The sequence below is a fragment of the Robinsoniella sp. KNHs210 genome (assembly GCF_000686105.1).
Lineage (GTDB): Bacteria > Bacillota > Clostridia > Lachnospirales > Lachnospiraceae > Robinsoniella > Robinsoniella peoriensis.
In genome coordinates, this window is record NZ_JMLZ01000001.1 from 1,672,474 (window position 1) to 1,763,764 (window position 91,291).

A 91,291-nucleotide genomic window follows, 5' to 3' on the forward strand; every position below is an offset into this window, starting at 1 on the left:
ATTTCTCCTCTCTGTTTTTTGTTTTTGTTTATTTATACAACATGCATAATTAATTTTTGTTTTACACTATTACATTATTGACTATTTACAATATTCATTATATGATTATTAAAAAAATAATGCAATCAGTTACATACACTGTACAAAATTAAAGGTCGTAAAGGAGAAGATTTATAGTGGAACCAACGAACTGGAAAGATGAATATTTTAAATCCGATGTACGTACTGTTCTGGCAGAGGAACAGCTGCAGATACCCGGGCTTCGGATTCTTGCAAAACACACTTTAAGAAATGCCATTCCGCCTCTTAACTGGCATTACCATGAAAATGCCTTTGAAATTACCATGTGTACAAAGGGCGCACTTTCTTTTTCCAGTACTGATTCCAATTATAAAATCTCCGGAGGCGATGTTTTTATTACCACCCCAAACGAAATTCACAGTACCGATGAAGTTCCACTGTCCCTGGGGGAAGTATACTGGTTCCAGTTAGAAATCAGTGATCCCTCGCGATTTTTATTTTTGGAACCAGGCGCAGCCGAATCACTTATCGCCGGACTTAACGAAATTTCTCACCACGTTGTGAAAATAAATGCGAAGGAATCCGAGTACCTGACGCAAGCTTTTTATTTTGCGCAGACAGAAGGAAACCCATATGTAGTGGCTAGTTTCATCAACTTGTTTTTACATATTCTCATACTTGCTTCACAAAAAACAAAATTTCAGCTTACTCCGGATATCGGGAGATCCTTAAATTATATTATGGATCATCTGACAGTGGAGATTTCCCTGGATGAGCTTGCTGCTCAGTGTCTTCTTTCAATCTCTCAATATAAACAAAAGTTTAAAAAACAGATTGGCATCTCTCCCCGAAACTTTATTAACCAGCAGAAAATAGAACTTGCCAAGTCTATGCTATTAGACGATAATTCCATTACTGATACTGCCATGGGTCTGGGGTTTAATACCAGCAGCTATTTTGCTACGGTGTTTAAACGTTATACATTTTATACTCCTACTGAATTTTTAGCAAATCATAAGAAAAAACCGGATATAGATTGAATCAGTTAAGGCTGCCACATTTGCGGCAGCCTTCTTTATCAAATTCAGTTTATCATAGCTCTTCTAAAAAACCGTATATTAATTTAAATTATACAATTGAAAGGCCTGCACTTGCATAACCAACTACGGAATTCACTAATGTCAATCCGGTAGCGGATGCTGAAAATACAAGCAGCAATCTTGTCTGCGCAGTGACTGCAATATTTAATCCGGTTGTGATACCATTACTGATATTTCCAATGGATATAAGTCCGGTTAATGCCGGAGCCAGAGTCACGATTGCACCTGGTATAGGTGAAAAGATATTGTTCGGTGTAACAGACTGGTACAACTGTGCCTGGATGGTAACGGTACTGCCAACCAGAGTAAGTGCCAGGGTGGTACTGAAATATGCGCTCAATGCAGTTATTGTTCCTGCTCTTGGAACAGAAAATGCAAAGTTGGTCAATGTGCCAGCAGCATTTGTTAAATCAATTGTCGTACCTAATATTCCTACGGAAGGTGCTGATGATCCAAATCCAATCAGACTTGGGATACCTACCAGTCCTCCTGCAATAGTAGTCATTGTAATCGGGATGCCGGATGAAAATGGGATGATAGCTCCACCGCCATTTAAGCCTGCTGCTCCGGTAGCCCCTGTGGGACCTGTAGCTCCGGTTGGGCCTGTAGCTCCGGTTGGACCTGTAGCTCCATTCGCTCCGGTATTTCCCGTGGCTCCTGTTGGACCTGTGGCTCCATCCGCTCCGGTATTTCCTGTGGCTCCCGTGGCTCCCGTTGGGCCTGCCACTCCGTCAGCCCCAGTGTTTCCGGTTGCTCCGGTTGGACCTGTAGCTCCATTCGCTCCAGTATTTCCCGTCGCTCCTGTGGGTCCTACTGCTCCATCCGCTCCAGTATTTCCTGTCGCTCCGGTGGCTCCTGTCGGACCTGCTGCTCCGTCAGCTCCGGTATTTCCCGTCGCTCCTGTGGGACCCGTCACTCCGATTGCTCCGGTATTTCCTGTTGCTCCTGTGGGACCTGTAGCTCCGTCAGCTCCGGTGTTACCCGTTGCCCCTGTGGCTCCCGTTGGACCTGCTTCTCCGTCAGCTCCGGTATTTCCCGTTGCTCCGGTCGGGCCAGTCGCTCCGGCTGCTCCCGTATTTCCCGTTGCCCCTGTGGCTCCGGCGGGACCTGCGGCTCCAGTTGCTCCGGTGTTTCCCGTCGCCCCTGTCGGGCCGGTTACTCCGGTTGCTCCGGCTGTTCCTGTGGCTCCTGTTGGGCCTGTAGCTCCGGCTGCTCCCGTGTTTCCTGTCGCTCCTGTGGCTCCCGTTGGACCTGCCTCTCCGTCAGCTCCGGTGTTTCCTGTTGCTCCTGTCGGGCCGGTTACTCCGGTTGCTCCAGCTGTTCCTGTGGCTCCGGTTGGGCCTGTAGCTCCGGCTGCTCCCGTGTTTCCCGTCGCTCCAGTGGCTCCCGTTGGGCCTGCCTCTCCGTCTGCTCCGGTGTTTCCTGTTGCTCCTGTCGGGCCGGTTACTCCGGTTGCTCCAGCTGTTCCTGTGGCTCCGGTTGGGCCTGTAGCTCCGGCTGCTCCCGTGTTTCCCGTCGCTCCTGTGGCTCCGGCGGGACCTGCTGCTCCATTCGCTCCGGTATTTCCCGTTGCTCCTGTAGGACCTGTGGCTCCATTCGCTCCGGCTGCTCCCGTGGCTCCCGTTGGACCTGTCACACCATTGGCTCCTGTATTTCCTGTCGCACCGGTGGCTCCGGTTGGACCGGCTGCTCCGGCGGCACCTGTGGCTCCTGTTGCTCCGGTTGGACCCGTTACTCCATTTGCACCTGTGGCACCTGTTACTCCGGTAGGACCTGTCACCCCGTTAGCTCCGGTATTTCCTGTTGCTCCTGTGGGGCCTGTTGGACCTGCCGCTCCGGCTGCTCCGGTATTTCCCGTGGCTCCGGTTGGGCCTGTGGCTCCCGTGGCTCCGGTAGCTCCCGTTGGGCCTGTTGGTCCTGTAGGTCCTGTAATTCCGCTGTTTCCTGTACAACCTGTACAGCAATGAGGCTTACAGGTTAATCTGATCGTCTCGCATGCTTCCACATCATTTGGTTGTTGATCGCTGCCACAATTATCATGGCAGCCATAACGACTCTCAAAATCATTCGACATTATATTCTTCCTCCACTCTGAAATAAATTTTAGTTTCGTTTCCCAAAAAACTCCTTGTTACTTAAATAGGAGGGATGATTTGGTCTCACTTTTCCCGCAGACTCATTATACATCACCGCCTTTTCATTATCGCCAAGCGCATAAAAGCATACGCACAGCTGAATAAACGGGATGAAATCATAACAATCTGTTTGTACAAAAGTCCCTTTGTCATCCACTCTTTTACAAGACAGCGCCAACCTATACCAGTAAACCGCTAACTGATATTGTTTTAGATCCAGAAAATGCTTGCCAATATCGCAGCACACTTCCGCTCTTGGCTCATCATATTCAAAACTTCTGAAATAACAAGACAGCGCTTCTTCCGGCTTCCCCAGCTGATAGTCACAATATCCCATAAACTGACAAGCCGAAATATTATTTTCAATCCACCCCTGCTTCCCATCCAGAAATTCTTTGAATTGTCCATAGGACTCTTCATATTTTCCATGGTAATAGAGTTCCCTCGCATAGTAAAACTGTTCTCTAGGTACTAAAACTTCGCCATTATTAACCATATTTTGAAAAATCCTCAGATTTCTCATAGGGTCTGCCACTTTTAACTTTCTGTGTGAAATTGCAATATCGCTATATTCAATCAAACCAGATGGAGATATAGCTTCATGAATGGCTCCTTTCCATTGAAAGGAATCAGAACGACGCAATAGTCTTTCTCGATAATATGTGAAGATAGGTTTACCATCCTCATCAAATGCAGTATTATATTTCATCATCACAACAGAAACAGTTGGATTCAGGTTTTTCTTCAGCTCCAGGAGCTTATCCTGATCCTCCTGCAACAGTACATCATCTGCATCCAGCCACATACAATATTCGCATGAAGCTTTTGAAAAAGAATAATTTCTGGCTTTCGAAAAATCATCGCACCATTCAAAATCATACACCTGCTCCGTAAATTTCTTTGCAATTTCTTTTGTAGCATCTGTTGAACCGGTATCTACGATGATGAGTTCATCAGCAATTTCTCTTACCGTAGATAAGCATCTTTCCAGAACACATTCCTCATTTTTAACAATCATACATACACTTATCGTGACCATTTGCATTTCCTCCTTTTTTAAAATATGCTTCTACCCGCAAAGAAGGAACAAATTGGTCATGTCAAAAAATCTACTATTTAATACATTTTTCAACAAAAATCCAGAATTCTATTGTATAATACAAATTATGCGCTGATTTATAACCCTGCTTTTTAAACGCAGCAGTAATTTTAAAACAGGCTCTAAGATTATCTCAGCCAAATGAAAGTGAAATCATCATTAGAATATAACAAGGGAGGGAGTCACATTCATATTTCAAAATCTGCCGGCTTTATGGATAGCAAAGATGATCCTATCGCCTACAATGATTTAAATCAGAAAGTAAAAGTTTTAATAAGAAATATCTTTGAAGAAACATTCAAACCTCTTGGTTTCAGACGGAATGGACAGAATTTCAGATTATATCAGGACAACGGTTTATGTAAAATCGTTAATTTCCAGAAATACAGATATCATCATAACCAGAACTGTAGTTTTACCGTTAATATTGGTTTATATTTTGAAAAAAATATGGTAATCCAAAACAAAAATTTTTGTGAATCCCAATGCCAGATTAAAATACGGCCATATCACGAATTCTATGGAGAAGAAAAATGGTGGTCTGTTAATGACGATCATAATTTTGATCAGTTTACAAATGAGGTCCGTTCCTTTTTGGAAAATCGTGCTCTGCCCTGGCTGAATGAATTTGAAAAAAAGGAAGATGTAATTGCAGAAATGCTAGACAAGAAAGCTATAGAAAAATATAATTATTATCTGCTGCATTATGACAATGCCTGTTTGCTGGCAGAATGCGGCTACCAGGCACAACTATATCCCTTACTCCTGGAAAATCAGGAAAATAATAATACTCCGGAGATGGAAGAACTCATCCGGCATATTAAAAATACTTTATAGCTGTCTTATATCAGGATACAGATAATTCCGCCCGTCTAATCAGATTGCATTGATCAGGCCCGGCGGAATTATTCTATTCAATATTTAACTTAATACAAAAGAGCACCGTTTTCCGAATCCTCTTTGTGTGACGCGTTACCCCTTCACTGCGCCAATAGCAATCCCCTTTGCAAAATATTTCTGCAAAAATGGATAACAGCACAAAATAGGTACCATCGCTACAAATGCAATTGCCATACGAACCGAAGCTGAAGGAATATTAGCTGCCGCTACTGACCCCCCGCCAGACATGCCGCTTGACAGTACTTTTATATCGGTTATCATCTTATTCAATAAATTCTGGATGCCATAAAGATTTGTATCCCGGACATAGTACAAGCCGTTTGTCCAGTCATTCCAATACCCCAAACCTGCAAACAGTCCCATCGCAACCAGAATTGGTTTGCCAAGTGGAAGCACAATTGTCCCAAAAATACGAAACTGACTGGCACCGTCTATTTGAGCCGCTTCAAACAGCGCATCCGGAATGCTGTTTGCAAAAAAGGTACGTATAAGCAGCACATTCATGGCACTCATGAGAAATCCCGGCATAATATAAGCCCAAATTGTATTATTAATATGGAATGTTCCCGACCACATTAGATAACTTGGTACTAATCCACCATTGAACAGCATGGTGAAAAATACATAAAATGTAATTACTCTCTTAAATGGCAGATTCTTCAGGGATAACGGATATGCTAAAAGTGCACTGAGCAAAGTGTTTCCCACCGTTCCGATCACTGTAACCAGAATCGTAATACCATATGCCCGAAAAACGCCGGCTGCATTTTTTAAGATATAACCATAGGCTTCCAGGCTGACCTCCTTTGGAAAAAAAGAATAACCATCCCGGATTAATGCGTTTTCCGAGGTAATGGAGGACATAAACAATAAAATAAACGGTATAATGATCAGGATTGTCACGATTGCCATGACCGTATTTGCCAAAACCTGAAATCTTAGGCTGCTTTTACTCTGTATCATTGATCAATTCCTCCTTAAAACAGTGCATTTTCTTTACTAAACCTGCGAACTGCCATATTAGCGGTCAGTACCAGGATAAATCCAATCACGGACTGATAGAATCCGGCAGCAGAAGCCATGCCGATATTTCCAACCTGAAGTAATCCCCGGTAAACATAAGTGTCAATAACATTGGTGGTGCTGTACAACTGACCGGAATTCTGGGTTACCTGATAGAACAGTCCGAAATCTGCATAGAAAATTCTACCAATGTTAAGCAAAGTTAATGTAATGATACTGGGGGCAATACTTGGCAGCGTAATATATTTGATCTGCTCCCATTTACTGGCTCCATCCAGTTCTGCCGCTTCGTAAAAAGCCGGATCTATCCCGGTAATACTGGAAATATAAATCAGGCATCCATAGCCTACACCCTTCCAGCAATTGACAATTACTAGAATAACAGGCCAATATTTAGGCTCCTGATACCAGGCAACCGGTTCTTTGCCCAGCGCCGGAAGAATTGTATTATTCATTAATCCATTATCCGCGCTGAAAAATGCAAATGTAATATAACTCACGATAACGATTGACATCAGAAATGGCAGCAGGATTGCACTTTGGTATACCGTCTTCAGCTTTTTATTTCGCACATCACAGATAAATATTGCAAATATGATACCCAAAACTGTATTCAGTGTTATAAAAACCATATTATACAGAAGGGTATTCCTGGTTATCGCAAATGCATCCTTTAACAGGTATTCAAAGTTTTTAAAGCCTACCCAGGGGCTTCCAAATATGCCGTCTACTACATTAAAATTTTTAAAAGCTACCACAAGGCCCGCCATTGGCACATAATTATTGATGAACAGATAGATCAGACCCGGCGCCATCATTAAGAACAGCGGAAACCACTTTTTTATCTGATACTTTTTTGCAGTCATTTTACAGCCTCCTATCCCAATCTCCGGTTTATTTCTGATCACTTAACCATTTGTCAAACTGTTCCTGTTTTTCCGCGATTACTTTATCTATTCCTGCGTCTTTCAGTGCCTGGATAAATTCTGGCAATGTTTTTTCCGGATCTACCGTACCGGAACCCAGAGCAGAGATATACTGGGATTTTACGTTGCTGAGTGCTGATATTTCATTACTCACTCCGGAAGGATCATAGGTAAATCCAAAAGCTTTTGATTTCAGTGCCTTATCATTCATTTCTTTCGTTTCTTTCCAGACATCCGGGTCATCCCCCTCCCAGATATACATATCGAACTGATTAAATAACTGCCATCCTTCATTTAAGTGATAGGCTGCATTTTCACTGGTTACCCCTTCCGGATAGGTAATAATCCCCTTTTCCTCATCGGCAACTACATAGTCTTTGCCCTCTTCTCCCCAGTTCAGTAAGTTCAGAATATCTGTATTTCCATAAATGTAATCCAGGCACTGCATGGTTTTTGCCGGATCTTTCGTTGCATTGCTGATTCCATAGGTAATCCAGGATACGGAACCGCTGAACAGCTCTCCAATAGGAACAATTTCCATGTCATAATTACAAAGTGCTTTTGCCCTCTGGTCATATCCCGGTTTGGTCGGACTGAAATAAGAGAAAGCAGAACCAGCCTTGACCTGTGCCTCATTCCCGTCGGTGGTGGTTGCCCCATCCGGTGAAATATATCCTTTTTGCTGCCAGTCATGAAGTTTTAATATCAGATTTTTATAAGTATCCGTTTCATAATAGTTTACTACTTCCGTACTCTGCCCGCTGTCCATTAACACACCATAGCCATCTGTCAGTGGATCCATTACTTCATATTTCACATCCGGTGTGGTTCCATTACAGCTTGCAATCATATACATATCCGGATTTGCTTCTTTTACTTTTGCATAAACAGCATCCAGATCTTCGTATGACTTAATTGCTGAAGAATCAATACCAAGCTCATCTATAATGTCCTTACGCATTACCACCGCACTTTGGGTAAACCATTCTCTTGCTGTTGTAACACCATATACATAGCCATTAATATTAGATGCTTTTACTACTTCTTCTCCAAGAATCTTTTTCATATTTGTACCATACTGGTCTATTAATTCATTCATATCAATTACCTGTTTTGCATTTACCACAGAACTTGCCTGATCTATAAGCACCGGTACAATATCCATCTTTTCCCCTCCGGAAAGTACCAGTTTTAATGTCTCAGCATAAGAACCCCAGCTGATTGGGGCCAGTTCAATTTCCATATTGATGTCTTTACGCATAATTTCGTTCACGGCATTTTGAATTCTGTCTGTATCCGGCTGCTTATCTCCGATATATGCCAGTGTCACCTTATAAGTTTCACTGTCTCCCGCGCTTCCTTTGTCTTCTTTTTTCCCACATCCGGAAGCTCCTGTGAGCAACAAAACCCCCGCCAACAATATTGATAATAATCTTTTTTTCATTTCCTTCCACCTCTCGTTTTTATTCATTTGATATCCCCGTCGCTTGCTGTGGGGTAATTGACTTGATGAGGCAATTATATATATTTTCCTATGTGAAATATATCATAATCAGGACATTTTTCTAACAAAAACTAGACACAAATTCAAAACATCTCTATTTTTTGCTATACAGAACCCATGCTTCCTTATATAATCTAATCACAGACCCGGAACGGGTAATACAAAAACTACTGGAGATCAACCTATGAAAAGAACAAAAAGTGCCAGACACCAGCATTCAATCAGTTATTATTTCCGAATTGTACTGCTTTGCTTTATCCCTGTCTTCATTCTTTACTTTATTGTCAGCAGTATCATTATCTCCGTCCTGCACAAACAGACCATGTCCTTTATCGAGACATCCGCTTCTTATTATACAGAGGAAATGAATACGTCTCAGGCGGCCATCAATTTATTCTTAATCGATTATGTATCAAATAAACTGTCCGAACATGTTGATTTTGAAAACCGAAATACCGTCTCCTACATTCAGGATGTCAAATCTATTCAGGCAGATGTCAAACAACTCCGTGACTATTATGGAACCCAATATAATTATTTTGTATATGACCGCAATGCAGATTATTTTTTCCCCTGTAATACCACCGGAAGCTTTTATTATAAAGACCAGAGCGAACAGATTCAGGATGAAATTTTATCGGTGATAAATACACCTGCCTCTGCGGCAGTTTCAGACCTTTGGAGCAATTACCAGGCAGGCTCTACAGTGTTCCTTATGAAATATTATCAATATAATGACTACGTAATGGGATGCTGGGTGGATGCAAAAGATTTTATAAGACCTTTCGCATCCATGAATCTGGGCCCAAAAGGTTTTATTACTTTAACAGACGAACAGGGGAATCCGGCAACGAATCAATCCCTGGTAAAAGAACAGAATATTTCCCTGACCACTCTAAACGATACGACCAAACAACTGTCACTGTTCAGCAAATACCTGATTCTTGGGTTTACCCTAAAAAAAGACCGGGTCAGCATTAAAATCATTGTAGACCAATTTGGTGCCTACGGTTCTATTTTCCTCGTTCAGATTGCAATATTTGTTTTCGTAATGATTTTGGTTGGGTTACTACTGCTAATGACCTTATATATGCGCCAGCAGGTTTTAAAGCCTATTCGCTATTTTTCTGAAAATCTGGCAGTTTATCAGGAAGATGGACCTGTTCTGGATTTTAAAAGTAATGATATTATTGAATTAGAACTGGCAAATACCCAGTTTAAAAATCTGATACGGCAAATAAAGAAGCTGAAAATTGATATCTATGAAAAAGAACTGGAACACATGCAGATTCAAATGAACTATATGCAGCTGCAAATCCGCCCTCACTTTTTCTTAAACTGCCTCAACAGCATCTACAGTATGGGACAGACTGAGTGTTACGATGAAATGAACCAGATGATTGTATCCACTTCAGACTATTTTCGTTACATCTTTCAGTGCAAAGAGGATTTTGTCCTTCTGGATCATGAATTTACCCATACCAGGGACTATCTGGAAATTCAGAAAATCCGTTATGGATCCGGGTTCTATTATCACCTGGAGCAGCAGTCGGAAACAAAAGGAATACAGATACCTCCCCTCATTATACAGACATTTATCGAAAATTCAATCAAACATACTGTAACACTGGATGAAGAAGTGCACATTTCCTTATCTGCAAAGCTATTTGAATTACCGGATAAAATTCGACTGGAAATCCTCATTACCGATACTGGCAAAGGTTTCGATCCGGAGACCCTGGAAATATTAAATAAAGAACGCAGTCTGTCAACCACAGACGGCCACCGAATCGGAATTACGAATACCATCCACCGGCTGGATATGCTCTATGAAAACCAATACAGTATCAGCTTTTCCAATCTGAAAGACGGCGGAGCATCCGTATGCCTTCTGCTGCCAGCTGACAGAGTCCATACAAGTATCCCACTCCCATCTTGACCTGCATGACCCAGCCTAAACAAAGCGTCCCCTTACTCAGCGAAACCCAAATTTAAGTTGAAGTTGTGCACAGTAGTATTAGAATATCACAAATCATTTACTCCATTTTTTTCCGATATTCATTGGGTGTACAGCCTACCAGTTCCTTAAAAACCTTTGAATAATAAGAATAATTGCTAAATCCTGTATCTAAAGCGATCACATTAATAGGAATATCTGTATTAGCCAGAAGATCTTTTCCCTTTTCCACGCGAACCTTCATAACATAGTTATTTACAGAAATTCCTGTTTTCTTCTTGAACAGTTTTCCCAGATAATCCGGATTCAGATATACAATATCAGCAAGCGTCTTCTTATTAATTTCCTGCTCATAATTTTTCTCGATATATCCGGTCACAATATCGATGACCGACTTTGATTTTTCTGCAAATCCAGCATATTCCACTGCCCTTGTGATCATGTGTTCAAAACAGCTCTGATAATCCTCAATGGAACTCAATGCCCTTTTTTCATAATATCCGCTCTTCTCATCCATAAACAGGCGGTGTCCTTGGATTTCTTTTTCCTGCAGATAAGACAAAACCAACTGTTCCACATCCCGCTTAAATTTCCAAGCCACAGTATAAGTAAAAGTTTTCTTCTGGCACTGCTCCTGAATATATTGTCGAATGGCCGTCAGAACCTGCTCCTGATTATTGTGTTTGAGAAATATTTCTATCTGGCTGATACAGGCAGGCGCATATGCCGATTCCTTTTGCAAAGCAGGCGGATATTCACTGATATTGTTTCTACAGAACAGATCTCTGGAACAGACATTGGTCAGCTCCTCAAAAGTGTCCGCACATTCCCAAATGGAAACCGGCTTACTCATACAAAAACCGGAATCGTAACCCATACACCGCCCAAGATTCTCCATTACTGATTTCAAAATCTGTTTCACCGCTTTTGATCCGCTGACTTTTTCGTCCAAACGAATAACCGCCAGGTAATAAAACATCTGCAAATCTATAAGAATCTCTGCCTTTGCCCGGTGCTGTAAAAAAACCTCACTCCATATATTCTTAAATGAGAAATCCAGTACTGCTTCCGTATACTCTGCCGTCTGATCATATCCGGGATAAATTCCTGCAAAGATAAGTATGAAAGTTTCTTCTTCCCGGTAATCCAGTTGTTTTTGTTCTACCTTACGCATGAGCAGTTCTTTTTCATCTGTTGTTTCTCTTTGCAGCAGTTCCTGCCAGAATTGTTGAACAATACTTTTTTTCGCCTTTTCCTGTTCCCGAATCTTCTTTATTGCCTTTTGGATAATTTCAGTCAGTTTCCCGTAGTTCACTGGTTTTAACAGATAATCCAGACAGTCCAGCTTAACAGCATCCTGGGCATAGTCAAATTCAGCGAAACTGGTTAATATAATCGTTTCTATAGGAAGCTTTTCATCCCGAACCCAGGCAAGCAGTTCCAGTCCGCTTCCCTGGGGCATTTCTATATCACACAGCATCAGCTGTATTGTATTTTCCTCAATCACTTTTCTCGCCTGGCGGATATTATATGCCGTGTAGACCCGTTCTACTCCCAGTTCGCGCCACATGACCTTCTTCTCCAATGCAGCCACAACGAAACGGTCATCATCTATTATCAGTACGTTCATTTATTTCATTCCTTATCTTTTCATCAATTTTCAAACAGGCTAGAGCGTGTTTTAAAATTGCTTTCTGGCAGCTGTGCGTCACAGTTTGTGGGAGATTTGTCCCGGATGAAGGGCGCGTAGCGGGCTACGTAACCTGAATTCGGGGCAAATATGCCGCAAAGTGGGGCGTGCAGATGGCAGGAATGAATTTTCAAACACGCTCTAGTACTAATACATTATAATGTAAAGGGGCAGGATAGAAAAGTGTTTCGGTGTAATTTATTAAATTAAATCTGAGAATACATAAAAGAAGACTGCTTTTACACCACGAAAAAGTAGTATAAAAGCAGTCATCAAAGACCTATCAGTCAGGCGGTGCCAAAATCTTACCATCACAATTTAAGTCGTATAAGTAGCAAAATCCTCATTTCTTATGATCCTTTTTACCCCGGCATGAAAACTGCCCTGTACCAGTATATAAACAAGATTCAGAAGCACAAATATACCCACTAAAATAAATCCATTCGTTTGAAACGGTATATAATCCCCAATCTGCAAAGAGAGAGTCCGAAGGATTGAACGCACTAACATAATCCCCGGAATCAACGTGAGTATAAAGGAAATCCGCATGATGGGTCCATAGATATTAATCAGCATTTTCCGGATTTCTTTTACCTTATACCCCATGAGGTGAAGAATCAGAATATCCCGGGTACTGTCTTGAAAATTAATATAAAGGGCAAGAAAAAGAAGAATACAGCCAACTGCACAGCCCATCACCTGATTAATAACCGCACTGCTCTTATTGGAAACAGAATCTCGTTCCAGTTTATCTATCCTTTGCGCTTTTGTTATCACATCGCCACCCAGATTCAGATCTTTCATGCTCCATATACCATTGCAGTAATCCGAAGGCTGCGACAAATGCTTTGCCAGTTCCTGTTTGGAAATATATACTGAATCTGTCGCCGCATTAAAAGCAATGCCTGATATAACTACCTCATATTTACTATTATCAAGAGATAACATAACCCTGTCTCCCACCTGAAACCCATAAATATCATTTAAGGCAGCACCAATCACCACCTCTTTTTCTCCGGGAATGGAAAGAGGTTCTTGCTCCATATCTATCAATTCAAACAGTCCGTTTCCCACCTCCACACCAATCACAGTCTGCTTTACCTTTACACTTTTATTCTCTATCACACTATCGGCAGTTAAATATGGCTGAATTTCCTGCTCCCTTTTTGCTTCTGTGTCGGGATAAGGTATTGGTTCACGAAAATGAGTATCGTATAAATAATTGTGCCCCCTCGTCAGGGACTCAAAGATTTTCTGACTGCTTAGATTTAAGGAATATCCAAGGATAAACATGACAGAAAAGCTCGTAACGGAAATAATGATTAATAGAACCGCCACCGGCTTACGAAGTGCCAGGCGAAGAGCACTTCTGTTTTTAGGGGGAAATATTTCTGCAATCATATTGGCAAACCGCAAGCCAATAGTATATTTCGATTTTTGAATTACACCTGAAAGCAGCAATCCGCTTTCTTTTCTTCTTATATAAAAATAATTACAAAAGGTAATGAGTAGAAATACTGTTAACGGAAACATCACCCCCACAAATATACTCTTTCCATCCAGTGCCTTTATTAGCCCTGCCAGCATATACGTCTGTTCACCGGCACTTATCAGAATATCAGAAGCAAAATACCCGCCACCGATACCGGTAAGACTTCCAACTGCTGTAATCGCGGCTGTAAAAATAAGAAAAATACTCCGAATCTCCCTATCTTTAAACCCAAGTGCCTTCAGGCATCCAATCTGTCTATTTTCCAGCTTAAAAAAGCGGTAATAAAACATGCTGAATACGAATCCTGTCATACATGTAAATGCTAATAATACGTTTCCTGCAAGAATCGTGTTGGAATTCAGACCGTTAAGGTACAATAACTGTTCTTTACTTAGTGAAGCCAGCCCTTTTAAAATTTTCCTGTTCCCGTCTATGGAGAAATGGACAAAAAAGTACATAAACGATGTACAAAACGTCAAAACAAGCAGTAATGCCGTATATATTTTATTTTTCAATAATTCCCTGAAAAGCTGTTTATATAATAATTTCATATGCTTCCCCATACCATTTCTTCTGCCTGAATCGGATTAGCCTGATGCCGGTCCTGATGAATTCGTCCATCTTTAATGGTTATGATGCGGTCAGCAGTTTCTGCAATCTGCAGGTTATGGGTTACAAATATCACCGTAATACCAAACGCTTTCTGTAAGCTGTGCAGTAAAGATACTACTTTTTTGCTATTGGATTCATCCAGAGATCCGGTTGCTTCATCACAGTAGAGAATATCCGGCCTTTTAATGACCGCTCTGGCAATCGCAACTCGCTGCTGCTGTCCGCCCGATAAATGTGCTGGAAATTTATCCATCAGATCATCTATTTCCAAAATCTCAGTCAATTGATGAAAATCCAATGCTTCCACATGTTTATTAATTCCTATTTCGATATTTTCCCGAACATTCAGATTGTTTAGCAACAGATAATTTTGAAATATATTTCCGGTATATAACCGTTTCCAATCGGCAAGTTCTTCTTCTGACATCACAGTAATTTCTTTTCCTTTATGGAATACCGTTCCTGTGGTAGGTTTTAGAAGTCCGGAAAGTATATTTAGCAGGGTAGATTTGCCGGATCCGCTAGGCCCAAGCAGGACATTAAAGGTATTTTCTCCTATGTCTAGTGTGATTCCATTTATTACTTTTTCCTTATCAAATGTTTTCGTAATACTGTCTGCTTTTAATATGGATGTCATATCCTGCCTCATTCTATCTTTTTATTTTCAATCTTTCATTCTTTTAAGCTTTGGTCTTTAACTTTTAACTTTTTAATTTTCTGTTCTTATAATTCTTTTAACTTTTCACTCGTTACTTTTAACCTTCTTTAACCTTTAATCTTTAATCTTTTAATCTTAATCATTAATCTTTTATCTTCTATTATTCAATTACTCTGTTATTTCTTTGCGCAGCTCTAATTGTTGATTAATATATTCCACATCTGTCTGCATTCGGAATATGCCAATAAAGCATCCGATCAGATATACTGCTATTCCCAGCAGAATCAGAACCCAGAGGGGTGTACTGCTGTACCAGCCAAAAAAATATCCAGATAAAATCAAAACAGCCAGTACATAACCGATTTCCACCGCGATTTCTACAATAAAAAACTTACTTTCAAAATGCTGTAATAATGCAAGCCCCAGATGGATGAAGATATTAGCAACTAATGTCTGGTATACACTTACAATAAATAAAAAACGCGCATGATAGAGTGTTGCAACAAAAGCAAGTAAGACCAGGGAAAGTCCGGTAGTTGCAAGACAATTTTTCATCATATTTTTCAATTGCTGTCACCTCTCCTGTAATTTTTCCCGAATGGAGCCCACATATTTTCTAGTAATATTGATCTTTTCTCCATTTGTCAATGTAGCCTCCATTTTACTGTTCAGCAGAGGACGTATACCGGTCAGCACATTCAGATTGATGATACATGCTTTGCTGACCTGCACAAATCCGGCATTCTCCAGTTCTTCCTTCAATTGATACAATCGCAATTCCGAACGGTATACTGCATCACGGCAATACACAAATGTTCTCTTATCCACACTCTCTATATAATAAATATCACCTGCATTGACCCATAATTCACTGGAATCAAAAGTACATTTTACCGTTTTGTCCACCGTCTCTATGAAAGCAGCAAGCCGTTTTACGGTCTGATTCAATCTGGCATATTTTATAAGTACCTCTATATCTTCCTGTGTTAAGTCTTCTTCTAATTTTACCTTCATATGTTTCCTCCAGTATAAAGTATTTTAAGCCATTGGCAATAGCTGTTGTACTAAAGTGCAGATATTACGTACCAACATGCAGTCGGATTCCTTTGGATTTATAAAAATATAGTAGGACGGTGGTTTTGATTTGTCAACAATAAATGCAGCACTGGTAAGCGTACTGGATGCCCCTTCTCTGTCCATAATCCGCGAAGCGGCATCCTTAATTATGATATGTTTTTTCATACTATCATATTTCATCTTCATAACACTATATAATTACTTTCTAATCTGAAAATTATGTATTGGCTTTTCCATTAGAATATGGTAAAATTTGTTTTGATATTCAAAGTATCTATTATAAGGAGGAAACTGAATTGGTAATTGAACCAAAAGTTAGAGAATTTATCTGCACTACTGCCCATCCGGACGGCTGCCGTGAAAATGTAATGAGACAAATAGAATATACAAAAAAACTAGGTAATACAGAGGGTCCAAAGAAAGTCCTGATTATCGGATCTTCTACCGGATATGGTCTGGCGTCGCGAATCACCGCCACATATGCCTGCAATGCTTCTACCCTAGGCATCATGTTTGAAAAGCCTGCTGCCCCGCCCCGCAGAACCGCTACACCAGGCTGGTATAATACGAAAGCATTCGAAGAAATCGCACAGGCTGATGGTTATTATGCAAAAACAATTAATGGAGATGCCTTTTCTGAAAAAGTAAAACTGGAAACAATAGACATCATAAAAAAAGACCTTGGGAAAATCGATATGGTTATTTACAGTCTTGCAGCTCCACGCAGAACTTTAGGTGACGGTACTGTTTATTCCTCAACCTTAAAAACGGTGGAGCAGGATTTTACTAATAAATCATTAAATCTTAAAGATAATTCTATTTCAGAAGCTACCATTCATCCTGCATCGGAAGAAGAAATAACAGCAACGGTTAAGGTTATGGGCGGCGAAGACTGGATGGACTGGATGAAAGCCCTTTCTGAAGCTGACGTACTGGAACCAAATGCTGAAACAGTTGCATATTCTTACATAGGACCAAAGCTGACCTATCCGGTATATTACAATGGAACCATCGGCATCGCAAAGAAGCACCTTTACGATACCTCCCTTCAAATAAACAAAGATTTTTCCCATAAAGGAATTCATGCATATATATCCGTAAATAAAGCCCTGGTTACCCAGGCAAGTTCCGCCATTCCCATTGTTCCGCTATACATGGCGATACTTTATAAGGTAATGAAGGACAAAAACCTGCATGAAGGGTGCATTGAACAGATCAACCGACTCTTCCGGGAGAAATTAAATTGTGGATGTCCGGTTGTTGACAAGGAAGGCCGCATCCGTCTGGACGATTATGAAATGAACGAAGATATTCAATCCCAGGTCATGGAATATTGGGATCAGGTAAATTCCGAAAATATAAATCAGTTAGCAGATATGACCGGATACTGGGATGATTTTTATCATATGTTCGGATTTCGGTTTGATGATGTGGATTACACAAAAGATGTAACGCTGGAGTAAATTCAAACAACGGGCGGTTCTATCTTTATTTTTACAAGATCGTTTGCCGTCTTACTAAGATTTTCATTGTATAACACGTTGTCGTAGCGCTTTATATGCATCTGAGTGATGCCAAGCTGGCCTGCAACCTGCTCCGGCTTGGCACCATAGGCGAACATAATGCTGCCGCAGGTATTTCTCAGGTCCCTGGCACTGTATCCCGGTACACCTGCAGCCTTCGTGAGCTTCTTCATCATTAAATGGCAGTATTGAACATTTAATTTACTTTGTGAACGGTTGTAAAACAGATATTCACAGTCTTTTCTTATGCTTAAGTAATGTTCCAGAACTGCAGCTACATCTTCCGGAACATATCGTAGTTCATCACTTTCCTTTAAGATTATAAAGACTCCATTTGGATCAGCCACAAGATCATTGGGTTTTAAGGCACAGACTTCTGTAGAAGAAAGTCCCATACGTCCAAATAGGACCAGCATGGTATAGTACATTGGGTTGCTTTCTGCCACTTTTAAAAGTGCATCCAGATGTTCCATGGGAACAGGACTAACAAGCTGATCTGCTGACACCAGTCTGATTAAATATTCATAGAAAAAATCATCAAATCCAGCCGGTGCCTGATATTTTGCTTTATCACGGGCAACGTACTCGGAAAATTTATGGATTTCACGGATCTTCTTTCCCATCGTTGTCGCTTTCATTTTTCCATCTCTAACTTTTGAAAGCAAATATTCATAATATCTGTCAGCCTCTCCTTTTTTCGTCTGCAAAAGATCCTTCTTGCAAAAATCAATATACTCATTTATATCACCGCAATAGCTGCTGCGGGAAATAGCTTCCAGCTTTTTTGAAAAATCCAGCCAGGCATTGTTAGTTTGCCAGGAAGCATATTCACTGGGTTTTCTCATAAATGTGGCCTCCTTCCGTAAATTTAGATTTGATAAAGCAGAACTTCACTAAAATTTATAATAAGTTTAACATACTATCATATTAGATGCAATTCCTGATAGCCTCAATTGCCACACTTCCACCGTCATGCGGGAAATGGAGATATCCTCTGTTGAGCCTACAGTTAAACTATTTAAATTATAGGATTTACCAGAAAACAAGCCTGCAATGCGTGCCAAAACACCAACTTCATTTTCAACTAAAAGACTGATCCATCGTTTTTTCATCATCGTTAATTTTTACCTCCAATTATCATATCTTTCAGGGGATTTCCCGGAGGAACAATCGGCAGTACGTTTTCTTCCCTTTCTATTATAAATTCAATCACCGTAGGTACCTTTTCATTTTTCTTTGCCTTTAATAATGCATCCTTAATATCTTCTTTTTTCTGTACCCGGATACCTGTGGCACCATAACTTTTTGCCAGATGAATAAAATCAGGGATATATTCCGGGCAGCATTTCGTTGGCGTATTGCATGTAATGGAACAGCTTTTTCGGTAGCGCATACACGTACTGGAATATCTTTTATCATAAAACATCTCCTGCCATTGCCGGACATTTCCCAAGTATCCATTATTAAATATGCAGATGATAATCGGCAATTCATAGACAATGGCAGTTGCCATTTCCTGTATGTTCATTTGAATACCTCCATCACCGCAAATTGTAATAACATCCTTATCGGGATTTCCTAATTTTGCTCCAATGGCTGCCGGAAAGCCGTACCCCATCGTGCCTAAACCGCCGGAAGTCAACATTTGCTTATTCTCTGTTAATTCCAGAAACTGAGTAGCCCAGAGCTGATTTTGTCCTACATCCGTCGTAATTACCGCATCATCAAAGGTGTCGTTGATTTCATTTATAACGGCCAGTGGTGTCACACCCGTTGCCCTTTTTTGCTCTGTTTTAAGCGGATGCCGCTGTTTCCAAGTGTAAATCTGTTTTATCCATGCTTCTATTTCTAAAGGTTGTGCTTTATCCAAAAGTGTAAGAATTGCATTTTTAGCATCTGCCACAATCGGAATATCAACTACGATATTCCTGGAAATAGATGCCGGATCAATATCCACATGGATAATAGCTGCCTTTTTAGCAAACTCACTTACTTTTCCGGTGATCCGGTCGTTAAAACGAACTCCGATGGAAAAGAGTACATCACATTCACTAATTGCAGTATTTGCCGCATAACTGCCATGGATACCAAGATTGCCGATATATAGAGGATGATTGGTTGGAACGGCACCTTTTCCCATAATCGTAGTTACAACCGGTATACCAGTTTTTTCTGCCAGTTTTGTCATTTCCCTGCCGGCATGAGCAATGTTGACTCCGCCGCCTAAAAGGAATAATGGTTTATCCGAGCTCCCCAGGCATTCCAATGCCTTTTTAACCTGGCCAATATGTACTGCAGTGTTTGGTTTGTAACTCCTAACTTCAATTTGTTCGGGATAAAGATCACTTCCCATTTCCTGTTGGATATCTTTTGGCAGGTCAACGACAACCACACCGGGCTTACCGGATTTTGCAATATAAAATGCCTTTTTGATGGCCGCTGCCAAATCCTCACGTTTACGCACCGTAATGGCATATTTACTGATGCTTCTGGTGATACCGACAATATCAACTTCCTGAAAAGCATCATTTCCAATCAAATGAGTTGGCACCTGACCGGTAAAGCAAACCAGGGGTACGCTGTCATAATTGGCCGTTGCAATACCTGTTACCAGGTTTGTTGCACCCGGACCGCTTGTAACCAGACAAACTCCCACCTTACCCGTTGATCGTGAGTAACCATCAGCGGCATGGATCAATCCCTGTTCATGGCGGGGCAGAATAACATTGATACCTTCTGTTCCATAAAGTGCATTGAATAAATCTATGGCCTGCCCGCCGGGATAAGCAAATAGCGTATCTACCTTTTCTTCTTTTAATGCTTTCACAAATAAATCTGCTCCTGATATTTTCATTGTATATTCCTCCTTTTTGTATGCAAGTACTTGCTTGCTATATAGCTATTTTTTAACGGTACGCTCATGAGATTGTACCGTTGCTTTATTTTTGTAATATTCCATTAACAAATGTTGTAACCGTTTGTTTTATAAATAGATCCCGATCTGTTTTAACCAGATTTTGTTCAAAGGAAGCACTGAGAAATGTATAACCAAATGTGCTTGAAAAAATAGTCATTGCCAGACATTCAAAATCTGAATGTGGTACCTTACCCTTCTGCTCCATTTTTACTAAATAATCAGTTAACGAAGATATAAATGTCTGTGGTATTTTCATAATTAATGGAGCTACGTCATCATAGATCTGCGGAGCCCGAAGTCCAATCGAAAGTTTTACAAAATCAGATGTTATCCGGTTCATGTATTCCATCATAAACATCTCCAGATCCGGCTGTAAATCCCACTGAACATTTTGAAATATCTCCGGAGTGATATTTCCCCTCCATTTTTCCTGTTCCATTCCACACATTATTATTTGCTTTTTATTCGCAAACTTCCGAAACAATGTACATTCATTCACCCCTGCTAACCTGGCAATGTCCTTCGTGGTTGTCGCCACATAACCTTTACCTCTTACTAAAGTCAATGCAGCATCTATTATTTTTTGGCTTGTATCATCCATTTTTCTCGCCTTTCTGTTATGCAAGTAAGTACTCTCATTCTATTAAATATAGTGGGTCTTGTCAAGCAGTTATTTATAATTAAACTCTATATACAAATTCTATAAATCGCTCTATTGGGTTTACTATTCTGTCTCAGGATATAATACTGGTGTAGTAACTGTTATAAAATAAAGAAAATACAAAAATCATTAAAAAAGGAGCGATTTCTAATGAAATCTTTAAAGACTAAAGTAATTGCACTTGTTTTGGGATGCATGCTATTATCTTCATTTGTCATTGGAAGTTTCAGCATTTTAAGTTCAAAACGTGCCGTATCAGCCGATTCTGCCCAGATCATGAATTTAATTTGTGAAAATAAAACACAAGAAATCAGCGCTCTTCTATCCAGGATTGAACAGTCAGTTAACACACTGACCCTCTATGCTTCCAGACAGATAGAAAGCACTGAAAAATTTAAAACGGATTCTGCTTATGTGGATCAGTACACAGAACATCTAACAGACATTGCAATCAATGCAGCAACAAATACAGAAGGTGCCATGACTGTTTATATACGTTATAATCCTGAATATACCAGTCCCACATCCGGACTGTTTTGCAGCAAAAGCAGTACTGACAGCACCTTTCAACCGCTAGAACCTACTAATCTTTCCCTCTATGATTCATCTGATACCTCCAGGGTCGGATGGTTCTATGAACCTGCAAAAAACAAAAAGGGCACCTGGATGGCACCTTACTTGAACGATAATATCAATATTGAAATGATTTCCTTTGTAATTCCATTTTACGTTGATGATGTATTTATAGGTGTTGTTGGAATGGATATTGATTTTAGTGTACTTCAGACAATTGTTGACGAAACTAACGTTTATCAAAATGGGTATGCATATTTAACAGATGAGAAAGCTAATCTCATTTATCATCAGGACTTGCCCCGGGGTACATCGTTAATGGATTATAATAATGGGGAGTTTCGGGAAGCTGCAGAAATGCTTCTTCAAAATTCCAGCGAGAACTCTCTGATATCTTATAGCTATCACGGCTATCAGCGAAAAGCTGCATTTCGCAGCCTGCAAAATGGAATGAGGCTTGTACTAGCCGCTCCTATCTCAGATATCGACAAACAGGCTAACCTGCTGATACTGCAGATTTTGATTGCATCATTTGTGATTGTGGCGCTTACCGCCATACTAACCTTTATTTTTACCAGGCGACTTGTGAAACCACTGCTGGAACTGACTGCAGCAGCACAAAAAATAGCTGCGGGAGATTTAAGCATTTCCATAACTCATCATTCCAATGATGAAGTAGGAACTTTGGCTGAGAGCTTTCGTGAAACTGTCAAACATCTTCATAAGTACATATCCTATATCAATGAGCTTGCATATCGTGATCCACTCACAGGTGTAAAGAATAAGACTGCATACCTAGAAGTTGCAAACAAAATGGATGAGCTTGCCAGATTAAAACGGCCCGAATTTGCTGTGATCGTTTTTGATATTAATGGGCTGAAAAATGTAAATGATACCTATGGACACGACTTTGGTGACATACTAATCGCAGATACCTGTAAAATCATCTGTCATACTTTCAAACAAACTCCCATCTACCGGATTGGGGGGGATGAATTTGTGGCGCTGTTAGAAAATGATGATTATAAAAATAGTATCCAATTACTGAATCAGCTGCAAAAGGATATTGATGCTTACAATGAACAGCCACATAATACAATCAAAATTTCTGTAGCAAAAGGAATTGCTGTCTATTCAGAGGCAACTGACTATACATTCCAGGATGTATTCAAAAGGGCTGACAATGCGATGTACTATAATAAAGCAAAAATGAAATCCAGCGTTTAAGTACAATTTATAAAAACAGCAGTAAATATCTTTACACATATTTACTGCTGTTTTCCTGGAAACAAATAAAATCTTTCCGCGGGGCGGAATTTTTTACCACGCACAAGCTATATCTCTTTTGATGTCGCAACTGCAATAAACCGTTCCTCTTTATCATTACATGCACAGTAATAATGGTATACAATCCCATTATTTTTCAGCACAAATGGTTTATGGGCGAAAGTATTCTCCCACTCTTCTTCAGGCTCAATCAGGGGCTGCCCTTCCCATTTCCTCCAGTGCACCAAATCCCTGGATACCGCAAAGGTGTCAAAAGCAGTACATATACCGTCTTTAGACATTGCAATAAAATAATTCATTACCCACAGATCCCCCATTTTTATAATCTGAGGATCACCGGAAATGAAGTTTCCTTTGGTGTCTCCGTTATCTATGACGGGATTTTCTCCATAACGTTCCCACCTCTCCATGTCTTCCGATACGGCAATCCCGATTCGCTCCGGCATATCAGCAGCTCCTTTGCAATTATAAAACATCACAAACGGATAGCCTAAAGTTTCCTCATCATCGCGAAATACATATGATTTGTACAGGGTAAATGCTTCAAACCACCTGCTGTCCTCATCGTCCATGCGCAGTATCGGCTCGGCTTTTACTTTCCATTCTTTTGCCTGGGTTGGATCATCGGTGCATGCCAGACCAATATGCAGTGGCGGTGTCTCATAACCAGGAAGCGCTCCTCCAATATAGGTTGCCCAATATTTTCCCTGATAAGAATGCAGTGCATGATCTCCTTCCCATGCGGTGTCCATCAATGCCAGACCTGCATCTACCTGACATCCGTCCCAGCCTGCCTTGCTTCTGGTGAGAATCCTTCCGCTTTCCTCCCAATGCAGTAAATCAAAGCTTTTAGCAAGATAGGTATCATATCCCATATTTTCTGCACTGGGATTTATTGCTGTGTACATCATATACCAGATTCCGTCTTTTTGGAAGATTGTGGGGCAGTCTGTCAACTGTTGTTCCTTTTTGATGACTGCTCCCCATTTATAAGGTGTCTGCAGTTCTCTATATACTCGTTCCATCTCTTCATTGGAAACAAATGGAGTATCCTTTATATTTTTTTCTAAAATTGGTATCATGCTGATTTTCCTCCTGGTTCTTCATGCTTTTGCCTGTTGACAAGCATAATTATATAGAATATATTTAGGAAAGTATATGTTTTCCTGGAACCGTCATTTGTTATTTTGGAAACTAAAGCAGTATTTATCATTCAGTATAGTATCCATCTTTTCAAAGCTTCCATTTACAATAAATAATATGAAAGGGGATTTTTATGCCTGTATCTACATATAAAACAGCCTATCTATCCAATCTCTCCCACAGCATGCCTTCTTTTATTTTTTGTGGGCGTAAAGACTTTGTGCCAAACGAAGTTCATGTTAAAAGAATTTTTCCCGCATTTAACATCATGTTTGTCCGTTATGGCTGTATACACATTATGGAGAATAACCAGCTTTACATTTTAAAGAAAGGGGACTGGTTTATACAGACTCCGAATCTGCTGCATTATGGGGTGCACCCCCAGCCGGATCCGGCATCTTTTTATTTCATTCACTGCATGCCCCTGGAGGAATGGAATATCAGGGATCGGGGTGTTCCCACTGCGCCTTCTATGGAAATCCTGGACACCGGTTCAGGCATGTTTCCGCCCTATTTTAAACTGCAGATGCCATTGCAATCTTCCTGTTCAGAAAGCACAATGGAACTGGCCGAGCAATTCGTAACACGATACCATCATAATACCCTGTTGGAAAACCAGAGTTCTTTTCAACAATTGCTTCACAGTATGATTCAAAAATCACGCAGATTTACATCGGAACAAAACATTGGAGATGATATTGCAGCTTATATGTATCTTCACTTTTTAGACCGAAATTTCAATCTGGATCTGCTATGCAGTAAATTCGGATTTACCCGGCAGTATGTGACAAAACTGCTAAAAAAGAAAACAGGAAAATCGTTCCTGGAATACATCCGTTATCTTAAAATTGACTATGCCAAAAAGCAGCTGTCTGCAGGGAACGTACAGATAACTGCTTTGGCTGAAAAACTGGGATACAGTGATACGGCTGCTTTTAGTCATATGTTTAAAAAAGAGCTGGGGGAGTCCCCCAACTCTTATTGTAAACGCGTATTTCAAGCATAGGATAGAGAACATATAGTGTTTTACTTTGCAACACTGATGCAAAAATGCTGTTACCAACATGAATAGCTTACAGTGTTTCTCCCACGGTTCAAAGCGCTTGGTCGCGTACATCGGGCCGTTCATATATGGGATTATGTCCCGCCCCAGGAACAACGGTTAAGGTTTTTACCTTGTATAGTCTACCCCGCCTGGTACCTCATATATTTCCTTACGCCGAAGATACTGCCTCCCAGAATCAAAAGGAATGAACACCCATAACTTAAAAAACGTTCTATTGGCATTCCCCCTATCAATATATTAGCAGGCAGATAGATTGGAAACCATTTGACTATCATACTGCATAACATAATAAACCTGGTAGGTCGTAACGGTGACAAAATGATTGAGTAAATAATTAGCTATATTCGGTGAATCCTGCTCAGTAACCAGCCTGATTTTTTCTTCTCGGTCAAACCTTTTCGTTGTTAAATTTTCCGTGATATATTGATTGATGCTGTTTTCATAATATCCTTGTTCTGTATTTCCGGTTTTAACGTCTACATCCATTTGGTCAGCTTCAATGGTATATCCAAACCGTTTTATGATATCCTGCACTTTTTCTGTTGTCAACGGTCCTGCATACTCCTGAGCTGTCTTGATATTTTCCCTGATTGCGGCTGTTCTGGTATAGCATTTTCCATCGATATACATATATTCACTGCCAAGAACCGACATCCAGAAGTAAAATGCCAGAAACAGGAGACTACCGATCAAGCCGAAATATATTATTTTTTTTGAATAAATTTTGAACAATTCCATTTTAAAAATTGTCATGCTGTCCACCCGCTTCCTCTGTAAAATACAAATATACATCTTCCAGATTTGGTTCTTCCGGGACAGCATTTTCCATAGGCTTTTCTTTTGCAATAATACGAAGCATTACCTGTCCATTCATATTTTTCAGGTTGCTGATGGCATATTTACAGTTATATTCTTCCGCCTTATTTTCAGGAACGAGACATTCCCATACGTTGCCTCTGGCAAATTCTGTAAGATCATCGGGCACTCCCTGTTTTATAATCCGCCCCTTTTTCATGATCAATATTCTGTCTGCTATATACGCAATATCCGAGACAATATGTGTGGATAAAATTACGATGCGGTTGCTGCCAAGTGCGCTGATAATATTGCGAAAACGGATTCTTTCCTTGGGATCTAGTCCTGCCGTAGGTTCATCTAAGATCAGGATTTCCGGATCATTCAGCAGAGCCTGGGCTATTCCAAGCCTTCGTATCATCCCTCCGGAAAAGGTCTTTATTTTCTGTTTTGCCTCCCCAGACAGACCTACCAGTTCTAATAGCTCCCTGCATTTTTCTTTTGCCATTTCCTTTGGCAATGCTTTTAATGAAGCCAGATACATCATATAGCGCCATGCCGTAAAATCCGGATAGTAACCAAATTCCTGTGGAAGATATCCCAGCATTCTCCGGTAATCTCCACCCAGTTTCTGGATCGGGCTCCCATTACACAGAACCTCTCCTTTAGTAGGCCGCAGTATATTACATATCATACGAAGCAGCGTTGTTTTACCTGCTCCATTGGCACCAAGAAGCCCATATATTCCATTGTTAAAAATAAGGTCTATATGGTCAACTGCCGCCTTTTCGTTGTACTGCTTACTTACCCCCTCCAATTTTAATTCCAGCATAATTCTTTTCCTCCCGTCTTCAGTTTACGTAATAATGCATAAATTTCAATTGCCAATAATATGGTTCCAATTAAGAATACTGCTGTCCATACCGGCAGATAAACTGTGCGGTAAACCCTGGGAATGACAGCCGGTATTGCCGATCCGATACATAAGAAAACAGCCAGGATTATCTGGATCCATTTTCTTCCTGAATTTCTGCCTGCAGACACAAAAAACAGGTAACAGACATTTGACACCACAAACGGAACTAAGATATACAAGCACACTGCAAAAATACTGTACTTCATTTTATCTGCCACGCTAAAAATCATTGCCGTCAAAATACAAAGGTCTATTGCTCCTGAAATCAGCATTTTTATACTCCATATCTGTCCCAGATTCAGAAAACAGCTCTGCTCCAGTTCTGCCATATTCCAGGACAGGCTGCGGCTGATTTCAAATACAGACACCAGCCCCATCAAGGCTGCCAGCATGGATGCCCCGATCAGATACTCCTGCATTTTATCCGGAACCACCCCATACTGTGTAAATAGCAGGATTGCTGCAGCTGCTAAAAGTGCCTGCCCGCTCCAATATTCTTTGGAAATATATTGTAACTGGATTTTCAGTATCTGAAGTTTGGAGGGGCTGTACCTGACTTTCTTCAATTCAACATCCTGACGGATATGATTTAATGCCGCTGCTCTTCTATCCTGGTCAATGAAAATCCGTGGGTCCGGGATATCCTTTTTATTCATAAAAATCCTCCTTCTTCAATAGATGTTTTAACTTCTCCATTCCCTGCTTCATTCTGGATTTCACCGTTGCCGTCTTCGCACCAGTCATTTTACTGATTTCTCTGTATTTCATTTCATAATAGCAATGAAGAATAATGACCTCTTTCTGCATCTGCGGAAGAGCTGTCAGCGCCTTCCATATATAGCCCGAATTTTCTTTCTTTATCATTTGAAACGTCAGATCATCTCCCGATATCTGTTCTTCTTCATATCCCGCTTCTTCATCATTGAGGGAAATATCCACCTGCCGTTTTTTCTCTCCATGATAAAAATCACGGCAGACATTCATTGCTATTGTCAGAAGATAACCTTTTAAATTGCGGTAACGGTAGTTATCTATGTAACGAATGAAACGAAGAAATGTTTCCTGGGCAAGATCATAGGACTGGTCCCGGTCTCCGGTCTGATAACAACAAAACCGGTAGATGTCATCATAATATTTTTCTGCTATATCATTTAGATATTGTTTATTGCCATGTTGTACTTCATGAACCAACTGCCTGTCATCCAAGTATCTTCCTCCTCCTATGTCTTTTTCTCCATAGCTTCTCTTTCCTTCTAAAACTAAACTTTTTCTCCATAACTTTTCTTTCCTTCTAAAACTTTTTCCTCCATAACTTTTCCTCCACAACCTGTCTTTCTTGTTAAAAATAACCCTTATATTTAATATAACTGATCTCTGTCCAAAAAGGTTTTAATTATTTCAAAAAAATACTGCAGGCCTACACATTTTTAATGTGAAGCCTGCAGTATCATATAAATTTGCACTTATTTTATTTGGTTAAATCTATGTCTATGCCGTACAATGCTCTGGAAGCCATTGCTTTCTGGTCTTTTTCCTTAAAAGTAGAGATTGCATTTTCTCCCACATAGACAGACAGTTTCGTTATTTTCCTTCCCTGCAGCGGATATACCTGATAAGATCCGTTTTGGGAACCTTCCTCATAGCTAAAATCCAGTTTTTGGCCATTTTGATCGAAAACTGCCGCTGCATAATCACCGGTTGTCGCAATCCAGTAATTCTCATCTATCTCTTCATCAGTCAGATCCTTCCAAGTATTCCCCTCCTTAAGTGCCGCTGCTTTACCCTCTTTATAATATTTTTTCTTAACTGCAAAGATCTCTTCCTGATTGGCATATAAGCCAGGCAGTATGGTTTTCACCTTGACCTCATACGGTGTTACGATCACTTTTTCTATACCAAATCCATTGCTTTCCTTATTTATATCATAAACTTTTACAGAATCTGTATCAACCTTGACATTTAAATCCATCTGCCAATTCCCCTGTGTTGTAACCAATGGAATGATTGGCTCATATCCTTCCTTAAACTTAGGCTTTTCATTTTCTCCTACCGGTATCTCATATTCCTTTTCATTTTTTATCGATTCCTCTGCCAATTTACTGTCTTCATAGGTTATCGAATCCAGATTCAGCTTAAGATTGAAAGATTTATCTGATTGGGTGTAATCCTCATCCAGATCTATTTTCATCATTCCCTGAAATGTATGTTCATCAATTAAACGCCCTTCTATTTTGCTTATTGCATTATCCTGCAATTCTCCTCCTTCACTAATCTGGGCATTACCTTCGAGCATTAAAGTTGGCAGATGCGTTATTCCATCTTCGTCAGTGTACTCATCATACATATTCTGAAACGGCTGCTCTCCCGAAATGGAAAGTGTTACATAAATGGAAGTTCCATCACAATAAGCCTCTTCTGCTTTCACTAACAGCCCTGCATCATTTGATTCCATAGCAGCACCCTCCAGATTTTGTGCCTTTTCAGAAAAATTTCCTGAAAACTCTACTTCATTTTCTATATCTTTAAAAATCCCCCCAATCACCGGTATCTCAGCTGCTAAAACAGGATTATAAAATCCCCAAATAAAAAATGCTGTAATTAAGGCTACTGTACTTCCGGCGCCCAAGGTCACCTTTTTTATTACCTGCTTTTTACGGATTTTTTTCACCTGTTTCATGCCTCCCATAATTGTTTCATCCAAACGATCCGACGTAGGTACCTCATTCCAATTATTGAACATAAATATAATCCTCCTTTAAGTATTTGCGTAATTCTTCCCTGCCTCTACTCAGATATGCTTTCACTGAGCCTTCCGGAATATCTAATATATCTGCAATCTCATTTACTTTTAAGTCATCAAAATATTTCAGTAATATAACATTTCTATATTTTTCTGGTAGTATATCGATAGCTGCATACAGATCCCATTTTTCTTCCAGTGATACTTCCCCTTCCGGGGCTGAAAGGGGAAGGTCATCATATGGTACCTGATCTTTGTGGCTGCGGAAATAATCTTTTGATGCATTGATTAAAATTCTGGTCAGCCATGTTTTAAAATATTTTGGTTCTTTCATAGTTTTAATAGACGAAAACGCCTTGACCACGCAATCCGAGACGATGTCCAGAGCAGCATCTTCATTTTTTGCATAAAGATACGCAGTCCGGTACAAATAAAGCTTATGCATCTCGATTAATTGCCCGTAAGCATTCACATTGCCATGCATTGCTTTCTTCGCCAGTTTTATTTCATCCAATTTTTCTTACCGCCTTCCTCATGTTTTTCCGGAAAAATCATGTTTTGTAAGATTTGTTTTAATTTTACACTATTTAGACGCGTTAAAGAGGGAAATGGTTACAAATAATTGAGAAAATGATAAGAACTTTTAGAAATGATCTAAAGGATTTTAGATCCTGACCGGCTTGAATTTATCAGCAAAAACTTGACATTCCATGTCTTGTTTCATATGATGATATCTATGAGGTGAAACAAATGAAAAGTAATCGTATGTTTGGCATATTATGCATTTTATTAGAGCAGAAAAAAATTACTGCAAAGGAGCTTGCATCCTATTTTGAAGTATCTGTCCGAACCATTCACCGGGATTTGCTGGATTTATCCAGTGCCGGATTTCCGGTTACCGCTCAGCAGGGAATCGGAGGCGGAATTTCGCTGATGCCGGATTTTTGCTATAGTAAATCAGCTCTTAATAGAGATGACATGGACTTCCTTATTGCCGCCATTCAGGGGCTGGCAAGTATCGACGATCAGGTAAAAATCAAAACCCTTCTGGCAAAACTGCGTTTCAGCAATGAGGATCATTTATTGTTGGAAAATGATGTGATTATTGATTTTACTTCCTGGAATCAAAAAAGCACGTTGACTCACAGTATCAAAAAAATCAGATCTGCGATTGCCGGTCACCAGCTTTTAGAAATGTGCTATTATAGCGGAAGCGGTTATTCCCGCAGAACAGTGGAACCCTATAAATTAATTTTCAAAGAAGAAAACTGGTATCTTTTTGCTTATTGTACCTTCAGGGAAGATTTTCGTATATTTAAGGTCAACCGTATCACTGATTTAAAAATCCGGGAAACCACTTTTGTAGAACGGAAAAATTATAAAATTCCTTCTTTGAACAGTCAATTTGCAAATAACAGCGGTGTTCAGGTCTCCATAAGAATGGATCAATCCTTTGAATTTCTGGCAATTGATCTTTTTGGTTTTGAAAATATAAATACAATAGATAACAATTTATTTATTACATTCTCAACCGAGAATCCCCAATGGGTGATCAGTACCATCGCCAGTTTGGGAAATAAGGCTGAAATACTTGAACCGGACAGCCTGAGGAAGGAAATGAAGCAATTTCTAAATCAGGCGAAGAATTTATATGAAATATGACAGACTGTTGTCTTATTTATGCTTTATACTCTGATTTAGGAATAAAAACAGATAAGAAACGGAAGGTGCTGGAAATGACTGTAGAAAAAAAGATTATAGAAAAACAATATTTTTCTGATATTGAGGCAATATTATCCCACAAACAGGATAATGGTGCAGATTATTGGGCTACACCTGATAAGAATCTGATTAAAGGTTCTCCATTTTCAACTTTGGAAAGTGTACTTTATCTATTGGATTTAGGTTTGAATCCGGATGATCCTGTTTTAAAGGCATGTGCAGAACTGATATTCAGTGTCTGGAGGGAAGACGGACGTCTGAAGTTAACCCCAAAGAGCGCGATCTATCCGTGTCATACCACCCATGCTGCCAGTATACTCTGCCGCATGGGATATTCTTCTGATGAAAGAGTTAAAAAGACATTACAGCATCTGCTGGATACACAGTACCACGATGGCGGATGGCGCTGTAATAAATTCAGCTTCGGCAGGGGACCGGAAACGGAATACTCAAATCCCCATCCAACTCTGAATGCCCTGGATGCTTTCCGGTACAGCAATGATTTCGGCAAAGAACCGGCGCTTGATCAGGCTGTTGATTTCCTGCTTTCGCATTGGACAATCCGTAAGCCAATTGGTCCATGCCACTACGGAATCGGCAAGTTATTTATGCAGGTGGAGTATCCGTTTCGCAGCTATAACCTCTTTTTTTATGTCTATGTCCTATCATTTTATGAACGTGCGAGAAAAGACAGCCGCTTCCTGGATGCATTTCATGCACTGGAATCCAGAATGTCGGACGGACAGATTGTAGTGCAGCGTATCAACCGGAAACTGTCCGGGCTTACGTTATGCAGACAGGGAGAACCCAGTGCATTGGCAACATTGCGGTATCAGGAAATTCTGAAGAATGTGGAACCAAACACGCTCTAAAACGAACAATTTCATCTTAAATTGGGGTTTAGCTGAGTAACCTGACAATCGTTTGATTACCTATAATGGACTTGGACATGCAGCCTACGAAGAAGCCAAAGACTTTTATACACAAGTGAACGATTTTCTATTGAATTGATTTTGACGACCTTGCGGCTTACAATGAGCAAGTACACCAATTAGTTAGCACTGCAGTGGTTTAAACAGACAAAAGGATGGCAACGGAATATGCTTCCGCTGCCATCATCATTTGGAGACAGTCCATTTTTCGGCTGAAATTCAGTTGATCGGTATTACCTTAACAGCTTTGAAAAACACGGATTCCTTCCTGCATTCCATAAGGAATCAAATCATATTTATCTGCCCCGGGTCTTCCAAACCGTGGTGACTGCCTCCACATCTCCGGCCATGCCGACCTGCGCGGCTGATCTGCGCAGTGGTGGGGTCCCAGAAGATTCTTGAAGCCGCCGCAGACCCGGACTATTATTTCGTTATTTCCGGGAACGCAGTATTCTGTAATGTCAAAGAGATAATTTCCATTTACTCCAACCAATCCCGTTTCTATACCGTTTACAAATAAGGAAGCACAGGTGGTCTCCATCTGCGGAACGGATACTATCACTTTCCCCGCTTTTTCTTTTGAAAATGTATAGCTGTACAGCACGGCCCCTTCATACATAGGATATCCCTGTTCTATCCAGGTTCCGTACTGAAGTTTTTCCTTCTTCGTAATAGTCCAAATTCCTTCTCTTGGAACTACATGGAATTCACCCCGTATATAAACAGGCTCTACTTCCAGTCTGACATCAAATCTATCGGTTTTTAAAACTACAATATTTTCGCCCTTTTTCAGCATCCCGGCAATATCAGCGACTGCAGTAAGGTCATCCAGATAATATCCTTCTCTCCATATAACAGGTTTCCCGTTTAGCATAACTTCATACTGCTGCCCCTGTTCTGCTGCAAGCTCCACTATTTCCGGAACATCTTCCACGCTGAAGCGGTAAGATGCCGTAAACCCAGTACCTTCCCCAAATAGATTGCTGTCCAGATAACGTCTCTTATACTGAACCTGGTTATCCCAGGGATTATCGGGATATCCCCGATGCCGGTAGACCTCTTTGCCCGCAAACAGCGCACACATATCCTTATATATCCTGCCGTCCAGCTCCAGATCACAGTAATCTATAATCATGCTGTTTTTAGATTCGGCTTGGATTTTATCTAACACTACCGGAATTTCTGCTTTGTCCTGCACTGCTGGTTTTGAAAAGGTTTCATCTGTGGAATTAATCTCTGACTCATCTGCACCCGGTTGGCCTACCAGGAACATTGCTGATTCATAACGGTCTAAATCCAGTGAAAAAGAAACTTTTCCATCTTTTTCCTGATAAGGATACACCTTTGCTTTGCCATCCCATAAGTCCAGGTATTTCACCTGCCTGCCATCTAACGTTATTACATTTTTCACTTTGCCCAGACTGTGGTTCACAAAATAATAGACATTGTATTTCTCATCTAACACACGTCTCATATGTTCCACTCCTGTCTCAAAGGGGTGCTCTGCTTCGATTCGGCTGTTTAAAAATTCACGCAGCTTTCCCGACATTTCATAAGGGGTATTTACCATTATCCAGTTCTTATGATGACATAATTTTTCTTCCACAACATGGCTTTCCCTGCCCTCCACGTAACCTCCCGGAATGCCAAGACTGATTACATGACCGCCTTCGTCAAGGTATTTCTCCAGCAGATCCACCGTGGTCTGAAGCATATTTTTCATTTCACCGGTTATCAGGATTACCTGATACTCCTGGTTTTTCAGCTGTATCCTGCCGGATATGGATTTGCCATGACGCTTTATAATGTCTTCATTTCCAAGATCAAAATCCCACTGATCATCGATTAATTGCTGCATGGCGGCATAATACGGACGCATATCCGGTGTCTTAGCCAGATCATCCTTTACAACTAATCCCGATGGCTCCCCGTCCATAATTCTCATATATCCGGTAAGTGTGGGGTGCATCAGCAATACGCGCTGTTCCATATGTCCCTGGGATAAAAGTGCGCATACCCTTCCAAAATAATCATTCACACCGGTAAACTGCTCCCACCAGGGCTGTCTCCAGTCAAATGACTGGGGATGATCCCGCTTTCTGGCTCCGATATAGGAGGTATAGGTCAGATGCTCATTGATAAAATTAACACCATTTACCATTAGCCAGTCCCCGATTCTTTTGAAATCCGCCAGTGTGGAATCCCATCCCCCCGCACCAAACGCTTCGCAAAAACATCTTTCCTGTCCGAATTGGTTAACGGCACTTCTTAATTCCTGCATAATTAAGCCCACATGTTCATTGGGCCGCTCCAATAACTTATCATTGACCAGCATATCAATTGCAGGCCATCCCATATATTCAAAATTTGCCATAATATTAGGTGATGTGGTACCAGCGCTCGCCCTTGGCCAATCATCTTCCATATAATGTCCGGTAAGAGCAATCCCGTGTTCCTCACACCATCTTGACAATGGCAGCACAAAATTCCGTACCCACAATTCCCGTGTTGTATCATAATAATCATGGCGTACTTCTTTATCCGTATGTACAAACCACTCTGCTTCTGCGTCCGTAAACAAAGACGGGAGGTAGTCCTCCAGATGATATCCATTTCTCTTGTAGAATTCATGGGAAAACCAATAGCTGTAAGGCAGTGCTTCACTTCCGGCAGTTCCATACACACCGCTTCCGGTTATGGCAGGCTCATCCATAAAAATTGCCGGAATCGCCTTGCCGAATTCTCCGCCAAAGTGATCATAATAAGGCTGGTATACCTTTTCGATAAATGTATCTGTTACTTCTCTGCGCAGGAGGTCCACGTTAGCAAATCCTGCCATCCATCCGGTCGTCTCCCCTTTTACAAACCCCATGATGATAAACCAGTCTGATGTTTCTGCCCACTTATTTCCCGGAAGCTGGGTAATGTCTTTTAATAATCTGATCTTCTCACCAATTTCCTTCCCGCCAGCTATCTTCTCGCAGGCAAATACCCGGACCTGACTGATATCGTCAAACCATTTCTCTGCCTTTTCTTTTGTCTTCAGCTGATCTTTATGTACCAGCTGATAGCTGACGGAAGTTCCAAGGCAATCCGGCAACTCTGCCGATACATGCCCCCCTCCAAATCCGGAAGGATATGAATTTTCATCATAGATATAGAGCTTCATTCCCCGCTTTTTTGCCGCATCCAGGGCATATCCCCATTGTTCAAACCATTCTGCGGATAAATAGGTAATTACCATTCCGGGCCTTGGATGTACGATTGCCCCTCCGAAACCATGGCTTTTTAATTCATCCAGCGCATGGTCAATCTGGCAGTCTGTCATGGTATCATTCCATACCCACAGCGGAGCCGTCCGCATAATTGCACTTGGATTTTTCAGTTCCTCCATAAATTTTTCCAGTTGAAACCCCATAAAAAATACCTCCGTTCTTATAATAGATATTGCGATTTCTCATCTTCTGCGTTATCATCATTATATCAAGGAATAACCAGTATTCAATCATGATAATTGCGGAATAATATCAAATAATTGCGGAGGTATGCATATGATTCATTACAATATGGATGTCCTGAAGGACTCTTTTACTGCGGCTGTTGCTCCTGATTCTGTTAATGCTCCTTTTCCTTTTTCTGTACTGGCAGACGGTATTTTTTCGACCGGACAGAATTATTTTACGGAGCGCTCCGGGCAGAATTTTCATATTCTTCTCTATACCCTTTCAGGAGAAGGACTGATTACCGTAAGAAACCAGCAGATTACACTTTCCAGGCATCAGGCGGTTCTTCTGCCATCTTATGAATACCATCGATATCAGAACGCATCCGCCAGTCCCTGGGATTTTGCCTGGGCACATCTGTCCGGTAGCGGTGCAGCTGACTTTGCAGCTTCTTTAAACATGGAAAAAGTCCATGCTATTTCCCCAAACGACACCGACCATTTTTTCGAAACTTTCCAGAATTTGTACCGGATCACAAAAGAAGGAACACTGCTTTCCTGCGCCCGGTGCAGCCATTATATTTCCGGATTGCTGACCGGAATGCTGGAGGGTCTTGTACAGGATACCGGTCTGTCCTCCCCCGGGAATTCGGATATTGCCGCTACCGTTGAATATTTACAGATGCATTACCAGGAGGCAGTCTCCATTGATGCCCTTCTGGAAAAAGTGCATTTTTCCAAATTTCACTTTATCCGTCTTTTCAAAAAGCAGGTGGGCACAACCCCCTACTCTTATCTGACGGGTTACCGCATCAGCCAGAGCAAACGCCTGCTGTGTACCACCCACGACAGTATCAGCGATATTGCCAATCAGGTAGGATTTACCGGCGAGAGTAATTTTATCCACCAGTTTAAATCCATCGTAGGTGAGACACCTGCGGCATACCGGAAAAATAATTGGGGGTTCTAAACTATTTTTTCCTATATTTGGTAAGATCAATTGCAACTGCTACAGCAATGATAATACCCTTAATCACCTGCTGCCACATTGGGCTTACGGCGATAAACTGCAGTCCGTACTGGATAACGGAGAAAATCAACACACCGCTGACGATTCCACTGACTTTTCCAATACCACCGTTTAAGGAAACACCGCCCACAACGCAGGCCGCAATTGCATCCAGTTCATATCCGTTACCGTACTGGTTTGTGGCTCCCGCTGTTCTTGCTGCTTCCAGTACTCCGGCAACACCATATAAAACAGATGCCAGAACGAAAATCCCCATAATGGTTTTGAATACATTCACACCGGAAACGATTGCTGCTTCCCGGTTTCCTCCGATTGCATACACGTTCTTGCCAAATTCTGTTTTGTTCAGGATAAACCAGATGAGAACTACGAAAAAGATGGCAATGGGAACTAAAATAGAGATTCCCGGAAATCCGCCGATTTCAAGAATTTTTTTCTGTCCCAGCACGATAAAATCACTGCGGATACCGCCGATGGGCTGGGATTTGTTTGGTGCCATGTCAAAATAAAGGGAACATGCTCCATACACAATTACCTGTACAGCTAACGTGGCAATAAATGGATGCATGTCGAATTTCGCTACTAAAAATCCATTTAAAATTCCAAACAGGGCACATGCCGCAATTGCTAAAAGAATTGGGAAAATGACTGCCATGTACGGAAGGTCCGGAAAGAATCTGTTGGCATAATCAGCCGTCTGCAGCATGGAAGTCGAAACGACTGCCGCCAGACCAACCATACGTCCCGCCGAAAGGTCTGTACCTGCTATCAGCAGTGTAAAACAGATTCCCAGTGCTACAATCATTTTTGTAGATGACTGGGTTAAAATATCCAGCAATACCTGCAGCTGCATAAAACGCGGCTGGATAAACATAATCACGACAATTAAAACCAGAAGTGCGATCATAATCGCATTATTTGTAATAAACCTCTTTGCCGTCTTACCTGACAGCTCTACATCTGTACCGTGGAATCTCCGGGCTGCAAGCTGATTGATTCCATAACCCAGGGCTGCTAACCCTACCAGGGCTACATACAGGTAAAGATCATAAAAGACTGCCGGATCTAATGCCCAGTATAGAACAATACCCAAAGCCAGCAGCAGAACTCCTGCTGTAATAAATGAAACGGCAAATGGCTTACGCGCAACCATCTTCCCTGATTTCTGCATATGTATTACCTCTCTCTCTATCAAACTTAAAACCTTGCACAAGGATTAAGAACTTTATTTCATAAATTTCGTTGCACAATTCATGACACTTACCGAGTCTGCTTCTTCTGTTTCTAAAATTCCGGTTACCCGGCCTTCGCACATTACCATAATGCGGTCTGACATTCCCAGTAGCTCCGGCATTTCCGATGAAATCATAATGATAGATTTCCCCTGACTTGCAAGCTTGTGCATAATTGTATAGATTTCATATTTTGCCCCTACATCAATACCTCTGGTAGGCTCGTCCAGAATTAAGATATCCGGTTGGGTCAGAAGCCACCTGGCAAGCAGTACTTTCTGCTGATTTCCTCCGGACAGGTTCTGGATTGCTTCTTCCAGGTTAGGAGTCTTAGTCCTTAACTCTGTATTTGATTCCTTTGCAGCTTTTACCCGTTGGCTCTCTCTCAATATTCCCATGCTGGCATATTTTTTCTGGTTGGCAATCACGGTATTATCCAAAACAGATAGAATCCCGAATATCCCGGTTGCCCTTCTTTCCTCGGTCAGCAGCGCGATCTTTTCTTTAATCGCATCCCGTGGGGATCTGATCGCCAGTTTTTTTCCATTCTTTGCAATGGTTCCTTCCGCAATCTCCCTTAATCCAAAGATCGCTTCCACCACTTCTGTTCTCTGGGCTCCTACCAGTCCGCCAATACCCAGAATCTCACCTTTTCTTAATTCAAAACTAACATTTTGAAAAGATTTGGGAAGCGGAGAACATAAATTTTCTACTTTTAGTATCACTTCATCAAGAGGCGAATACTCTTTTGGAGGAAAACGGTTGGTCATATTTCTTCCTACCATCCTGCTGATAATCAAGTCCGTTGTCAGGTCTTTCGCATCCCAGGTACCCACATACTGTCCGTCCCTCATAATGGTTACTTCATCTGATATCTTCAGAATTTCCTCCATTTTATGAGAGATATAAATGATCGCACAGCCTTTGTCCTGGAGCTGGCGTATGATCTTAAATAAATGGTGTGTCTCATTTTCCGTAAGTGACGAAGTGGGCTCATCCATGATAATAATCTTTGAATGATAACTGACAGCTTTTGCAATTTCAACAAGCTGCAGGCTGGATGCAGACAGGGAGCCTGCCAATGCCTGGGGATCTACGTCCAGATCCACTTCCTGGAAAAGCTCTTTTGTCTTACGGATCATATTTTTCTTGTCTACAACAATTCCCCTTTTGGGAAATCTTCCAAGCCATATATTCTCCATTACAGGCCTGAAACGAATTGGATGCAGCTCCTGATGAATCATAGAGACTCCCAAATCTAAAGCCTGTTTGGAGGTCATGATTTTTTCAGGCTTCCCATCCAGGATGATTTCCCCGCCATCTTCATGATATATTCCGAACAGGCACTTCATTAACGTTGATTTCCCGGCACCATTTTCACCCATCAACGCATGTACACTCCCTTTTTTTACAGTAAGGCTGACCTGGTCAAGTGCCTTTACCCCTGGGAATACTTTCGTAATATTTTTCATTTCTAATACGATATCTCCCATGCTGCCGCTCCTTTCTATCAGAAGGGCTGTTACATTAACATACTGTCAATGAACAACCCTAAGTCTGATATCTATCCCTTTATTTCATATATTCCTGATAATTGTCGGCAGTTACTTTTACATAATCAATCCAGACATATTTGCCGTCGGTAACCGGATAGCCGATATTCTGCTCATTAATTTCTTTGCCTTCTACTGCTGCTTTTGCAACATTAATGGTAGCATTTCCCTGATTGGCTGCATCGTTTAATACGGTACCTAACAGAGAACCATCTTTCATCGCTTCCAATGCAGGAGCTGTGGCATCCACACCAACTACCGGAATATATTTTGCTTTGTCTTCTTTATTGTAGCCCTCTGCCTTCAATGCCTCTACAGCCCCCAGTGCCATATCATCATTATTGGAAATAACTGCCTCAATCTTGTCCAGTCCCTGTCCGGTAATAAAAGCTTTCATTAAATCCGTTGCTTTTGCCTTGTCCCACATAGCGGTATCTGCCGCCAGTTTTTCTGTTTTAAATCCGGCTTCTTCAATGGCTTTAATCGAATATTCTGTACGGAGTGTCGCATCCTGATGTCCAGGTTCGCCCTGAAGCATTACGTACTGGATGGTGCCGTCACCGTTTTTATCAGCATCCGGATTAGCTTTAAAGTAATCAGCAATAATTTCTCCGGATAGCTGACCGGACTGCTCTGCTTTCGCACCTACATACCATACCTTATCGTAGCTTTTCATATCCGTTTCTTCCGGTTCACGGTTTAAAAATACAATAGGAAGACTCTTTGCTTTTGCCTTTTCTATAATAGGACCTGCGGCAGTTCGGTCTACCGGGTTAATTGCAAGTGCAGTTACGCCCTTAGTAATAAAGGTATCTACCTGTTCATTCTGGGTAGGCTGCTTGTTCTGGGAATCCACCAGTTCAAGTTCTATTCCTTCTGCTTTTGCCTGGTCTGTCATAGCTGTTCTTACACCTGTCATAAAGGTATCATCGAATTTGTAAATTGCAGAGCCGATCATTACATTCGCGTCACTTTTCGTTTCGCCGGATGTACTGCCTGCATCTTTGGCAGCGGACTGGGCAGTTCCCGTGGCCGCGGTTCCTCCGCCTCTTGTTCCGCACCCGGACATAACACCCATTGTCATAACTGCTGCTGCTCCGCAAGTCAGAACCTTCATTACTGTCTTTCTTTTCATCTTAAAATCCTCCTTTTTTATATCTCAAATAAGATATGGAAAAATACGATTATGTAAGGCTTATAATTTGCCTTTTCGTTTTTCTTCGTCATTATAGCATTTAAGTATAAAAAGGCTTTAGTATTTAATTTATTAGATTTTATACTATTTTGGGCTTCTTTTTCCTCCAATTAGGAGATTATTAAGAGATCGGTACTTTTTAGGCAAAAAAATTCAGATACCGATGATTTGGTATCTGAATTTTTTCTATAGCTGTGGAACCTGTTCTATTTACAATAAATCCGAAATTTAGATTTTCCATATCCATCATTTACATCCACCTGCCACTGTATCAGAAATACATGTTCTGTTTTACCTGCATGATTCTTATGTTCCATAACCTGATAAGATATTTTTACATCCGGATCATCTATCTCTACTGTACAATCCTCATTCCCTCCGCAGATCTGCACTTTATTGCCCCTGATTCTTGGCACATACCTGGTAACCAGATTTTCCTTAACATCCACCAGTCCGTTCCCGCCTGTAAAGGTATCTGTAATCTGCATCATACCGGTTTCCCTATTGAATCTGATTCTCCTGACAGCTTCATCCAGTTCGTCCAGATCATATGCATTTCCAAAACTGATTTCTACATTGCCATTCTTATCTGCTTCAAACCGGTCACAGGCAAAACGCTCACCTTCCATTTGTAAACTGCCATTAATTACAGGTACATTATGGCCAAGGGAACTATTGCACAATATTTGGTAACGCTTGCCGCTGAAATAATCTTTCGTATACTCCCCGGCCCCCAGATCAGCCAGAAGCATGGTATTTTTACTTAGGTACAAGAAACTGCCCACATCATTATGGTTATGATGTTCCGCATTATTGCCGCCTTTAGCCGCCATGCCGCACATATTACCACTCTGTGCAATATACCACTGGGCCTGTTCAAAAATGACAGGCTCTTTTACCAGCCCACTGTGTACTTTTCCATGAACAGAGTTATTTGTGTCAGGGCAAGGCTGTATGCGTTGGTATTGATTTTCTGAAATTTTCTCCAGATAAGCTTCTACCCATATATAATCCCGGTAAAGTGTCATAAAACGATAACAGCTGTCTGAATCAAATGCTGCCGCACACTTTCGGTTTGGAAACCGGACATTCGGAAACCTGCCCGCCAGATAACAGGTCAGGCCCATATGAAAACAATCGTTCATATATCCATCCGAAAAGCTTACGGTCAATCCTGAATCAAAATAACATTTCTGCTGAAACTCTGCTATGGAGGCTATTATCTCATCTGCCATCAAGTCTGCTGCCCCATGGCTGTATTCCAGATACTGTTGGGAAAAACCTGCATAATATGACATTCCATATGAAAAATACGCCAGTCCTTCCATGCAGGCACCATCATCCGTAAATCCTTTCAGATAATGTGTCAGGGAGTATCGGATCCGTTCCAGACATTTCTCCGGTACATCTTTTAATAAATAAATACTTGCACTTCCTATTGCCCCCGCACATACGGCACACCAGTTATTGGTATTGTATTCCCAGGGCTCGCAGGGTGCCTCTGACTGATAAAATGGAGTCAGAACACGGCTTATCACTTCTTTTTTCACACGCTCTCTCAGATCTTTTTTCAAATCCTGTTGAAATATAGTGATCAGCTCTGCCAATGTCTGCCCAGTCTCACAGGCAAATAAGTCCACTGTATTTCTCCAATCCGGATTGTTTTTACGATCTGTATGAGCAGGAAGCGCCCAGCTGTTCTCCATACAGACTGCTTCAATGACTTCTTCCAGTTTATTTAGATCTTCTTCTTTTCGCCCAATCCAATAAGCCATTGCATATACCGCCAGATATTTTCTTCTGATAAAATAATCTTCTTCATAGATCATACGGTTTCCTGTCTTTTCGAACAGCGAAAATTTCTCTTCCGTTAATTCCGGCATGGGCTGGTTTCTCAGCTCCAAAGCATAATTTTCCACACAGCTTCTGTATTCTGCCAGATATTTTTCCAGGTACTCTTTCATACGATTAACTGACCGCCTATCCATTTTATTCTCACATTTCTATATTACCAAAGTATTGATCCTGAATGATTTTATTCTCTAATTTATTTTCAATCAGTTCATTTTCTTTAAAAACATTGAAAATACAGTTATTGATGCTGACTTTCGTAGTTCCATAGTCTTCTAACGCATGATTTCCATGAAAACAAATGGTGCTGTCACCAATTACGGAATTTGTTATATGCACGATATCTACCGGAGTGCCGATCTCCATAAGGTGTATTTTCTTTTTATGAAGAACCCGGATACCATCAAATAATACTTTTTCCTGGTAAGGCACCTCAGCCCCGGGATAATAAGACCTGCTGTATCTGTCATTATCAAAATGTATGGAAAAACCGGTTCTGGGTTTCTGCAGGAAAATATTACGAAACATTACATTTCTTACGCCTGCAGTATAGGTTATCTCATTCTGTACAACAACCCAGTGAATTCCTTCTTCGATTTCCATACCCTGTTCGTGAGAAGGGCAGATGGTGGATATATATTCTGTCCCGTCTGCATCTTCTTTGACACGATATAGCTTTCCATTGGCAGCCACCGTATCTGATTTCTGCAATTTTATCCCCGGAAACCAATCTGTCCAGCCCCCGGCCAGCATACGGCAGAAATATCCGTCCGTAGTCTCTCCATCATGAGTCAGATCCTGGCAATTATCGATCAGACCATCCTCAATCCATCCCAGTTCCGGATTTCCCACATCGTAATCATGTCCGTTCAAAGCAATGGCGTCGTCATAGGTGTCGAAGATTCCATCCCGAATTGTAAAGCGCCTTCCCCTGCCTAAATGCACACCGTCTTTATCCCCTTTTATAATTATATTCTGTATTGTAATATCTTCAAAAGTGCAGACCTGTATGCCATACTGCAGTTTCCCCAGATCCATGCACCGAAACCCCGTAATCAGCAGATCCCGGATGTAGAAAAAAGCTAATTGGCCGTGAAGCCCCTCAACCTCAAACTTTCTGATGTCATTTCCATTAACAGCCAGATGCAGGTTATGGATCTGAATTCCGGTATCATAGATTCTTGTCAGTGCGCCCTGATTTAAAAATACATGAGCGTATTTTCCAAGGTCTTCTGTTTTTTGTATGATAACACCATTTCCAAAAATCAATGTGGTGCAGCTGCTCAGATAGACTGTCCCTGCCAGCCGGTAGGTGCCCTGCCTGGTTATAAGAATTGTCCCGCCATCTTCTACAGCAGACTGCAGGGCTTTTTGATTTTCAACGCCGTCAGCATCCGGGGAGAATCCATAGTCAAATGCATTTTTAAATCCTTCTTTTAATAATGTTGTCATTGAATCGTTCTTCCTTTCTTTTGTCTCATTGGCTTTCATGCTGCATTACGGATCCTTCTACATATACTTCTACGATTGTGATCCCTTTTTTTATTTCATATTGGAGATAGGGAAGCAGGGTTCTTGGATGGAGCAGGTTTACATTTGCTTCGCACAAAATCACTTTGCCCATTCCCTGTCCTTGTTTTAATTCTATGCGGCTTCTTCCCCGGTTGCTGCGGGTCTCTGCATATCCCTCACGTTCTGTGCAAATGACCTCATTTATTTCATCCACCGGCAGTGGAAATCCACCCTCTGCAGCCATACAGTCCTCTTCTGCCCTGATGATATGGCGCCTGAAATGGCCTGCTCCATTTGGAACCAATACCGTCTCTACCTCTACCCCGCTCATCGGGCTCCACCATGAGAGAATCCTGTCTTCACTGATCTTAACCCTTTCACACCTGCGCCTTACATGATAATATCCGTCTCTGTAAAAGGCGAGCATATTATCAGGTGCTGTCTGAGCCAGGGAACAGTATGAGCGCGGTGTCTGAAATCCAAAATAACTGGAATAGGCAAATTTACTATATTTTTCAGCACAATGAACCGGTTCCCACTCTGCATACTGTCCGGAGGTAAGCGCTGTAACATATCCATCCTTACCTCTTTGCATCATCATCATAGGCTGCTTTAAAACACGAAGTTCCTTTAACTTTGGCAAAGGTTCTTCTTCTGCCTCCCAAAATGGATGATTGGATGGCAGTGCCAGAATTAAAAAGCTCTTAAATGCCCAGTAGGGTGAATTAGGTGAATTATAACCTTCCCCCACTGTCAGATTCGGGTAACAGTAACCCAGCGTCAGCTTATCCTCACAGTCCAGAATCGGCTTTTCAAACCAATATCGAAAGTGCCTGTTTATGATTCCTTTCATTACACCCCAGGAGAATACTTCTTCGTCTGCAAAAGCCATTGCACACCAGAATCCCGCCTGAGCAAACCGGTATGTAAGAGAACGTCCATAGGGAAGGGCTTCCCCCCGCTCACCAAACCAGTAAATATAATCTTCTGCAAATAACCTTGCCCGCTCTCTGTATTTGGCAGATCTTACAGGATCCTCATTTTTTTGTACCTGTGCATAGATTAGAGAATAGAAATGCATGGCAAATCCAATATAATAATCTACCTGCTTTGTGGCTCCGTCTGAATACCAGCCATCCCCCAGATAGAAGTCATCTATCCTGTTCAAATCCTGTTCCAACTGTATCTCACTATATTCTGCATTTACATTCTTCAAGCCGCAATTAACCAGTACCCGGAAAAAAAGCCAGTTATTATCCGATATTCTGTGCTGGTTTATCTGCATCAGCCACTCATGAAAGTTTTTCTTATCTTCCAAAGCAAGCGGCTCCCAGACTTTCCCGGGAGCCAGCAGCAAAGCCAGACCAAAAACTGCCATTTCCACGTAAGCCTGTTCGCCATCTCCGTAGCTTCCCCAGTATTCCTCAGATTTTTTATCGCTTCCATGCATAATTCCCCGGCAGATGAACTCATCCAGGCTGCTTTCACCGCCTCCTGCCCACAGCGGTACCAAACCCCAAAGTATTCTTGAGAAGCCTTCTAACCCAATTGTGCTGCTGCCATAGTGCGTTGCCGTATATCCGATATTAAGCCTTGCTTTTCCCGGGGAGTAATATTCCTTTAAAGCATCTGCCATCGTTAATAATGCCTTACTGTAATCTTCCCTGGTTTTAAAATTGTTACGATCCATTTCTGCTCCTCTCTTACCAAAACAGCACATCGCTTTCTGCTATTTTCATCAGTGCTTCTATAAAATAATAATCTCCATAGATAATTGGAATATTTGTTCCTTCCCCATACCGTTCGGTTCCGCAGATTACAATTCCATCTTTATTCATATCCCAGCTGCAATAGTTTTTCTCGATACTGCGGAGTATTTTTACTGCACATTTCTGGTACAGTCCTCTTTCTTCCTCCGTTACAGCTTTCCCGATCTCCCACAAACCGCACGCTGCTATCGCTCCTGCCGTGGTATCTTTGTAAACCGGTTTTTCAGGTGCACGGAAATCACAGGGCGGCACATAATCCCTTTCCAGAGACAGTGCAGCCAGAAAGTAGTGTGCCGTCTTTTTAGACGCATTCAGGTATTTTTCATCTCCCGTATGCAGATAGCTTAATAGGAATCCATAGATTGCCCATGCCTGTCCTCTGGTCCATGCAGAACCTTTCTGAAATCCCTGTCCACCCATTTCCTCTATGAAGTTCCCATCCTGAAGGTCAAATGAAACAATATGCCGCACACTTCCATCCTCACGGATAAAATGATCCATCACCTTATCCGCATGACTTTTGGCTATATAGTAAAAACGAGGATCCTTCAGTTCCCTGCTTGCCCAATAAAGAATAGGTATATTCATCATGCTGTCTATGATTGCCCACCCTCCATTCTCTTCTCCATTCCAGGCTCTGATGAAATTCCCCCGTATGTTGAATCTGGAGGCCAGCACCGATGCCGCATGAAGTCCTCTCTTTCTGGACCTGCTGTTTTGCGTAATCCGATAATCTGCCACTGCAGAAGTCAGCCACATGAATCCCGCATCATGATGCAAACCTTCAAAATGATTCAGGGGAATATCCAGCATACTTTCATAATCTTCAGCCAGTGTCCTGTACTTTTCATTTTTGGACATCAGATAGAGTTTCCAAAGTATGCCGGGATAGAAACCATTGGTCCACCATTCATAATCATGCTCATATTTTGATTCCCGGAATCTTCCCTGCTCCACTGTATAAGGGAAAAAATCTTTGGGATTTCTGTCCGTTATTACGCTATATTTTTCCTGAATTCGCTGCAGCACCTCTGCTGCCCAGATCTGATCCTCCGTTTTGCTCATACTTATACCTCCTGCATATCGCAGGTCTGCCTGCGATACTACCTTAATAAGTAGTTTGAAAGTGCTTTCCTTTCAAACTTGACACCATGAATAGCGCAAGCCTGCCTGTGCTATTCCCAAATCAGTAGTGTGAAAGCGATTTTCTTTCACACTTTCCTCCATTGAAAAACTGTACCATCCTAAATGGCATAGAATGATACAGTCCGGTTCTCTATTTACTTTTCCATGTATCAATCTGCTTTTGTAATTCTTCTACGATTACCGGCAAGCCCGCCTGTTCTAATTTTTCTTTCTTCTCTGTAATAAATGCATCAATGTCATTGGCGGTAAACTGGCCGTTTAAATACTCTTTATTCACTGCCGACACCTGTGCTAATTCCGCTTGTACATTCGCCGGGTTGAAAGTAAATCCACGTAGTACGGACACCTGGGCTTCTCTATTCAGTTTATCTGTTTCTTCCCATAATCCTTCTTCCTGACCCGGTAAGTACCATGCATTAAACTGGTTACCGATTTTCCAAGCGTATGCGCTGTAATTATAGGTAGAATCCTCTGCCGGTTCCACACTGTTTTCTCCTGTTTTTGTATAATGGGTTCCTTCTAAGCCAAATAATAATTCATTAAAGATTTCCTTATCCGTGTATACCAGATTTAACAATTTCATTGCTGCTTCCGGATTCTTGGAATTGATATTTACAGCTGTCATCGTTTCAATTCCGGATGTTGACTGAACATAAGAACCTTCAATAGGCACTGCGATATATTCTACTCCCTGTCTGGAGGAGAATTCTGCACCCTGTCCCGGTTTATAAGCACTCAGGGAGCACACATAGCGGTTTGCTTTTACGTCTGCAGAATTATCCGTCACGGTTGCAATATCCTGTCTTATATATCCTTTTTTGTACCACTCATTATCCAGTTTCATCTGTTCTTCAATAACATCGGTAGCCGGAATTAAGGTTGCCTCCGGGTCATCCTTTCTAATATATGCACTAGAATTATTAGCTACCGTTGCCAATCCTTCATATTCTTTTTCAATTGCAGGATCTACCCTTTTATCGATTGCAAATAAAGCAGGCTCATTTTTGACGATTTCATCCATAAAAGGTTCCAGTTCCCGGATATCTTTTAATGATGTTTTATCAAATCCGTACTTGTCGGCATATTCCTTCTGAATTACAACGCCCAGCTGTCTTGCAATCACCTGCTGGTTTGGAACCGCATAGAGTTTTCCGTCTACTTTTGCAACATCCAGCAGCCATTCCGGCATAGAATCTTTAATCCCCTGACCATACTGCTCAAACAATTCATCGATAGGCATAAATGCGTCTCTGGAAATATTCTCATCAAAGCTGTTTAGCCAGTTTGAAGTAAATACAAGATCAAAGTCTTCTCCGGCTGTACTGGCAAGCTTCATTTTATCGTTAAATTCACCCTGTGGAATTACATCCATTTCCAATTGGATATTAATTTTTTCTTTTAGCTTCTTGTTCAGATCTTCCATAACCATATCATGATCCTGTGCCTTGTCACCGAATACGCACCATTTTACGGTAACTGTTTCATCTGTACTGCTGTCTTTTGCAGTAGTCCCAGCTTCTGATTCCTCTTTTGTACCGCTCTCACTGGATTCTGTCTTCACTGCCTCTGTTGTTTCCTTGCTGCCTGAGGAACATCCTGCAAGCATACTCGCGGTCAATACACCCGCCATACCTAAAGCCGCTAATCTTCTTTTCATTAATAAAATCCTCCTTCAATTGTTTTATATAATAAATGTTTGCACAATTATTTCTTATATGAGCTTGCTTATATGAGCTTGCTTTTCTGAGCTTGCTTTTCTGATTCTTGCTTATATAATTCTTTCTTTTCGATTCTTGCTTATATAATTCTTGCTTATCGATTCTTTCTTTTCGATTCTTGCTTTTTTGTTTCTGGCTTCAATCATCCTTTAACAGCTCCCACCGTCATACCTCTTGTAAAGTATTTCTGGAAAAACGGAAAAATCAATAGCATGGGGCCTATGGCAACAACCAGCATCGCCATTCTCAGATTTTCTCCAGGCAGGTCCTGAAGATTTACCATTGCAGGCGCATTCTGCATTGCATCCAGCAGCGCCCTCAGATTCATCATCATCCTTTGCAGCAGATATTGAAGCGGCACCAGTTTGTCATCTCTGATATAAAGCATTGCATTATACCATTCATTCCATTTCGCCAGTGCACTTAAAAATGCTACCGTAGCGATTACCGGTTTGGATAATGGGAGTGCCAGTTTAAAGAAAATATGATATTCACTTGCCCCGTCTATTTTTGCTGCCTCAAACAGTGCTTCCGGAAGCTGTTTGAAAAAGGTCCGCAGCATAATTATGTGGAAAACATTGATCAGGCTTGGCAATACCAGTGCCATTAAAGTGTTTGTCAAATGCAGATACTGGGTATTAATAATATAGCTTGGTACCAGTCCCCCACTGAAAAGTGTAGGGAAGAAGATGAAAAATGTCAGTCCTCTCTTAAACCGGAAGTTACTCCTCGCCAGGCAATACGCTGTCATTGACATGAACATGACACCCAAAAAAGTACCTGCTATTGTGATAATAATTGTGACCATATAAGAATTAATAATCAGTTCCGGGTTCTTAAACAAGTATTGATAAGCTGTAAAGTCAATTTTCCTTGGCAGCACTGAGAACCCGTTTACCGCCAGATCTGTTTCCCCGGAAAGGGAAGCAGAAATGATAATCATAAATGGCAGGATACATAAGATTCCAAAAACGATAAAGAAGATATGTACCAGTATACTTGTTTTTTCTTTTTTCTGATCCTTTATCTGACCCATTTTTTACTCCTCCTTTCTTAGAACAATGCATTATCCGGCGACAGTTTTTTCACTATAAAGTTGGTCGTCATCAGTGTCACAAAACATATGACAGACTGGAACAGTCCCACTGCACTGGACATTCCGATATTCCCCTGCTGCATTAATGCCCGGAACACATAAGTGTCAATAACATCTGTTGTAGGGTAAAGTGCTCCCACATCCCGTGTAACATTATAGAACAAACCGAAATCCGCACGGAATATTTTTCCTACATCCAGTATTCCCATGATAATAATAATCGGCACAATCTGAGGCAGCGATACGTACCAGGTCTTTTGCAGTTTTCCTGCACCATCTATTTCCGCCGCTTCATACAATTCATTATCCACACCCATTAAAGCAGCATAATAAATAATACTTCCAAGCCCCACACCCTGCCAGGTCTTTGTTATCAGTAAAATAAACGGCCAATACTTCGGTTCTGAATACCAGGATATCCCTTCTTTTCCAAAGAACGCTAATATCTGATTCATTAAACCTCTGGTTGGGTCCAGCAAAGCATATACGATATATCCAACTGCAACCCAGGATATGAAACTAGGAATAATCGATGCTGTCTGATATATTTTTACATGTCTGGCTTTCTTAACTTCGAACATTATCAGTGCAAATATAACACCGCAGATAATACCGATTACAATAAACATCAGGTTTAATCCGATTGTGTTTCTGGTTACCCTCCACGCATCCTGGGACTTTAAAAAGAATTCAAAATTCTTGAATCCCACCCATGGACTGCCAAATATCCCTTTTGGCACTTTGTAATCCTTAAAAGCAAGAACAACCCCGGACATTGGCCAATAGGAAAAAATGGACAGTAATATAATGGTAGGCAAAGCCAGCGTTAACAACTGCAGATTATCTTTGAAATGTCCCTTCTTCTTCCCTTTCACTTTTCTTCTCTCTTTTATCAATTGATTCCCATCCTTTCTCTTTGTTTCTGTTGTGTTTACTCCATAAGTATACTGAATATTCCTGGAAGTTAAAATGACACAAAACGGAAAAAAGGGGGTACAAATTTGACCTGTGCACCACTTCTGACAACACTTTTAACTATTGATTAAGGGGAATCTAAGCTTTACTGTGGTTCCAACTCCCTCCCTGCTGTCAATGACAATGCCATATTCCTCACCAAAATAAAGCTTCAGCCGCTGGTTGACGTTTGTAATGCCAATATGCCCGCTTTCCCTGATCATCCCACTTCGCATATTCTGGTTGAGTTCTGCAACTTCCTCTTCCTTCATTCCAAGGCCGTTGTCTTTCACACACAGCTGCGCCACTCCTTCTGTGATCTCTCCGGAAACACTGATAATTCCTTTATTACTCAAATGCTTGATTCCGTGATAGATGGCATTTTCAATAATGGGCTGTAAAATAATGCGTATTGTCTTACAGGTGTACAGCAACTCCGGTATTTCCCAGACCACCTCAAATTTATCCTCATAGCGCTTTTTCTGTATCTCAAGGTAGCACTTACAATGATCTATTTCCATTTTCAAGGGGATGATGATATCCGTATTTTGTAATGACATCCGCAGCATTTTCGATAGCGCTGACGTCATTTCAGAAATCTCATTTTTCCCTCCCAAAAGGCCAATTGCCATCCAATTAATCGTATCCAGTGTATTGTTAATAAAGTGGGGGTTAATCTGGGACTGGAGTGCCACAGACTGTGCTTTTTTCAACAGTCTGACCCGTTCTAAAAGCTCCTCCTCCACATCCTTTTTCTTACGAACGGTCTTCTGAATGGAATCCATAATATACATCAATTCATCTTTGCCTTTGAGCATATCATCCTCCCCTGTCAATATATTGCTGTACTCCTTAATTGAAGAAAATATTGTTTCTATGGGACTGAAAATACGTATGGAAATTAAAGTTGCAAGACAGAACGTAATCAGAACCATAACCAGCAGAAATGTCAGCATAAAATTGCGGATTGTACTTAATTTATCCTGATAAGTCTGAAGATCAAAGTACGATATCACCTCCAGTCCAGACTCTCCCAAAGACTTTGAAGAAATACAGAATTGCCGGTTAATAACGGCACTGTCCTTCTTACTTTCCCGAAATCCTTTCATGTTTTCTATTGGCTTGCCTGTCTGCTGCACATCGTTGGACAACAATATATTTGTACCGTCACTGACACAGATCTGAGCCTCATCTGACAGATTTAGTTCCTTTATTAATTCATCCAGCCGGAGATTCATAACAATTGTTCCGGTACAAAGTGACCCGTAACAGATATCCTGAAAGATAGACAGCTGCATCTGGGGATATCCCCGTTCATTGCTGGTAGTCAGCATAACCCACTGCCTGTCCTTTTTTGCCTGCCCCGTATACTGCAGCAGGCATTCCCTATCCACAAAAGTTTCAAAATCACTGATCCCCTCCATGGTAATCACCTTACCACTTTTAAAAGAATGTATATAAATGCTGTCTATATAATCTTTGGAAACTACCGGCAGCCTGATCAGTTCCGAGATACTCTTAACCTTATAATTCAGCTGTCTGATTTCTTCCGTATCATACATGTAAAGCTCTACATTTGAATTAAATCCAATGTAAATCAACTGGGTTCTGGCTTCTTTTACCACTCTTTCCAAACCGGAAACAGCCTGATTCAAGATGGTTTCGTTATAAGACTGAATTTCATTTTTCTGCATATTATTATAGGAATAATAGGCCAGAACAACCGTGCCTGAAATCGGAACTATGATTAACATTAAAAGCAGTATCAGATTCTTAATAAACAGGCTGTTAAACTTATAATCCTTTACATATTTTTTTACCACTCTGCTAAATTTCATCTGCTCCTCCGCCTATATTTAATACTTTCCCCCGGTATTCACTTGGATTCATTCCCGTCTGCATCCGAAAAAGCCTTGAAAAATACCTGGGTGTTTTATATCCCAGAGCTTCACTTACCTGATAGGTTTTATATTGGGGATTCTTTAATAATTCGATTGCTTTTTCCATCTTCATTCTAGTTACAAACTGTGTGAAATTTTCCCCGGTCTGCTTCTTAAACAGCCTGCTCAAATAAGACGAACAGATAAAAAGCTGATTAGCAGTCTCTTCCTGTGAAATATCTTTGTGGATATTATCAATAATATAACGCTTTGCTTTACTGATTAAAGCCGTTGTATCATAGTACTCTTTCTTTTCCTCTGCCAGTTTGATCCGGTCAAAGATACGGTCACAATAAGCTTTTAACTCTTCCACACCACTAAAAGACAACACCTGGGAATAATTAAAGTATGTACGCAGGGAATCGGATAATTTTACGTTTACTTCCTTTATTACCGTGTTCATTGTGGATAAAATCTCTATTACAAAATTATTGCGGAAGATAGAAGGCGCTGTATTTAATTCCTCCAGTATACTGTGAAAGATCTTCTGGGCGGTGACCATATTTCCCAAACTAATATTGGACATAATCAGTTTCTTCTGCTCCTGAAGGTGCTGTTTTAAGCTCTCTTGGGAATACCCCTGGCTAAAAAGCCCCTCCTGGATTCCATTGATATCAAATATATTATGATAAATCTGTTTTATTTCATATACAGCCTGAAAATGAAAGCTGCTCATTAGTTCCTGTACCAGCAGATCCAGCTCTCTCTTGCAGATTTCAAGTGCATCTGTTTCATCACTCTGCTTTATCAGAACACCGAATATTTCCAATATTTCCCCTGATTTAAATACCAGATGGAAAGACATTTCTTTATGATAAATCTGTAGAAAATGATGGATATTTATTTCAAACTGGTCATAATTGTACTGCCAGACATGCTTCATAAATTCCGGATAATTTTCTATCCGGATATCAGCAAGCAGGCAGTGGCACAGGTTGATATCCATCTGTGGATATAAGACAGCCATCCTGCTTCTGATATACTCCTCGCTTCCAGCCACACCTAATATCAGATCTGAGAAAAAGCGTTCTTCCAGCAGCGGAATTGCCTCCTCCATCCGGTATTTTTCTTCCTGCGCTTTCCTTTCCTGTTGTTGTTTCTGATCCAGTTCCAACTTCAGCTTGCTGAATGTTTCTATTAAATTGTCAACATCAATGGGCTTTAGCAGATAATCTTCTGCTCCGTATTTAATTCCCTGCAATGCCAGTTCAAATTCCTGGTAGCCACTGATCAGAACTACTTTACATGGCATTTTGTGGTCAAATACATACTTTGCCACTTCAATGCCCGAAATATGGCTCATTTTAATATCTGTCAGAATAACATCCGGTATTGCATAATCCAGATATTCAATGATTTCCTGCCCATCCGTAAAGATATCTGCAATCTCAAACCCCAGATCATTCCAGTCGACTACATTTTTTAAACCTTCCCTGATTATTTTTTCATCATCTGCAATCAATAACTGATACATTTTTTCCTCCTTCTCATTTACACTGTCTGCTATTTGACAGTTTTTCTCCCTTTACCCCTGTCAATACCTCGTTGAAATTCATTTCTATTCTTCGATATAAATAATTGACCACCTGGTCTATTTCTGTTATACTACAAATAGACCGGTCGGTCAATTATTATTTATCAGGAGGAACCATTCATTGAAAAGAGAATTGAAAACATTACAAAGCCGAGAAAAAATATTACATGCGGCTATAACTGAATTTGGCAAAAACGGATATGACAAAGCATCCTTAAATGCAGCGCTGGCGCAGAGCGGCATTTCAAAAGGACTGGTATACCACTATTTCAAAAATAAAGATGAATTGTATCTGTGCTGCGTAAAATCATGCTTTCAGGCTCTAATGGAATACCTGAAAACAAATTGCACCAGTACCAATCAGTCTAAAATCCGGCTTCAGGAATATTTTGATACACGCCAGCGTTTTTTTACGGAAAATCCCTTTTTTATACGCATTTTTTTCAATGCCGTCATACAGCCTCCTTCTCATTTGAGCACGGAAATTAATCTGCTTAAGAAGGACTTTGACCAGCTTAATCTTCAGCTATTCGAATCTGTACTGTCCGGGCTGCCCCTTCGGAATGGAATCTCGATTGAAGATGCCTGCTCCTATTTCAGTGCCGTTCAGGAAACATTTCACCAACAATATTTTAAAGAACTTTCCAATTGGGATACCGACAGCAACTTTATTGAAGTTCACGAAGAAAAGGTACGAAAATCGGTAGATATGATTTTATATGGCATCGCAAAGGAGGATAATTTATGATACCTGCAATTTTACGACTGGCAGCAGCAATTGCTTTGGCATATGCAGCTGGTAAATTAGTCTCAAAAATCAAACTGCCCGCAATTTTAGGCTGGCTCATCGCAGGCATGATTCTGGGACCTCATGCCCTCCAATTATTAAATGTTTCACTACTGGACATGAAATGGTACCAAACTTCCAACCATGTACTGGAATGTGCTGTGGGACTGATGATCGGTACCGAAATTATCTGGAAAAATATAAAGCGTTCCGGCAACCAGATTATTGTAATTACAGTTGCCGAATCTCTGGTAACCTTTGCTGTAGTTACGCTTACTTTTGGCGTGATCTTTTATATTTTCCAGATACCGCTCTATCTTGCTGCTATTATGGGAAGCATCGCTCTTGCTACAGCACCTGCTCCATCCTTGTCCATAGTAAGGGAATTCCATACAAATGGCCCGGTAACAAAAACTTTGATTCCCCTTGCAGCAATTGATGATATTATTGGTGTTGTAATCTTTTTCACGATTATATCAATTGTATCTGCTCAAATATCCGCATCTGCCATGCCAGTTTATATGATTATACTCACCCCCGTTCTTCCAGTGTTAATCGGATTAGTAATCGGCATACCCGCAGGTTTTCTGTTCAAAAAAACATCTTCCGCAAACCTCTGTTTTATAGAACTGTGCCTCTTTATCCTATTAGCAGCCATATGCGGATTTATATTTAATACTTATATCCTTCCGGAACCTGTTTTGAATTTTATGTTAATCGGAATGGCATTTTCCGCTGCATTTTCCAATATTATTCCGGAAGAACAGCTGTCCACACTTATGAAAAAATTCAATCCTGTTCTGGGATTCGCCCTGATAGCAGTTATCCTGAATCTGGGCGCTCCGCTGGATTACCACCTGATTCTGGGTGCCGGCATATTTACGGTTATCTACATTTTGTCCAGAGCTTTCGGCAAATACAGTGGTGCCTATCTTGGAGCGCGGCTCTCTCATTCCCCTGAGGTGATCCGAAGATATCTGGGATTCACCCTGCTTCCCCATTCAGGTGTATCGCTGGTCTTTACCGGAATTGCCGTTGCTGCACTGGAGGGTCCTGCACCGGATTGTGCCCACATTATTCAGGGAACAATTGCAGCTGCTGCCGTAATTAATGAAATTATAGCTGTTATTCTGGCACAAAAGGCATTTAAATGGGCCGGTGAAATTCCAGAATGTGATGCAGCTGTTTAACTAAGCAGCGCATCAGCTTTCATCAGGCAGGCGGCAATGAGAAAATAATTCTCACTGCCGCCAATTTTATACCTTTATACGTTTCCTACTTTGCCTTTATTGTGATCGGGCTGCTGTAACGGCCATAAATATTCTTGCCTTTTACTTTACAATAAGTTTTTACTTTATAAGTGTAAGTCTTACCTTTTACCACCTTGTGATCAACGAATTTGAAAGTTTTATTATTTACAACTGCAATCCGCTTCCATGATCCTCCGCTCTTCTTAAAGATCCGGTATCCCGTAACTCCGGAAACTTTATTCCAGCTTATCTTGTTCTTTCCTTTATAAGCCTTTCCATTTATGGATACAGCCTGTGGTACCGCCTTAATTGTCTTACTTTTCCATTTACTGTAAACAGTTTTTTCTCCTGTTTTCTTATATGCTTTCACAGCAAATGTGTAATTCTTTCCAAGGCTTCCTTTCGTGTAGTAAAAATAGGTTCGGTTCTTTTTCACCGTTTCCAGCTTTCTATATGTCTTACCTTTTTTCAGATAAATAATATATCCGTCTGCTCCTGCTATTTGATTCCAGCTCAGTTTCACATTATCTGTTTTGCTGTTTTGTGCTTTTACCGCCACTGTCGCTGCTTTTAATCCGGCTGCTGCCGCTTTATCAGAATCCACTTTCAGATTCCTAATGGCTTTGTCCAAAGCTTCTGTCTGGGCATTCACTGTACTTTGTAATGCATTCGGGTCATCTGCCGTCTTTTGCGCCTGGGAAATGGCTGCGGTCAGCGCACCGTAAGACTGGTCTGTATAATTACCCGGTTTAATTGCCTTTGCTTCCTCAATCTTTGCCAGTAATGCACGTTTGTCCGGTTTAACAGGCTGTACTTCTTTTTTAACCAGACCTTTTACAGATGCGATTAATGCATTGGCTGCCTGATCAACTTCTGACTGCTCTGCATTATCATTTCCTAATACTGCCCGGGCATAGGCTAAAGCATCCAGCATCTGATCTACGCTTTTCTGTGTATACAAGGTGAGATCTATTCTATCTGCCTGTCCGACAGCATCTTCCAATGCCTTGTAATCTGCCCTGAGCCGAAGTGCCTCTAAACGGATACGAAGCTCTTTTAAAATGCTGTTAACGGCTGACTGGCTCTTTGGATTTACGGCTTCTTCTTCTGCAAGCCGCAGTGCATTTACAAATTCCTGCTTGCCTGCTTCTCTGTAAGCATCCAGTTTTCCTGAAATTTCCGCTGCCCTTTCAAGTTCCTTGCTCAGTCTTTCCAGATCAATCACCAGCATGCTGTTCATCGACGCCAATAATTCTTCATAGGCCTGCTGCAATTCACTTTCTAAAGGCTGGTCATCCTCTAACAGCTGCTTCGCCTGCTCCATTGCCAGTAAGAATCTTTCCCTTGTTTCCTCAGGATACTGTTCTATCTTTGCAGCCATGATTTTCCCTGCTTCTGTAAGAGCAGCCAAAGATTCTCTCACAGATTCCCCGTATTTTACCTGGATAACAGCCTGTGTTAATTCAAATCCTATTCTGTCTGTTTCTTGTTGTGATGCACTGCCATCGGCTAAAATTTCCTTTGCCATAAGAAGTGTGTTCCGGTAGAATTCTGCTGTCTCTTCTGCCGTATTTGCAAGATCTTCCTCTGTAATTGTGTTTTCTGCATCCGAGATGATCTTATCCAGCCCGTCTTTGCTGACGCCGTCTTGCGTTACCTTCACACTGCATTCTGCATGTATTTCAGGATAACCTTCCGGATACACCCGTACTGTTGTCTCCCCCTGAGTGATGCCGGTAACTGTTCCCTGCGTAACTTCTGCTGTTGCTGGATCATCTGAAGACCATACCAATGATATTTCTAATCCTTCCGGCATCATCTTCGCACCAAGTGTGATGCTCTCTCCGGCTTTCATGTTAACTTCTGTCTGATCCAGTTCAATGCTATCCGGCGTAATTACTTTCACCAGATTTAGTATGGCATTTTCCAGTTCTGCATTCTTCGCATCTACTATTTCCTGGGCTGCCCCGTCGTTTTGTAATATTTCTTTTGCGGCCTTAATTGTGTCTTGCAAAGCCTGATAACTCTCTTTTGTGTAGCCGTCCGGTAATATCGCTTCCGCTTCCTTTAGGGTTTCTGTCAAGGCATTTTTATCCGCGGTAACTATCACTTTACACTCAGCCTTTATGTCCGGGTAGCCCTCAGGATATACGCTTACTGTTGTAGTTCCAATGCGGTATGCCGTCACTGTCCCTTCCTCTACCCTTGCAATTTCATATTCGTGAGCCAGCCAGTTTAACGTTACTTCTGCGTCATTTGGTGTTACTTCAGCATGAAGCTCTGCCGTATCGCCAACTTTCATTCTTAACTCCGTCTGGTCCAGCGAGATGGTTTCCGGAACTATTTCTTTTATTTTGGAGAATTCAATCTTCAGGTCATCGAAATAGACATTAGATGTTCCATTTCCGCCTGAGCCTGACCAATAATCTCCCAGCGCAACTGTATTAAATCCTGTCCGGTAATCGGTAGTATCAATCAGGGTATCATCTATGAAGAGTTTGCAGTCTTCCCCCGATGAATAATCCCACTTCAGTTCATGCCATCCCTCCGTACGAACAACCTCTGACCGGTAGTTCTGGCTTCCGATACGGTAATAGTATTTATCAGGTGATCCGGGTGCCCGTGTTTCAATTCCCATTGCTATGAAGTCGCTTGTAGAAGGGTCTTTGTCATCCGTAGTTACATTTGCCACTACCTGGGTTAACGGCGCTTTTGTCATATTATCGTATAACCAAACAGAAACAACCCCGTTTTTGACTTCGTTAAATTCTTTTGAAATAACAACCATATCCTGGTCTATTTTAAAACTTTTTTCTCCGCCATGTGCTTTCTCAGTGCTAGTCACAGGAATTCCTTTTTCTCTGTTCCATCCCGTAAATTCATTATTTTCATATTCAAAATCATAGGTGAGTACATCCGGATCCTCGTTAGAGGTGGTAAAGCAATATGTCTCACTTGTTTTCGAAGTGCAGTCCATGCCATCACCCACAGCAGTTACACGCCAGTAGTAGGCTGTGCCTCTCTCCAGGGCTGACGCATTTGCCCAGTCATTTTCTGTGATCTCTGAGTAGATTACGTCATTAAATTCTGCATCCCGGGATACCTCCACAAAATATTTTACTGCATTTTCTGCTTTGTTCCAGGTCAGTTTCACACCATCGATAAAAGTGAGATTTTCCGAATTATTTTCCGGTGATGTTAATACCGGTGTGCCGGTTTCTGTTTTCACAACCGTTCTGTACTGATCTGAATACAGACCCACTTTTGTTACATCAAAGTGGTTTTCTCCCATGACTTCTTTAATCATGGAATTCTCTTTCACTTTAAACTGGGATAAAGAAGAATTCTCAAATCCGATATCTGTTCCCGCGGGCAGCGCATGTTCCCGTTCTACCGTTCCCAGTTCATCTACTCTTTTGCTGATATTGCCATATGGATTGGCAACACCTGCCAGTATATTGTCCTTTATAACTGCATTGGCCGGTTTGCGGGCATTCAGAAGATTCCCCTCACTATCACAGGTTTCCACATCCATTACCGCCAGATCCGGATATTTCTCATCCCACAATGCTTTGTCATAGCGCTCGTCGCTTCTTAAATCCATAAGTTCGGCATAGCAGTTACCATTGGGTTTCTGTGCATGATAATATGCCCAGCCTTCACCCCGGTTATCATAATGAAGACCTCTTCCATTGTTTTGGTTCAATACAATATTATTGGTAAATACGTTATCCTGCCCGCCGCCTAACAGCATGACGTATCCGGTAATATTATTGAATAAATTGGCAGTGATTTCAATACCGCTGGATAAATCGTCACAGTATACTCCGGCAGAACCAAGGCCTCCATTGGAGTAAATATCGTGAAGATAATTATTGGTAATCTTTACGCCCCGGTAGGTCCATGTTCTTACTGAATAGATGGCTCCGCAGTCGGATGTCTCGTAGCACACATTAAATATATCATTGTTGCTGATCACATGATCATTGCCATCGTAGCTGATTGCCATGTGGGGAGCATTATAGATCTTGTTATTGGATGCCGTATTTCCACATCCGAAAATTTTAACAGCCGGTGTGTAGGTTCTGTTAATTACCGAGAAATCACTGATATCATTATTGACTGCCCGGTTATTGCCCGGAGTCAGGGTATAACGGTCGCCGCCTCCCAGAAAGATTCCTCCCTGTCCGGTTCTGGTGATATTACAACTGGTAATGGTATTATTAAATCCACCATGAGCACCAGTATTAATAGTCTCGTAATCGGTGCCTTCTATTCCCACTACTACTGCCTTTTGCCCTAAATCCGAAAAACCGCAGCCACCGATTGTGACATCATTACAATCTACTAAAGAAATACCATGACCGTTGGAATATCCAAAGTTCATATTTTCTACTTTTATGTAAGATGCATTTTCCATGCTGATAAACGGTGTCCGCGCCATTGAAAGTGCTACCTCGCTATCGGAAAGAGTTTTCTCGGGATACAGGTATAATTTTCCGTTTTCTCTGTCCAGATACCATTCTCCCGGCTGGTCTACTTCGCAAAGCAGGTTAAAAGCGTAAAAATTCTTACCGCCAAACACCCCGTATCTGGAGGGCTGAAGTGCTGACATCTTCATTCCGGCAGCAGTTTCCTCAAGCTTATTAATCTTCATCGTATCATCTGCCCAATCCCAGCAGAAATAGCCAAATACCCACAAGTCACTTTCCAGGGACCACAGCGGGTACTTATTTTTAAACACAGATCCTTCCACTGTGAAGATGCCGCCTTTTTGATTGATCCATTCATCTTCCGGATATTTACATTCACATGGGATTCCACTGTTTTTGCTGCAATCCGGGCAGGTTCCGTCAGGATTCGGCATATGGTCTCTTGGAACGAAGCCTTTTTCCAAAGCTTTAGACGTCTTGATAAATCCGTTGTTTGGATACCTGGAAAGACGCTGATCTTTTCCATCTACAGAAACGGATATACCCGGTGCCTGTGAAGGCCATCCAAAACCATTCTTTACAATCTCACCAAAATCTGTGATACCCTCATTCGCCGTAATATCATATACGACTATCTGATCACTTGCCGCCTCCGGCAGTCTTGCCAGAATTTCCGAATCTGACACCGGTTCGAATTTTTCACCGGGCAAAACCAGATTGCCGTAGAAATTAACCTCTTCATCATTATATGCTCTGTATACGATGGGATTTTCTTCTGTTCCGGAATCTTCTTCCGTCAGATGAAAACTGTCTCCCAGCCGCCTGTAGGTTCCGCCTTTTACATTTACCGCAACTCCGCCGTCCGGCAAACCCCTTGTTTCTTTTAGAACTTTTACGGCATCTCTTGCCGCCTCCAGGCTGGCAAAGGGCTTCTCGATACTTCCGTCATTCGAATCATCGCCGTCAACTGCCACATAAAATTCTTTCCCCGGTTGAAAATCCCGGGCAGCTTCCGTATGACCGGAATCCGACGCTGCATTTGCCGGTAATACGCTCGTCAAAAGCATCGCAGACACCATTAATAAGCTCAGTACTCTTTTCAATCTACTTTTCATACCTTCTACCTCTTCTTTACATAAATTTGTATTTCCTTCATCTCTCTGTGCATCCTCCCCGTATCTGTCTTTCCTCCTTTCTCATTGAAATATATAGATTTTTCTGTATAATAAAGGTACTTCGACTATGGAGCTTCCTTTGCCGTGCCCTTATTACCTTTTGTATAACCGCCCGTAACAAGATCATTTCACCTAGTACTATTCCGGACAGTAATAATAGTGACAGCACTGTCCGGATGGAGCACTATTTTTAACTTTAATATACTTAATTTACCATTTTACGGCAATGTCAGGATTCTGCTATTTGGTGCTACTATTTTGACCAGTTTTTAGAAACCGGCGGAACTTTCATGTTTTCATGAACATTCCAGGCTAAAAAAGGGATATCATAACCTTTTAATGGCTACGATATCCCTTTTTTGACCTGGATTAGCAAATGAATTACTTTTTGGTTTTCACTTTCTCTGTTTTACTGTATGCCCCGTATACCTTCTTTCCGGCTGAATCCTTTTTGAATCCCCGGACTTTTACATAATACGTCCTGCCTTTTTTCAATTTCTTAATTGTCTTACCTGTATTTTTTGTCTCTAAAACCTTTCTTCCTTTGGTCATTCTGGAATTATTTCCATAAACAATCTCATAACCGCCTGCATTTTTTACTTTTTTCCAGCTAATTTCCATGCTGCCGGCTTTTTTACTCTGGGCTTTGCTGATGGATGCCTTTGCAATCTTGATTTTCTCCCATTTTGCGTAAACTTCGACGTTTTTCCGTGTTGATGATGGAATACTGGTTATTTTCTTTTTATATTTTTTATCCGAATACCAGCCCTTGAAAGAATATCCTTTTCTGGATGGTGCCTTCAAGGTTACTTTTGACTTATAACAGGTTTGTGGATTCCGCCTGCTGTTGGTTCCCTTATTTAAGTGATAGTTGATTTTATAACCTACCGTCACTTTACAGGACGCATATTTTCCACTGCCGTCAGCTGCCTGTACTTTGATAACAGCGGTTCCATAACCTTTTGCAGTCACTTTACCGGTCTGGTCTACTGTCGCTGCTTTTGCATTGCTGGTGGACCATACCACATTTTTATTCAACACATTGGAGGGGAAAACTGCTGCCTTTAACGTAAATGATTCTCCCTTTGTAATCGTTTTGGAAACTTCATTTAGAGTAATTTTTTCAACACTGCTTCCTACCGTTACTTTACAGTCTGCATATTTTCCGCTGCCATCGGCTGCTTTTGCCCGGATGACTGCGGTTCCATATCCAACTGTGGTGACTTTACCGGCCTGGTCTACTCCTGCCACCTTCCCATCGCTGGTGGACCATATGATTTTTTTATTATCTGCATTGGATGGTAAAACTGTTGTCTTCAGTATAAAACTTGTTCCTTTTACAACTGATTTTTCTGTTTCGCTCAGTGTAATTTTATCTACCTTAACTTCCGGGTCCGGTGTGGGTACCGGTACGGATGACTTCTTGACCCGTATTTCTGCAGCCGCCTTTTTATCTGAACCATTTACGGCACCTTCCACAAAGATAACACCCGGCTCTGCTACCATATCCGGTGTAATGTTATCCCATTTTACCGCTTCTTCTTTTGTAGTAAGATCACTGTAAACTGCAGTAACTTTCTCCGGCATTTTGGGAATAACCCCTGTTGCGGTCTCTGCATACACCGGATAATATCCTGTAATTGTACTTTCCTGAGTATCTGGTGCACATAATATCTTTATTTCAGCCAGTCCCCGTTCACTTGCTGCCTGATGGTATTTTTCTTCGGGATCAATGGTAAACTTTATGCCAGAAGCTTTTACCTGCTGCTCCAGTTCCACAAGATTATCCTGGGAATTTTCCCATTTCATATCCTGCACTGATTTTTCATACACTTTCTTTCCGGTATGATCATAGAATTCCAGTAATCCTTCTCTTATGGCATTCACTTCATGTCCACGCTCATTCAGTATCACTTTCTCAATCATTTTTTCTTCATCAAAACTTAGTTCAATCCATGGAGAATGATCGGATTGTTTTGCAGCCCAATGGGTTTTCGTATCTCCATCTATTGCTTTTTCGGCTGTATACCGTTCGTCTGCGTCATTACCATCCGGTGTTCCGGTACGGGAACGTACGGAAGAAACTCTAACGTCTGCTTCCGGTGCAATATTGCTTCCTGCTGCTTCTAATGTTATGGCATTGCTGACTGCCGTTACACCGTCAAGAGTTACTCTGACACTTACTTTTACCTTCTGCCTGGTTGGTATTTCCTGCGGCATGCAGATGATGTCAGCGCCTTCCACCTTCTGCAGGGGGGCTCCTTCACTAAAGATATATTCTACCTGAGCGTCCGAAAGTCCCGCCGGTTTCTTTGTATTTAACATGCCCTGAATCCGAACGGCTGCCGGATGATTAACACTGACTGTCTCCGTATCAGCAGTCAATGTGACCTTCTCCAGATAATCGCCAAAGAAAATATGGCCATTCTTATCCACATCAGCGTACAGAGAAGTCTCTGCAATTGCTCCGGCTGCCACAGCAGTTACCGTTATCCGGGTTCTGCCCCCGGACACAGCTTTCAGTTTGAAATTGTCATAAACAGAAATGATCTGGGGATTGCTGCTTTCTACGGAAATGTCTGCTCCGCTTATATCCATTTTGGCACCTGTTCCATCATATCCGGTAATCACAAGTTCTGCGTCAGTGTCGGTAAGTTTCTCACCTTTTGCTGTAAGCTTTGACAGACGTCCTTCCATAGATTCCCCGTTTAATGAGACTTCCAGAATATCAACTGCACTGCCGTTACTTCCCTTGGGGAAATTCAGTCTCACATATTTTGCAGTAACTGGTTCCACGTTATAAATATCGGAAAATCCAAAATATGCTTCTTGTCCTGCTGATGGTGGTATCACGGTTTCTACTGTTCTCCATGCCTCCCCGTCATCGCTGATCTGAATCTCCATTTCCTTTGGTGTATTATAGTATTTCTGGCTGCGTGTATTGAAATGGATTTCTACATTTTCAATTTTACTTTGATTCTCCAGCTCAAAGGATAAGAAGGATTCTCCCTTTCCGGACACGGACCATTTCCCTGCATCAAAATCTGCACCTGTTATCAGTTCTCCGTCCAATACCTGCTGTGGTGCATAATCCTCAATCTGTCCGCTTGCGGTGACTTTCGCACCAGCCATTAAAGACTCATATGGCTGAATATCCATATATACCCTGTTTGTGGTAAATGTTTTGCCATCCAGCTGCACTTCTGCCCATACGGCAGCACGGGTAGTTTTCTCTACAGACTTTGCAAACAGCTTTCCGTCTTTAAAAGAAATGAGATCACTCTCTGTAATAGCCACCGGAGTATATTTATCACCGCCATCCAGGTCTACGATTCCACATTTCATCGTTATCTGTGCGGCATTTAGTCCAATGGAACCGCCCTTGTCGGATCTGCCCTCCAGATAATATGGATATCCTTCCAGATTGTGAAAGCTTCCATAAGCGCCTTTTTCGTCTACCCACAAAGACGCTCCTATCATGTTTTCTCCAACATAAACTTTACCATTTGCTGCCTTCACTTTTAAAGTGTCTTCCTGCGTAACTCCCTCATAAGTACCGGTTACCGTTATTTCTGCCTCACCATTACCTTTCGGTATTACGAGTCCTGTTTCATCCACGGATGCCACCAACGGGTCTGAGCTTTGGAAAGTCACTTTTTCCAGATTTGCTTTTAATGCCTGATACGTCATATAACCCTCTGCTTTTACCTGCAGGCGGTCATCTGAGAGCTGCTCACCTTTTGCAGTTATATTTGTCAGCTGATAGCTGCGCTGGGTATTATCCGTTACAATCTTGATAATGGTGTCAACCTGATCTTCTGTGACATCTGCCAAATCTATGCTTACGAAGTCCCCATCCTGGGTAAAGGAAAGTTCCTTGTCTTCATTGAGCCAGATTACTTTTTCAACGTGATCCCTGATCGGATCAGCCACCAGAGTCTGATCGGTTATTGCATCAAATCCAATTTTTCTGTCCGGACCTTTCATAATATGCAGGTACACGTTATTGTCCCGGGACATTGCATATCCCCATTTTGGTCCATGCCCATCTTCGAAATGGTCAATATTGCCTGCTCCATCATCAGCACACTGACAATCCGATCCATTCAAAAAGCAGGGCTGGGTTCCGGTGGTAGATTCATGACGCTCCGGCTTCCCTTCCGGGGCAAACCAAGCCGCCAGTTCTTCTCTTGCATCCACAAATTCCTGAACTGATTTTGGATATCTTTGTGCTACATCCTCGGGAGAATCCCAGTTAGTACCTCTGCTCATTAACGGCATCTGGTCATTATTATCTACCATGCCTCTTCCGGCATTCATAACCATCTCCTGGGATACAAGCCGGTAGTCATCCCTTCTTGCATAGTACGGTGTATAATTATTTTTTGTATGCAGGGATTTCCATGGTTCCATAATAGTGCGCTTCGTTAATTTCGATCCCCGCTCATGTCCATAGATACCGCTGCATTCCCCGGTTCTTAAATCCGGATCTCCGTATTCCGAACCCCAGACGTTGGCATTGATAATAATTTCATCGCTGTAGTTGCGCACATTACTGTACATGACATCATAATTTGCACCGCCCATTGCCTGGGGACCGTCAAAATAAAGGTATGCCGGATCGTAGCGTAAAATTAAATCCTCCACATTCTGCACAAATACATCGGTAGAGTAATGCTGCAGTCCGCCTCCCTCTGTAGCATAATACAATCCAAACTTCATTCCATAGCGCTTTACTGCTTCCTCAAACTGCTTTAATCCATCTACCACATTTCCGTTTTCATCCTTTGGCAGATATTTATTCCTGTCGTGGTTCGGATCTGCAAAACGGGATGGCCAGTAGTAATTCTGCTGCAATGCCTCAATGGATACCAGGGAATGCCCCTGTCTGCTGGCACGTTCTGCCCACAGATCTGCCGAAAAATTCGGATCTGCAAAATACTGGTAGACAGGAATACAGTGGCTTAATGCGCTGACACGTCCTTCCTCAAACCATTTATTCGGGCGTTCTTTGACCTTCAGTGTATAAGTCTGCTGTGCAGCAGCCCCATCCTTGTCCGTTACCTGTACGGTAAAACTGTAATCACCGGGGTCTGCTTCTACGATTCCCCCTATGGTTCCATCTTTCTTAAGCTCCAGTCCATCCGGAAGCGCTCCTTTTGTTACTTCCCAAGTATAGTCAGGCCTGCCTCCGTCAGCCATGAACTGAAAAGGGGATGCTTCCAGATTAAACTGATTCTGATTATACTGAGATTTATTCCACACGTAAGGCCACTCCGTATATCCTATAGGCAAAATGTTCTGGGGCAGGCCTCTTCCCGGCTTTCCATCCTGTACCACATCATCAGCAGAAAGCCCCGCCGTGGTGATGGATAAATCGCTGTCTGTTCCCGTCACGGAATAGGTTAAACCTTCCGGCTCATTACCGTCTTTATCTGTAATCCTGCCATAAAATCCAAGATAATACACATCATTATCTTTTGCAACCGGCACTCCATTGGCATTCTTGTCATCTGTATAAGTATGCTTGATCTGGAGCAGAATCTTATTCCATCCTTCTTTGAGCTGAATGTCCTTAACTGCCATATCCTTCTGTACTTCAGAAGGCTTGGATGGACTTGTGACTGCAGTATCATTTACATACAGACGGTGTTCACCGCTGCTGCCAAAACGAAACTGTACTATCTGTTCTATATTACTATATACGTATGTATGGGCATACACATATTTATTTTTGGTGTCAATGCCCTTTTTAACACCGTAATATCCATATAAGTCCTGGTAATCATCATAGGTACGGTTCCAGATGCGGTCATCGAAATACTCCCATTTCTGTCCGTCAAAAGTCATGCTTTCTCCCAGTTTTGGAACGATGGTTTCTTTCGCTGCTGTCTTATCCGTAAGTAATTCCTTTACTTCTCCCTGGGTTTCAGCTTGTTCTGTCACCGCCTCTGGCGCAGCTGTTTCTTTCGTTGTTTCTGTCGCTGCTTCTGGCATCGTCTCTGGCATTGTTTCTGGCTCTGTTTCTAACGCTGTCTCTGGCGCTGTTTCTGGCTCTGTTTCTATCGCTGTCTCTGGCGCTGTTTCTGACGCTGTTTCTGACGCTGTTTCTGACGCTGTCTTTTCCTCTGTTTCTTCCGTTAACATTTCCTCTTCTGGTAACCCGGCACTTACATTCAATAAGCTTTTCACAGCTATTTCCGTATCTTCCAGTGGATATGGGTATACTTCTATTTCGCTGATTCCTGTAATTCCAGGATATGGCTCAAGCCCGTCATCAACGATTACCTGCAATTTTTTCACATTTTCAAAAGGGATCTCAGGCTGGTATACAGTTGGATAATCGGCATTTTGACAGGTACTTTCTATTCGTATCGGATCACTTGCAGTTCCGTCTTCATAAGTAAAAATCAGATCATACCATTGGTTTCTATGACGTCCGTCATTCCACAGTGTGATCCCAACACTGCCTGCCGTAATTGGTTCATTCCATTCCAGCTGTGCCCAACAGGGAATCTCTGACCCTTCTGTCACCCATTGGTTTCTGACGGACCCATCGTTAAGAAACTCCGGTGGATTCGAACTAAGAGTAGCGGACGATGCAGAAGCTGCTGCCTGCTTGGCTAAATTTGGATTGTCCGGGATCTCCGTGCCATAAATCTCATCAGCAACCGGTGACTCAAAAGGTCCCGCAACCAGCCATGAATTTATGAATGGGGCTGTTCCATTTACATGCTGCGCGTTTACTATAAGCGGGTTCCAAGACCCTGCTGCCAATATGGCTGCCATTGAAAGTGCTGTGGTGCGCTTCCACAGGTTTTTAGAAAATCTTTTTTTCATTATAACCCTCCTGATTTAGAATGAGATTACCTTATCACATATTTCACTAATTTCAGACACTAAAAAGTACTGTTTTTATTGATATTACCTGTTTTTATCACTCTTATTTTTAATAATTTCTCACATTTTTACAATGTTTAAACCTTTCCCTTTCTAACCAATGACGTTTTCGGCACCAGGGCGCAGATTAATGAGCTTGTCAGCGTCGATGCAAACCAGTGTTGAACTATAAATCTTTTTCTTCCTGCTTTTTATGATTTTCCATTTGTAATAACTGAATTCTCAGGGTGCTTCATTCTTTCTGTTTACGGAAACTTTATAAATCACATTATAGCAATCATCCGATTCTTACTGTGAGGAAGTATTTTACTTGTTTATGGGGATTATTTTTACCCGCGTTCGTACAAAGTTGTGAAAATTGCTCTCTGACAGCTGTCTGGCAGGAACTGATCTAAACTGCTGTTCTTAAGTCGAAACTTTAAAAAACAGCATCAAAAGCCGCTCCCAATTACACTCTGGAAGCGGCTCTCTTAACCCAATTCTTTTTTATTTTACTTCTGATTTTTACTTTTTAATTTTCACTTTCTCTGTTTTACTGTATGCCCCGTATACCTTCTTTCCGGCTGAATCCTTTTTGAATCCCCGGACCTTTACATAATACGTCCTGCCTTTTTTCAATTCCTGAATGGTCTTGCCTGTCCTTTTTGTCTCTAATACCTTTCTTCCTTTGGTCATTCTGGAATTATTTCCATAAACAATCTCATATCCGTCTGCATTTTTTACTTTTTTAAAGTTTACTGCCATACTGCCGGCTTTTTTACTCTGGGCTTTGCTGATGGATGCCTTTGCAATCTTGATTTTCTCCCATTTTGCGTAAACTTCGACGTTTTTCCGTGTTGATGATGGAATACTGGTTATTTTCTTTTTATATTTTTTATCCGAATACCAGCCCTTGAAAGAATATCCTTTTCTGGATGGTGCCTTCAAGGTTACTTTTGACTTATAACAGGTTTGTGGATTCTGCCTGCTGTTGGTCCCTTTATTTAAGTGATAGTTGATTTTATAACCTACCGTCACTTTACAGGACGCATATTTTCCACTGCCGTCAGCTGCCTGTACTTTGATAACAGCGGTTCCATAACCTTTTGCTGTCACTTTACCGTTCTGGTCTACTGTCGCTGCTTTTTCATTGCTGGTGGACCATACCACATTTTTATTCGCTGCATCTGCTGGCAATACCGCTGCTTTCAAAGTGAAACTTTTCCCTTTTAACAACGTTTTCTTCGTTTCATTCAGCGTGACTTTATTTACCTTTACTTCCGGTTTCGGTTCTGGTTTCGGTTCTTGTTTCTTTGGCAATACGGTTACAATGGCTTTTGCCTTTAATGCTGTGCCATCCACAGAACCCAGTACCGTAAAGTTACCGGGTACTGCTACCTGCTTATCCGTGATTGGCTCCCAGCGTGCCGATACCATGGCTGTTGTTCCGTTATTGTAGGAAGCCTTCACCGTCTGGGGCAGCTTCGGGATGATTCCCTGGACTGTATCCGCCTGAACTTCTTCCAAACCTGTGATTTCCGGCTTATGGGTTTTGACCACATAGGTTTTCTCAACTACTTCACTGTAGAGGGAATCACCGGCGATTGCAACGCATTTTAATGTCACCGGATTATCATTTTCCGGCAGTACAAAGCTTTCATCATAATAGATACCATGTTCCGGGTCTTTGGGATCACTTCCATCCAGCGTGTAGAATATCTGATCCTTTTTGGATGCCGGTGTAATTTTAACTTCAACCGGCTGCTCATATGTTCCGGATTCCGGTTCCACACTCGGCTCCGGGGTCTGGACTTTCGTCACTTTCATGTCATCGATATCGTATTCTCCCCCAAGGCAATTAAAGCCGATACCTCCGGACTGTAAGGTTCCATCCACTACGGTTCCTACCAGATTGCCATCCAGATAACTGCTGATCTTATCACCGTCTGCCACAATCTTCAGATCATACCATCTTCCTGCAAACGGAGGATTCAAAGGCTCCAGTCCTGCCTCTTCCGGTGTCTTGGCGAAGAAATCCTTATCACCGGAGGACCGCATATAAAATTTTAATTTACCTGACTTCTCCATCTTTAATGTATAGCGGCGTGGATTTGATTTGCTGTTGGAGTCTTCTTCAAAACGAACGCCTGCCGAAAATACGTCGTATGCTCCGCCAAGGGGGCCTTCCCCGGTCCATCGATTCAACCGTACCCTGGCTTCCAGTACATAGTTCTTCCAGTCGTTGCCGCCTGTATAATAGAAGGTATTATCCTGAGAATTAATACGAAGATACTGATTGTCATCTTCCCTGATTAATTCTTTTACCATTTTTCCGCCTCCTACCCCTTTCCAGTCAGGCAGTATATCCTCTGCATTCATGGAAGATGCAGCTGTTTTCTGTATTTCCATTTCCTGCTCATTAGCCTGGGGCTCGCTAACCTGCTCTATTGTCTCCGGTGATTCCGTCTCCGGTACTTCCGTCTCAAGTACTTCTGTTACCGGTACTTCCGTCTCAGGCACTTCCGTTTCAACTACTTCTGTCTCCGATACTTCCGTCTCCGTTTTATCTCTTACCCGGACTTCCGTTTCTGTCTCAGAAGCATTCTGGTTTTCCAATTCTTTATTTGCAATATCACTATACTGCAATGCATCCTCCCGATGACTTTTGTTACCTGCTTCGTCCACAGTCATCTCATAGCCTTCAAAATCCTCTTCATACAAAACCCTGTCTTCCGGCTCTGCAGGTGGTTTTGGCAGCGGCACTTCGCCTGCTGGGGGAGCTTCCACGCCTCCATAAATCATAGCTTCATCGTAGTACACGGTGCCTTTTCCTGCATCACATCCAATTTCCAGAGTATCAAATCCTCTGCTGTTTACCTCTTTCACCAGCCTGCCGTCAATATACATCTGTAATGTACCGGGCGTACTGTAATCGAACTTCAGCTCATGCCATCCAAAAAGACGCGGAACATTTGTGGGGATCTTTTCACCGTTTATGTTCATGTAATAACAATCCCATTTCCCCCACTCTATGCCAAGACCAAACATCTGGTCTTTTGTTCCTGTGCTGACATAAGAAAGAGCATTTCCAGAATTCTGAACGCCGGAATCATATCCAGCCATATTGCCGGACTGGCGGTCAAACATTTTAACGGTAACTGTTTTATTCAGAAGATCCTGAAACGTTCTGGATAATACACTGTCCTGGTTTACGATGAGACCCTGTTTTCCCACAAACGGGTCTTCTGACATCCACTCTGTGGTAATCTCCGGCTGTGCATTACGGAACGTCCATTTGCGTTTCTGGATACCCTTTTCGAAATCATCTTCAAAATATATGTCTTCCGGTTTTTGGCTGGTTTCCTTCTCTTCCATATATTCTATTGGGAAGCCCTCGGTCAATCCAATCTTATCATACTCCATTTTGGAATCATCAAATTCATCCAGATGATTTACCAGGGTTCCATAGTCGATATTTACATTGTCAAAGAGAATATCATCTTTGTACTGCAATATAGTATTGACTTCAATATTAAAGTTCATGGGATTGACAGATTTCACATTATGTAGTTCAAATCCGGAACATCCCATATCCAGGTTCATATTGTTGGGACTTAAATCCCTCATGGTAGGATTGGCACCGGTGCTGTCGATTACCATCTGGTTGATGATATTGGGTTTCCCCTTGCCGTCTTCATTTCCATGAAACAGCATACATCCAAAAAATGCGCCGTCATCCCCGCCGTCCTGCTGGCAGTCATGTATGTAGCAGTATTCATAACGGTTGCTATGGGTATATAAGTGCTTCATCGCATCATAATTTTTATCGGCTCCATTTTTTTCCCTGCTTGTTCCGCCTGTGGTAAAAATTCCTCTTCTGGGTGAATTATACACCTCGATATTAGAAAATGTACTGTGGCTTACCTGCTGTACCGTTAACCCGGAAGCCTGTCCGATTAATTCACCAATATCATGTATCAATACATTTTTCACCATATTGTCCCTGGAATATCCATCTCCGTTTTCATCTCCTGCCAGTCCCGGATAACCGCCGTCCATACTGATACCGCCATGACCGGTATAATCAATCAGACAATTTTCCACCAACGCATTTGTATTGGCATCATACATAGCAATGCCAAACATTCCCGAGTTGGTCAGATGACAGGCTTCAATCCGGATTCCGTCGGTATTTTTCAGCGTCATCACCCCGTAGCGGAAATCATTCTGTTCCCTCTGTTCGCAGTAAGATGGCTGCGTACTTCCTTTGGATTCGTTTGGCCAGAATCCCAGCGCTGCTCCGGTATCCTTTGCATTCCAGCCGTAGGCATACCAGTCTGTGCTCTCCGTATCCTTCATTTCAATACCACGGAAGGTAAGATTGCTGACTTTAGAATTTCTGTCTTCGCCCTCTGCGCGGATTACCTCTTTTACCAGAGGGATGATAACCTGCTGATCTTCTATATTTCCTGACGGATAGTAATACAGATCCCCGGTTGTCTTGTTGTAATAGTACTCACCCTCCTGATCCAGTAATGCCAGATTGCCCTGCAGGAAATACCGTGCATTGGTTCCGGTAGTATATTTAGGGCGATAACGGGCAGAACCATCCAAATCAATTTCTTCATCTTTATAATGCAGCCTGCGCTGTGCAGTATTGATTCCTTTCAGAGGAATTGTATCTGTCATCCAGTCCCAGTATCCGCCGTCCCACATATATACAGAAGCATCCAGATCGCCCCGTGCCTCAGCGTTTGATAAACCGTCTGTCACCGTCTGCGGCAGATCCCCTGCTTTCCACTGCAGGTCATGCACTCCGCCCCCCGCAGTAAACAGATAAGGCGTCATTGCTGCTGTAAACCCCTCATACTGATCCAGGTTAGGGTAACGTGCCTGGGTTGCCCGACTGTCATTGACGTACAGCGTATTGAAGCTCCGGTCTGTTCCAACGTTCGTTTTATAGACAAGACCTTCTGCCTCTGCCGGAAGGTCGGCATCGGTTGCCCCTTCCCTCTGCACCAGCTCCCAATCACTGTTATCCACGGGTTTCCCCCCAATTAATTTAGCACGGGCAACCCCATCCTTACTGGTATAGACAATCTGATGTCCATTGGTGCCGGAATCTTCGGGTCCAAATTCTACCGTTTCATCCATATAGTACTCTCCGCTGTCCAGATACACATAGATATCCCCTGTCATATCGGAATTGATTTTCTGCACTTCACTTCTGGCTCTTTCCAGGGATGCATATGGCTTTTCCTGACTCCCATCCCCGGCAGCATCATCACCTGCCGGGGAAATATAGATTTCTTTTTGTACCCCGGATGCCTCTGCTGTCACGGAATACGGTGCCGACATGCCCAGGGTGCCCGTCAGCATGGCTGCAGACATTAAAACCGCAAGCTGCTTTTTCATCTTATACATATCTTCTCTCCTTTTTCATACAGATTCACTTAAATCCCACAATAAGTTTTGTAACCGGCATTACCTATAAGCCGGATACAGTTCAGGGTGGATATGCAAATCTTAGCATAGTCCACCCTGTAGTAATCCTTCTTCAACCAGAAACAGTTACGCTCTGAAGCATCCACATATCATGAACTCTTTTCGTTTTCACTTAACCGCAGGCACTGATCCTGATTATGATACCGTTTTAAATACTTCCTCTTCTGAAGATTCTTTTGCCGCCATACAAACTTTCGCACTTATGATACCTTCCCCAAGAGGTGCCACTGATTCTGTTGTTTCTCCCAGAATCAACTGCACAAAATTCCGTGCCAGTTCGTAATCTCCTCCACCATGCCCTGCAGGCGGAGTGCCTATCTTAATCACAGATACCTGATCACTCATATGATCGTACACCTTGATTTCATCTGTTGTAAAATTAAATTCCAGCGTTCCTTTGTATCCATACAACCGCGCGCCCCGCCTTGCTGCTCCTTTTCTTGCGAAAAAATTCTGTGAATAGACTGCGTGCATACCGGATTCATACCGGATCAGCATACTGCCGCTGTCTTCGTTTCCGGTATCTACCCCATAACAGCAATAATCACTTCTTGGGATATCATTTCTGGTCCGGGTAATATGATAGGTGCTTTCCATGCAGCTGCCGCAGCAGTCGCACTCACTGCAGCGCAGCCCTGCCCTCATATTACCTTTGAAAATCTGCTTTGATTTCATCCCACAGACCTGCACCGGTTTTTCTCCGGTCAGATAATTGATTACATCCACATCGTGGGTTGCCTTCTGTAAAAACATACCGTGAGATACCGCTTCATTCCGATACCAGTCATGGAAATAGACAAAACCGTAAGGAACGTCATTAAATGCCTGCACATGCTCTACTTTTCCAATGACACCGCTGTCTATGATTCTCTTTGCTTCCCTTACCATCCTGGTTACCCGAAGCGGAAAAGACACTACCACAGGAGCATGAGGTTCTCTGTCACAGCATTCCAGAAGCTCCAGATCTTCTCTTGTGACACCTACGGGCTTTTCCAAAAATAATGGAATCCCCCGTTTCATTACCATTTCTGCCAATTGTGCATGGGTATCACAGTTGGTGCCTACTAAAACACCATCCAGTTCTTCCTGATCCAGCATCTCTTGTGCCGTATCATAAAAGTGTATTGATTCCGGATCCATCGGACATTTTCTCCATAAGCCGTCAATTTTGTCAATTTCCATTTCATGCATGATTTCCCTGGAATCCGCCTTGGTTAAAAGCGCTTTCACACGTTCCTGATTTTTATCAGCTATTGCTGTAATCTGTACTTTTTCCAATAGGCCCATAAATTCATCTGCCAGCATATCCATGCGGACACCATAGCCTATTACACCCAGCTTTACCATCATTCTCCCCCTATTTTGCTGCTTTCCAGGCATCCATCTGTGCCTGCTTTTCAGCAATGACGTTATCTACGCCAGCTGTTTCCAGTCTCTTTAAAAAGTCAGGAAGTGCCGTTTGGGGATCTACAGATCCTGAGCTTAAAGCAGGAACCATTTCTGTAATCACAGAGGTACAGTTTGCCAATTCCGTCTTGACTGGTGTCGGATCAAACACAAATCCGGTTACCGGTGAAATCTCAGCTTTCTTATCTTCTTCAAAGACCATGCTCTGGGATTGTTTCTGTAAATCTCCTGCTTCATTGCGGTTATATAATGCTCGGGTAAAATCAGGACTGTAAGACTGTCCAATCTGCCATTCATTAAAGTTAAAGTTATATTTTCCTTCCTGCAAAGCATAGGTTCCGTCATCGCCATAAACGTAATCCACGCCTTCTTCACCCTGTGTGATCAGCAAATACAGTTCGTCATTTGTATTCAAAAGCTCAATTAATTCAACTGCTTTTTCAATATTTTCAGACTGAGCATTCACTGCAACGGCAGCCGTAGGTCCTGCCGCAGCAGGAATCACTGTTCTGGTTGTGGAAACTGTTCCGGCCGGTGCTATATCCTTGGTACACATACTCATTTTTGCAGAATCCTCATTACCCGGGAAGTCCACGCTGTCCGGCCATCCTGACCCGACTTCTGCAATCATCTTCGCTGCTTTTCTGTCCGGGCTGGTATCTTTCACCGTAGCACCGTCTTTTCTGACATAGCCTTTTTCATACCAGTCACGCATAATCGTACAGAATTCTGCAAATTCATCGGTACCAAATTGATTGATTACTTTATCCGGTTCATCAAAACGAATCCAGCCCGGGGTAGCCATATCTCCAACAGCTTCCATATCCCAGAACAGAGGTTCGTTCGCAAATAAATTCCAGGTGGAGGAAGTTTCCCAGCCTATCATATCCGGGTGTTTCTCCAGCGCTTTGCCTATGAAATCCCCAGTCATCTGAAGTGCTTCCAGGGTAGGTTTACCCTTAACTGCTTTCCAGTCAAATCCTACCTCATCCGCCAGATCTGTCCTATAACGGAAGCCTTGTCTCTTTGCAACGCCCCATTGCTGGTAGTTTACGGAGCCATAGATTTTACCATCCACCTTAACGCCTTCCCACAGGCCTTCCGGAATTCTCTTATAAGTTTCCGGTGCATATTGGGGAATTAACTCTGTAAGATCTGCATAAGCGCCTTTTGCCGCATTTTCATAAAAATTAATGCCGCCCCAGTTTGCGGTAAAGCATAAGTCCCAGTCATCTCCTGAATTAATCATCAGGTTCATTTTTTCTCCATAAGTAGCACTGTCAATCATAACCAGGTTCAATTTTGCATTAATCTCTTTTTCAATGATCTGGTTCGCTTTTTCCATAATACGCTCAGCATCATTTACCGGTCCGTTCATCATATAAAAGCTTAATTCTACCGGATCGCCGGAAGCTTCTTTTGTTTCTTCCTTATCCCCATCCTTGCTTTCCCCGGTACCCGCATCACTGCCCGGATTCTCCGTACCATTTGTTTCTTTCGATGTTTTCTCTGTTGCTGCTCCACATCCTGTGAATGTAGTTGCCAGCATTGCCCCAACAAGTAAGACTGCTATCAGGTTCTTTCTTTTCATGTTGTCTTCCTCCTTAAATTTAATTTATTATTTTTCTGATTTTCATCAGTAAAAATCACTCTTTTACTGCTCCAATTGTCAATCCTTTTTCAAAATACTTCTGGAGCAGCGGATATAATAGTATGATTGGTCCGATTGCCAGAACACAGGTTGCCATTCTCGCACCCTCGCTTGGCAGTACCCCCAGTGCCTGTTCAATGGAACGGGAAGCCTGGGCATTGGATTGCAGATACCCGATGTTATTCATTAATGACTGCAGCAGATACTGCAATGTATATAATTTCGGGGTTTCAATATACAGGGAACAGGTCATCCAGTCGTTCCAGTATGCAATTGATACAAATAGTCCAATCGTTGCCAGGGATGGTGTGGACAGAGGCAGTACGATCTTAAAAAATGTCCGGAACTCTCCGGAACCGTCAATTCTTGCCGATTCAATCAGCGAATTGGGAATTGACTTAAAAAAGTTTTTCATAATCAGTACATTTACAGCCGATACCAGATTGATTAAAATTAAAACCCAAATGGTATTCTTTAGATGCAGGTATCTGGTCATTAACATATACTGCGGCACCAGTCCGCCGTTAAACAAGACCGGTATGTATACAAAGAATGAGATTTTTTCTCTCCAAGTCACTTCATCTCTCGTCAGCGAGTATGCCAGCATAGCGGTGATCAGAAGATGCAGTGCCGTACCCATAACCGTTACCACAATCGTTACTACATATGCCTGTGCCACAGATGCCGCTCCGCTGAACACATAGCGGTAAGAGTCCGTGCTGAACACTTTCGGAATAAAATGATAACCATCCACCATCAGAGAGGTTTCCCCGGTAAATGAAATCCCCACAACCAAAAGCAGCGGCACGACACAGATTAAACTAAGGCATAAAAAAATCGTATGAATGCCTACCTTAAAAACACTTACAGTTCTTTTCTTTTTCATAGGATCTCCTTCCCTTAAAATAGTGCGCTGTCCGGATCGATTTTCTTAATGATTTTATTGGAAATCAGAACCAGGGCAAATCCAATTGTAGACTGATAAAGCCCCACTGCCGCCGACATTCCATAATCATTAATTTTTTTCAGGGATCGGAAAACGTAAGTATCAATGACATCTGTTGCCGGATATAGTGCACCTGCATCATTTGGCAGGGTATAGAATGCATTCCAGTCTCCAAGACCGCCGTTAAACAGCTTTCCTACCCAGAGCAAGGACAGAACGATCATGGTTGTACGGATCAGAGGCAGTGTAATAAACTTAATCTGCTGCCATTTCGTAGCTCCATCTAACTGTGCCGCTTCATAATAGTCTGTATTGATACCCGCAATTGCAGCAACATACAGGACAGAGTAGTAACCGACATTTTTCCAGAGATAAGCCAGCGGCATAATCGCTCTCCACTTAGACGGCTCGCTGTACCATTGTATCCCTTCTATCCCGAATTTTCCCAGGACATTATTAATAATACCTCTGTCTACGCTTAAAAAACTAAATAATATATACTGAATAACGATCCAGGATAAAAAAGTAGGAATCAGTATGGCGCCTTTATAAGCAGCGGATACATATTTGTTTTTCACTTCATTTAACAAGATGGCAAGTGCCACCGCCACTACCGTTACCAGAACTGCTTCTATAATATTGTACAGAATCGTATTCATCGTAACAATTCTTGCTGTATCGGATTTAAAGAAAAACTCAAAGTTCTTAAATAAAGGGTTGATAAATTCACTGCCGAAAATCCCATCCGTGGGTTTATAATTTTTAAAAGCCAGTATTACCCCCGGCATTGGCAGATAAAAAATCAATGTGATCATGAAAAGTCCCGGAGCCATCATTAAATAAAATGGCATTTGTTTTTTTACCGATCGTTTCCAATTACGCTGCCCGTTTACTGCAAAACTTTTACCTTTCTTACGATTACTTATTTTCTTCATTTTAAATTTCCCTCCTTAATCTGTTCCCTATTATGCCCTTAATGCCTACACTTTTCAACAAAGATAATTTCGAAAACCTTCGTTTTCTTCCTGTTTTAGCATTTTTATACCCCTGCATACCCCAAACGGGTCTGCGGTACTGCTTCAATAGAAAGTATGGAACGCTTTTGTTCCAAACTTATCTCTCTGAAAACGAACACTTTTCAGGATTACAGCAGATTTCATGATTTTAACACGATGCAGCGGGAAGTCATGTGCTCCAGCATGACCGGCAAAAGTATCCCGCCTTCCCTTTTTTCAAATTGCAGCGGAACCGGCTTTCCTTCTTCTCTGGAAATTTCAAATGCGTCCTGTACCGGAAATGGAAGATCTAATTTCACATTTTCAAAATCATCCGTTGCATAATTGAACAGTAACAGCACTTGCTGTCCCTCCCGGCTAAAATGACTTACGGTTACATAGGGACAATTTTCTATGATTACAGGCTGCCGTACATCCTTCATGGATAAGATGAGGTGCCTTAGCATTTCCTGTCTCACCGGGTTTAACAAAAAGTTATGCCTGTCACGCATATGGCCGTAGGGCAGTATCACGGCGCGGTTCGTTACATAGACAACTCCCTCTCCTACGACAGAACCATCCGGCGCTTTTAGCACAGAAACTGTCTGGTGCGGCTCTTTTGTATACGTTATATTAAGGTAATCCCCCGTTTCCCCCATGGTCTGAGCAGAAATCCTGGCATACGGCAGGTTCTGGAACCGTTGTTCTGTAATCACCTGTTCGTAGCTGTGCTTACCGGTATTTGCCGGATACCATTCACAGGAAGTAATTCCCAGCAGACAGCCAAGCCCCATATCCACCAGGGTTTCCACTGCTTCTCCTTCCAGCAGGAGGACATTGTCAGAAAACATCTTCGTGATTTCACATGGTTTTAAATTTCGAAAATACTGTCCGCTGACCGCCATAATCTCTCCTGTTTTGGAACAGTCATCACAATAATGGTTCGCCATGCCAAATGCAGAAAGGTATTCTGCCCAGAATGTCTCCCAGGGCTGTATGGCTGATAAACATCTTGTTCCGTCTGTATGTATGGTATAGGAAGAATTGCTGCTGTACATTACACAAATGCCTTTTTCCTCACTGCCTTTCAGATGCAGACCTGTGATCCCGGTTAAATATGGTTTTGCCCTGCTTAGCAGTTCATCATATTTTTGTTCCTTATTTATGCCGTTCCCTATCATATCGAAGAGATTCATGGTGATTCCGTCTGCCCCCACAGCCAGGGCACTTTCTATTTCCAGGCGTGTAAAACGGTGAGATTTAGAAAATGTTGTATGGGGGAAATTATCCAGCTCAGGCCAAAGCTGCGCCTGGCCTTTTGTCATGGCTGCACTCAGTTTGGTAGTCTTTTGGAAATCCAGTGCATACTGGCGGGGCGAAGCTTCTGCATATGCCGGCAGATGCGGGCGGTTCAAAGGCGCCGTCTCACCTGATAAACCGGAGAAAATACCGTTCCAGTCACGTCCCTCCACGCAGTGCACCTCCGGACCGGAACTCATAAGTCCCATCCTTGTATGGGGAGATATCTCATGGACCGCCTCACCCAGAAGAGCTGCAAAACCACACATGGTATCTCTTGCGGTATCCAGCCACACCTTCCGGTAAGGATGTGGGGAACCCTGGCACAGAATGCCCTCCAGAAAACTTTCCATATCCACTTCTTTTCCTATACGTTTGTCAAACTCTCTCTTATGCAGTTCACAAAAGCATCCTCCCCATTCCAGCGGGGGATGATTGTGCAGCCTGAAATCATCTTCAATCCATATAACCGCAAAATGAAGATCTGCATACAAACCATAAACAGCTTTGATATAGTCCTGAAATTGTTGATCCAAAGGGCAGGCTACTACGTCTGCTTTCCTGCCGTTATAATCAGCCATAGTGGTAAAATTCTGATCTTCTGCTAAGGTTCTTCCCCGGTCTGCATGGAGAACCGTTGTCCAGGGGTTTAAGGATACGCTGATTCCCTCTTCATTTAACTTGGGCTTAAACTTTTCTATCATTTGAAGCCACTCTTTTGTCTTCTCCAATGATAAATGCCCCTGATTGACTTCTTCCATATTCAGAAAAAACTGGACGTCATCAATCTGTGCAGATTTACAAAACTTCAATAAATCATAAAACTTCTCTTCTGCGTAAAAATCCGGGCAGATGCCAATACGCAGCGAGTAAGTAAATTTTTCATTCATTCTTCTTCTCCTTCACTTATTTTTTCCCATTATGCGTTAATTTCCGGAATTTCACAACGATGACTCTTTAGAAATTCACATATTTCTAATAAATATACCTCTCTGAATTTTAATCTTTTCTACGATTACTATCACTTTCTCCAATTCTCTATTGAATCTTTTCTTATTTTTATTATAATGATATTATCAAAAGGCAAAGGTGGAAGAAATAAATGAAAGCAATTAAATTCAAAAAACTGCATACAGACTCCCAAAAAAGCAGGAGCTTTTTTAACAGCACGCTCCTTAGCTTACTTGCAATATCTGTAATTATTACCATTCTTCTTTCTTCTTTTCTTTCCATTAACTATGGAAAAACTTCGCTGAAACTGACTTCCGGTTTTAACCAGAACCTGGTATCACAGACAAATTATACCGTGGAACAGCTCAATGACAATATACAGCGGGTGACCCGTTCTCTCATTAATAATAATGACATTATTTCGTTTCTTTATATGAATAACCGCTCTTCCACCACTCCGATTCTGGCAAGCCGCGTACTGGATAACCAGCTGGTTGTACTTCCTTATGTTGAAAGCATCTATCTCTATAACGCGCAGCTGGATTTATTCTTTTCGTCTAAAAACGGCAGCCAGTCAGGCAGCAGTGAATTTACAGATTCGGATTGTGTAAAGTTGGTGACAGACCCGGACTTTATCGCCGCTTATGATAAACACCCGATTCCAAGAAGGATTAACGAAATGACCCAGAATGCTGAAATTCTCTCCTACGTCTACTATGATTCCTACACCGGCAAGGACGGACGCAGGAATGCTATTATAATTAATACTTATGCCTCCTCTCTGACAGATGCCATCCATTCCATGAACAGATATAAAGAGGGAACCCCTATGGATTTCATTGTAATGGATTCTGACATGACCGTATTAAGTTCTGTACTGACCCCCAAGCTTCTGGAAAATGCCGACACATTCTCATCTTTTAAGGAAAAATTTGCAGACGATAAACGATTCGGCAACGGTTTTTTTACCATTGATAAAACCCGCTATTTTTATTCCTTTACACGTGACAATGTGAATAACTGGTACCTGATCAGCTTGGTTCCCTCCAGTATTATTTTTAAAGATATTATCTCAGCCGTACTGATCAGTTCCGCAATTATGATATCTGTTTTTCTGTTCTGCATCCTCCTGTGCTTATTCTTTGCCAAGAGGCTGAATACACCGATACAGAAAGTAACCCACTTGCTGGAAGACCAGGCCTATGGCGATTCCGATGTAAAGCTTCAGGTTCCAACTGAATTTCAGCATATTCTGACAGTATTTGAATCTTTGCACCAGAACAATCAAAAATTGAATACTTTAAAGAAAAAAAATGCCCAAAGCTATAAAGAGTCTTTCCTGAACAGCCTGGTCACAGGAAACCGCACTGAGCCTGTTGACAGCACTCTGCGCGCACTGGAGTCCCAGAATCTTACTTATCTTACAGACCAGCCGATATGCATGGCTGTCCTGAAAATTGATAACTACCAGGATTTTCTCAATGCCAACGCACCGAATGAATTATGGGTATTCCGATTCTCAATCGCTAACATCGCCGAGGAAATTGTCAGACAGTCCTTCACCTGCAATCTTTTCAGCCGGGAAAATGACAAATTTGTAATATTAATTAATTGCGGGAAAGAACTTCCCAATGAAGCTTTCCATCAGAAGCTGCAGAACATATTCCTTTCCATTCAAAAAAACGTAGACCGGTACTTAAAGCTGTCATTAACCGTGGCATACAGCACCCTGTTTAAGGGTCTGGAACACTTGCCCAGCATGTATATCAATATGGAGAACTCACTGCTGCAGAAAATACGTTACGGACACTCCAGTATTATCAGCCCGCAGATGATGGATGACCTGAATTCCGATATTTTCTTTTTCCCTAAGCAATTATCAGAACGACTGTCTTCCGCTGTATTAAATGGAAAAACGGAACAGGCTTTGGAAACCTACCAGAAAATTTCCCAACAGCTCTTTTCCTACGACTATAATGAGATTATGTCTTCCAGCATACGGCTTATTTATGACTTGTATTTTCAGATATCTGATAAATATCCTGTTTTGAAAGAAGACTGCATGACACTATTAAAGGACTGTCTGGTTGACCTGAAAAATGTAGAAATTGCATCTGATATCAGCCGGCTCATGGATACTTTACTCCAGTCCCTCTGCAGCAAAATAGCGTTTCTCCATGATAATCCATTCAGCCAGAATACGGATATCGTAACACAGCGTATCTGCCAGATCGTAGACCGGGAATTTTCCAACCCCTCTTTATGCCTGAGTTCTATCTCAGAAGAGATTGGGCTTTCCCCCAATTATATCGGACAGATTTTTAAATCAGCCATGCAGAAATCTGTTGCCCAGTATATCACAGATCTTCGAATGGAAATGCTTGCCCACTATCTGAATGAGACAAAACTTCCATTAAATAAGATCCTGGATAAAATCGGCATGGAAAAAAATAATTACTTTTATACCCGATTCAAGAAGTACTTTAAAGTATCTCTTGGTGAATACCGCATGAATACACACTTACGTAATGATGAATAATGAAAGAAAGGCTGTCCCCGGACGATCGTCCGGGGACAGCCTTTTAGAAAACTCTCTTACCATCTTATTTTTCACTCTCTGCAGGAATCACTGAAAATGCATCAATAAAGATACCCTTATCCTGCTCACCCGTTTTTATCACGGACAGCGTATTATCCCCTTTTTTCAGCTTTATCCATATGCAATAAGTCTCCATAGCATTAGTAGAGAACCTGCCGGTACACTGCATTCGGATACTCTTCCATTTCTTTGCGTTAATCAGAAGGTCATAGCAGGATATTCCCTCCTCTCCCCTGCAATAGTGTATCTCGAGATAATATGCACCGCCTTGTCCGCCATCCACCCCCTGGATACAAACCTCATCCCCCGGTTTTCCCAGGTATTTCACAATTCTTCCGCTGAAGGCACCGGGATCACTTTCTCTTTGAGGAAAACCGTCCCAGCACCCATTTCCTCTGGGCTTTAGTACACCGTTAGCCGCCGCATATACCTGGCAGCTGGTTAATTCTGACTCCACTGTAATATGGTCAATCGCCAGCCTTCCTTCCTGATATTCATCAGAGCTCAGTCTCACCCTGTTTATCCCAGGCTTAAGCTGTACATTGATTTTACTGATACAGGGCACTTTACCAAGAAAAGGAAACGGGGTGACCGGAAACTGGAGTATTCCCTGATATTCGTGATTCACATATACACTAAGCGCTGTATCCGCTCCGGTACAGAAATAAGGTACCGACAGAGTACCCTTTCCTCCTTTTCCGCCATCTGCCAGGGCTTCCATTGCAGCCCCCCGCAATTCCATATTCTGCAATACCTGATGATTGCCGGCATCCGGATCAAAGGCTATGGATGCTCCTCTTCCCACCACAGAAAATACCGGTTCCAGCGTATATCGTTTGCGCTCGTTTAAGAAAGAGAACCACTGGATTTTCAATGCTCCGTCAGCCACAATATATAAGGATTTTTTCCCCGGACTACAATGTAATCGTGTGGCATAAACCGCTTTGTTTTGTCCGATCTTACAGCTTCCCAGCACCGGTCCGTCCAGTGCATCCTCCCGTACCGTAATGTCCATATCCTTCATGGCTGAGGCATAAAATTGGATTCTGGTATTTTCTTCTATATTCGTTATTTCAGGAAAATACAGGTATTCTCCTGACAGAAGTTCCACCTGTATCGCACCTGTTTCATCCTCTTGCTTACATTCTCTGGCTGCTGCAAAATACCAGGAGGCATAAATCTGCTTCCACGCCGCATCGTACTGGCCGCAGCCATATTCCATCATTTTCTGGTCAATGACAATCTCTCCATTCTCTCTATAATGACAGGGTGCAAGAAAAGAAGCCCTCAGGTACCGGTTCGGGTTATCCATGCCCCCGGATGCAAAATAGGTCTGGTTATGATAGGTAAAAAAACTGCCGTGATCAATATTACAGCCTGTATTCCCTTGATAATAATAAGGACCGTAAACCCGCTCCGCCACCGCATAATAAGAGGAATGCGTCAGATAATACCGTCCGTTATATTTGTGAAGGGAGGGCTTGTCCTCAGGCCATGGATTGTTCACATATTCCAGGCGTCTGAGAGGCTCCGCCAGATGAATCATATCATCAGCAAGCCGTGCAATCAGATAGCAGTCCCAGGGCTTTTCATATTTACAGGTTCCCACTATCAGATATGCCTCTCCATCATCATCCTGGAATACACAGGGATCCCACTTGGGAACCCCGGCGGGATGACTGCGGTAATCTGCCAGCGCCTCTCCCAGAGGATCTGTAAATGGCCCTTCGGGATTCTCAGAGATGGCCACTCCCACTCCCCAGTCTCCGGTGGAATAGTACAGATAATATGTACCGTCTTTGCAGGCGGCGTCCACCGCCCAGCATTGATTCAGGGCGCCGCAATAAAAATCCTCCGGATGGATAACGGATTCCAGACTCCAGTCAATCAGATTCTCAGATGACCAGATCTGCCAGTCTTCCATATGAAAATCATCCTCCCAGCCCGGCGAATCATGTGTAGCATAAAGATAAGCTTTTCCCTGAAAAATATGAATATGGGGATCACAGACTCCTTTTCTGAAAATCAATGGATTCATTCTTTGCCACTCCCTTCTATAACGGGATACAGGGAGGCTTCGTACAGTGCTTTCAGATTCTGTATTTTCCAATCCGGGGTTGATCCATTCCCCATAGTCATCATCAGGCGTCCATCCCTTCTGCCATATGCTTTCATCAGAAATGCAATTTCTTCCTTTACCTCTTCTGCAGAACCAAAAGCCATCAGATACTGTACATCCACTCCCGCTAAAATACAAATCTGTCCGCCAAATTTTTCCGCAATCTCCTGCTCATTCATGGTATTCTTCTGGATAGGATGGATCACATCCAGTCCGATTTCAATCAAATCGGGCAGAAACAGCTCAATATTGCCGCAGCTGTGCAGCCAGAAATGAGTTCCCAGCTCATGTGCCTTGTCAATGAGCTTTTTATAATATGGTTTGAAAAACTCCCGGAAAATATCCTGGGAAAAGAAAGGTGCCGTCTGTGTCCCAATATCATCGGATACAAAAAAACCATCTACATCCAGCTCTTCTTTTGTCCGCTCCATAATCCGCATATAAAAATCCGTCAGTCTGGTAAATAAACGGTGAATTTCTTCCGGATACAGATAAAAATCGGTAAGCGCATTTTCCATTCCCCGCAAGGACCAAAGCCGCTCAAAAAAACAATACCACCATCTTCCCAGCAGGTAACGCCCATCCTTTTCTTTTTTTCCCAAAATAAGAGCCGGTGATTTTGGATCTGGAAAAGTATCATAGAATTCCCCCGCATCCTCCCAGTCCTCAATCAGACACTGAGCATCCAGCCCCCTTCCCTCCAAACTATGTTTTCCGGGTGCCGCCCAGTAAAAGTCAGGATCTTCTTTTGGTCCCTCAGTCATTCCCGGCATCTGTAAAAATACTTCATCCACATCACAGGGGTACTGCTCCAGCCAGGCATTGCGTTTTCCGGCATCATTTTCAAATACATTATCATAGATCCAGATATCATATAGGAGCGGAATTCTTTTCGCTGCCCCTTTTCCCTCAATTACACGTAACACATCCTCTTTCTTCAATACTTCCATGCTGCATCCTTTCTTTGTGTACCTTCACTAATCGGAATAAATCCCGTATTTCTGCCAGATCTTCCACATTCTTTCATACCGCTCTAATGCCATGCCCGTATATACGCAGTTAGAGGTGGAGAAGATGTATCCCTTTCCCGCCTCCATTCCCTCACGCAGAGATCTTTGTACTTCAGCGTCGCATTCATCATCCGTTCCAGTCTGTAGCAGACCGCAGTTTACATTTCCGATAAGTGCAATGCCGTCTCCCACAATCTTTCTTGCTTCTGCCAGATTTACGCCCCCCTGGGGATCCAGGGAATGGATCGCATTTGGTTTGCAGTCTGCAATCTGTTTTAAAATGGGCATCACATTCCCGTCTGTATGTTTGATAGAATAATACCCCATTTTTCTGTATTCACTGATGATTTCTTTTAAATAGGGGATGATCAGTTCTTCGAACTGTTCCGGGGAAAAAAATGGATTTGTATTAAAGCAATAATCGGAACAAAGGGTGAATCCATCCAGTAAATGACCTTTTCGGTCCAGCTTATCAGCAAAAGCAGCATGCTCCTCTACTCTTCTCTTAGATATCTCATTTAGTTTTTCCGGCTCCTCCAGCATCTGTACTGCAAAATCAATCATGGTATCCCCGTCCGGAATTGCCCAGGTCGGATCTCCATGCATCATCAGATAATATTCATCTCCTGACTTTTCCCGGATGGTTTCCAGTAACCACTGGATGTTATCAAAGCCCCCCGGGTTGGAGTGTACAAAAATTGCACTGTGATCATATCGCTTTGCAGTATCGATATAAATATCAGCAATCTCCTGAATATGAAGCTTCTGCTCCGTGTAGCTCATCTGATTCCACTGTTCATAGAATCTGTGGCTGGGATGTACCTTACCAAGTGCCTCCATGGTAAGGAAAAATACCAGTTCAAAATGGGGCACCCTTCCCCCGATATCCTCACATTGTAAGGTCTTTATAAAACGTTCTTTGTGTGTCATATTAATACCCGTCACATATTGCAGGTTAGCCTGCAATACAGCCACTAAAAACAAGTTGAAAGAATTACCTCGTGGCTTCCTTTCTATATCATAATTTTCTTTCAACTTTAGAGCGTGTTTTAAAATTGCTTTCTGACAGATGTGCATCACAGTTTGTGGTAGATTTGTCCCGAATGAAGGGCGCGTAGCGGGCTACGTAACCTGAATTCGGGGCAAATATACTGCAAACAATTCGAGGCTTTATTTAACTCCTTTTTGTTCCCTGAATTGTTCCCGGTATGCCTGCGGGGTCACGCCTATTTTTTTCCGGAAATAAGTATAAAAATAATTTGTGCTCACAAATCCGCATTTTTCTGCAAGATCTTTTGCTGCCCGCTCTGTATTCTCCAGTTCCTTTAACACCCACTGCAGGCGTTCCCCATTTATATAATCCGCCACAGACATTCCCATATCTTTTTTAAACAGCCTTCCAAGATAATTTGGTGATACACTGAATTCATCTCCCAGCTGTTCCAGTGTGAGATTAGGATCGGAAAAGTTTTCTTCAATATATTTTTTTACTTCATCCAGCTTCCCGATCACTCCTTTTTTAACTGCTGCCTTTTCCTGCTTTTCATGTATTTTTTCAAAAAGCTGTAGGAACAGTTCATCCACTTCAGCAGCCTTTTCACATGCTGTCAGCTGAACTAAGAAGTCATTTGCTTCGGTTTCATAAAAAGAAAAGTCCTTTACACTACGGACAACGGTTATGCCCAGCCAGATAATCGCATTCATATACTCCACCATACTGCACTTTTTAAGTTTCTGTGTAAAACTCTGGTAGACCTCCCACACATCCTGTCCGGAACGAACTGCCTTAGGCAGGCTGCCCGCCTCCAGCTGCTGGAACTCTGCCTGTTCTCCATGCTCTGTCTGAATCTGTTCGTATGTAAAATAAGTATTCGGCGGATAAAAAAAGCTTTCCTGCATAACCGTTTTCAGATTGCTGTTCACTTCCGGAACCTTTTCCAGATTAACAGTTTCTTCTGATCCGACCAGGGAAAAATTCCATTCAATAAAAACTTTCACATTTTCACAGAACGCGTGGAAACACTCACTGATCTTCTCCTGCATTCCATCCTCCTGCGTTGTTTCCAGAAGAAACGTCAGTGTGTGATCCCGGTTAATTAATCCCATTACCTGAAAATACTTCCCAAAAGTTTCTTCAAATATATTCTGAAAGCCATATTTGATATCGTAGGTACCGGTTTTTCCATAAATATCCCGGAATTTTTTGTACGCTTCCAACTGTAAAATCAACACGGCATACTTCTGGTTTTCGTCAACGGAGAATCCAAAGTTATCTATCTGCTGACGCAGCTGGTTTTTTCCAAAAAGCTTTCTGTTGTGAAGAAAATCGCTTAAGAATCCTTCTCTCAGAAGATACCGGTCCGAACGCCTTTCAGACAGGGCATATTTTTTTTCCAGCCTTCTATGTATTTTCAAAATGGTTACTGAATTAGCCAGGGCTATTACAACGACCGCAATTACAATAGTAAGCGTAAATCCCACGATCCAGCGGCGCAGGTCCAGAAGAACATGGAACATTGAATTCCACCTGGTGATTTTGACATAATTCCATTGGCTTTTGCCTGAAAAAAGATAGGAGAAAAAATATTTCTCTCCATCCACCACTGCTTCCTGATACTTAATCCCTTTTTCCGCCAATTGAAGTACCGTTTCCCTCATCTTCGCAGTCTCTTGAACCGGATAGGTCTGTAAATCCACAAGCCTTTCATTCTTTTCATCGATAATAAGCATCCGGCTGTCTTTCAGAATCTCCATATCCAGAATTTCCTGCAGCATCTTATCAAATTTCATATTGACAATAACCACACTTCCCGTTTTTTTCTGTTCTGCTGCATATAATAGATAAGAATAGACAACCTCCGTTTTCTCTGTCTGATTGGAATATTTCGTTGTCATCTCTCTGCGGATCAGATTTTGTGTATGATACTTTTGCGGATTTTCTAAGATGCTTACTATATTCTGATCGGAATATTCTGCTTTTCCCACTGCCCCAAACCTGCTTCCGGAGGTGATAAAAAGGTCAAGGTCATTATTATAAATATAGATGGATTCAACTTCGGGATTCGTATTCTGGTACAGAGAAAGCTGGTTGCGCACCTTGCTCAGGGTGATACTGTTCAGCGTCTGTCCCGAAACGGCTGTCAGCAGTTCGGAACAGACGTCATCAAGCATTACCTGGGTGGCAATCATATTGGCTGTGCCGTTGGCTTCCTCAAAATCCGTCTGCACCTGTGAAAATGCCTGCATGGACATCCGGATATTCTGATCGATAATGACCTTTTTCACCATGCGGTACATCCATCCCGAACCCGCCAGAATCACTACCAGCATACTTACGGAAATCCCAAGAAAAATTCTGCGAAATAATTTTTGATTCTCCATCTGCTTCTGGTCTTTATTCTTACGAGCAAGATATCCCTTGCAGCTTTCCATCAATTTCATTTCACTTCCCCCTGTCAGCTAATTTTATAATAATTTTCTAACAGAACCCTTCTTTTTGCAACTACAAATTGTGGCAAAGACTTCTTTTTTTATCACTTTCTTCTTTTTCCATGAAAACGCCGTGGGTGGAAAGCTTCATCTACCCGCGGCGTTACATATTTATCTCTGTATATCTTATTATTTTGAAGCGAGGAATTCATCAATCTGCTTCTGCATTTCAGCCATCACTTTATCAATTCCTGCCACATTTAATTTTTCCAGGAATTCGGCATTCGTTTCTTCCACAGGCAGCTCACCGCCCACAAGGCTTTCATACTCTTTTACAACTTTAGACACATTTGTCACTTCCATTTTGACTGCCTCGGGATCAAAGGAAAAACCAAGGATCGGAGATGTCTTCGCA

At 42.0% G+C, this 91,291-nt stretch carries 60 protein-coding genes and 3 pseudogenes; 14 read left to right on the forward strand and 49 right to left on the reverse strand.

From position 1 onward, the window contains the following. The first annotated feature begins 176 nt into the window (after window positions 1–176). Complete coding sequence (locus CD03_RS35845; protein WP_027292949.1) at window positions 177–1,061, forward strand: AraC family transcriptional regulator; 885 nt, start codon at window positions 177–179, stop codon at window positions 1,059–1,061. 88 nt (window positions 1,062–1,149) lie between these two features. Here CD03_RS35845 and CD03_RS0106525 read toward each other — a convergent pair whose 3' ends face one another. Both CD03_RS0106525 and CD03_RS0106530 read right to left on the reverse strand, forming a co-directional pair. Next, entirely contained in the window at window positions 1,150–3,195 is a 2,046-nt protein-coding gene (locus tag CD03_RS0106525; RefSeq protein WP_044288953.1) for an exosporium glycoprotein BclB-related protein, read from the reverse strand. Window positions 3,196–3,224: 29 nt separating this feature from the next. Continuing rightward, window positions 3,225–4,295, reverse strand: a complete 1,071-nt coding sequence (locus CD03_RS0106530; protein ID WP_027292951.1) for a glycosyltransferase — start codon at window positions 4,293–4,295, stop codon at window positions 3,225–3,227. Window positions 4,296–4,568: 273 nt separating this feature from the next. Between CD03_RS0106530 and CD03_RS0106535 the strand changes: the two genes are divergently transcribed. Further along, window positions 4,569–5,192 carry a DUF4304 domain-containing protein gene (locus CD03_RS0106535; RefSeq protein ID WP_027292952.1) on the forward strand — a complete coding sequence of 208 codons (624 nt, stop codon included), beginning with the start codon at window positions 4,569–4,571 and terminating at the stop codon, window positions 5,190–5,192. Between the two features lie 135 nt (window positions 5,193–5,327). On the opposite strand, the gene CD03_RS0106540 is transcribed toward CD03_RS0106535, so the two are convergent. The 3 genes from CD03_RS0106540 to CD03_RS0106550 are packed head-to-tail and all read right to left on the reverse strand — an operon-like array spanning window position 5,328 to window position 8,648. Beyond that, window positions 5,328–6,218, reverse strand: coding sequence for a carbohydrate ABC transporter permease (locus CD03_RS0106540; protein ID WP_027292953.1), 891 nt, complete (start codon window positions 6,216–6,218; stop codon window positions 5,328–5,330). Between the two features lie 14 nt (window positions 6,219–6,232). Further along, complete coding sequence (locus CD03_RS0106545) at window positions 6,233–7,144, reverse strand: ABC transporter permease (RefSeq protein ID WP_027292954.1); 912 nt, start codon at window positions 7,142–7,144, stop codon at window positions 6,233–6,235. A gap of 28 nt (window positions 7,145–7,172) precedes the next feature. Next, complete coding sequence (locus CD03_RS0106550) at window positions 7,173–8,648, reverse strand: ABC transporter substrate-binding protein (protein WP_027292955.1); 1,476 nt, start codon at window positions 8,646–8,648, stop codon at window positions 7,173–7,175. A 244-nt stretch (window positions 8,649–8,892) separates the two neighbouring features. On the opposite strand from CD03_RS0106550, the gene CD03_RS35850 reads away from it, so the two are divergent. Beyond that, complete coding sequence (locus CD03_RS35850) at window positions 8,893–10,647, forward strand: sensor histidine kinase (protein WP_052377701.1); 1,755 nt, start codon at window positions 8,893–8,895, stop codon at window positions 10,645–10,647. A gap of 97 nt (window positions 10,648–10,744) precedes the next feature. Here the strand turns inward: CD03_RS35850 and CD03_RS0106560 are convergent, their stop codons facing one another. Both CD03_RS0106560 and CD03_RS39385 read right to left on the reverse strand, forming a co-directional pair. Further along, window positions 10,745–12,295, reverse strand: coding sequence for a response regulator transcription factor (locus tag CD03_RS0106560; RefSeq protein WP_027292956.1), 1,551 nt, complete (start codon window positions 12,293–12,295; stop codon window positions 10,745–10,747). A 23-nt stretch (window positions 12,296–12,318) separates the two neighbouring features. Continuing rightward, a pseudogene (locus tag CD03_RS39385) lies at window positions 12,319–12,429 on the reverse strand (DUF6783 domain-containing protein); the annotation flags it as partial. On the opposite strand from CD03_RS39385, the pseudogene CD03_RS39390 reads away from it, so the two are divergent. Continuing rightward, window positions 12,406–12,516 (forward strand): annotated as a pseudogene (locus CD03_RS39390) (DUF6783 domain-containing protein); the annotation flags it as partial. The pseudogenes CD03_RS39385 and CD03_RS39390 overlap by 24 nt on opposite strands. Window positions 12,517–12,673: 157 nt before the next feature. Here the strand turns inward: CD03_RS39390 and CD03_RS0106565 are convergent. The 5 genes from CD03_RS0106565 to CD03_RS0106585 form a co-directional block, all read right to left on the reverse strand. Continuing rightward, on the reverse strand, window positions 12,674–14,398 hold the full coding sequence (locus CD03_RS0106565) for an ABC transporter permease (protein ID WP_161597331.1): 1,725 nt from the start codon (window positions 14,396–14,398) through the stop codon (window positions 12,674–12,676). Beyond that, the gene (locus tag CD03_RS0106570) at window positions 14,395–15,096 is read right to left on the reverse strand and encodes an ABC transporter ATP-binding protein (protein WP_027292958.1); all 702 of its coding nucleotides are present in this window, start codon (window positions 15,094–15,096) and stop codon (window positions 14,395–14,397) included. Before CD03_RS0106570 ends, CD03_RS0106565 begins: the two co-directional genes overlap by 4 nt. Window positions 15,097–15,285: 189 nt before the next feature. Next, window positions 15,286–15,684, reverse strand: a complete 399-nt coding sequence (locus tag CD03_RS0106575) for a hypothetical protein (RefSeq protein WP_027292959.1) — start codon at window positions 15,682–15,684, stop codon at window positions 15,286–15,288. Between the two features lie 6 nt (window positions 15,685–15,690). Then, on the reverse strand, window positions 15,691–16,131 hold the full coding sequence (locus CD03_RS0106580; RefSeq protein WP_027292960.1) for a LytTR family DNA-binding domain-containing protein: 441 nt from the start codon (window positions 16,129–16,131) through the stop codon (window positions 15,691–15,693). A 24-nt stretch (window positions 16,132–16,155) separates the two neighbouring features. Continuing rightward, window positions 16,156–16,317 (reverse strand): hypothetical protein, encoded by a 162-nt coding sequence (locus tag CD03_RS0106585; protein WP_156042799.1) that lies wholly within the window; start codon window positions 16,315–16,317, stop codon window positions 16,156–16,158. A 173-nt stretch (window positions 16,318–16,490) separates the two neighbouring features. Here CD03_RS0106585 and fabV point away from each other — a divergent pair, with 173 nt between their 5' ends. Beyond that, complete coding sequence (gene fabV / locus CD03_RS0106590; RefSeq protein ID WP_027292962.1) at window positions 16,491–17,657, forward strand: enoyl-ACP reductase FabV; 1,167 nt, start codon at window positions 16,491–16,493, stop codon at window positions 17,655–17,657. Between the two features lie 2 nt (window positions 17,658–17,659). Here fabV and CD03_RS0106595 read toward each other — a convergent pair whose 3' ends face one another. The 4 genes and pseudogenes from CD03_RS0106595 to CD03_RS0106610 all read right to left on the reverse strand — a co-directional run bounded on the left by CD03_RS0106595 (window position 17,660) and on the right by CD03_RS0106610 (window position 21,235). Beyond that, a complete protein-coding gene (locus tag CD03_RS0106595; RefSeq protein WP_027292963.1) occupies window positions 17,660–18,562 on the reverse strand; it encodes a tyrosine-type recombinase/integrase in 903 nt (300 codons plus the stop codon). 120 nt (window positions 18,563–18,682) lie between these two features. Continuing rightward, window positions 18,683–18,832, reverse strand: a pseudogene (ilvN, locus tag CD03_RS0106600) (acetolactate synthase small subunit); the annotation flags it as partial. A gap of 2 nt (window positions 18,833–18,834) precedes the next feature. Then, complete coding sequence (gene ilvB / locus CD03_RS0106605; protein ID WP_027292965.1) at window positions 18,835–20,571, reverse strand: biosynthetic-type acetolactate synthase large subunit; 1,737 nt, start codon at window positions 20,569–20,571, stop codon at window positions 18,835–18,837. An 85-nt stretch (window positions 20,572–20,656) separates the two neighbouring features. Continuing rightward, complete coding sequence (locus CD03_RS0106610; protein WP_027292966.1) at window positions 20,657–21,235, reverse strand: TetR/AcrR family transcriptional regulator; 579 nt, start codon at window positions 21,233–21,235, stop codon at window positions 20,657–20,659. Between the two features lie 210 nt (window positions 21,236–21,445). On the opposite strand from CD03_RS0106610, the gene CD03_RS0106615 reads away from it, so the two are divergent. Then, a complete protein-coding gene (locus CD03_RS0106615) occupies window positions 21,446–23,095 on the forward strand; it encodes a diguanylate cyclase (protein ID WP_027292967.1) in 1,650 nt (549 codons plus the stop codon). A gap of 107 nt (window positions 23,096–23,202) precedes the next feature. Here CD03_RS0106615 and CD03_RS32665 read toward each other — a convergent pair whose 3' ends face one another. Then, the gene (locus tag CD03_RS32665) at window positions 23,203–24,237 is read right to left on the reverse strand and encodes a hypothetical protein (protein ID WP_044288955.1); all 1,035 of its coding nucleotides are present in this window, start codon (window positions 24,235–24,237) and stop codon (window positions 23,203–23,205) included. Between the two features lie 359 nt (window positions 24,238–24,596). On the opposite strand from CD03_RS32665, the gene CD03_RS0106630 reads away from it, so the two are divergent. Next, the gene (locus CD03_RS0106630) at window positions 24,597–25,304 is read left to right on the forward strand and encodes a helix-turn-helix transcriptional regulator (RefSeq protein WP_197041634.1); all 708 of its coding nucleotides are present in this window, start codon (window positions 24,597–24,599) and stop codon (window positions 25,302–25,304) included. Window positions 25,305–25,601: 297 nt separating this feature from the next. Here the strand turns inward: CD03_RS0106630 and CD03_RS0106635 are convergent, their stop codons facing one another. The 6 genes from CD03_RS0106635 to CD03_RS0106660 all read right to left on the reverse strand — a co-directional run bounded on the left by CD03_RS0106635 (window position 25,602) and on the right by CD03_RS0106660 (window position 30,329). Beyond that, on the reverse strand, window positions 25,602–26,117 hold the full coding sequence (locus CD03_RS0106635; protein ID WP_027292969.1) for a hypothetical protein: 516 nt from the start codon (window positions 26,115–26,117) through the stop codon (window positions 25,602–25,604). Then, window positions 26,104–26,991, reverse strand: a complete 888-nt coding sequence (locus CD03_RS0106640; protein WP_027292970.1) for an ABC transporter ATP-binding protein — start codon at window positions 26,989–26,991, stop codon at window positions 26,104–26,106. Before CD03_RS0106640 ends, CD03_RS0106635 begins: the two co-directional genes overlap by 14 nt. Further along, window positions 26,979–27,731 carry a bacteriorhodopsin gene (locus CD03_RS0106645; protein ID WP_027292971.1) on the reverse strand — a complete coding sequence of 251 codons (753 nt, stop codon included), beginning with the start codon at window positions 27,729–27,731 and terminating at the stop codon, window positions 26,979–26,981. Before CD03_RS0106645 ends, CD03_RS0106640 begins: the two co-directional genes overlap by 13 nt. Next, window positions 27,724–28,281, reverse strand: a complete 558-nt coding sequence (locus CD03_RS0106650; RefSeq protein WP_027292972.1) for an RNA polymerase sigma factor — start codon at window positions 28,279–28,281, stop codon at window positions 27,724–27,726. The genes CD03_RS0106645 and CD03_RS0106650 overlap by 8 nt, the downstream gene beginning before the upstream one ends. 262 nt (window positions 28,282–28,543) lie before the next feature. After that, window positions 28,544–29,815, reverse strand: a complete 1,272-nt coding sequence (locus CD03_RS0106655; RefSeq protein ID WP_027292973.1) for a DUF4179 domain-containing protein — start codon at window positions 29,813–29,815, stop codon at window positions 28,544–28,546. Then, the gene (locus CD03_RS0106660; RefSeq protein WP_027292974.1) at window positions 29,805–30,329 is read right to left on the reverse strand and encodes a sigma-70 family RNA polymerase sigma factor; all 525 of its coding nucleotides are present in this window, start codon (window positions 30,327–30,329) and stop codon (window positions 29,805–29,807) included. The genes CD03_RS0106655 and CD03_RS0106660 overlap by 11 nt, the downstream gene beginning before the upstream one ends. A 236-nt stretch (window positions 30,330–30,565) precedes the next feature. On the opposite strand from CD03_RS0106660, the gene CD03_RS0106665 reads away from it, so the two are divergent. Continuing rightward, on the forward strand, window positions 30,566–31,477 hold the full coding sequence (locus CD03_RS0106665) for a helix-turn-helix transcriptional regulator (RefSeq protein WP_027292975.1): 912 nt from the start codon (window positions 30,566–30,568) through the stop codon (window positions 31,475–31,477). A 74-nt stretch (window positions 31,478–31,551) separates the two neighbouring features. Continuing rightward, window positions 31,552–32,409, forward strand: coding sequence for a prenyltransferase (locus CD03_RS0106670; protein ID WP_027292976.1), 858 nt, complete (start codon window positions 31,552–31,554; stop codon window positions 32,407–32,409). A 298-nt stretch (window positions 32,410–32,707) separates the two neighbouring features. Here the strand turns inward: CD03_RS0106670 and CD03_RS0106675 are convergent, their stop codons facing one another. Then, on the reverse strand, window positions 32,708–35,887 hold the full coding sequence (locus tag CD03_RS0106675; RefSeq protein ID WP_027292977.1) for a glycosyl hydrolase: 3,180 nt from the start codon (window positions 35,885–35,887) through the stop codon (window positions 32,708–32,710). Window positions 35,888–36,020: 133 nt separating this feature from the next. Between CD03_RS0106675 and CD03_RS35855 the strand changes: the two genes are divergently transcribed. Then, window positions 36,021–36,881 carry an AraC family transcriptional regulator gene (locus CD03_RS35855; RefSeq protein WP_027292978.1) on the forward strand — a complete coding sequence of 287 codons (861 nt, stop codon included), beginning with the start codon at window positions 36,021–36,023 and terminating at the stop codon, window positions 36,879–36,881. 1 nt (window position 36,882) lies between these two features. Here the strand turns inward: CD03_RS35855 and mglC are convergent, their stop codons facing one another. From mglC to CD03_RS0106745, 12 genes are all read right to left on the reverse strand, one after another. Further along, the gene (mglC, locus tag CD03_RS0106685) at window positions 36,883–38,112 is read right to left on the reverse strand and encodes a galactose/methyl galactoside ABC transporter permease MglC (RefSeq protein ID WP_027292979.1); all 1,230 of its coding nucleotides are present in this window, start codon (window positions 38,110–38,112) and stop codon (window positions 36,883–36,885) included. A 54-nt stretch (window positions 38,113–38,166) separates the two neighbouring features. After that, window positions 38,167–39,666 carry a sugar ABC transporter ATP-binding protein gene (locus tag CD03_RS0106690; protein WP_027292980.1) on the reverse strand — a complete coding sequence of 500 codons (1,500 nt, stop codon included), beginning with the start codon at window positions 39,664–39,666 and terminating at the stop codon, window positions 38,167–38,169. A gap of 79 nt (window positions 39,667–39,745) precedes the next feature. Continuing rightward, window positions 39,746–40,861, reverse strand: a complete 1,116-nt coding sequence (locus tag CD03_RS0106695) for a galactose ABC transporter substrate-binding protein (protein WP_027292981.1) — start codon at window positions 40,859–40,861, stop codon at window positions 39,746–39,748. Window positions 40,862–41,127: 266 nt separating this feature from the next. After that, window positions 41,128–42,885, reverse strand: a complete 1,758-nt coding sequence (locus CD03_RS0106700) for a heparinase II/III family protein (RefSeq protein WP_044288957.1) — start codon at window positions 42,883–42,885, stop codon at window positions 41,128–41,130. A 31-nt stretch (window positions 42,886–42,916) separates the two neighbouring features. After that, complete coding sequence (locus CD03_RS32675; RefSeq protein WP_152614245.1) at window positions 42,917–44,224, reverse strand: hypothetical protein; 1,308 nt, start codon at window positions 44,222–44,224, stop codon at window positions 42,917–42,919. A 25-nt stretch (window positions 44,225–44,249) separates the two neighbouring features. Further along, a complete protein-coding gene (locus tag CD03_RS32680) occupies window positions 44,250–45,974 on the reverse strand; it encodes a DUF2264 domain-containing protein (RefSeq protein ID WP_044289197.1) in 1,725 nt (574 codons plus the stop codon). 13 nt (window positions 45,975–45,987) lie between these two features. Further along, entirely contained in the window at window positions 45,988–47,118 is a 1,131-nt protein-coding gene (locus CD03_RS0106715; protein WP_027292983.1) for a glycoside hydrolase family 88 protein, read from the reverse strand. A 211-nt stretch (window positions 47,119–47,329) separates the two neighbouring features. Next, a complete protein-coding gene (locus CD03_RS0106720) occupies window positions 47,330–48,856 on the reverse strand; it encodes an ABC transporter substrate-binding protein (protein WP_027292984.1) in 1,527 nt (508 codons plus the stop codon). Window positions 48,857–49,059: 203 nt separating this feature from the next. After that, a complete protein-coding gene (locus tag CD03_RS0106730) occupies window positions 49,060–49,953 on the reverse strand; it encodes a carbohydrate ABC transporter permease (RefSeq protein ID WP_044288958.1) in 894 nt (297 codons plus the stop codon). A gap of 17 nt (window positions 49,954–49,970) precedes the next feature. Continuing rightward, entirely contained in the window at window positions 49,971–50,888 is a 918-nt protein-coding gene (locus tag CD03_RS0106735) for an ABC transporter permease (protein WP_044289198.1), read from the reverse strand. Window positions 50,889–51,044: 156 nt separating this feature from the next. Further along, a complete protein-coding gene (locus CD03_RS0106740) occupies window positions 51,045–52,805 on the reverse strand; it encodes a sensor histidine kinase (RefSeq protein WP_027292987.1) in 1,761 nt (586 codons plus the stop codon). Further along, window positions 52,795–54,381, reverse strand: a complete 1,587-nt coding sequence (locus CD03_RS0106745; protein WP_027292988.1) for a response regulator transcription factor — start codon at window positions 54,379–54,381, stop codon at window positions 52,795–52,797. Before CD03_RS0106745 ends, CD03_RS0106740 begins: the two co-directional genes overlap by 11 nt. A gap of 181 nt (window positions 54,382–54,562) precedes the next feature. On the opposite strand from CD03_RS0106745, the gene CD03_RS0106750 reads away from it, so the two are divergent. Both CD03_RS0106750 and CD03_RS0106755 read left to right on the forward strand, forming a co-directional pair. Next, window positions 54,563–55,189, forward strand: coding sequence for a TetR/AcrR family transcriptional regulator (locus CD03_RS0106750; RefSeq protein ID WP_027292989.1), 627 nt, complete (start codon window positions 54,563–54,565; stop codon window positions 55,187–55,189). Beyond that, the gene (locus tag CD03_RS0106755) at window positions 55,186–56,418 is read left to right on the forward strand and encodes a cation:proton antiporter (protein ID WP_027292990.1); all 1,233 of its coding nucleotides are present in this window, start codon (window positions 55,186–55,188) and stop codon (window positions 56,416–56,418) included. Before CD03_RS0106750 ends, CD03_RS0106755 begins: the two co-directional genes overlap by 4 nt. A gap of 85 nt (window positions 56,419–56,503) precedes the next feature. Here CD03_RS0106755 and CD03_RS0106760 read toward each other — a convergent pair whose 3' ends face one another. The 8 genes from CD03_RS0106760 to CD03_RS32690 all read right to left on the reverse strand — a co-directional run bounded on the left by CD03_RS0106760 (window position 56,504) and on the right by CD03_RS32690 (window position 81,658). Continuing rightward, entirely contained in the window at window positions 56,504–62,026 is a 5,523-nt protein-coding gene (locus CD03_RS0106760; RefSeq protein ID WP_027292991.1) for an Ig-like domain-containing protein, read from the reverse strand. 441 nt (window positions 62,027–62,467) lie between these two features. Further along, a complete protein-coding gene (locus tag CD03_RS32685) occupies window positions 62,468–68,926 on the reverse strand; it encodes an Ig-like domain-containing protein (protein ID WP_044288959.1) in 6,459 nt (2,152 codons plus the stop codon). Window positions 68,927–69,490: 564 nt separating this feature from the next. After that, window positions 69,491–74,389 carry an Ig-like domain-containing protein gene (locus CD03_RS0106770; RefSeq protein WP_027292992.1) on the reverse strand — a complete coding sequence of 1,633 codons (4,899 nt, stop codon included), beginning with the start codon at window positions 74,387–74,389 and terminating at the stop codon, window positions 69,491–69,493. 216 nt (window positions 74,390–74,605) lie between these two features. Further along, window positions 74,606–75,820, reverse strand: coding sequence for a Gfo/Idh/MocA family protein (locus CD03_RS0106775; RefSeq protein ID WP_197041635.1), 1,215 nt, complete (start codon window positions 75,818–75,820; stop codon window positions 74,606–74,608). Window positions 75,821–75,827: 7 nt separating this feature from the next. Then, window positions 75,828–77,468: an ABC transporter substrate-binding protein gene (locus CD03_RS0106780; RefSeq protein ID WP_027292994.1), complete on the reverse strand. Its 1,641-nt coding sequence runs from the start codon at window positions 77,466–77,468 to the stop codon at window positions 75,828–75,830. Window positions 77,469–77,523: 55 nt separating this feature from the next. After that, window positions 77,524–78,414: a carbohydrate ABC transporter permease gene (locus CD03_RS0106785; protein WP_027292995.1), complete on the reverse strand. Its 891-nt coding sequence runs from the start codon at window positions 78,412–78,414 to the stop codon at window positions 77,524–77,526. A gap of 14 nt (window positions 78,415–78,428) precedes the next feature. Next, on the reverse strand, window positions 78,429–79,409 hold the full coding sequence (locus tag CD03_RS0106790) for an ABC transporter permease subunit (protein WP_027292996.1): 981 nt from the start codon (window positions 79,407–79,409) through the stop codon (window positions 78,429–78,431). Window positions 79,410–79,630: 221 nt separating this feature from the next. Continuing rightward, the gene (locus CD03_RS32690; protein ID WP_052377704.1) at window positions 79,631–81,658 is read right to left on the reverse strand and encodes a hypothetical protein; all 2,028 of its coding nucleotides are present in this window, start codon (window positions 81,656–81,658) and stop codon (window positions 79,631–79,633) included. Between the two features lie 212 nt (window positions 81,659–81,870). On the opposite strand from CD03_RS32690, the gene CD03_RS0106800 reads away from it, so the two are divergent. Continuing rightward, window positions 81,871–84,258, forward strand: coding sequence for a helix-turn-helix domain-containing protein (locus CD03_RS0106800; protein ID WP_027292997.1), 2,388 nt, complete (start codon window positions 81,871–81,873; stop codon window positions 84,256–84,258). 64 nt (window positions 84,259–84,322) lie between these two features. Here CD03_RS0106800 and CD03_RS0106805 read toward each other — a convergent pair whose 3' ends face one another. From CD03_RS0106805 to CD03_RS32695, 3 genes are read right to left on the reverse strand one after another with little or no spacing between them, the layout of a single operon-like run. After that, a complete protein-coding gene (locus tag CD03_RS0106805; protein WP_027292998.1) occupies window positions 84,323–86,356 on the reverse strand; it encodes a family 43 glycosylhydrolase in 2,034 nt (677 codons plus the stop codon). After that, the gene (locus CD03_RS0106810; RefSeq protein ID WP_027292999.1) at window positions 86,353–87,387 is read right to left on the reverse strand and encodes a uroporphyrinogen decarboxylase family protein; all 1,035 of its coding nucleotides are present in this window, start codon (window positions 87,385–87,387) and stop codon (window positions 86,353–86,355) included. The genes CD03_RS0106805 and CD03_RS0106810 overlap by 4 nt, the downstream gene beginning before the upstream one ends. Window positions 87,388–87,414: 27 nt before the next feature. After that, entirely contained in the window at window positions 87,415–88,422 is a 1,008-nt protein-coding gene (locus CD03_RS32695) for a uroporphyrinogen decarboxylase family protein (RefSeq protein ID WP_052377705.1), read from the reverse strand. 94 nt (window positions 88,423–88,516) lie between these two features. Between CD03_RS32695 and CD03_RS39870 the strand changes: the two genes are divergently transcribed. Beyond that, window positions 88,517–88,582: a DUF6783 domain-containing protein gene (locus tag CD03_RS39870; protein WP_395022193.1), complete on the forward strand. Its 66-nt coding sequence runs from the start codon at window positions 88,517–88,519 to the stop codon at window positions 88,580–88,582. 35 nt (window positions 88,583–88,617) lie between these two features. On the opposite strand, the gene CD03_RS0106820 is transcribed toward CD03_RS39870, so the two are convergent. Next, the gene (locus CD03_RS0106820) at window positions 88,618–90,888 is read right to left on the reverse strand and encodes an AraC family transcriptional regulator (protein ID WP_027293000.1); all 2,271 of its coding nucleotides are present in this window, start codon (window positions 90,886–90,888) and stop codon (window positions 88,618–88,620) included. Between the two features lie 177 nt (window positions 90,889–91,065). Then, on the reverse strand, window positions 91,066–91,291 hold a 226-nt coding region (locus CD03_RS0106825), incomplete at its 5' end, for a DUF3502 domain-containing protein (protein ID WP_027293001.1).

Excerpts from the sequence above, each read along its gene's own strand:
- CD03_RS0106525 (WP_044288953.1), bottom strand. The coding sequence starts at position 3,195 with ATGTCGAATGATTTTGAGAGTCGTTATGGCTGCCATGATAATTGTGGC.
- CD03_RS0106530 (WP_027292951.1), bottom strand. The coding sequence starts at position 4,295 with ATGGTCACGATAAGTGTATGTATGATTGTTAAAAATGAGGAATGTGTT.
- CD03_RS0106535 (WP_027292952.1), top strand. The coding sequence starts at position 4,569 with ATGGATAGCAAAGATGATCCTATCGCCTACAATGATTTAAATCAGAAA.
- CD03_RS0106540 (WP_027292953.1), bottom strand. The coding sequence starts at position 6,218 with ATGATACAGAGTAAAAGCAGCCTAAGATTTCAGGTTTTGGCAAATACG.
- CD03_RS0106545 (WP_027292954.1), bottom strand. The coding sequence starts at position 7,144 with ATGACTGCAAAAAAGTATCAGATAAAAAAGTGGTTTCCGCTGTTCTTA.
- CD03_RS0106550 (WP_027292955.1), bottom strand. The coding sequence starts at position 8,648 with ATGAAAAAAAGATTATTATCAATATTGTTGGCGGGGGTTTTGTTGCTC.
- CD03_RS35850 (WP_052377701.1), top strand. The coding sequence starts at position 8,893 with ATGAAAAGAACAAAAAGTGCCAGACACCAGCATTCAATCAGTTATTAT.
- CD03_RS0106560 (WP_027292956.1), bottom strand. The coding sequence starts at position 12,295 with ATGAACGTACTGATAATAGATGATGACCGTTTCGTTGTGGCTGCATTG.
- CD03_RS0106565 (WP_161597331.1), bottom strand. The coding sequence starts at position 14,398 with ATGAAATTATTATATAAACAGCTTTTCAGGGAATTATTGAAAAATAAA.
- CD03_RS0106570 (WP_027292958.1), bottom strand. The coding sequence starts at position 15,096 with ATGACATCCATATTAAAAGCAGACAGTATTACGAAAACATTTGATAAG.
- CD03_RS0106580 (WP_027292960.1), bottom strand. The coding sequence starts at position 16,131 with ATGAAGGTAAAATTAGAAGAAGACTTAACACAGGAAGATATAGAGGTA.
- CD03_RS0106585 (WP_156042799.1), bottom strand. The coding sequence starts at position 16,317 with ATGGACAGAGAAGGGGCATCCAGTACGCTTACCAGTGCTGCATTTATT.
- CD03_RS0106595 (WP_027292963.1), bottom strand. The coding sequence starts at position 18,562 with ATGAGAAAACCCAGTGAATATGCTTCCTGGCAAACTAACAATGCCTGG.
- ilvB (WP_027292965.1), bottom strand. The coding sequence starts at position 20,571 with ATGAAAATATCAGGAGCAGATTTATTTGTGAAAGCATTAAAAGAAGAA.
- CD03_RS0106610 (WP_027292966.1), bottom strand. The coding sequence starts at position 21,235 with ATGGATGATACAAGCCAAAAAATAATAGATGCTGCATTGACTTTAGTA.
- CD03_RS0106615 (WP_027292967.1), top strand. The coding sequence starts at position 21,446 with ATGAAATCTTTAAAGACTAAAGTAATTGCACTTGTTTTGGGATGCATG.
- CD03_RS32665 (WP_044288955.1), bottom strand. The coding sequence starts at position 24,237 with ATGATACCAATTTTAGAAAAAAATATAAAGGATACTCCATTTGTTTCC.
- CD03_RS0106630 (WP_197041634.1), top strand. The coding sequence starts at position 24,597 with ATGGAGAATAACCAGCTTTACATTTTAAAGAAAGGGGACTGGTTTATA.
- CD03_RS0106635 (WP_027292969.1), bottom strand. The coding sequence starts at position 26,117 with ATGACAATTTTTAAAATGGAATTGTTCAAAATTTATTCAAAAAAAATA.
- CD03_RS0106640 (WP_027292970.1), bottom strand. The coding sequence starts at position 26,991 with ATGCTGGAATTAAAATTGGAGGGGGTAAGTAAGCAGTACAACGAAAAG.
- CD03_RS0106645 (WP_027292971.1), bottom strand. The coding sequence starts at position 27,731 with ATGAATAAAAAGGATATCCCGGACCCACGGATTTTCATTGACCAGGAT.
- CD03_RS0106655 (WP_027292973.1), bottom strand. The coding sequence starts at position 29,815 with ATGTTCAATAATTGGAATGAGGTACCTACGTCGGATCGTTTGGATGAA.
- CD03_RS0106665 (WP_027292975.1), top strand. The coding sequence starts at position 30,566 with ATGAAAAGTAATCGTATGTTTGGCATATTATGCATTTTATTAGAGCAG.
- CD03_RS0106670 (WP_027292976.1), top strand. The coding sequence starts at position 31,552 with ATGACTGTAGAAAAAAAGATTATAGAAAAACAATATTTTTCTGATATT.
- CD03_RS0106675 (WP_027292977.1), bottom strand. The coding sequence starts at position 35,887 with ATGGGGTTTCAACTGGAAAAATTTATGGAGGAACTGAAAAATCCAAGT.
- CD03_RS35855 (WP_027292978.1), top strand. The coding sequence starts at position 36,021 with ATGATTCATTACAATATGGATGTCCTGAAGGACTCTTTTACTGCGGCT.
- mglC (WP_027292979.1), bottom strand. The coding sequence starts at position 38,112 with ATGCAGAAATCAGGGAAGATGGTTGCGCGTAAGCCATTTGCCGTTTCA.
- CD03_RS0106690 (WP_027292980.1), bottom strand. The coding sequence starts at position 39,666 with ATGGGAGATATCGTATTAGAAATGAAAAATATTACGAAAGTATTCCCA.
- CD03_RS0106695 (WP_027292981.1), bottom strand. The coding sequence starts at position 40,861 with ATGAAAAGAAAGACAGTAATGAAGGTTCTGACTTGCGGAGCAGCAGCA.
- CD03_RS0106700 (WP_044288957.1), bottom strand. The coding sequence starts at position 42,885 with ATGAAAGAGTACCTGGAAAAATATCTGGCAGAATACAGAAGCTGTGTG.
- CD03_RS32675 (WP_152614245.1), bottom strand. The coding sequence starts at position 44,224 with ATGACAACATTATTAAAAGAAGGATTTAAAAATGCATTTGACTATGGA.
- CD03_RS32680 (WP_044289197.1), bottom strand. The coding sequence starts at position 45,974 with ATGGATCGTAACAATTTTAAAACCAGGGAAGATTACAGTAAGGCATTA.
- CD03_RS0106715 (WP_027292983.1), bottom strand. The coding sequence starts at position 47,118 with ATGAGCAAAACGGAGGATCAGATCTGGGCAGCAGAGGTGCTGCAGCGA.
- CD03_RS0106720 (WP_027292984.1), bottom strand. The coding sequence starts at position 48,856 with ATGAAAAGAAGATTAGCGGCTTTAGGTATGGCGGGTGTATTGACCGCG.
- CD03_RS0106730 (WP_044288958.1), bottom strand. The coding sequence starts at position 49,953 with ATGGGTCAGATAAAGGATCAGAAAAAAGAAAAAACAAGTATACTGGTA.
- CD03_RS0106740 (WP_027292987.1), bottom strand. The coding sequence starts at position 52,805 with ATGAAATTTAGCAGAGTGGTAAAAAAATATGTAAAGGATTATAAGTTT.
- CD03_RS0106745 (WP_027292988.1), bottom strand. The coding sequence starts at position 54,381 with ATGTATCAGTTATTGATTGCAGATGATGAAAAAATAATCAGGGAAGGT.
- CD03_RS0106755 (WP_027292990.1), top strand. The coding sequence starts at position 55,186 with ATGATACCTGCAATTTTACGACTGGCAGCAGCAATTGCTTTGGCATAT.
- CD03_RS0106760 (WP_027292991.1), bottom strand. The coding sequence starts at position 62,026 with ATGAAAAGTAGATTGAAAAGAGTACTGAGCTTATTAATGGTGTCTGCG.
- CD03_RS32685 (WP_044288959.1), bottom strand. The coding sequence starts at position 68,926 with ATGAAAAAAAGATTTTCTAAAAACCTGTGGAAGCGCACCACAGCACTT.
- CD03_RS0106770 (WP_027292992.1), bottom strand. The coding sequence starts at position 74,389 with ATGTATAAGATGAAAAAGCAGCTTGCGGTTTTAATGTCTGCAGCCATG.
- CD03_RS0106775 (WP_197041635.1), bottom strand. The coding sequence starts at position 75,820 with ATGATGGTAAAGCTGGGTGTAATAGGCTATGGTGTCCGCATGGATATG.
- CD03_RS0106780 (WP_027292994.1), bottom strand. The coding sequence starts at position 77,468 with ATGAAAAGAAAGAACCTGATAGCAGTCTTACTTGTTGGGGCAATGCTG.
- CD03_RS0106785 (WP_027292995.1), bottom strand. The coding sequence starts at position 78,414 with ATGAAAAAGAAAAGAACTGTAAGTGTTTTTAAGGTAGGCATTCATACG.
- CD03_RS0106790 (WP_027292996.1), bottom strand. The coding sequence starts at position 79,409 with ATGAAGAAAATAAGTAATCGTAAGAAAGGTAAAAGTTTTGCAGTAAAC.
- CD03_RS32690 (WP_052377704.1), bottom strand. The coding sequence starts at position 81,658 with ATGAATGAAAAATTTACTTACTCGCTGCGTATTGGCATCTGCCCGGAT.
- CD03_RS0106800 (WP_027292997.1), top strand. The coding sequence starts at position 81,871 with ATGAAAGCAATTAAATTCAAAAAACTGCATACAGACTCCCAAAAAAGC.
- CD03_RS0106805 (WP_027292998.1), bottom strand. The coding sequence starts at position 86,356 with ATGAATCCATTGATTTTCAGAAAAGGAGTCTGTGATCCCCATATTCAT.
- CD03_RS0106810 (WP_027292999.1), bottom strand. The coding sequence starts at position 87,387 with ATGGAAGTATTGAAGAAAGAGGATGTGTTACGTGTAATTGAGGGAAAA.
- CD03_RS0106820 (WP_027293000.1), bottom strand. The coding sequence starts at position 90,888 with ATGAAATTGATGGAAAGCTGCAAGGGATATCTTGCTCGTAAGAATAAA.